Below are 94,225 nucleotides of genomic sequence, written 5' to 3'. Positions count from 1 at the left end.
GCTAACCGAATGCGGAGCGGTAGTTCAGTCGGTTAGAATACCGGCCTGTCACGCCGGGGGTCGCGGGTTCGAGTCCCGTCCGCTCCGCCACTAAATTGAAAGGCCTTCCCTGGCGGGAAGGCCTTTTTGCTTTATGGCGTCTGGATAAGAGCTCAGGGAACAAGAGCAACCGGCGGGTCTGAATCGCCACTTGTCACGGACAACCCGCCTCTTCCCCCCTGTGGTGCTTGCGTGCCTGGTATTGTCTCTTTGCCCAGGGCTTACCTTTCGCTCTGGTTTGCCTTTGTTCCTCCATCTTTTCCCAACCCGGCCAATCGGCCGGGCTTTGTCGTGTCTGGAGATGAGCATCGCAAGCACGCGAATACGCTCTGACCGAGAGTGCCAGAGGACCATCGGGAGCTCATATGCGGATAAGAGATAAGCAAAGCGCTTTTTCTTTCTTCATGGAATATGCATAAGCGGGCATGCTGTACTCAACCCAACGATATGGAGTATCACCATGAAACTGCGAATGACCGCTCTCACCGTTCTCTCCCTGCTGGCTCTCGGTCAGGTCCAAGCCGCCGAGGTGCGGCTGCTGAATGTCTCCTATGACCCGACGCGGGAGCTGTTCCAGGAGTACAACAGTGCCTTTGCCAAAGAGTGGAAGGCCAAAACCGGCGACGATGTGGTGGTGAGCCAGTCACACGGTGGCTCAGGCAAACAGGCTCGTGCCGTGGTGGACGGACTGGAGGCTGACGTGGTCTCCCTGGCGCTGGCCTATGACGTCGATGCGGTGGCCAAGGCAGGTCTCACCGCCAGCGACTGGGAAGGGCGTTTGGCCAACAATGCCTCTCCCTATACCTCCACCATCGTCTTCCTGGTGCGCAAGGGGAATCCCAAGCAGATCAAGGATTGGGGCGACCTGGTGCGCAAGGATGTCGCCATCATCACCCCCAACCCCAAGACCTCCGGCGGTGCGCGCTGGAATTATCTGGCTGCCTGGGGCTATGCCCTGAAGAAAAGCGGCACTGAAGAGGGCGCGAAACAGTTTGTCAGCGATCTGTTCAAGAATGTGAAGGTGCTGGACTCAGGGGCACGTGGCGCCACCACCAGCTTCATCGAACGCGGGCTCGGGGATGTGTTGCTGGCCTGGGAAAATGAAGCGTTGCTGGTGCTCAATCAGCCGGGCACCAGCGACAAGTTCGAACTGGTGGTGCCCTCGGTCTCCATCCTGGCCGAGCCGCCGGTAGCCGTGGTGGACAAGGTAGCCAAGAAGCATGGTACCGAGGCCGTCTCCAAGGCTTACCTCGAGTATCTCTACTCTGACGAAGGGCAGCGCATCATCGCCAAATACCACTATCGTCCGAGCAATCCGGCGATCCTGAAGGAGACAGCGGCCCAGTTCCCCAACCTGACGCTCTTTACTGTCAAGGATCTGGAAGGAGATTGGGACAAGGCACAGAAGAAGCACTTCGCCCAGGGCGGATCGTTTGACCAGATTTACCAACCGGGCCGCTAAGAGACGAAGGCCCCTGTGACAACAGATAGGAGTACCACGATGAACAAGATCCTTCTGGTTCCCGGTCTGCACAACAGTGGGCCGGATCACTGGCAGAGCCGCTGGCACCAGCAATTTCCCCAGTGGCAGAGAATGATGGGTCTGCCCTGGGACAAGCCGGATCTCACGGTCTGGAGCGCAAAGCTGGCGAGCAAGCTCAGGAGCCGGCGCAGCCGGGTCCACCTGGTCGCCCACTCCTTCGGCGCTCTAACGGCCATCGCTGCCGCCAGACTGCAACCAGACAAGGTCTCTTCCATCTTCATCGTTGCCCCTGCCGATCCTGCCCGTTTCGGTATCCCGGATGAGGTGTTGACGGGGTCCATCAAGGTCTCTGCCCAGTTGATCGCCAGCCGCAATGACCCCTGGATGAGTTTCGAGCGGGCAGAGTTCTGGAGCCGGCAGTGGCAGGTGCCGTTGTTCGATGCGGGGGAAGTGGGCCATATCAATGCCCAGTCCGGCCATGGGGAGTGGCACCAGGGCCTCGCTTTGCTCGGCACCCTATACCGCCGTGCCGAAATGGTGGTGGAGCCTGCTCCTGCCGAGTGGGGCAAGCAGGCCGCACTCAGTTTTCGATGAGGGACCATCGGATTGTCTCGGCACGATTTCCAGGCGGGCTGGCAACTTGGCCAGCGTGACTGACTTTGCATGTTCCCGGTTTTACCGCTCCGTCTTTTAGGTCTTTTATTTATATAAAAGACCTTTTTTTATGCTTATCGCTCTAAAAGCCTTGTTCCACCATTGTTAGATAAAAAAGTGCTTAGCAAAGGCATTATTGGTGTTTGTTGTCCCTGGCCGCCGTGAGCAAAATCGTCACATCCAAAGTATTTATAACAAACGGATGTGTTATGCGATTAAGTTCTTATTCCGTCCTGCCAGGCCTGGGGCCAACGCTGGGCTTCAGTCTGCTCTATCTGGGCATACTGGTGCTGCTGCCGCTCTCGGCACTGGTGCTGTTTGCGGTGAACAACCTGAGCGCCGCCGAGTTCTGGCAGGTGATCGGCTCCCCCCGGGTGCTCGCCTCCTTTCGCCTGAGCTTTGGCGCCGCCTTCATTGCCGCCCTGCTCAACAGTCTGTTCGGTCTGATACTGGCCTGGGTACTGGTGCGCTATACCTTCCCCGGCCGCAGACTGGTGGATGCGCTGATCGACCTGCCCTTTGCCATGCCGACTGCCGTCTCCGGCATCGCCCTGTGCGCCATCTTTGCCCCCAACGGCTGGATTGGCCAATGGGTCGCTCCGCTGGGCATCGAGCTTGCCTACAACCCCATAGGGGTGGTCATTGCCCTGACCTTTATCGGGCTGCCCTTTGTGGTGCGTACCCTGCAGCCGGTGCTGCGGGAAGCGGAGAGCGAGCAAGAGGAGGCGGCCGCGAGCCTGGGTGCCAACCGCTGGCAGACCTTCATCCGGGTACTGTGGCCGACCCTTGTACCTGCGCTGCTCACCGGTTTTGCCCTGGCGTTTGCTCGTGGCGTGGGGGAGTACGGCTCTGTCATCTTCATTGCCGGCAACCTCCCCATGGTGTCCGAGATTGCCCCCCTGATGATCATGAGTCACCTGGAGGAGTATGACTACGCCGGTGCATCGGCCATTGCGTCCGTCATGCTGCTCATTTCCTTTGTGCTGCTGTTGCTCATCAACAAGTTGCAAGCCTGGAGCTGGGCTCGCATCGGAGGAAGCCGTATATGAACGCCTCTACTGCACATCTCGATCAGGCCCAGGAGTCCGCTCCGGCCACCCCGGCGCGTCATCCTCCGGTGACCCATGAACCGGTCTGGGTCAAATGGCTGCTGGTCACCGTCGGTCTGGGCTGGTTTGCCGCCTTGCTGCTGTTGCCGCTGGCCACCGTCTTCATCCAGGCGCTGAGCCCGGGTCTGGCCTTCTTCTGGCACGCCATCAGCGAGCCGGATGCCCTGAGCGCCCTGGGGCTGACCGCCCTGGTGACGCTCTGCTCGGTGCCCCTGAACCTGCTGTTCGGGCTGGTCGCCGCCTGGGCCATCGCCCGGTTCCGCTTTCCTGGCCGGCAACTGCTTATCACCCTCATCGATCTGCCGTTCTCGGTCTCGCCGGTCATCGCGGGCTTGATGTTCGTGCTGCTGTTCGGCAGTCGCGGCTGGTTCGGCGAGTGGCTCAGCGAGCACGACATCAAGATCATTTTCGCTACCCCGGGGATCATCCTCGCGACCACCTTCATCACTGTGCCCTTCGTGGTACGCGAGCTGCTGCCCCAGATGGAGGCGCGAGGCCCGGAGGAAGAGGAGGCCGCCATCATGCTGGGGGCGAGCGGGTTGCAGATGTTCTGGCGGGTGACCCTGCCCGGCATCCGCTGGAGTCTGATGTATGGCCTGCTGCTCTGTACCGCCCGGGCGGTGGGGGAGTTTGGCGCTGTCTCCGTGGTTTCCGGCCACATTCGCGGCCAGACCAACACGCTGCCGCTGCACATCGAGATCCTTTACAACGAGTACCAGACCGGTGCCGCCTTCGCGGTGGCCAGCCTGCTGGCGCTGTTCGGGATCTTCACCCTGCTGGGTGAGACCCTGCTGGCCAGGCTGCGCGGCCAACCGACCCAGTCCCATTGATCCCGAATTAACGGTTATAGGAGAGGCATTCATGAGCATTCAGGTTCAAGGGCTCAACAAGCATTTCAATCAGTACGCGGCGCTGGCCGACATCAACCTCGATTTTCACGACGGTGAGCTGGTCGCCCTGCTCGGCCCCTCTGGCTGCGGCAAGACCACCTTGCTGCGGATCATCGCCGGGCTGGAGCAGGCGGACAGTGGCAGCGTCATCATCCGCGGCGAGGATGCCTCGGATCTCCATGTGCGCGAGCGCAACGTTGGCTTCGTGTTCCAGCACTACGCCCTGTTTCGCCACATGACGGTGTTCGAGAACGTGGCCTTTGGCCTGAGGGTCAAGCCGCGCAGCGAACGCCCGGACGAGGCGGCCATCCGCACCCGGGTCAAGGAGCTGCTGGATCTGGTGCAGCTCAGCCACGTCGCGGCACGCTACCCGACCCAGCTCTCCGGTGGTCAGCGCCAGCGGGTCGCCCTGGCCCGGGCCCTGGCGGTGCAGCCCAAGGTGCTGCTGCTGGACGAGCCTTTCGGCGCCCTCGATGCCCAGGTACGCAAGGAGCTGCGCCGTTGGCTGCGTGAGCTTCACGACGAGCTGCATGTCACCAGTCTGTTCGTGACCCACGATCAGGAAGAGGCCCTGGAGGTGGCGGATCGGGTGGTGCTGATGAACGCCGGCAAGGTAGAGCAGATTGGCACCCCTGCCGAAGTGTATGATCAGCCCGCCAGTGCCTTCGTGCACAGCTTCCTTGGCAGCGTGAACCTGTTTCGTGGCAGGGTGGCCGGGCAGGGGCTCGGCATCGGTGAGCAGCAACTGGGTGGCCCCATCCCCTCCCATCTGGCAGAAGGGAGTGCGGCCATCGCCTATGTGCGCCCCCACGAGCTGGAGATCCTGCCCTCGGATGCTCCCGGTGGCATTCGCGCCACCATTACCCGCCTGCTGCCCATGGGGCCGCGCATCCGGGTGGAACTCCGTGGCGATGGGGAGACGGGAGGTGCCCACTACGAGGCCGAACTGAGCAAGGAGGCCGCCCGGGCCTTTGCCCCCGGCCAGGGGGTGCGTCTGGTGGCCAGGCAGGCACAGCTCTATCCCGACTACCAGATCTGAGGGCAAGCCGCGAGGTGCGGCCCTCTTTCAGGCTTGCTGCCGGGCCATGATCCCGGCAATCCATAACAAGAGGACGGTGGCACGAGCCACCGCCACTCAGCGCAGGAGGCGATGAGGTGAACTTTCAGCAATTGCGAATCATTCGGGAGGCGGCACGACGGGATTACAACCTGACCGACGTGGCCAATGCCCTCTTTACGTCCCAGTCCGGGGTCAGCCGCCACATTCGCGAGTTGGAGGAGGAGCTGGGGCTCGCCCTCTTCATTCGCTATGGCAAGCGCCTGCTCGGCATGACCGAGCCGGGCAAGGAGTTGCTGGTGATCGCCGAGCGTATCCTGGGGGATGCCGACAACATCCGCAAACTGGCGAGCACCTTTGCCAATCGCGACTCGGGCCGGCTACTCATCGCGACCACTCATACCCAGGCCCGTTATGCCCTGCCGAGGGTAGTGAAGGCGTTTCGGGAGCAATTTCCTCTGGTACAGCTGGAGCTGCGTCAGGGGAGCCCGGAGGAGATAGTGCGGCTGGTGCAGACCGGCGAGGTGGACATCGGCATCAGCAGCGAGCAGCTCGACAAGAGCGAAGGGGTGGTGGCCTTTCCCTACTACCGCTGGCACCACAATATCGTCGTGCCGGAGCAGCACCCCCTCACCGCCGAGCGGGAGCTGACCCTGGCCGCTCTGGCCCACTGGCCCATCGTCACCTATCAGGCCGGCCTCACCGGTCGGGCACGGGTGGATGATGCCTTTGCCGAGGCGGGCATAGTGCCGCAGATCCTGCTGACCGCCCAGGACTCAGACGTCATCAAGACCTATGTCGAGCTGGAGATGGGGGTGGGCATACTGGCGGACATGGCGTTCGATTCCCAGCGGGACAAGGGACTGGTGCAACTGGACGGCAGTCGGTTGTTTGCGCCGCACACCGCCTGGATCGGCCTCAAGCAGGGGCAGTTCCAGCACAACTTTGCCTGGCAGTTCATCCAGCTCTGCAACCCCGAGCTGGCGCTGGCGGAGATCCAGGCCCGCGCCATGAGCAACGAGCCCCTGCTCGATTACCAGATTTGAACCGAGGGGTGGATGAAAAACGGGGAGCCATGGGCTCCCCGTTTGTTTGATGTTGACCTGATCTGGCACGGGAAACGCCGAGCGGGTTCTCGCCAGGTCGGAGACGTCCCATCACTGCGCTGTCCAGGCCTCCTGCCAGTGGGAGCCTACGCCCGGTTCATACTGGGTGGCCGTGCTCGCCCACTGGCTGCACCAGCCGCTGTAGGGGAAGGGTTTGCACTGATAGACCTTGCCGTTCTTCGGCTGCAGCACCCGGGTTCCGGCGGTGTAGGACTTGAGGCCGTCCGGGAAGGTGAACTGGTAATCGCCCCCGCTTGCCGGATCCTTGAACATGAGGTCCAGGGTCTGCTGCACCGCGTCACCACCGGCCTTGGGTTTGCCCTCGATCACCAGCTGATGGTGGCCTGCACTCAAGCCGGTCAGCGCCATGGAGAAACTCTGGCTGCCGTCCTTGATGTCGGCACTGCTCTGCCCCCTGGCGACACCGCCGTGGTCATAGAGGGTGTTGGTGATGGCGAGATCCCCCTGGGCCGTGACGGTGAAAGTCAGGGTGAGCTTGCCGTTGTCGAGGGGGTAGTCGCTCGCCAGACCGCTCACGCTGATCCCGTTCTCAACCGGGGGCTGCTGTTGCTCAAGCTGGATCTCGACCCGTTGCAGGTTGCTGCCAGCCTTGAGGTAGACCGGGTTCTGGCCATAGACGGGGTTGAACTGGCCGTCCGTACCTTGCTGGCCCGCACGGATCTGGCTCTGCTCGGCGTTGATCTTGCTCGCCAGGGCGTGGGCCCAGTTGTTCTTCTGGCCCTGCCCGGCGCTGGCGATGGTCAGCTCGGTCTGGAGATCGGTGCGCTCGCCATTGGCATCGAACACCCGGGTTCTGGCTTTGTCACCCGCCACCAGGTCGATGGAGGGATAGATGGTCCCTCCCTGGCTCCAGGTCAGCGGGGGCTGGGTGCCATCCTTGAACCGGGCATCGATCAGGTTGTAGAAGCTGTTGGCGGTATCCCCTACCTCCCACACCCCGAGAATGACCTGATAACCGGTACGCGGGGGCAGGGTGCACTGATGGGTCACCTGTTTGGGGGGTTGCACCATGTTGCCGTCGATGACACAGAAGGGATTGAGATCGAACGCATCCCGGGTGAGGGGCTGGTTCGGGTTCCAGTCCTGCTTGGTGAGGTAGTAGCGCCAGTTGCGGGTCACGTGGTTGGCAGTGAAGGTCCAGCTGATGGCGAAGGGACCGGCCTGCACTTCACGTTTGGTCCAGCGATCGAGAGTCTGGGTGTTGAGCTCGCCGAATTGGGGGTGACCGGCCGAGGCTATCTGGCCGTCGGCGGGGCCGCCATCGGGGAAGCCGGAGGGGGCTTCCAGGCTCTGGGGTTCCCACTGGATGGCGCCACACTGGCTGTTGCCCCCTGTCTTGCACAGGTAGTTGCGCCCTTCGGGCTGGCTGATGTAGCCGTGAGCGAGTACGCCGCCACTGGCCAGCAGCGCCAGCGCTGCCGCGAGATGGGTGAGTCGGATATTTGCTGCCATACATTCCTCTGTTCGGTGATGTGGGCAGTCACGTTGGCAGGGGAGTTCCCCGAAACACGGTGCTGCAACCCCGCTATCCTGGACAGCTTGTCTTTAGACCGGAGGCTTTGCGTCCTGGCCTTTCAACCAGTTTGCCAAATGACTACAGAAAGGATCATGGTGCCGCCTGTGGCGACCACTCATCATGACTATATTTTGTTAAAAAATTAAGTGTAAAAATTGACAGTGCCGTCTCATCGGAGCAGCGCATCAGCGGCAGATCACTCCGTCGGGATCTGCGCGCTGGTTCAGTGCGAGAGGGTGGCCCGGGAGAGGCTCCCGTGGCCATGACAGGAAAGGAGCCCCTGCAAGCCTGGCAGGGGCTCATGGGGCCACTCAGTGGCGGGGTTGCATGCCTGCTCGGGAAGAGGACGCCTGGGTCGGTCGCATCATCCTGTCCTGGGCTTGGGCGTTGTCCAGCTTGAACACCGCCAGTCGCTCGTCGAGGCTTCGGGAGAGACCGGCCAGCAGTTCGCTCTCCTGGGCCAACTGGGAGGCCGCCTGGGACATCTCTAGCGCCGAGTCGTTGATGCCGCTGACGTTGCGGTTCATGTCTTCCGCCACCATGCTCTGCTGCTCTGCCGCCGTGGCGATCTGGGTCGCCATGTCGCTCACGTGCTGGATGTGATTGACGATGAGGGAGAGATCCTGCCCCGCCTTCTCGGACTGGTTGACGCTGCTCTCCGCCAGCTTGCGGCTGGCGTCCATGGCGTTGGCGGCGGTGACAGCCCGTTGCTGCAACTGGGTGATGGTACTCTGGATCTCCTCGGTGGAGTGGCGGGTACGACTGGCCAGCTGGCGCACCTCGTCGGCCACCACGGCGAAGCCACGGCCCTGCTCGCCGGCCCGGGCCGCCTCGATGGCGGCGTTGAGGGCCAGCAGGTTGGTCTGCTCCGAGATGGCGCTGATGACCGCCGTCACCTCGCTTATCTGCATCACACCCTCCTTGAGCTGGTTGACCTGCGAGGTGGCCTGATCCACCTCGGTGGCCAGCGCCTGGATGCCGTGCACGCTGGCATGGACATCCTGGTTGCCGAGCCCGGCCTCGCTGGTGGCATCCTGGGTGTCACGGGCCGTGTTTTCGGCGTGACCCGCCACGTCGGCGATGGTGGCGCTCATCTCGTTCATGGCGGTGGCGAGCTGGGCGAGCTGATCCCGCTGACTGTTGACCGCCTGGTTGGTCTGTTCGGCGGAGGCGGCGATGCGCAGGGCGGCATCCGCCACGTTGCGGGCCCCCTGGCTCGCCTCCAGCAGGGCGCGGCGGATGGCATCCAGCCCCTGGTTGGTGGAGCTGGCGACGGCGCCGAGCTCATCCCTGCCCAGCACCGGGATGCTGACCACCAGATCGCCGGCCGCGACCCGGGCCATGGCCTTGTTGATCTCGGCCAGGGGATTGACGATGGAGCGGCTGATGGCGAGTCCCAGCAGCCCCATCAACAGGATCACCAGCAAGGTGGCGCCACCCATCCACTCATATTGCGACCACATGGTAGCCTCAATGTCCTGCAACAACACACCGGAGCCCAAGATCCAGCCCCAGGGCTGGTAGCCCGTCACCAGCGACATCTTCTGGGCCGCCTCGCCGGACGGGGAGACCCACTGATACTCCAGCCTGCCCTGGTGGCCGCCCTTGCCGAGATCCACCATGTGCTGCCAGTGGGACTCGGCAGGGTTGTTGCCCATCTGCTGGCCGACCAGCTCGGGTTTGGCGGGATGCACCACCACCCGACGATCTTCATCCAGCACGAACAGGTAGTTGTCCCCGTCAAAGCGCATGCTGTCGAGCATGGCCTTGGCCTGTGCCTTGGCCTGCTCCGGGGGGAGGGTGGCGGCCAGGGCCTGGATCCGGCTCATGGCCAGGTCCAGCACCGCCTGCAGCCTGGCTTCCCGTTCACTCATCAGATTGCGGTGCAGGGCACTGGCCGAGATGAGCAGCAGTGCGATGAAGCCGACCAGGGCCAGTGAGAGCAGCAGCATCAGCTTACGACTCACGGCAATATCACCGAGCTTGAACATAGTCTTATCCTTACTTTCCCATGCGGGTCTGATTGTGGCCGAACTGCCGGCCGGACCTGATTGTTGTTGTTTTTAACATATCATTAACTTTCAATGGGTTGCGGTGGAAAACAGCCAATTGAGCAGTTTGACAACCAGTATAGCCAGCAGACAGAAACCCTCGCTTTTGATAGCGTGATGGCGCGCATCCCGGCGCACAATTTGTCTGCTCAATTTGCAAGAAGTGTGAATGGGTTGGCATTTCACCAAAAAGGAGTGGGCGCCCCCGTGGTCGCCCCATAACAAGAGGGAAGTTATGAGTTCTATTGCCAGGAATTATCTCAATCAGCTCAATGCCGATTACCTGCAGGTGCACAGACGCAAGGAGGACCTGTTCTGGTCCACCTACATGGGCACCAGCGACGATCAAGCAGGCTTCACCGCGGCCGAACAGGCCTACAAGGCATTTTGTGCCGATCCTGACCGCCTGCCGGTGCTGCGGGAGATGCATGCCCAGGCCGAAGAGGCGGATCTCAGGCGCGGCCTGGGGGGCTGGATCGCCTTCTTCGAGTGCAACGTCATCGAAGATCCCGGTGCCTCCGCCCTGATGGACGAGCTGGTGGCCGCCGAGGCGGATCTCTTCGCCCGTCGCAAGGGGTTGAAGCTCACCTTGCTGGACGAGCAGGGCCGCCAGGTGCCCGGCAGTCTGCCCGCCGCCAGCACGGCGCTGGCCGCCAGCAGCGATGAGGCGGTGCGCCAGAGCGCGCTCGCCATGTTCCAGACCCTGGAGCAGTGGGTGGTCGACAACGGCTATCTGGCCATCGTCGCGCTGCGCAACCGCTTTGCCCGTGCCATGGGCTATCGCGACTACTTCGATTACAAGGTGCACAAGAACGAGCAGATGAGCCCGGAGCAGCTGTTTGCCATTCTTGACGACTTCATCGCCCGCACCGATGCCCGCTTGCACCAGAGTCTGGCGGAGCTGAAAGCGGCCAAGGGGGAAGCAGCCCTGCTGCCCCACAACCTGCGCTACAGCGTGAGTGGTGACGTGACCCGCCAGCTCGACCCTTACGTGCCCTTCTCCCGGGCGCTGAAGGATTGGGTCGAGAGCTTCCGCCGGCTCGGCATCCAGTACCGCGGTGCCACCCTCACCCTGGATCTGCTGACCCGGGAGGGAAAATACGAGAACGGCTTCTGTCACGGCCCGGTGCCGAGCTTCTGGCAGGATGGGGAGTGGGTGCCGGCGGTGGTCAATTTCACCAGCCTGGCCAATCCGGCCCAGGTGGGCAGCGGCTGGAGTGGGCTCAACACCCTGTTCCACGAGGGAGGCCACGCGGCGCACTTTGCCAACGTCACCGGCAACGCGCCCTGCTTCTCCCAGGAGTTTCCGCCCACCTCCATGGCCTATGCCGAGACCCAGTCCATGTTCTGCGACAGCCTGCTGGACGACGCGGACTGGCTCAAGCGCTACGCCAGAAACGCGGCGGGAGAACCCATCCCCGATGCGCTTATCCAGGCCATGATTGAAGCGCGCCAGCCATTTCGCGCCTTCAACGAGCGCCAGATCGCGCTGGTGGCCTACTTCGAGCGGGATCTCTACGCCATGGCAGATAGCGAGCGCACCCCGGCAGCCGTGCTGGCCCTGGCCCGCAAGTGGGAGCGCAAGATCCTGGGGGTGGATAGCCCGCGCCCGCTGCTGGCCATCCCACACCTTCTGAACCAGGAGTCGGCCTGCGCCTATCACGGCTATCTGCTGGCACTGATGGCGGTGGAGCAGACCCGGGCCTACTTCCTGAAACGCGACGGCTACCTCACCGACAACCCGCGTATCGGACCGGATCTGGCCGCCCACTACTGGGGGCCGGGCAACGGCATGACCCATGACGAGACGCTGCAGAGCCTCACCGGCGAGGGGTTCAGTGCGGTGCCGCTGGCAGAGGCGTGCAACCGGAGTGCCGCCGAGGCGTGGCAACAGGCACAGACGTGCATGGCGGCGGCGCGGCAGCGCCCACCGGCAGGGGAGGGGACGCCCCTCGACGCCCATATCCGGGTGGTGCACGGGGCCGAGCTCATCGCCGACAACAGCGAGTCCGAGGCGCGCATGCTGGCAGACTTCGAGGCCTGGATCCGGCGCCTTGAGGCCGCCGAACCAGTGACCCTGACCTGAGCCCGGTATCGCACAGTCAAAAGAGCCCCATTAGGGGCTCTTTTTTGTGGGCTGAGATGACCTGACCCCATGGTGCCAGCTGGGGATTGGCGGGTGGACAGGCTCAAGTGTCCTTGACGGCGCTACCCGCTGGTTTTTCTTCCTGCGCCATCTTCTAGGCCTTGACGATCAGCGCTGAGGCGCCCGGTTGCAGGCAAGAGACGACGCCCAGCCCTTGGCAGGGCCTCTGCATGGCGGGTTGACGGCCATTTCCCCCCCGCTGGCCATAGATATGTTTCTCCCGATATATTGAGTATTCACGGCGATCCCATATCATGGCGCTCGCTCGCCACCAGAGAGTGGCGACATTCAGATGATTTGCTAACAAGAGAGCCCAGAAGGCTCGCAGAGGGATGGATAGTGAGAGCCGTATTGCTGTGTTTGCTGGGGCTATGGCCCGCGTTGAGTTTTGCCACTCTGTCCGCCGATATGGTGGTGGTGAAGAAGTCGAGTTACAGCCTGACCCTGATGAAGGATGGCAAGGAAGTGAAGCGCTACTGGATTGCCTTGGGCCCGGCTCCCAAAGGACACAAGCAGCGTGAGGGGGATCAGCGTACCCCGGAAGGTCGCTATACCCTGGACTACAAGAAGAGCAACTCCGGGTTCTACAAGGCCATTCACATCAACTACCCGAATCTGGACGACATCAAGCGCGCCAACGAGCTGGGTGTGAACCCGGGCGGCATGATCATGATCCACGGCCAGCGCAACAGCCTGGGGGATCGCAGGGTGCAGCCGTCCAACTGGACCAATGGCTGCATCGCGGTGCTGAACCACGAGATGGACGAGATCTGGAACGCCATCGAGCCCGGCACTCCCATCATCATCGAGCCCTGATCCTGTCTGCCAACGCCCGCTCTCATGCGGGCGTTGCATTTGTCGCAGACCATGACGTGACACTGCCTCCTGCGCCGTGCTAGTTTTCCCGGTTCGCATTGGCTGTGACAAGGATGATCCCATGATGTCGGAAACCCGCCTCCCTGTGCCCGAGCGCACGGGGGCGCTCTGGTGGCGTGCCACCTTGGATATGCTCCCGCTCTCCATTTCCGTCATCCCCTGGGGAATACTGTGTGGCGCCCTGGCGCTTCAGGCGGGTATGAGCCCGCTCCAGGCACAGCTGATGTCGCTGCTGGTCTATGCGGGGGCGGCCCAGCTCTCGGCCACCACCTTGTTTGGGGCGGGGACGCCGCTGCTGCCCATCATGGGCTCCACCATGGTGATCACCTCCCAGCATCTGCTCTATGGCTTCACTTTCCGGCGCGACGTGCTGCCCCTCTCCCTGCGCTGGCGGGCCAGCCTCGCCTTCTTCCTGACCGACGAGATGTTTGCGGTGGCGCTGAAAGACAGGGAGCGCAGCGGCGCCTTCAATCCCGCCTATGCGCTCATCGCGGGCTTTGTCTTCTATCTGTTCTGGAACCTGGCGACCCTGCTCGGCATCGCCGCCGGCCAGTACATTGACGGGCTGGACAAGATGGGGCTGGATTTTGCCATCGCCGCCACCTTTATCGCCATGACGCTCCCCGCCATGAAGAACCTGCCCATGGTGGCGGCCACCCTGGTGAGCGGCGGGACGGCGCTCGTCACCAAGCCGCTGCTGGCGGAGATCCACATCATCGTCTCGGCCCTGGCCGGCATGGTGGTGGGCTATGTGCTGCACCGGATGAGGAGGTGATCATGGGCTGGCTGATGATAGGGCTGCTGGCCCTGATCACTTTCTTCAACCGTTTTGCCTTCTTCTCGCGGTTGACCCGCTATCAGCCGGGGGCCGAGATGGGGGCTTTCCTCAGCTTCTCGGCCCAGTCGGTGCTGACCGCCATCTGGCTGCCCATCGTCTTCAGCTATGAGCCCGATCACGGGCTGGACTGGGATCCGGACTACCTGGCCGCCACCCTGCTGGTGACGGTGCTGACCCTGCTGCGCCTGCCTACCCTGGTGGTGGTCGTCGTCGGCATGGGGGGCTTCTTCCTGCTGCGCTGGCTGGGGGGCGTGGCCCTGTTCTGGCCCTGGTGAAGGATGTGCCGTGATCCGGCATGGCGGATGTCTTGATGGGATATCCGCCCTGTTGGGAATGTCACTTCAAAAAAGGCCTCTCAAGTGTGAGGATTTTGGTTCCACCCGCCACGGAGTGAACCATGTCCTTCACCGAAACCTGCCAGCGCATCGTGCGCGACCCCCTGCTGTCACCGGCCCAGAAGAGCCACGCCCTGGCGCTCGCCGCCGAAAACGCGTTGCCTTACCCCGAGTTGCCTGCCGCCGTGCAGGATGCCATGGCACAAGGGGTGCTGTGCGACATGTTCGAGGGACACGCTCCCCACAAACCGCGCTATGTGCTGCCGGATTACGAGCGGTTTCTGCGCCAGGGCTCGGCCTGGCTGGAGCTGGCGCCCCCCCTGGACTTCGACGAGGCCCTCGATGCCCTGCGCATCCTCTACCACCACGTTCCTTCCGTCACCGGCATGCCGGTCTGGCTGGGGCGCCTCGATCACCTGCTGCTGCCCTTCGTCGGTGAGCTGGATGATGAAACGCTCCATCGCAAGCTGAAGGCCTTCTGGATCTATCTGGATCGGGTGCTGCCGGATGCCTTCATGCACGTCAACATCGGCCCCGACGACAACCGGATCTGCCGCCTGATCCTGCGCATCGACAACGAGCTCAAGCAGGTGGCCCCCAACCTCACCTTCTTTCACGATCCGGAGCAGACTCCCGACGATCTGCTGCTGCTGGCGGTGAAGAATATCGCCGAGTGCAGCAAGCCGCATATCGCCAACTACCCGATCCATCGCGATACCTTCGACCAGCGTGGGTTTGGCATCGTCAGCTGCTACAACGCCCTGCCGCAGGCCGGTGGCGCCAACACCCTGGTGCGCATCTCCCTCAAGCGAGTCGCCGAGCAGGCACAGGGGATCGATGATTTCCTCGGCTGTCTGCTGCCCCACTACTGCCGTCTCACGTCCCAGCTGATCGCGGTGCGCGCCGCCTTCCTGCACGAGGAGTCCGGTTTCTTCGACAGCTTCCTGGTCAAGGAGGGGCTGCTGGATGAGGATCGCTTCGTCCCCATGTTCGGCATCTACGGCATGGCGGAAGCGGTCAACATTTTGATGGATAAAGAGAATCTGCCGGGCCGCTACGGTCACGACGAAGAGGCAAATCAGCTTGGCTATCGCATCTCGGCCCAGCTTTCGGAATATGTCACTACGACGCCGCAGGCCCATGCCTGGGGTGGGCACGCTCTGCTGCACTCACAGGGCGGCCTCAGCATCGATGTGGCGGTGACCCCGGGAGTGCGGATTCCCTACGGGCAGGAGCCGGATCCGGCCAGCCATGTGCTGGCGCTGGCGCCGCACCACGGCTACTACCACTCGGGGATCAGCGAGATCCTGACCCTGGATCTCACCATCCGCCAGAACCCGCAGGCACTGCTGCAGCTCTGCAAGGGGGCGCTCGCCATCGGCATGCGCGAGTTCACCGCCAACGTGGCGGACAGCGATCTGGTGCGGGTGACCGGCTATATGATCCGCAAGAGCGACGTGGCACGCTTCGCAGAGGAGGGGTCGCGGCTGCAGACCACCTGTCTTGGTGCCGAGGCGAGTGAAGTGACCGCCATTCGCCAGCGGACACCGCGGGTGGTGGCTATCGAGACCCTCTTGAATGAGCACTGAGAACGGCAGGCAGAAGAGGGCCGAGTTCAGGGCGACGGTGAGCCGCTGGCTGCCCTTCTCCTGCGTGGACGGCCCCGGCAACCGGCTGGTGCTGTTTTTGCAGGGCTGCAACTTCCGCTGCCCCGGCTGCCACAACCCCCACACCATGGGGTTGTGCGATCACTGCGGTGACTGCGTGCCCGGTTGCCCGGGCGGAGCCCTGGCGATGCAGGAGGGGCGGGTGAGCTGGCAAGCCGAGCTTTGTACCCACTGCGACCGTTGCCTCGATGTCTGCCCTCGCCACGCCACCCCCAAGACGCGCCAGATGTCGGTGGCCGAGGTGCTGGCCCTGCTGCGCCGCTATGGCCCGCTGCTCACCGGCATCACCGTCTCCGGCGGGGAGGCGACCACCCAGTTGCCGTTCGTGATCGCCTTGTTCACGGCCATCAAGGCTGCGCCGGATCTGGCCCGTCTCACCTGCCTGCTCGACAGCAACGGATCCCTGGGTGAAACGGGTTGGCAGCGGCTGTTGCCGGTGCTGGACGGCGCCATGATAGACCTCAAGGGGTGGCGCGAGCCTGTGCATCTGGCCCTGACCGGGCGGGGCCGCGAGCGGGTGCTGGCATCGCTGCAACTGCTGGCGCAGGCGGGCAAGCTGGCGGAGGTGCGGCTGCTGCTGGTGCCGGGGCGGAGCGATTTTCTCGATGCCACCGGCGCGCTGGAGGAGGCGTTGACGGCCTTCTTGCTGTCGCTGGGGCCCGTGCCCATCCGCCTCAACGGCTTTCGCCACCACGGGGTGCGAGGGGAGGCGCTGTCATGGCCAGAAGCCGGGTCGGCTGACCTGACAGTGCTTGCCAACGCATTGAAGGCCAAGGGATTTGGGTCGGTGATGCTGCCTGCGATCTGAGCTCTGCGGCACGTCGGGATGCTGAGACCCGATATGACGCAACTGTGAACTCTGTCTATAGGGGCTGTCCGAGGGGACGGCTAGAATGGGCAAACCGTCCATCACCAACAGATACCCATGAGTGAATCCAACGCCCTTTATCGAGTGCAGTTCATTTGTCACAGCGAGCGTTACGAAGTCTATGTAAGAGAGGTGAATCAGGGCCAGCTGTTTGGCTTCATCGAGATCGCCCACTTCGTGTGGGACAACCACACGGCGCTCATTGTCGACCCCAGCCACGAGAAGCTGAAGAGCGAATTTGCCGACGTCACCCGCACCCTTATTCCCATGCACCAAGTGCTGCGGGTCGATCAGGTGCGCAAGCAGGGGGCCGCCCGCATCACCGAACTGGGCAACAACGTCACCTCTTTCCCAGGCCCCATCTATACCAAGAAGCCCTGAGTCCTGCCACCAGGCATCATTGTGGGGCGTCCAGCTCCCGGGCCAGTTGCAGGATGCGCTGACGGAACCAGCGCAGGGCGGGATCTTCCCCCAGGGGGCCATACCACACCAGGCTGTGGGTCACGGCGCCGTAATCGAAGGGAACGGGGCGGCTCACCAGCCCCTGGGTACAAGCCCGGGTAGCCCAGCCCTTCACGGCCGTGAGAATGAGATCGCTCTGGCGCAGCAGGGCGGCGGCGCTGCCAAAATCCGGCAGGGTGGCCCCCAGTCTGCGCCGTACCTGGCGCTGGGCCAGACTCTGCTCGAAGAAGGGATCGGCCAGCTCCTGATCGCGAATGGCGATGTGGCGCCAGCTCAGGTAGGCATCGAGATCCCAGGGGCGCGTCAACGCCGGATGATCCGCGCGCATCAGGCAGACCAGCTCGTCCTCCCGCAAGGTTTCCCAGACGAGGCCGGGCTGATTGACCCCGGGCTGGCTCTGATCGTGGGGCAGGATCACGAAGTCGAGCTTGCCCGCCGCCAGAGCAGCCAGTCCCTGCTCGTCCTTGTTACGCACGACGGGCATCAGCCCCGGCACCTCCTGCATCAACTGACCCAGTACGGCCCCCATGGGCCAGATCATGCTGCTCTCCCGCATCGCCAGGTTCAGCTCCCCCTGCCAGTTGGCAGGGGCAAATCCTTCCTGGCTGGTGAGGCCGTTGAGCTCCCCCAGCAGGCGGCGCAGCGTCGGGCCGAGGCGTTCGGCAAACGGGGTCAGCAGCAACTGGTTGCCCTGGCGGTAGAGCAGTTGATCCCCCAGCAGTTCGCGCAACTGGTTGAGGGTCTTGCTGACGGTGGAGGGGGTGGTGCAGAGGCGCTCGGCGCTGCGGGTGACACTGCGGGTGTCGAGCAGCAGATGCAGGGTCACCAGGTGGCGACCGCCGAGGCGGGAGAGGGCAATGAGATCCATCACGGTTCCACGGGCAAGGGGACAAACGAAAAGCCCCGCCTGAGCGGGGCTTGCGGGCTTAGCCCTTGAGCACGGCGGCCATGGCGTCGGCCACGTAGTCGACGTTGCGGCTGTTGAGGCCCGCCACGCACATGCGACCGGAGCGCACCAGGTAGACGGCGAACTCTTCCCGAAGGCGGTCCACCTGCTCCGGCGTGAAGCCGGTGTAGCTGAACATGCCGCGTTGGTTGATGAAGTAACTGAAGTCGCGGCCCGGCACCTTGGCACTCAGCACCTCGAACAGCTTCTGGCGCATGGCCTTGATGCGGGTGCGCATCTCGGTCACCTCACCGACCCACATGGCGTGCAGTTCGGGCTGGCTCATCACAGCCGCGGTGATCTGGCCGCCGTGGGTGGGGGGGCTGGAGTAGTTGCGGCGCACGGTGGCCTTCATCTGGCCGAGCACCCGGCTCGCCTCTTCGGCATCCTGGCAGATGACCGACAGGCCGCCGCAGCGCTCGCCGTAGAAGGAGAGGTTCTTGGAGAAGGAGTTGCTGACGAAGAAGCTGACACCGGCGGCCACCATGGCGCGGATGGCATAGGCATCCTCTTCCAGCCCGTCACCGAAGCCCTGATAGGCGATGTCCATGAAGGGGATCAGGTTCTTCTCGACCACCAGGGCGATCACCTGGTCCCACTGGGCACGGGAGAGATCCACCCCGGTCGGGTTGTGGCAGCAGGGGTGCAGCAGCACGATGCTTTTCGCAGGCAGGCTGCTCAGGCAGTCGATCATGGCGTCGAACTGCACGCCGCCGGTGGCCGCATCGTAATAGGGGTAGTCGTGCACCTTGATGCCGGCCCCCTCGAACATCGCCTTGTGGTTGTCCCAGGTGGGATTGCTGACCCACACCTCGGATGTCGGGAAGTAGCGCTTGAGCAGATCGGCACCGATCTTCAGGGCGCCGGAGCCGCCGATGGTCTGGATGGTGGCGATGCGACCCGCCTTGACCGCTTCATGCTCGGCGCCAAACAGCAGGTGCTGCACCGCGGTGCGGTAGTTGGCGGCGCCTTCCATCGGCTGGTAGGGGCGCGGGGCCGGGGCAGCGGCGCGCTGCGCTTCGGCCTGCTGCACCGACGGCAGCAGCGGAATGCGGCCCTGCTCGTCGTAATAGAGGCCAATCCCCAGGTTCACCTTCTGCTCGCGGGTATCTTTATGGAAGGTCTCGACTAGCGTCAGTATGGGGTCGCCAGCATAGGCATCGACGTGTTCAAACATGGGGGGTCCTTGAAGTTGACTGTCCAATTCGGCCGGCCATCAGCCGGGCCGATATGATGGCGCAATCCAGAGGTGGCCTCAAGTTGTTCGAGATGGCGACAGGGCTGACAAAGTCTGTCGCAGTGGTAAGCGCGGGGCCCTTGTCAGGATCCTGCATCCCGTCTGCACGTTCCCCCCATTTTGTCAGAGAAGGCTGCCTTATCGGGATCGTTTGGATAATATATGGATACATACGGCCCCTCTCATTCCCCTTACACCCACCCGGGGGAGTCAGGTTCAGCGCCACCTGAGACAAATTAATAGTTGCATAATAGTCAGGCTATTCTTTTGACAACCATTGCAGTGTGCCCGACCCCTTCGGGGGGCCCACGATAACAGGTGACTCATCGCCGATGACCCGACACGTTTCTGATGCCGATTCTCCCTGGCTGGACTGGCACGGCCTGGGTGGCTGGAATGTCTATTTTCTTGCCAAGTTCGCCCTGCTCTGGGCGGGCTACCTCAATTTTCACCCGCTGATTAACCTGGTGTTTGCCGCCTTCCTGATCTTTCCCCTGCCCGGGGCGGGGCTGCGGCGCCTCCGGCACTGGCTGGCGCTGCCCATCGGGGTAGGGATCTTCTATCACGACACCTGGTTGCCGGGGATAGAGAGCATTCTCGATCAGGGCAGCCAGGTCTTCTCCTTCACCCTGGACTACTGGCTGGAGCTGCTCGGGCGCTTCATCAACTGGGAGATGGTGGGTATCGGCTTCGTGATGCTGACCCTCTACCTCTTCATCGCCCAGTGGCTGCGCTTCACCCCCTGGATCCTGCTGGCGCTGCTCTGGCTCTGGGTCTCGCCCCAGGTGAGCAATCCCTTCGCGAGCAGCAAGGGGACGAGCGAGCATGCCCTGAACACGTCCCGGGAGGAGACCCGCTCTTCAGTGCTGCCCATGGAGGAGCAGCTTGACCAGAGTGCCCCGCCGACCAACGAGAACCTCAACGCCTATCTCGATGACTTCTATCGGGAGGAGCAGGAGAGACTGGTGCACTTCCCGGAGAGCCTGCCAGCCCAGGCGACCCCCTTCGATGTGCTCATCATCAATGTCTGCTCCCTGGCCTGGCATGACGTGGAGGCGAGCGGCCTGAGCGGGCATCCGGTCTGGTCCCACTTCGACATTCGCTTCAACCGCTTCAACTCCGCCACCTCCTACAGCGGCCCGAGCTCCATTCGCCTGCTGCGGGCCAGTTGCGGGCAGACCAGCCACCAGGGGCTCTATGTGACGGCGCCGAAGCAGTGTCTGCTGTTCGAGAACCTGGCCCAGCTCGGCTTTGCCAAACAGGTGGCCATGGATCACTCGGGGGATTTTGGCAATTACCTGACCGGCCTGCAGCAGTATGCCGGGCTGGATGTGACCCCCATGGACAAGAAGGGACTGGCCCATGATCTCGCCTCCTTCGATGGGGAGCCCATCTATCGCGGGGATGCCCTGTTCGGCCGCTGGCTGAACGAGCGGACACAGAGTCAGGCGGCACGCAACGTCACCTTCTTCAACCTCATCGCCCTGCACGATGGCAACCGCTATGTGGCGAGCCGCCAGATAGCGCCCTACAAGGAGAGGCTCAAGACCCTGCTGGATCAGCTGGACGACTTCATGACGACGCTGGAGCAATCCGGCCGCAAGGTGGTCGTGGTGATGGTGCCTGAGCACGGCGCCGCTCTCACCGGCGACAAGATGCAGATGGCCGGGCTGCGGGACATTCCCAGCCCGAGCATCACCCAGGTGCCGGTGGGGGTTGCCCTGCTCGGTACCAAGGCGCCCCACGAGGCGACCCGCAATGTGGACACCCCCAGCAGCTTCCTGGCGGTATCAGAACTGGTCTCCAGGCTGGTGGGGAGGGATGTGTTCGGGAGCGAGGCCATTGATTGGGATGCCCTGCTGGGCGACCTGCCGCAGACCCCGTCGGTGTCCGAGAACCAGGGCTCGGTGGTGATCGAATATCAGGGCAAGTACCACATCAAGCTGGGGCAGGGGGACTGGGTCCCCTATCCCCAATGAGACCGGAAGTGACGATGCGCAGCGAACGGCAATCAGACATGCAGACCCCCTTCGGCGTACCGGTGGAGGGCACGGTGATCAATGACGTGGCCATGGTCCAGCAGGCCTTTGGTGTCAGCCTCTCCTATCAGGATATTGCCGCCAGGGAGCGGCTCGCCGCCTTGTGCGCACGCTTCCCCCTGCTGGCGGAGGTGGCAGTGAAAGGGCCCGAGGGGACTGGCGAGGGGAGGTCTGCATGAAGGTGATCGCCCTGCAGGGGATCCGGGGAGGCGTGGGGACCACCGCCATCGTGGCCGGACTGGCCCAGGCTGCCCATGAGCAGGGGGCAAGGGTGCTGGCGGTGGATCTCTGCCCGGACAACCAGCTTGGCATCCACCTTGGCCTGCCCCATGACGATCCGGGAGGCTGGAGCCGGCTGACCCAGCCGGCGCGGGAGTGGCGAGGTGCGCTTCACCGCCGGGAGGAGGGACTGGATCTGCTCTCCCATGGCGGGGGAGAGGGGGCGTCGGCCGAGTGGCTGGCGGGGATCGATGGCTATGATCTGGTGCTGCTGGATCTGCCCCTGGGCATGGCCCCCGTCATCCCCTGCAGGCGCTTGCTGGTGGTCAATGCGGATGCCAACTGCCATGTGCGGCTTCACCGCCACCCCTGGGCGGCCGATGAGCGTCTGCTGGTGACCCAGTTCTCCAGCCAGCGGGCCCTGCAGCAGGGGCTGCTGGATCTCTGGCTGGCAGGGGGGCTCCCTCTGCTCAATCTTCATCTGCACAGGGACGAAGCCATGGCGGAGGCCATGGCCGCCAAGCTGCCGGTCGGCCGCTATGCCCCCACCAGTCTGGTTGCCCACGAGCTGGCCGCCCTGGCGACCTGGTGTCTGGCAGAGGGGGAGGCGCCCCGATGAGAGTGCGGCTGCTGACGCCGGCTGCGGGCCTCTGGTGCTCGCAGCGCTATCGCGCACTGCGCGAGCGGGGGGCTTCCCGCCCGGGGGCGGCCGCATTGACCCTGGGCTGGCTGCTGGCCTGGGCTCTCTTCCCCCTCGAGCGTCATGGTTGGCAATGGGTGCTGGGCCATGCCCGGGGGCTCTATCCCCAGCTGACGCACCCCCGGGTGGGGGATCCCCTGCGCGTTCTGTTGCAGAGCCTCTGGATGATAGTGCGTCGCCCACAGCCCATCCCTCTGCGCTGGCCTGCCTTCTGGCAACGGCTCTGGCACCGGGGCACTCAGACTCTCGGTGCCTTCCTGGCCCGTCAGGAGGAGAAAGGGCTGGCCGCCGCCAGGGCCACGCCCCGCGAGGCACGCTGGAAGAGCGTGCTGCTCTGCGTGGTGGCCGGGAGCCTCTCCCTGCTCTGCGTCACCCAGCCGTTCACCCTGCAGGCGCAGCTGGTGTTCGTCCTCCTGCTGGCGGCCATGGCCTTCATCCTGCGCGCCGTGCCGGGCCGTTATCCCATGCTGATGATGATGGTGCTCTCCCTCACCATCTCCTGCCGCTACATCTGGTGGCGCTACACCTCGACCCTCGACTGGTTCGACCCCGTCAGCCTGGCCTGCGGCCTGCTGCTGCTGGCCGCCGAGACCTATGCCTGGCTGGTGCTGCTGCTCGGCTACTGGCAGACCGCATGGCCCCTGCACCGCCCTCCGGCACAACTGCCGGCGGATCCGGCCCAGTGGCCCAGCGTGGATCTGATGCTCCCCACCTACAACGAGGATCTCGCCATCGTGAAGGGGACTGTCTACGCCGCCATGGGGCTCGACTGGCCCGCCGACAAGCTGACCATCTGGCTGCTTGACGACGGGGGGCGGGCGGCGTTTCGCGACTTCGCCGAGGAGGCCGGGATCCGCTATGTGGCCCGGTCGACCCATGAGCACGCCAAGGCGGGCAACATCAATCACGCCCTCAAGATGGCCACCGGGGATCTGGTCGCCATCTTCGACTGTGACCACCTGCCGACCCGCTCTTTCCTGCAGATGACGGTGGGCTGGTTCTACCGGGATCCCCGTCTGGGCGTGGTCCAGACCCCCCACCACTTCTTCTCCGCCGATCCGTTCGAACACAACCTGCAACGGTTTCGCAAGATGCCGAACGAGGGGGCCCTCTTCTACGGCCTGGTGCAGGATGGCAACGACATGTGGGACGCCAGCTTCTTCTGCGGTTCCTGCGCCGTCATCAAGCGCACTGCCCTTGACGAGATCGGCGGCATCGCGGTGGAGACGGTCACCGAGGATGCCCACACCTCCCTGCGGCTGCACCGCCTCGGCTACACCTCGGCCTATATCCGGATCCCGCTGGCGGCGGGGCTGGCCACCGAAAGCCTCTCTGCCCACATCGGTCAGCGCATCCGGTGGGCGCGCGGCATGGTGCAGATCCTGCGTCTGGACAACCCCCTCTTCGGCAAGGGGCTCAAGCTGGGGCAGCGGCTGTGCTACTTCAATGCCATGCTGCATTTCCTCTCGGGCATACCGAGGCTCATCTTCCTGACGGCGCCGCTTGCCTTCCTGATCCTGCACGCCTACATCATCTATGCCCCGGCGGCGGCCATCGCCCTCTACATGTTGCCGCACATTTTCCACAGCGCCCTGACCAACTCCCGGTTGCAGGGCAAGGTGCGCCACTCCTTCTGGGGCGAGGTCTATGAGACGGTGCTGGCCTGGTACATCGCCAGGCCGACCACGGTGGCGCTCTTTGCACCCCACAAGGGGACGTTCAACGTGACTGCCAAGGGGGGGATGACGGAGGAGGTGTTCCTCGATCTGTCGGTCTCCCGCCCCTATCTGCTGCTGATCCTGCTCAATCTGTGCGGGCTGGGGTTCGGTCTCTGGCGCATCGGCACCGGCCCTGCCGACGAGGTGCCGACCCTGATCCTCAGCATGATCTGGACCCTCTACAACATGACCATACTGGGCGGCGCCCTGGCGGTGGCCTTCGAGTCGCGGCAGGTCCGTGCCAACCCCAGGGTGGAGATGGTGATGCCGGCGGCCATCAGGCTGGCGAACGGTCACCTCTACCCCTGTACCGTCAGGGATTACTCCAACGGGGGGGTCGGGGTGCTGCTCGAGGCGCCCCTACCCCTGGCCGACAAGGAGAGGGTCTGGTTGCTGCTGCGCCATGACCAGCGGGAGCAGGCGTTCGCCGCCAAGGTGCAGCGGGTGTTCGGCTGCAAGCTGGGACTGGAGCTGGAGCCCATGGCGCAGGCGCAGCATGTCGAGTTCATCCAGTGCACCTTCGCCCGGGCCGATACCTGGTCCCTGTGGCAGCAGCGTCTGGGCAAGGATCGCCCCCTCCACAGCCTGCTCGACATTACCCTGCTCGGCTGGGGGGCTTACTGGCGTCTGGCCCGTACCTCACCCATCGGCTTTGTTTGTATCCTCCTCGAGAAGCTGGCTCGCTGGCTCCTCTCCTTCGTTCCCCGTCGCGTCTCCCCAGATTTCCGGGCCGGGACTCCGACCTCACAGACAGTGAAAGGATGATGAAACCACAACGCTACCTTATTCCTCTCCTGCTGATGGCGCAGGGTGCGACCGCCGCCGAGGCCGTCGGCCCCCTGCCGCCTGTTCCCGCTCCGGTGCGCACCCAGGGGATGAGCTTCGAACAGATGGCATCATCGCCAGGCACCCTGTCCCTGCGCGGCAATGCGCCAGACGGACTGGCCGACTTCACCGTACGGCGGGACGAGGTGGTGACCCGGGCCACCCTGGACCTGAACTTCACGCCATCGCCCTCCCTGCTGCCGCTCATCTCCCAGGTCAAGGTCTATCTCAATGACGAGTTGATGGGGGTGACGGCCCTCAACCAGGATCAGATGGGGACGATGACCCATGCCAGCATCGAGCTGGATCCCCGCTATGCCAAGGATTTCAACCGCCTCAAGGTGAGCTTCGTCGGCCACTATCAGAAAGTGTGCGAGAACCCGGCGAGCGATACCCTCTGGCTCAACGTCAACCGGGACAGCAAGCTGACCCTGCAGTTGCAGACCCTGCCGGTGCGCAACGAGCTCTCCTTCTTCCCCATGCCGTTCCTCGACGTGCGGGACAATGGCAAGCTGACTCTGCCCATGGTGTTCACGGGCTCAGTGCCCCCGGAGCAGCAGCAGGCGGCGGCGGTGCTGGCCTCCTGGTTCGGCACCAAGGCCCAGTGGCGGGGCCAGCATTTCCCGGTGCTCATCAACCAGTTGCCGGATCGCAACGCCGTGATCTTTGCCACCAATGACGCGCGTCCCGATTTCCTGGTGGACTATCCCGAGGTGAAGGGGCCCACCATCGACATGATCAGCTCCCCCGACAACCCCTATGTGAAGCTGCTGCTGATCCTGGGGCGGGATCAGCAGGATCTGCTGACGGCGGTGCAGGGGCTGGCGCGAGGCGATGTCATGCTGCGTGGTCAGAGCGTCATGGTGGACGAGGTGAAGCCGCTCTCCCCGCGTCAACCCTACGACGCCCCGAACTGGGTGCGACTGGATCGCAAGATGCGCTTTGACGAGCTCACGGAGTACCCGGGCCAGTTGCAGGCAACGGGACGCACGCTGTGGCCCATGAGCCTGACGCTGCGCCTGCCGCCGGATCTCTATCTGCTGGGGGAGAACGGCATCAGGACGGAGCTGAAGTATCACCACACCTCGCCCACCCTGCGCGACGGTTCCCGGCTGGATGTGGGGGTCAACGGCCAGCTCATGAAGTCGTTCACGCTCGAGCCCGGCGAGGTCAAGAGTGAGCGGTTGCTGACTCTGCCGCTCTGGTTTGCCGACGACGGCGACACCATGGCGCTGCGCATGCCCGGGCTCAAGACCACCCAGGCCAACAGCCTGAGCTTCTCGTTCGAGTATGCCCAGCAATACATGGGAGGAACGGAGGATGGCCGTTGCGACCTGGTGATGCCGCCTGCCCATCAGGTACGCATTGACGAGGGCTCCACCATCGACTTCACCGGCTATCGCCACTTCATCGAGATGCCCGACCTCAAGGCGTTCGCCTATGCCGGCTTCCCGTTCAGCCGGATGGCGGATCTCGCCGACACCCAGATTGTCATGCCGGCCAGACCCCATCCCGGGCAGATCACCACCTTGCTCGATGCCGTCGGTGCCATCGGGGCCGAGACCGGGTATCCGGCGCTCTCCCTGCAGGTTCTGGACGACTGGGAGCGGGCGCGCACCGCGGATCGGGATACCCTGCTCATCGGCACCCTGCCGGAGGAGTTTCGAGGGGATCTGGCTCCCGACGCCCTGCTGCAATCCACGCGCAGCTGGGTCAACGAGCCAACCCGCCAGCACAAGGGGGATCTGCTGCACACCATGGCCGATCGCCAGCCCCAGGCCCGGGTGGGCATGACGGGCAACCGGGCCATCGCCGTCATCCTGGGGCTGCAATCGCCGACCCATGATCAGCGCAGCCTGGTGGCCTTGCTGGCGGATGGACCGGCGGGGGTCACATTGCTCAATGAGGCTCTGCAGACCCGTACCCTGCGCGATCAGGTGGCGGGCTCGGTGGCCATCATCCGGGAATCCGGGGTGAAGAGCCTGGTAGTGGGGGATCGCTACGAGGTGGGCTACCTGCCGTGGTGGGAGCGTCTCTGGCAACTGTTTGCCCGTTATCCGGTGCGTCTTGCCGGGCTGACCCTGCTCTGCATGCTGGTACTGGGCTGGGGCCTGCGGGTGCTGCTTGCCAGTGCCAGCCGCCGCCGTCTGAAGGAAGATTAAGAGATGACTCAGATGAAAAATGTCTGTGGTGCCCTGCTCCTCTGGGCCCTTTGTTCCCTCCCGGCGCAGGCCGTCTGCCACTGGCCGGAGTGGGATCACTTTCGCCAGCACTACATCAGCGAAGAGGGCAGGGTCATCGATCCTGCCGACGGGCGCCGCATCACCACCTCGGAAGGCCAGAGCTATGCCCTCTTCTTCGCCCTGGTCAACGATGACAGGGAAACCTTTGCCCGCCTGCTCGACTGGACGGAGCGGCAGCTCGCCCGCGGGGATCTGACCGGCTTCCTGCCATCCTGGCTCTGGGGCAGGCAGCAGGACGGCAACTGGGGCGTGCTGGACGCGAACAGCGCGTCCGATTCGGATCTCTGGATAGCCTACAGCCTGCTGGAGGCAGGTCGCCTGTGGGACAACCACAGCTACTCTGCCCTCGGCACCCTGTTGCTGCGCCGCATCGCCCGGGAAGAGGTCGCCACGCTGCCGGGTCTCGGCCCCGTGTTGCTGCCCGGGGCGAAAGGCTATGAGGGGGAGGGACGCTGGACCCTCAATCCCAGCTATCTGCCTCCACAACTGCTGGCCAGATTCGCCTCCTTCCAGGGGCCCTGGGGCGAGATGCGGGCCCTCTTGCCCAAGCTGTTGCAGGAGAGTGCGCCCCGTGGCTTTGCCCCGGACTGGGTGGACTGGCAGGCCGACAAGGGATGGCAGGTGACGGCGGACAAGGGCGACACCGGTGGCTATGACGCCATCCGCGTCTATCTCTGGCTCGGCATGTTGAGCGAGGAGGATCCCGCCAGGGCTTCCCTGGTGGCCCATTTTGCCCCCATGCTGGCGCAGCTGACCGAATCGGGTCAGCTTCCCGAGCGGGTCTCCAGCCTGAGTGGACAGGTTCAGGGCAAGGGCCCGAGCGGCTTTGCCGCCGCCCTTCTGCCCCTGTCACGGGGCTTGCCGGCGCAGGTCACCTTGCGCAAGCAGGTCTCCGATCACGGGCTGGATGTGAATGCCTACTACGGCAGCGTGCTGACCCTGTTCGGCGCAGGCTGGGATCAGGGGCGTTATCGCTTTGCCGCCGACGGTACCCTGCAGCCGGATTGGAGCGAGTCATGTCAGGCAGAGTGACCCTGGGGTGCCTGCTCGCCTGCCTGATGAGCGGAGCCCTGGCGCAAGGGATGGTACAGCCGGTGGCCTGGCTGCTGGAGCAGGTCAGGATTGGCGAGGCCCGTGGGCGGGAAGATCTCGTCAGCAACAGCCTCTATTCCCTCTCCCTGGTGGAGCCTGATCATCCGGAGCTGCTGGCAGCCCAGGCCCGTCAGGCCCTGCGCCAGGGCAAGGTCAAGGAGGCCGGGGCACTGCTGGCCCGCCTTGGCAAGCAAGACCCCGACTCTGCGCTCTATCGTCAGGGCATGGCCAACCTGGCCCTGAACGAACCGGCCAGGCGCCAGCAACTGCAACAAGCCAGGCTGCTGACCAGCGCCGGCAGGCTGGAGGAGGCCGAGCGTCTCTATCGCTCCCTGTTCTCCGGTGATCTTCCCCCCAATCTCGACGTGGCGGTGGATTATGCCCTGTTGCAGACACGGATCCCGGCCATGAAGGCGAAGGGGCTGGCGGCCCTGGAGGCACTCAACCGGCAATATCCGGGTGAGCCCAGAGTGCGGGGCGGGCTGGCTCGCCTCTATCTGGCGGAGGGTCGGCGCCAGGGGGCGCAGAACCTGTTGCGCGAGATGGCGCGAGACCCCTATCAGCGGGACGAGGCCTCCGAGATCTGGCTCGCGGACATCGAATCCCTGTCCATAGGGCCCGGGAGTATCGCTGCCTTGCAGGAGTACATGGTGCTCTTTGGCGAGGGGGATACCACCAAGGCGGAACAGCTGCTCGCTACCCAGGAGGAGAAGTGGGCCTCGCCTGCCTATCGTGCACGCCAGTCGGCGCTCGCAAGCACGGCGGGAGGTGGTGCATCCATCTCCCGCTTGCAGCGTGCCCTGGCTGCCAACCCGGGGGATCCCGAACTCATGGGGGCCCTGGGGCAGGCCTACTCCCGCAACGATCAGCGAGCGCTGGCCATCGCCCAGTTTGAACGGGTGCTGGCACACCCCGAGGTGACCGACAAGGACAAATGGCGCAGCCTGCTGGCCACCAACCGCTACTGGCTGCTGGTGAGCCAGGGGCGCAGCGCCCTGGAACGGGAGCAGTGGGATGAGGCGGCGACCCTGTATCGCCGTGCCATCGCCCAGGATGGGCGTGAGCCCGAAGCTTGGCTGGGGCTCGGAGACAGCGAGCGTGGCCGCCATCGCGATGCCGACGCGGAGTCCGCCTACCGCAAGGCGCTCGCCATGGGGAGCGCGCGGGAGCGGGCACTGGCCCGCCTGTTCGATCTCTACAAGGAGCAGGATCCGGCGCGTGCCCTGGCCCTGCTGGAGCAGCAGGGCACCCCCGGGATGCAGGCCGAAGGGCGGCGGCTTAAGGCCGGGCTGTTGCAGGAGGAGGCCGATCAGCTCGATCGGGCCGGCAAGGTGGCGGCGGCGCTGCGCCTTCGCGAGCAGGCACTCGCGCTGACCCCGGAAGAGGTGTGGCTGGCCTATCGAGTGGCCGATACCCGGGCCCGCCTCGGGGAAGCCGGGAGCGGGGAGCGGCTCTTGCGGGAACGGCTGGCGGCGCACCCGCAGGATGCCACCCTGCGCTACGCCACCGCCCTCTATCTCTCGGGGCAGGACAAGACGGTGGAGGCGAGAGGGGTGCTGGCCGCCATCCCTAGGTCCGGCTGGACACAGGACATGGATGCGCTGGATCGGCGCCTCGCCCGTGACGAGGTGCTCGCCAGGGCGAGGGCGAGTCACGAGGCCGGGGATGATGAGGGGGCCGAACGCCTGCTTCAGCCGTTGCAGCCGGATGAAGAGGTGAGCCTGATGCTGGCGGAGTGGGCCACGGATCGGGGGGCCTATGCACTGGCGGAGCAGCGCTATCAGGAGGTGCTTGCCCGCACGCCGCAACAGCCCGAGGCCAGGCTTGGCATGGCCGAACTGGCCCAGGCCAGGGGCGATCTGGCAAAGGCCCGTCACTGGCTGCCCGCCTGGCCGGTCAGCCCGCTGCCCCCGGAGGGGGCCAACTACTACCGCCGGGTAGCCAATTTCTATCAGGCGCTGGGAGAGGGCGAGACAGCCCGCGCCATCTTCACCGACTACGAACCCCTGGTGGCGATGCAACCGGCCTCCCAGCAGACGGCGCTGTTCTGGCGCGATGCCGCCCGCCAGCGCGCTGCCGAGCATGATGTGGAAGGGGCTCTGGTGCGGGATCGCAAGGGGCTGGTGGCCGCAGGTCTGGCCCCCCGCGAGGATCTGGAGGGGGGCGAGCTGACCCGGCTGGCACGCAGTCAGGATGGGGAGGGGTGGCTGGCATCCGGCCTGCGCAGCGATCTCGACAGGCACTACCGGCAGAGCCAGACCACCTTCTCCCTGGACAGCGATTACTGGGGCTCCAGCGGTACCGGGGGCTACTCGGATCTGCGGGCGCTGACCCAGATGGCGCAACTGGATACGCCGCTGGCCGGTGGTACCGCCTTCGGCCGCCTTGAACTGGTCGACATGGATGCCGGAGATCTGCCGGACTCCCCTTACCGGGCGCAGTTCGGTACCTGTGCGGCCAGGGACTGCCGCGGGGCCGCGCACCAGCAGAGCCGGGGGACCACCCTGGCGGCAGGCTGGCAGCGGGGGGCCTGGGCGTTCGATTTGGGGACCACGCCCCTCGGTTTCGAGGTGGTGGACTGGGTTGGTGGTGCCACCTTGACCGGTGACTGGCACACGCTGGGGTGGGGAATGACCCTCTCGCGTCGGCCCGTCAGCAGCTCGCTGCTCTCCTATGGGGGAACGGTGGATCCGGGCACGGGCATCAGCTGGGGCGGGGTGCGGGCGAACGGGATCCGCCTCGATCTCAGCCGGGATCTGGGAGGGGCAGTCGGGTTCTGGGGCAGCGCCCAGCAGCACCTGCTGACCGGTAAGAATGTGCCCGACAACTGGCGCACCCGGCTCATGGGAGGGGGCTATTACAAGTTCGTCAACGAGACCCATCGCCGTGCCAGCGTGGGGCTCAGCACCATGCTGTGGCACTACCAGCAGGATCTGGGGGGCTATACCCTGGGGCAGGGGGGTTATTACAGCCCGCAGGGGTACTTCTCGCTCTCGGTGCCGGTCAGCTACCGGCAGCGTACCCCGGACTGGTCGTGGGAGCTGGGGGGATCGGGATCCTGGTCCTACGCCCGAACCGACGACAGCCGTCGCTACCCGCTGGAAGGCCTGCTGCCCGCCGGTTTGCCAGACAGAAATGCGCCTGTGAAAGGGGGCAGTAGCAGTGGATTCGGCTACACCCTGAATGGCATGGTGGAACACAGGCTGACGGAGCACTGGCGCATCGGTGGCCGGGTGGACATCCAGCAGGCGGATGACTATGCCCCCAGCCATGTCACCCTGTTCCTGCGCTACACCTTCAAGCCCTGGCAAGGGGATCTCGACATGCCGCCAAGGCCTCTCACTCCCTACGCGGACTTCGACTGACAGAGGCGCCCGTCATCACCGGGCGCCCTTATTTCAGATAGGAGCGCAGTACCCTCACCACCTGATCCAGATCCTCCAGCCGCTCGGCATGGGTCGCCTCCTCGGCGCCAAGATGCTCGCGCATGTGCCCCTCCAGCACCTCCAGCATCAGGCCGTTGACGGCGCCGCGGATGGCGGCGATCTGCTGCAGGATGGCCGCGCAGTCTGTTTCCTGTTCCAGAGCGCTCTCCAGGGCGCCGGTCTGCCCCTTGATGCGCCTGACCCGTGCCAGCAACTTCTTCTTGTCGTGAACCGTGTGTGACATGCAGGATCCTCTCGATCAATAAAACTATACTGGGGTATAGTATATAGCATCCTCGTTTTCAGGAGAAATCCATGCCATCCCTCGCCTCATCCCACTGCCACCACCCCGTCGTCCACGAAGGGAATCCCCTGGCCGAACAGAAGACCCGCTGGGCCGTGCTGCTCACTGTCGTCATGATGGTGGCGGAGATCGGTGGCGGCTGGTTCTACAACTCCATGGCGCTGCTGGCCGACGGCTGGCACATGAGCTCCCATGCCCTGGCCCTCGGCCTCTCGGTGCTGGCCTATCGCGCTGCCCGCCACTTCGCGCGGGATCACAGGTTCAGCTTCGGTACCTGGAAGATAGAGGTGCTGGGGGGCTTCAGCAGCGCCCTGCTGCTGGTGGGGGTGGCGGGATTGATGCTGTTCGAGTCGGTGGCCAGGTTGCTGGACCCCAGCCCCATCCATTATCAGCAGGCGATCGGCATTGCCCTGCTGGGCCTGCTGGTGAATCTGGCCTGTGCCTGGCTGCTCAGGGACGATCACGGCCATCACCATGGTCACGACCACCATCACGGTCATCACGACCACTCGCACGATCACCACCACAGCCATCAGGATCTCAACCTGCGTGCCGCCTACCTCCACGTGCTGGCGGACGCGGCCACCTCGGTGCTGGCGATTCTGGCGCTGGTGGGAGGCATGTTGTGGGGGGCGGACTGGCTGGATCCCCTGATGGGCATCGCCGGGGCCGTGCTGGTGGCGGTGTGGGCCAGGGGGCTGCTGCGTGATACCGGGCGCGTCTTGCTGGATGCGGAGATGGATGCGCCCCTGGTGGACGAGATCCGCGAGGTGATTGCCGAGCTGCCTGGCACCGAGATCCGCGATCTGCACGTCTGGCGGGTGGGGCAGATGCAGTATGCCGCCGCGATGTCGTTGCAGATGGCGACCCCGGTCCCGGCACAGGCGATCCGCGAGCGCCTCGCCATCCACGAGGAGCTGGTGCACCTGACCATCGAAGTGTCTGCCGACTGACGCCCCTGGCGGGGGTCAGCGGGGAGGCTCGCTCCCCTGATCCTGCCAGAGGGAGCCCAGCATCAGCCTCAGCAGCAGTCCCGGCGGGTCGTCGAGCAGGCGGCCCGGCTCCAGCAGCAGGTGGCCGTCGGCACGAAAGCCCAGGCTGGCGTGGACCTTGCCTTCCTCGCCACACACCTGGAGGAGGCCGTTCAGGGAACCCCCCTCGCCGGGTTGACAGCGCAGCCGCAGCTCCCGTGGTTCCCCCAGCAGGGTGAAGGCGCGGGCGAGGGGCGGGCTCTCTTCATAATCCGGCCAGTTGAAGAAGTGATAGCGTTCGGCGAGCACGCCGGCCTGCTGGCAGAACTGATCGAACAACTGGGCAATGCCCTGATACTCCTGGTCCAGCCGCCTGGCCTGCTCCTCAATCCGTTTCATCACCCAGCCCCCTCTATCCATTTGATTGGACATTGATTTCGTCACTCGCTCCCCTCTTTCCGCTGGTATGGGCCGAAAGCGGTGCCAGGTCTGTGAGCGCGATCGAGTTTTCGTTATGAAAACGTTATCTTGTTGATGCGGATTGGTTTTTTTTGCCCATCCGCTCACATTTACGGCAATTCCCGCTGATTAATATGACACTGCTCGGCCATGACCGGGTACTCGGATATCGAGACTAACTACAGCGGGAATTATAAAAAAATGGATATGAAAAAGACCAAAGTGGCGCTGGTAACAGCCTCACTGCTCGCGCTTTTGTCAGGCTGTAACGACAACAGTTCTTCTGCTCCTGCCCCTCAGGATGAGCCCGTCGCTCGTCTTCCCAACGTCCAGCCCCCGGCCGAACTGCTGACGGCCGGCCCCGACGAAGCGGTCATCGCCCTGGTGGATACCCAGACCAGCGCGGCGCGCGGTGTCACCGGCCCGTTCGCCAGCCACAGCCTGCACCTGTGGAACAACGACGCCTGCAACTCGACCTCGGAGGGCGGCCTCAACACCGGTTGGGATGACAAGAGCAAGACGCCGTCCGCGGCGGACAGTTTTGGTCCGGCCTGGGTCGTGCCGCTCTCCAAGATGGAAGGCTGCATCAACTTCATCGCCCGCAACGGCGATCTCGCGAACCTGACCGGCAGCGACATGAAGGTGGTCTTCAGTGATCACCCGGATCGCACCGTGGCCATCGTCGCCGGCAAGAACGAGATCTTCGGCAGCCGGGCGGAAGCCTTCACCGCCGCCTTCGGCGTGGCGGGGGCCAGTGCCCATCTCATCGACGACAACACCCTGATTTGGCAAGGGGGCAAGGACAAGCCCTATGTGCGCCTCTACTACACAGAGTCAGGCACCATCACCGCAAACAGCGAGGGTGTATTCGATTTCCCCTACCTCAAGCTGACCCCGACCAGCCTGACCGAAGAGCAGCAGGCCAAATACCCGCACCTCAAGGATGCCGCCGCCTTCGCCCTGCCTGCGGGGAAAGATCTCAAGCCCCTGCTCAAGGGTGAGCTGGTCGCCATCGGGACCGATGCGGACGGCATCCTGCAGGGGGCGACCCTGGTGCAGAGTGCCGGTGCCCTCGATGCCCTTTACAGCGAGGCGGCCACCAAGCTGGCCTACGGCGCCGTGGTGGAGGGGGGCAATGTCACCTTCCGGCTCTGGGCTCCGACCGCCAAGTCGGTCAAGCTGGCGCTGTTCGACGAGCAGCACAAGTCGCTTGGCGAGCGCGCCATGACTCTGGACGAGGCCAGCGGCAGCTGGAGCGTGCAGGGGGGCAGCGATCTTGTCGGCAAATACTACCGCTACGACATTCAGGTCTATCACCCGGTCAGCCGCAAGCTGGAATCCTATCAGGTGACCGACCCCTACTCCCTGAGCCTGGCGATGAACTCCGAGTTCAGCCAGGTGGTGGATCTCGACGATCCGGCCCTCAAGCCGGAAGGCTGGGACAGCCTCAAGGCGCCCCACAGCCAGAAGAACCCCGCCGACATCACCATCTATGAGGCCCACGTCCGGGATCTGACCGGCAACGACGAGTCGACGCCGGTGGAGCACCGCGGCAAGTTCCTCGGGCTGACCGACAGCGACAGCGTGCCCGTCACCCACCTGAAATCCCTGGCCAAGAGCGGCGTCAGCCACCTGCACTTGCTGCCGGTGTTCGACATCGCCACCGTCAACGAGGACCCGGCCAAGGTGGCCAACATCGGCGATGACTTCAGCAAGCTGTGCGAGGTCAATCCCGAGGTCAAGAACTCCAGGTTTGCCAGCCACTGTGGTGGCGGCGAGACCATCGAAGCCGTGCTCGGTGATCTGCAAGCCAGCGACAGCAAGGAGAACCCCGTGGTGCAGGAGCTGTACGGCTACCTGCGCGGGGTGGACTCCTTCAACTGGGGCTATGACCCCTACCACTACACCACCCCGGAAGGCTCCTACGCCACCAATGCAGAGGGGACGACCCGGATCAAGGAGTTCCGCGAGATGGTGCAGGCCATCAAGCAGAACATCGGCATGAACGTGGTGATGGACGTGGTCTACAACCACACCAACGAAGCGGGTCTCGGTTCCAAATCCGTGCTCGACAAGATTGTGCCCTGGTACTACCAGCGCCTCAATCCGGAGACCGGTTCGGTGGAAAACTCCACCTGCTGCTCCAACACGGCGCCGGAACACGCCATGTTCGCCAAGCTGATGGATGACTCCCTGGTCACCTGGGCACGGGACTACAAGATCGATGCCTTCCGCTTCGACCTCATGGGCCATCACCCGAAAGATCAGATGGTGCAGGCCCTGGCCGAGGTGAAGAAGGTCAATCCGGACATGTACTTCTACGGCGAGGGGTGGAACTTCGGCGAGGTACAGGATGACAAGCGCTTCGTACAGGCGACCCAGAAGCACCTGGCCGGTACCGGCATCGGCTCCTTCTCCGACCGGCTGCGTGATGCGGTGCGCGGCGGCAGCCCGTTCGACGGCGGCGAAGCCATTCGCAAGACCCAGGGCTTTGGCAACGGCGCCCTGGTGGATGCCAACGAGCTGGACGGCGTCGATCTCGCCACCGCCCTGCATCAGTCCGATCTGGTGCGCCTCGGCATGGCGGGCAACCTCAAGGAGTTCGTGCTGACCGACAAGGACGGCATACCGAAGAAAGGCTCCGACATCGACTACAACGGTCAACCGGCGGGCTATGCCCAGGATCCGACCGAAATCCAGAACTATGTCGACAAGCACGACAACCAGACTCTGTTCGACAACCTGGTGTACAAGGCACCCGCCGGGGCCGACCTGGTGCGGATGCAGGGGGTCTCTCTGGCGACCGCCATGCTGGGTCAGGGCATTCCCTTCACCCACGCGGGTGTCGAGCTGCTGCGTTCCAAGTCCATGGAGCGGGACAGCTACGACTCCGGTGACTGGTACAACCGGGTCGACTACGGCTTAAGTGACAATAATTTTGACAAAGGGCTGCCGCGCAAGGACAAGGACGAGGCCAACTACGAGCTGATCGAGCAGGTGCTCGGCCAGCACGCCAAGCCGGGTTCGGCCGAGATGCATCAGATGGTGAACTTCTACCAGGAGCTCTCCGAACTGCGTCAATCCTCTCGTCTGCTGCGTCTTGGCAGCGGCGCCGAGGTGATCAAGCGGGTCGACTTCCGCAACACCGGCCCTGAGCAGATCCCGGGTCTCATCGTGATGAGCGTGGATGACGGGGTGGGCGCCGGTGCGGATCTGGATCCAGCCATCGACGGCCTGGTGGTGATGATCAACGCCACCAATCAGCCCCAGAGCATCGGCGATTTCCGTGACGGCAAGGATCAGCCCATCGATCTGACCGGCATGGTCCTGAGCGGTGCCCACCGTGACTCCGATAGCATCGCCAGCGGTGCGGCCAATGACAGCGGTCAGCTGACCCTTGGCGCCTGGTCGGCGGCGGTGTTCGTCAAGCCGCAGAGCGGTGCCCAGGGCGCGGGGCTGCCGGTGAGCAAGAAGACGGATCTGAGCACCTTGCCTCCCTTCGGTGACACCGAGGTGTTCGTGCGCGGTTTCCTGAATCAGTGGGATCCGGTCAACAAGATGAACTTCAGTGGCAACTTCACCTATGAGTTCACCACCGAGGTGACGGCGGATCAGCTGGGGTCGACCCAGGTGAAGATCGCTGGCAACGAGTGGAGCGGCCCCGTCAATTACGGCAAGTGCAGCGATACCGACCAGCTTGCGACCGGCCAGGTCAATACGCTCTGTGCCAATGGCGGGGATCTGCCGTTCAACGTGGAGAAGGCTGGCACCTACAAGTTTGTCTTCACCGCCATGAACAAGGACAAGCCCACCCTGAGTGTCAGCTACACCGAACCGGCGCAGAGCTGCAAGGTGCTGGATACCGTCGCGGGCAATCCGCTCGGCTTCCCGCTCTATGTGCGCGGCAGTCTGAGCGACTGGAACGCCCAGCCGGCCTACCAGCTGAGCTACAAGGGGATGGAAGGCAACCTCGCTATCTATCAGGCCGCCTTCAACTACGCGGGCAGCTTTGACTTCAAGTTTGCCAACGACGATGGCAACTGGAGCAAGCAGTTCTTCGTGAAGGATGCCGGTGGCACCCTGATCGCACTGGAGCCCGAGCAGGTTTACCCGCTCCAACACGGCGATGGTGGCATGGGCAACAACAGCATCACGCTGGAACAGGGTCTGTGGAGCTTCCTGGTGAAGGTTGACCCGACCCAGACTTCCGGCGAGGTGGGCAGCGTCATCATCCAGGAGTGCAGCGCCAAGTAAGTCTTTCCCATCGAGCCCGGGGCTGGCTCGGCAGCCCCGGGTTGAATTCCGCCTCGCCAAGGGCGGGATAACACCGAGAGAGTAAGCAAAGCGCGACTGCCGACCGGCAGCCGCGCTTTTTCTTTGCTGTGGGCGAGGCAATAAAAAAGCCGCCCCGTTGGGGCGGCTGTTGGTTGTGCAGTTTACGGCCGGACTAGCGTTTTCGCAGCAGGCGCAGGGCGTTGGCGGTGACCAGGGCGGTGGCGCCGGTGTCGGCCAGCACCGCAATCCACAGGCCGGTGATGCCGAGCAGGCTGGTGACCAGGAAGATGGCCTTGAGCCCCAGCGCCAGCGCGATGTTCTGGTGGATGTTGGCCAGTGCCGCGCGGGAGAGCCGGATCATGGCGGCGACCCCGCCGAGCTGGTTGTGGGTCAGCGCCGCATCGGCGGTTTCCAGCGCCACGTCGGTGCCGCCTCCCATGGCGATGCCGATGCTGGCCCGCTTCATGGCCGGTGCGTCGTTGATGCCGTCGCCGATCATCGCGACTTTCTGGCTGAGGCCGAGCTTGGCGATTTCATCGACCTTGCCCTCCGGCAGCAGGCCGGCGCGCCAGCCCATGCCGAGCTCGGTGGCGATCGCCTCGGCGGCGCGGGGGTTGTCGCCGGTCAGCATGATGCTCTGCAGACCGAGCTGGTTGAGCTCTTGCAGCGCCGCAGCCGCTTCCGGCCGGATCTGGTCGCGCAGGGCCAGCAGGGCGGCCGGGGTGGCGTTGGGCTGACCGAGCACCACCACCGTCTTGCCTTGCTGCTCCAGGGCGGCGATCCGGCCCCGTGTTGCGTCATCGAGGGAGGCGACCCGACTCGGCGCCAGCAGCTGCCAGAGGGCGCCGTCGATGCGACCCTCTACCCCCATGCCGGGCAGGGCGCGCAGATCCTGGGCCGCCGCCAGGGCAAGACCCCGCTTCCCTGCCGCCGTCACTACGGCGCGGGCCAGCGGGTGGTGGGAGCCCTGCTCGATGGCGGCCGCCAGCGCCAGCAGGTCGGCCTCCGGCTGGCCATTGAGGCTCACCAGTTCGGTCAGCTGCGGCTTGCCCAGGGTCAGGGTGCCGGTCTTGTCAAAGGCCAGGGTATCGATGTGGGCCAACCGCTCCAGCGCAGCGCCCCCCTTGATGAGGGCACCCTGCCGGGTGGCTGCCGCCAGTGCCGAGGTGACCGCCGCCGGGGTGGAGATGACCAGGGCGCAGGGGCAACCGATCAGCAACAGCGCCAGCCCGCGATAGACCCACTCGTCCCAGCTCTGGCCGAAGGCGAGCGGCGGTACCAGCACCACCAGCAGGGCGACCAGCATCATGGCCGGGGTATACCAGCGACTGAAGCGGTCGATGAAGCGCTCGATGGGGGCGCGCTGGGTCTCGGCCTCCTCGATGAGATGCAGGATGCGGTCGATGGCGTTGTTGCCGGGTTCGGACACCACCTCGAGGCGCAGCACCCGATCCGCCGCCAGGCTGCCGGCGGGGACCTTGTCACCCCGGCGGCGCTCCACCGGGATGGATTCGCCGGTCAGGGCGCTCTCGTCAAAGGCGCCGAGGGGGTCGAGCAGGCGGGCATCGGCGGCCAAGCGGGCGCCCGGGGCGATTTCGATGATGTCGCCGGGGCGCAGCTGGTCGGCAGCGACCTCTTCGCGCACCTCGCCCTCGGCAGTGGTGCGGATGCGCAGCGCCTTGTCGGGCACCAACGCCATCAGGGCGGTGACCCCGGCGCGGGCGCGGCCGGCGGCGTAGGCCTCCAGATGTTCCCCCAGCATGAACAGCAGCAGCACCATGGCCGCTTCGGCGGTTTCACCGAGGAACAGGGCCCCCACGGCGGCGACCGTCATCAGGGTCTCGATGGCGAAGGGGGAGCCGCTCTTGGTCAGCGCCCACGCCTTGCGGGAGATGGGCCACAGCCCCCAGAGGGTGGCCAGGGTAAAGAGCGGCTGACCGAGCTGGTTCGGCAGCAGGGCCGCCATCCCCATCAAGCCGGCGAGCGACAGGGGCTGCCAGTATTTGCCGAGCAGGTTGCTGATTCTCTGCATCAGCGGGCTGCGGCCCGGTTCGCTGCGAGCCGTGTTCTGAGCTCCCCCTTTGAGCTGGAAGCCGGCGGCCAGCACGGCGGCGGTAACGGGGTCGGGGGAGAGGCCGGGGGCCAGATCCACCACCAGCTTCTCGGTGGCAAACAGCACGCGGGCCTGTTGCACGCCGCTCACTCGGCTGACGGCGGTCTCTATCTTGCGGGCACAGCTGGGACAATCCATGCCCAGCACCTGCCAGCTATGGCGGCGGCTGTTCTGCTCGGGGCTAGCCAGCGGCGGCTCGGTCGCGGCGGTCGTGTGGGCGTGCTCGTGCCCCTGCTCATGATGATCGTGGTCGTGGGCTGTGTCGGTGGCGCAAGCGCCTCTGGGGGGCTCTTCATCACCCGGGCCGTCTGCGCCACTTTGCCCCTGATGATCGTGGCGGGTCGGGTTGGCGACACCACTGGCCTGTGTCGCGTTGTCGCAGCAGTGGCTGGTGTGGCTGTGCCCGGCCTGTGGGGTGGCGGCCTTGCTGACGGCCTTGATGGGGGCAGCGGCGTGTTGATGGCTGCAGCAGGATTTGCTCATGATGCGTTCCTCTTGAGGGATCCCGCCCCTGCGGGATCCTGGATGACTGAGCCGAGTGTAAACCTTGGTGTAAAGTCCAAGGTCAAGCCCTCTTCTCCTCTTTGTCCGGGTCCATGTCAGTGGCCGCTGATCTGCCCCTGGAGCAGGGGGGACGCAAAGGGATGCCAAATCCCTTTCATTAGCGGGTGTTTGTCATCCCGTGGCGGGCCTATACTGGGGACCCTGGATCCCACATCAATCATCAAGGACCTAACATGAGCAATACCGTCACCCTGCAAGGCAACCCCGTCTCCGTCTCCGGCCACTTCCCCGTTGCCGGTGAGCAGGCCAAGCCCTTCTCCCTGGTTGCTGGCGATCTGTCCGATGCGACCCTGGCGACTTTCGCCGGCAAGCGCAAGATCCTGAACATCTTCCCGAGCGTCGACACCCCGACCTGCGCCACTTCCGTGCGCAAGTTCAACGAGCAGGCAAGCGCCCTGAACAACACCGTCGTGCTGTGCATCTCTGCCGACCTGCCGTTCGCCCAGGCCCGTTTCTGCGGCGCCGAGGGTCTGGACAAGGTGGTGAACCTCTCCACCCTGCGTGGCGTCTCCTTCCTGCAGGACTACGGCGTGGCCTTCTCCTCCGGCCCGCTGGTGGGTCTGGCTGCCCGTGCCATCGTGGTACTGGATGAGCACGACAAGGTGCTGCACAGCGAGCTGGTGGCCGAAGTCGCCGACGAGCCGAACTACGCCGCCGCCCTGGCCGTTCTGTAAGTCGCGCCACAGGCTGATTGCCTGACGGCCTGCCCCGTTCACACGGGGCAGGCCGTTTTTATTGCGCTCCCGAACCTTTTACTTATGGGGTGGGTCTGGCTAGACTTCGCCTCCACATCCTCGTTCAGCCTGTATCTGCGATCCCCATGACGTTTGACGAACTCGCCCTTGACCCCGCCCTGTTGCCCCTGCTGCCCGCAGCGCTGGAAAAACCGACCCCCATTCAGCAGCTAGCCATTCCTGCTGCCTTGTCAGGACGGGATCTGCTTGCCCTGGCCAGGACCGGCAGTGGCAAGACCCTGGCATTCGGCCTGCCGCTGCTGCAGAGGCTGGACGCAGCCAGCGACCGGGTACAGGGATTGGTACTGGTCCCCACCCGGGAGCTGGCAAGCCAGGTGAGCGCCGCCCTGCAGGAGATTGCCGACGGGTTGGGGGTGCGCCTTCTGACCCTGTGTGGCGGGGTGGCCCAGGAGTGGCAGGAGCGGGAACTGGCTCTCGGCCCCCAACTGCTGGTGGCGACCCCCGGACGGTTGCGAGACTTGCTGGCCCAGCAGACGCTGGGGCTGGGTGCCCTGCGCATGCTGGTGCTGGATGAAGCGGATCGCCTGCTGGAGATGGGGTTCTGGCCCGATATCCAGTGGCTGATGAAGGCGATGCCGGAGGCGCGGCAGCAGATGCTCTTCTCCGCCACCTTGCCGGTCGAGCTGGAGAGCCTGGCCTCGGGCCTGCTGCAGGATCCGGTGCGCATCGAGGCCGAGCCGCTCAACAGCCTGGTGAACGACATCGAGGAGCGGTTCTATCTGGTCAACAGGAGCAGCAAGGTGCCTGCGCTGATCGCCCTGCTGGAGGCCGGAGAGTGGCCCCAGGTGCTGGTCTTCATCAGTGCCAGGGACGACGCGGACGGGGTGGCCAAGAAACTCGCCAGGGCTGGCATGACGGTGGCGGCCCTGCACGGAAACAAGGATCAGGCCACGCGGGAGCAGGCGCTGGCGGATTTCAAGGAGGGCAGGGTGCGGGTGCTGGTGGCCACGGACCTGATGGCGCGCGGCATCCACGTGGAGGCATTGCCGGTGGTGATCAATCTGGATCTGCCGGAGCATGCGCCCGTCTACGTGCATCGTATCGGTCGTACCGCCCGTGCCGGACAGAGCGGTCTGGCCATCTCCCTTACCTGCCACGGGGATGGGGAGGCGCTCGAGGGGATCCGGGCCCTGACCGGTCGGCCCCTGCCCCTGGCGGCGCTGGCAGGTTTCCCGGTGACCGACAAACCCGCCAGCGGGGAGAGCAAACGGGCGCCAAGAGACAAGCAGGCGAACCGTCGCACCCAGGGCAAGCGCAGCATCAAGCAGTTCAAGGGCAAATCCTGAGACGGACTTCTTGCCCCCGGCAGGAGCCTGTCGTCGTGAAGGAGAGGAGAGATCGGCAGCGCGCCCGGGGGCGCGCCAAACTACACGGCAAGGGGGTCAGTCGTGGAACTGGTTGATCAGGCGGGAGAGGTTTTGCAACCGCTCCACCAGCAGGGTGATGCCATCGAGGGCCTGACGGCTGTTGTCCGCGGTGTGGCTCGCCAGTTGGTGGATCTGGTGGATCCCCTGATCCAGGGTGCTGGTGACATCCGCCTGCTGGCTCACCGCCTGGGCTATCTCGTCGCTGGTGTGGGTCACCCGGGCCAGCATCCGGTTGATCTGGTCGAGCACCTCGGCGGTGGCCCCCATGTGCTGCTGGCAGAGCACTGATGTCTGGGCCCCCTGCTCCATGCCATCGGACAGTTGCCGGGTGCTCTGCTGCAGCGCCCCTATCATGTCGCTTATCTCGCCGGTGGAGCTGCGGGTCTTCTGGGCCAGGGCCCGTATCTCGTCGGCCACCACCGCAAAGCCGCGCCCCTGTTCACCGGCCCGTGCCGCCTCGATGGCTGCATTGAGGGAGAGCAGGTTGGTCTGATCCGCAATCTGCCCGATCACCTCCAGAATGCCGTTGATCTTCTGGCTGTCCTGGGTCAGGCGCGCCAGCACGCCCTGGCTGGCGTCCAGCTCCTGATGAAGCCTGTCGACCGAATCCCGGGTGGTGGCCAGCGCCTGCTGGCCACTGGCGGACACCTGCTGGACCTCGCCCACCAGCGCATTGGCCTGGTGGGCATTGTCAGCCACATCGCGGATGGACTGGCTCATCTGGGTGATGGCCGCCGCCAGTTGCTCGCTCTGGGCCCGCTGCTGTTGCAGGTGAGTGTCTATGGTCTGGATATGCCCCCTGTCATCCTCCGCCGCCTGCAGGATCTGCTGGTTGGTGTCCGCGCTGCGACCCACCACGGCGCGCAGCTCCGCCTTCTTCATGCGCAGCAGCAGTTCAAGGGCGGCCAGGCTGTCCTGACGCCTGGCATAGAGTAACTGGCAAAGGGCGCTGCCCTGCTCCTCGCCCGCCATGGCCAGCAGTCTGGCCAGCCGCCGTTGCAGATGCCAGCCATGCCCCATCTGGGCCAGCAAGCAGAGCAGGGTGATGACCCCCCACCCCGGCTGGCCGGTGACCAGACTGGCCCCGATGCCGAGCAGGGCGGTGCCAGAGAGCAGCAGACACAGCTGCCCCGGCTCCAGGGTCAGCCGGGTCAGCCAGGGCAGTGCCTTGCCGTCACGGATCCGGGCATAGAGCTGCTCTGCCCAGGCGATGTCGTGATCCTGGGGACGGGTGCGGACAGACTGGTATTCGATGATCTGCTGCTGATCGTTGAGAATCGGCGTGACGTAGGCGTTGACCCAGTAGAACTGACCACTCTTGGCGCGGTTCTTTACCAGCCCCATCCAGCTCTTGCCTTGTTGCAGGCGGCGCCACATGTCGGCGAACGCGGCCTTGGGCATGTCGGGGTGGCGGACCAGATTGTGGGGCTCCCCTTCCATTTCGGTCGCGCTGTAGCCCGCCACATCGCAAAAGTGCTGGTTGGCATAAGTGATGTGACTGGCGGGATCCGTGGTCGAGATCAGTGATATGTGATCGGGGAAACGGATCTCCCCTTCGTGCCGGGTTGTGGTCATGTGCGCATCCTGAATGAGCCAAGTAACTGATAAAGTTATTTTTTATTTTTGTGATTGTTACGGCGTCATTGTAGATGCGGACTGTTACACCACCTTGGCTTGGGTCAATAAATCAACACGGGAAAGGCTGAAAAAAGTCGTAGATGGCGGCTCAGCCGCGGGGAGTGAAGTCGTGGATCTCCCCCGTCCTCGGCTTGAAGCGGGGGTCATTGTCTTCTGCGCTGGCGACCCAGGCCATGGCCTGGCAGAAACTCTCCTGCTTGGCGAAGGCATCCCGGGCCTGATCGATGGCTCGTTCGGCATTGCGCCGCTCCATCTTGCTGGCCTTGCGGTCGCTGAACTGCTTCTGCTGGCTCAACATCCATTCGAGGAAGGCCTGGCGGCATTCGGTTTCATCGGCGGCCTTGGCGGGAAGGGCAACAAACAGGGCAATCAGGAGCAGAGCACGCATGGCAGGATCGGATCACGGGGTTGATGAATGAAAAGAGGCGGCATTTTATGCCGGGAACTTGAACAGGAACAGTGCCAGGAGGGGTCAGATGTCCCGACCCCTCCCCGGACTCAGTGTTTGACGAGGTAGAGCTGACGGCTGTAGGCCACGTCTTCCGGGTTGTTGATGGGATACCCCTTGAGCCAGGGCTTGATGAGCCGGGCATTGGTGTACTGGTAGATGGGGGCGATGGGGGCCTCCTTCTGCAAGATGGCCTCGGCCTCATCGAACAGGCGGGCCCGTTCTGCGGGATCCTGACTGTTGGCCGCCTGCGCCAGCAGCTTGTCGTAAGCCGGGTTGACGAACCGGGCCATGTTGCCGCTGTGGCCCGATCCCCAGAGCCCGAGGAAGGCGGAGGGGTCGTTGTAATCGGCGACCCAGGAGGAGCGGATCACCTCGAACTGGCCGCTTTGACGGCTGTCGAGATAGGTCTTCCACTCCTGATTGGTGAGCTCGACGCGGGCCCCCAGCTTCTGTTTCCACAGGTTGGCGATGGCCAGCGCCATCTTCTTGTGAATTTCCGCCGTGTTGTAGAGCAGGGTCAGCTTGAGGGGATTGCTTGGGCCGTAGCCCGCTTCTTTCAGCAGGGCTCTGGCACGCTCGTCCAGCGCCTGCTGGCTGCTGGTGGAGAGCAGATTGGGCTTGGGGTCGAAGCCGGCGGTCACGTCCGGGGTGAAGTGGTAGGCCGGTTTCTCCCCGGTGCCCAGCACCTTGTCGGCAATCAGGCCCCTGTCGATGGTGTAGGAGAGCGCCTGGCGCACCCGCACATCATTGAGGGGCGGGCGCTGGGTGTTGAAGGCGTAGTAGTAGGTGCCGAGCTGTTCCGGGGTATAGACCTCCCCCGGGATCTGGGCCATCAGGCTCTGGTACTGCTCCTTGGGGAAGGATTCGGTGATGTGCAGATCCCCGGCCAGATAGCGGTGGGTGGCCGCGCTCTCCTGGTTGATGGGCACGAAGGTGACGCGGGTCAGCACCGTGTGGGCGCGATCCCAGTAGTAGGGATTGGGCGTCAGCTCCAGTTTCTCGTTCACCACCCGGTGACTCAGCACGAAGGCGCCGTTGCCCACCAGCTTGCCGGGCTGGGTCCATTGGTTGCCATATTGCTCCATGCTGGCCCGGTGCAGGGGCGACAGGCTGGGATGGGTCAGCAGGCTCAGGAAATAGGGCACCGGCTGGGAGAGGGTCACCTTCAGGGTATGGTCATCGACGGCCTTCACCCCGAGTGCATCGGGGGCCAGTTTGCCTGCCACTATGTCGTCCACCTTGTCGAAGCGGGCAAGCTGGGCGAACCAGGCGAAAGTGGCGGCTTCCCTGGGGTCAACCAGCTTGCGCCAGCCATAGACGAAGTCGGCGGCGCGCACGGGGTCGCCGTTGGACCAGCGGGCATCCTGCCTCAGGTGGAAGGTGAACTGCCGGTTGTCCTTGTTCTCCCAGCGGGATGCCACCCCGGGCAGCACCTTGCCGTCCGGCCCCTGGGTCAGCAGCCCCTCGTAAAGGTCCCTGAGGACCTGCAGCTCCGGCAGTCCCACCAGCTTGAGGGGGCTCAGGCTCGCCGGTTCATCCTTGAGATGACGGACGACGGCCTGTTCAGCGGCGAGTGGGGTACCGGGCGGCACATCGGCGGCCTGGACGCAGGCACAGCCCAGCAGGGCCAGCAGGGGGCTCCATCCTTTCATGGTGAATCCTTCAAAATGTGTGAAGCGGGGAGAAAACTCGGCGAGAATGCATCGCCGGCAGATGGGAAATCATGATATCCCCTTTGCTGGTCAGACCGCCAGCATGAGTCCCATGATATCCGATGCGGCTGTCAACGAGGGGGCGCCGTGAGCGCCAGGAAAAGGAGAGAGTGATGAGAGCATGGATCTTGTTGGCCTGCGTGCTGAGCCAGGGCGCCTGGGCGTTGTCCCCGTGCGAGAAGAGCAGCCCGGTGGGAAGCTGGTGCGAAGTGAACATAGAGGCGCTGCACCCCACCCAGGGCGGCGTCGGTCAGTTGCAGGTGGATACCACAGCCCGGGAGCTGGCGGACAAGAGCGAGAAGCAGCTCGACAAGCTGATGAAAAAGAAAGAGATCCCCATCGTCATCGCGCCGGATGGGGGTTACTGGCTGGTGGACAGGCACCACCTGACCAAGGCGCTGTGGCAGCAGGGGGTGAAGCAGGTCAGGGTCAAGGTGATCGCACGGTTGCAGGACAGGGCCAATTTCTGGAGCCAGATGCAGAACAACCACTGGGCCTGGCTCAAGGATGAACGGGGTCAACCCCTGACTCCCGAGCAGTTGCCCGGCCATATCGGTGAGTTGCCGGATTATCCCTACCGCACCCTGGCGGGGCTGTTGCAGGATGCGGGCTACTTCAGCAAGAAGGATCAGGTCTACTTCGTCGAGTTTGCCTGGGCCAGCTGGCTCGGCCAGCAGATGGCCTGGCAGCCGATCGATGAGGTCAACCTCGCGGATCGCCTCGCCGAAGCCAAACGGCTGGCGTGCAGCAGCAAGGCGGCGGATCTGCCTGGTTACCCCGGCAAGCAGTGTCGCGTCAATCAGCCCAGAACGGCGGGTTGAGGGATCCTGCACAAAGGGTCTGGTTGATATTTGTTCTCGATTGGCCATGATACAGACTCCACTCGTGTCGGCAAAGGAGAGGAACATGGAACATCAGAACTGGCAACGTTACATGCTGGAGGCGGAGAACGCCCTTGGCATGGGGGCTCTGGGCACGGCGATCTGCCTCTATCAGCAGGCCCTGGGGGAAGTGTATGAGCTGGCCTCCGGGGATCTGGACGAACTGGCCAGCATGCGGGTCGCCACCTGTCACCGCATGGCCGATTTCTGGCGTGCCATGGAAGAGCCCGCCTATGAACTGCGCTACCTCAAGCTCGCCTCCGAGCTGGTCACCGCCCTGGTGCCCCAGTGCCCCAACCGGGCGTGCGAATCCCTCATCAGTGAGCTGGGCTGCTGTCGCGCCGCCCTGCTCTCCTTCTTGAAGCGCCATCCCAATCCGGAGATTGCCCGGCTTATCCAGGTGCAGGACAGGGTGCAGGGCTGCGAGTTGATAGGCCGGTTCCGTCTCAACTGAGTTCAGCGCCGTTTTTGCAGCTTGCTGGCGATGCGGCTTTGCGCCTCTTCCCCTTGCAGGGCCTGGGCGAAGGCGCGCGCTTCCAGGTCGATGACGAAATGCACCGCCTGTTTGAGCTCCTGCTTGAGCAGCGCCTTGCTCTTCTGGAGCGCCATCGGCGGCTTGGCCGCCAGTTTCAGTCCCTGCTCCCGAGCGAAGGGGAGCAGGTCCGCCGGGGCCAGCACCCGGTTGGCGAGCCCGAGACGCAGCGCCTCTTCTCCATCGATGGCCTCTGCCAGCAGCAACAGCTCCGCCGCCTTGAGGTGACCGACGGCGCGTGGCAGCAGCAGGCTGGCGGCAAACTCCGGCACCAGTCCCAGCTCGACGAAAGGCAGCTGCAGCCGGGCGTTGTCACCCAGATAGACCAGGTCGCAGTGCAGCAGCAGGGTAGTGCCGATGCCGACTGCCGGGCCGCCCACGGCGGCGATCACCGGTTTGGGGAAGTCGGCCAGGGTGTGCAGAAATTGCAGGATGGGATCGTCCGGCTCAAGGGCGTGCTTGCCAACAAAGTCGGCCAGATCGTTGCCGGCGGTGAAGCACTCCGCCTGGCCCTGCAACAGCAGCACATGGACCTCTTCGTCCCGGGCGGCCTGGCGCAGTGCGTCGGTCAGCGCCAGATACGTCTCCGTGTTGAGGGCATTGCGCTTTTCCGGGCGATTGAAGGTCAGGGTGAGCAAGCCGTCCTGCTGTTCGGCCAGAATTGTGAGGGCCATGTCTGAATCCTTGTTGTCGGGGGCTGTCAAAAGCTTGCCACAGGGGTAAGCTTTGTCTCGTTTAACAACATCATAAAAGGATTTCAACCATGTTTAAACGTGCGTTTTATTCCACCATGGCACTGCTTCTGGCCGCCCCGGCCCTGGCCAAGGTCGACGCAGTCGATGGTTATGTGCGCCTGCTGCCCCCTGGCTCGCCGAACACGGCGGCGTTCATGGTGCTCAGGAACGATGGGGACAAACCGGTGAAACTGGTGGCGGGTGCGTCCCCTGAGGCGGGCCGTGTCGAGCTGCACACCCATTTGCACGAGAACGGCGTCATGAAGATGCGCCAGGTGGAGAGCATCGAGATCCCGGCCAAGGGGGAGGCCGTGCTCAAGCCCGGCAGCCTGCACATCATGTTGTTCGACATCCATACCCTGGCCCAGGGCACGCCCTTCCCGCTGACCCTGACCCTGGACGATGGTCAGACGCTGTCACTGAGCCTGCCCGTGAAGCCGGTCGAACCCATGAAAGGGATGAAGCACTGACATTTATGGACGCTTGTTCAGCTTTTTACTCTAGGTATTCCTTGCCCAGCGGGTAAAATGATGGCCTTTCCAGTCCAAAATGGAGCGAAGTGATGAAGAAGACCCTGATTGCCGGCACTGTGATGGCTCTGCTCAGCCATGGGGCCATGGCCGCCAATGACTGGCGTTTTGCGGCGGGTGCCGATCTGTGGAATGCCCAGGGAAGTGGCCAGGTCAGCAGCGTGGGTGCCGATGGCAGCTACGACGAGAACTACAACTGGAGCGGCTACCTGCAACTGGAGCACGGCATCCTGTTGCTGCCCAACGCCAAGTTCGAAATGTCCGACTTCAGCAGCAGCGGCGGCAGCTTCAACAACGATCTGCTGGCTTACGACCTGAGCCTCTACTATCGCCTGTTCAACAACGACCTGTTCCAGATCGATCTGGGTCTGACCGGTCGTCGCTACGACGGTGATTTCAACACCCAGCACTACTCCTATGACAAGGATGTGCTGATGGCCTACACCGGCGCCGAAGTGCGCATCCCGGGGACCGGCTTTGCCGCCTTCGGCGATGCCCGCGTGCAGGATGCCGACAACTACGACTACCGTCTGGGCGGTTCCTACAAGTTCTCTTCCGTGCCGCTCAAGATCCGCGCTGGCTGGCGTGAGGCCGAGATGGACTTCGACCGCGTCGATCAGACCATCGACGGCTGGTTCATCGGTGGTGAATTCACCTTCTGATCTCCCTGAGGAGCACACATGGGCCACATCATAGTGACTGGCGCGGGGTCCGGACTGGGCCGCGCCCTGACCATAGGGCTGGTTGAACGCGGCCATCAGGTTTCCATGATGGGTCGCCGTTACCAGAAACTGCAGGAGCAGGAAGAGCTGCTCGGCAAGGCGGTGATCGGCATTGCCGCCGATCTCGCACACCACGAAGAGGTGGATGTCGCCTTTGCCGCTGCGGTGGAGTGGGGCGGCCTGCCCGACATGGTGATCCACTGTGCCGGTGTCGGCGAGTTCGGCCCGGTGGGTGTCTACACCGCCGAGCAGATCCGCCGGGTGGTGGAGAGCAATCTCATCTCCACCATACTGGTGGCCCAGCAGACGGTGCGCCTCATCGGCGACAAGGGCGGCGTGCTGGCGAATGTGCTCTCCTCCGCCGCCCAGACCGGCAAGGCCAACGAGAGCCTCTATTGCGCCTCCAAATGGGGAATGCGCGGCTTTCTCGAATCCTTGCGGGCCGAGCTGAAGAGTGCTCCCCTGCGACTGGTGAACCTCTATCCGAGCGGGATCCGCAGCGAGTTCTGGGAGAATTCGGATCACGTGGATTCGAGTGGTTTCATGACGCCGGAAGACGCGGCAGCCTACATGCTGGATGCGCTGGCCGCGAGAAGCAGCTGCCATGTGACCGATCTCTTTATCGGTCGCAATGCCTGAAGCGCCGTGAACCGGCCCCGTCGCCAGATGACAAGGAAAAAAAGCGCGCCATTTGGCGCGCTTTTTCATTGATGTGCAGTGCTAAATTATCTGCTTGCCTGCCTCTCTTTACGCCGGGCCATCATGGATTTGAAGGCGGGGAAATTCAGTGCCGACATGGAGTGGATGATTGATGATGCATATCGGCACATATTATTTCCGAGTCGCATATTCCCGCAGGAAGGATGGAATCACCTGTTTTGGCTTCTTGCCAAGGGTCAGCAGCAATTCAAAGTCCGGGTCGATAATGCCATGTCGACACGCCAGCTCTTCCAACAAGGCAAGCCAGAGGTGGGCCGTCACCTCTGCATCCGCCAAGGCACGGTGAAACACCCCATCATTGGGCAGGCTCCGGTATTGCACCAGGGTACCCAGCTTGTGATCCGGGGCATCGGGAAACAGGCGCCTCGATAGCAGCAGGGAACAGGCGAACTGGCCGCGGTATTGCGCCGGCAATCGCTCGATTTCCGCATCCAGAAAGCGCTTGTCGAAGGAGGCGTTGTGGGCGACCAGATTGTCATCACCGATAAAGTCGACGAAATCAGCCATCACCTCGTTACAGGGGGGAGCCTGTTTCAGCATGGCATTGCTGATCCCGGTATATTGCTCGATGAAGCTGCTCACATTGAAGCCCGGATTCATCAATGCCGAGAAACGCTCACTGATATGACCATCCTTGATTCTGACGGCACCGATCTCGATGGCTCTATCCCCTTGTCCGGGTGAAAGCCCTGTGGTCTCGAAGTCGAGCACGACAACGGTATTGGCTGAGGCGATGGACATAACTTCTCGGGCAAGCTGGGTAAAGAGCGCCAGTCTAGGAAATCAGCCGTGCCGTGTACAGGGCAATGCAGTTATCTCATTGGTTCACGCTGGAGACGCATTTTTGTGCATCATGGCTGAGAGCCATATAAAAAGCCCCGAGTGCCGTGGCACTCGGGGCTTTCCTATGAAAAGCGAAAGGCGGTGTCGGCGTTATCAGCGACCCAGCTTGGCCTTGAGCAGGGCAACGATCTCGCCGATGGCCACTTCCTGCTTCTCGCCGGAGCGGCGGCACTTGTACTCCACCACGCCGTTGTCGAGACCACGGTCACCGATGACGATGGCGTGGGGCACACCGATCAGCTCCATGTCGGCGAACATCACACCCGGGCGCTCCTTGCGGTCGTCAAACAGCACGTCCACACCGGCGGCTTTGAGCTCGGCGTAGAACTGTTGCGCCTGCTCGGCCACGCGCTCGGACTTGTGCATGTTCATCGGCACGATGGCCACTTCGAACGGGGCGATGGCATCCGGCCAGATGATGCCGTACTGGTCGTTGTTCTGCTCGATGGCGGCAGCCACCAGACGGGAAACCCCGATACCGTAGCAACCCATTTCCATGGTGACGGACTTGCCGCCTTCGTTCAGCACGCTCGCCTTCATCGCTTCGGAGTACTTGGTACCCAGCTGGAAGATGTGGCCCACTTCGATACCGCGCTTGAGCAGCAGCTTGCCCTGGCCGCACGGGCTCGGGTCGCCTTCTACCACGTTGCGCAGGTCGGCAACCTCAAAAGAGGTGATGTCGCGATCCCAGTTGGCACCGGTCAGGTGGAAACCGGTCTCGTTGGCGCCGCAAACAAAATCGCTCAGATGGGCGGCGCTGCGATCGACGATGATGCGACCGGCAAAGCCGACCGGGCCGATGGAGCCTGCGTCGCAACCGGCGGCCGCTTTGATCTGCTCGTCATTGGCGAAGGTCAGCGGGTTAGCCACGCCAGAAAGCTTCTCGGCCTTGATTTCGTTCAGCTCGTGGTCGCCACGCAGTACCAGAGCGATGACGGCCTGTTTTCCGTGCTCATCTTCCTCGGCCAGTACCAGCAGGGTCTTGGCGATGGCGGTCGGCGCCACGTTCAGGAAAGCGGCCACTTCGTCGATGGTGTGGACGGCCGGGGTGGCCACCTTGGTCAGGGCTTTGGTTGCGGCAGCGCGCTCGCCAGCCGGTGCCAGGGCTTCGGCCATCTCGATGTTGGCGGCGTAATCGGATGTATCGGAGAAGGCGATCAAGTCTTCACCGCTCTCGGCCAGCACCTGGAATTCGTGGGAGCCGGTGCCCCCGATGGAGCCGGTATCGGCCTGCACCGGGCGGAAGTTCAGACCCATGCGAGTGAAGGCGGTGCAGTAGGCCGCATGCATCTTCTCATAGGTATCGACCAGCGAGGCCTTGTCGATGTGGAAGGAGTAGGCATCCTTCATCAGGAATTCGCGGCCACGCATCACGCCGAAACGGGGGCGCACTTCATCGCGGAACTTGGTCTGGATCTGGTAGAGGTTCAGCGGCAGTTGCTTGTAGCTGTTCACTTCGTAACGGACCAGCGCGGTGATCACCTCTTCGTGGGTCGGACCCAGCACGAAGGGGCGGTTGTGACGGTCGGTCAGGCGGCACAGCTCGGGGCCGTAGTCATCCCAGCGGCCGGACTCCTGCCACAGCTCGGCGGGCTGTACCACCGGCATGGACACTTCGACGGCACCCGCATTGTTCATCTCTTCGCGGACGATGTTTTCAATCTTCTTCAGGACCCGCAGGCCGGTCGGCAGCCAGGCGTACATGCCGGAAGCGAGTTTGCGGATCATCCCGGCGCGCAGCATCAGCTGGTGGCTGACAACTTCAGCGTCGGAGGGGGTTTCCTTGAGAGTGGAAAGCAGATATTGGCTGGTACGCATCGCGGTAGACCTTCGCTAATTCGGGCGGCTTGGCCCTGGAAAATTTCAAGTGCGGAATTTTAACAGGCGAAGTCCCCCGGCCCAAGGGCTAAATTCAGCGGCGCTGGGGGGGAGGGCGGGGCCTTGCCCCGCCCGCACTAGACCCGAAATTGCGACAGCAACTGCTGTTGCTGCTGGCTGGCCTGATGGAGGGAGGAGGCCAGTTGCAGGCACTCCTGGGCTTCCTGTTCGCCCGTCTGGGCCTGCAGGCTGATATCCGAAACCTTGCCCGTGGTGTGTCCCAGGGTGTGGGAGAGCTGGCTGGTCGCCTCTGCCACCTGTTGCACCATGTCGGCGAGCTGATCGATGGCCTCTTCTACCTTGAACAGGATCTGTTTGGTGTTGTCGGAGTCCGCCATACCCGATTCCACGGTTTTCAGGTTGCGTTGCATCATCAGATAGGCCTGCTCTGTCTGCTGCTGGATGCTGTTGATCACGTCCGTTATCTCGGCGCTGGAGGTGGCGGTGCGATTGGCCAGGGTGCGCACCTCGTCGGCCACCACGGCAAAACCGCGCCCCATCTCGCCCGCCCGGGCGGCTTCGATGGCGGCATTGAGAGCCAGCAGGTTGGTCTGCTCCGAGATATTGCTGATGGTGGAGATGATCTGGCCAATCTGTCCTGCCTGCTCCTTGAGGGCGTTGATGGCGGTGGCACATTCACCCACCTCCATGACCACCCGCTGCATGCCGGTGGTGGCGGAAGCGACATACTGGCTGCTTTGCGTGGTGAGCTGGCGCACCTCGTTGGCGTTGTGTGCCGCCAGGTTGCAGTTGTCCGAGATGGTGGTGGCCACCTGCACCATCTGCTCGCTGTCGTGGTGCAGCGCCTGGGCATGCGCTGCGGTCTGGCGGCTGCTCTGGCTGATGGCCTGGACCCGGTTGACCGAGGTGTGCACGTGCTGGTTGATGTGCTGGTTGTTGTCCATGGTGGCGCTGATCATCTTCTGCAACTTCTCGATGAAGCGATCCACGCTGCCGGCAAGGGAGCCAATCTCGTCGTCGCGTGAGAGGTTGATGCGGGCATTGAGATCTCCCTCCCCGGCGGCGATGTCCTGCATGCGCTTGTCGACCTGGAGTAGCGGGCGAACAATGGTGCGTACCAGCCAGAAGCCGCAGCAGGTGACGATCAGCAGGCTGAGCAGCAAGCCCCCCAGGATGAGTCCCCTGGTGTAGTCGATGATGGCGTTGAGCTGGTGAACCTGATCCTCGACGGTGGCGTCCCCCTGGGCCTCGACCTCGACCAGAGCCAGCCTGAGCTGGTCGGCACTGTGTTCGTAACGGGCCAGCTGGTTCTGATAAGCGCTCAGGGCTGTGGTCCATTCACGGATCAGGCGGGCATTGTCGGCTTGCAGGGCACGATACTGGGTGGAGAGCATTTGGCCTGCAAACTCCCCGTCGCCGGGCACATCGAACTGGCCGGTTGCCAGCATGCCGTCAACCGCGTCCTGATAGAAGCGGGTGGCTTGTGCCAGCTCGGCCTGGATGGCAGGAGTAGGGCCTTCGCTCTGCATCTTCTCCAGCGCATAGAGCTGGCGCAGGAATCCGATGTTGGCCTCCATGCCGCCATCGGCCGCCTGCCAGCGGGTCGCAAGGCCGCCGTTCCAGCTGATGGCCTGATCCGGTGAGCGGGTGAGGCTCTCGACGGCCTCGTCACCGATCACCTCCAGCCTGGTCGAGAGGCGTGACATGCGTTCAGAACTGGCACGCAGCGCCTCATCGGCGCTCGTGAAGGTGCGATAGAGGGTCAGCAGCTGTGCCTGCTCTTGCTGATAGGTCTGCTCATGCTGCTTCAGCGTGGTGATGGCTACCGCATCGATGAGCCCGCCTTGCTCCACCCGGCGCAAAGCGTCGCTGGCCGCCTCTTTTGCCCGTTGCAGCTCCGGTGCGTCGAGGGGGATCCCCGAGAGCATCTTCTGGATATAGAGCGACTGGTTGCCGAGTTCGATGGAGCCCTCCATGGCTCCATCTGCCGTCTGCCAGGCGGCACCCAGGACGTAGGAGAGCAGATCAGCCAGCCGCTGGCTGCCATACCAGCCGATCCCCCCCATGCCCAGGGTACAGCCGAGCAGAATGGTGAGTCCGAGGTTGGATGTGGTGACGATTTTCATGATTCAAGCCTTCCCTGGTGCCGAACAAGACCATTTCAGTGTTCAATCAATGACGAAGATGTGCCATCCCCGATGGAAAATAAAGTGACAGACTGTGTTCTGAACGAGGGAAATGGTCGGGTATGAAGAGCGGGTCATCCCATGATCTGCATGGACCTATGCTGGATACTTATCCAGTTATTCTTTATGCTATGACCCAATTTGCGAGAGTCTGCGTGGCGAGGAAAAGAACATGATCGGTCGCTTGAGAGGCGTCATCATCGAGAAGCAACCCCCCGAGGTGTTGCTGGAAGTCGGAGGGGTGGGATATGAGGTTCATATGCCCATGAGCTGCTTCTATGATCTGCCCGAACTCGGGAAGGAGGCCGTCATTCACACCCACTTCGTGGTGCGTGAAGATGCCCAGCTGCTCTACGGCTTCAACCACAAGCAGGAGCGGGCGCTGTTTCGCGAGCTGATCAAGACCAACGGGGTTGGCCCCAAGCTGGCCCTGGCCATTCTCTCCGGCATGACGGCCACCCAGTTTGTGATGAGCGTCGAGCGCGAGGAGATAAGCTCCCTGGTCAAGTTGCCCGGCGTGGGCAAGAAGACCGCCGAGCGCCTGGTGGTGGAGATGAAAGACCGCCTCAAGGGCTGGGTCAGCCACGATCTCTTCTCCCCGGCCGAAATCACCCTGCCCGCGAAAGAGAGCCCGCTGCGTGCCCCGGATGCGAGCGAGGAGGCGGCCAGTGCACTGGTGGCCCTCGGCTACAAGCCGCAGCAGGCCAGCCAGATCGTCAGCAAGGTGGCCGCCGACGGCATGTCGGTAGAGGAGATCATTCGTGAATCCCTGCGCAGCCTGGTGTGAGGTAGACAATGATTGAAGCGGATCGCCTCATCTCGGCTGGTGCCGCCCGTGAGGACGAGATCATCGATCGGGCCATCCGGCCCAGAAAGCTGGCCGATTACACCGGACAGGAGCACGTCTGCGATCAGATGGAGATCTTCATCGAGGCCGCCCGCCAGCGCGGGGAGGCCCTCGATCATCTGCTGATCTTCGGGCCTCCCGGCCTTGGCAAGACCACGCTGGCCAACATCGTCGCCAACGAGATGGGGGTCAACATCAAGACCACCTCGGGCCCCGTGCTGGAGAAGGCCGGCGATCTGGCGGCACTGCTCACCAACCTCGAACCGAACGACGTGTTGTTCATCGACGAGATCCACCGCCTTAGTCCGGTGGTGGAGGAGGTGCTCTACCCGGCGATGGAGGATTATCAGCTCGACATCATGATAGGGGAGGGGCCAGCGGCCCGCTCCATCAAGCTCGATCTCCCTCCCTTCACCCTGATCGGTGCCACCACCCGGGCCGGCTCCCTCACCAGCCCCCTGCGTGACCGGTTTGGCATCGTGCAGCGCCTCGAGTTTTACAACGTCAAGGACCTGACCGACATCGTCTCTCGCAGCGCCCGCTGCCTCGGGCTCGACATGACGGAAGACGGCGCTCTCGAGGTAGCCCGTCGCTCCCGGGGGACACCGCGCATTGCTAACCGTTTGTTACGGCGGGTACGAGATTTTGCCCAGGTGAAGTCTGACGGGCGAATTGACGGACCCATTGCGGCCCGTGCTATGGACATGCTGGACGTGGACAATGAAGGTTTCGACTTCATGGATCGCAAGCTATTGTTGGCCGTCATCGACAAGTTTATGGGGGGGCCCGTCGGGCTCGACAACCTGGCCGCCGCCATCGGTGAGGAGAAGGACACCATAGAAGACGTGCTGGAACCTTATCTGATCCAGCAAGGCTATCTGCAACGTACACCCAGAGGGCGGATCGCAACTCAGAGAGCCTACGTACACTTTGGTCTGGAACGACCGGCAGATCAGTAGACGTTGCGATATGAACCAAAAAGCCGCCCTTGAGGCGGCTTTTTGTTTTGCAGGCAAAAAAAAGCCCACGGCACAGGCGGTGGGCAAAGACAATTCAGGATGGATGTTCACAGACAGTGAGAGCGTCTGCAGACCGGTCGGGAAAAAACAGAGGAGCCGTCGCGAGGCTTCAGAGTCGGTTCATTTGATAGAGTTGAACGAAAGAAAGCTTGTAGTAACGGATGGTCTTGGCAACAAACTTTTTCATCATTAATCCCAACAAACAGGTTCGAAATGTTCATCGAATACGTACCGGGAACCCGGAATGACCGGCCTGTATTCAGAGGTATGCCCTCACTGCGAGGCGCATTGTAGGAGCTCTTTCCGGGTGGGGCAAACAAGAAAATCTATGGGCTTTTGATTAGATAAACTAATGATTTTGGTGGGGGTGTCAATCCGCATAAACATGTGTTTTTACTGGGTTTAAATTGATTTTTGGATGAGCCTGGCCATTTATTGAAATAATCGAGATGCGAAGGCTTTATTTCCGGGGTTGCGTATTTGTTTAACAGAATTGAAACTATTTTGGTTGGTCATAAAATTGATTTAAATCAATTATTTACGACTTGTCGTTTTTTGTGATGAAGCTCCCATAATTAATGGGGAAAGCCCTATAAGTTACCTTGAAAAAACATGTATTGAGGGTGGTTTTACATTGATTTCAATCAAATAAAGGTGATATAAAACAGCGATCATTATAGGCGGGAATAGAACCCTGGTTATTGTTTATTAGATGTTAAACATTAGCTTTTTTTGTTCCTGTATATTGCCTTGTTGTTAATGTGGTGGCAGTCGAATCCGGTCAGTCCGCGAGGGGTGACCGACCGTTCGGGGACTTCCAATGGAAGCTTTGTCCTTAAAACTTAAAATAGCCGTGCCAATAATCGGTGAGGAAACATCATGATTGCTGAGCATGTGGTAGACCTATCGCGGTTCCAATTTGCTGCGACGGCCCTTTATCACTTCCTGTTTGTACCCTTGACGCTGGGGATGGCCTTCATCCTGGCGATCATGGAGTCTGTCTATGTGATGACCAACAACACAGTGTACCGGGACATGACCAAGTTCTGGGGCAAGTTGTTTGGTATCAACTTTGCCCTCGGGGTTACCACCGGGCTCACCATGGAGTTTCAGTTCGGTACCAACTGGGCTTACTACTCCCACTATGTCGGCGACATCTTCGGGGCCCCGCTGGCCATCGAAGGCTTGATGGCCTTCTTCCTGGAGTCCACCTTCGTCGGTATGTTCTTCTTCGGTTGGGATCGTCTCAGCAAGCGCCAGCACCTGGCGGCTACCTGGCTGATGGCGCTCGGGACCAACCTCTCCGCACTGTGGATCCTGGTCGCCAACGGCTGGATGCAGAACCCGGTGGGTGCCGAGTTCAACTTCGAATCCATGCGCATGGAGATGGTGAGCTTCGCCGACCTGGTGTTCAACCCGGTTGCACAGGTCAAGTTCGTCCACACCGTGGCGGCAGGCTATACCACGGGCGCCATGTTCGTGCTCGGGATCTCCTCCTATTACCTGCTGAAGAATCGTGATGTGGCGTTCGCTCGTCGCTCCTTCGCCATCGCAGCCGCGTTCGGCATGGCCTCCATCCTCTCCGTGCTGGTGCTGGGTGACGAGTCCGGCTACGAGACCGGGGAAGTGCAGAAGGTGAAACTGGCGGCCATCGAGGCCGAGTGGAACACGGAGCCGGCTCCGGCATCCTTCACCCTGTTCGGGATCCCGAATCAGGAGGAGATGCGCACCGACTACGCCATCAAGATCCCCTATGCCCTCGGCATCATCGCCACCCGTTCCCTCGACGGTCAGGTGACTGGTCTCAAGGATCTCAAGAGCGAGCATGAGCTGCGCGTGCGCAACGGCATGACCGCCTACGACCTGCTGACCAAGCTGCAATCCGGTGACAAGTCCGACGATACCCGCGCCCGCTTCGACGAAGTGAAGCAGGATCTGGGCTACGGTCTGCTGCTCAAGCGTTACACCCCCAACGTGACCGACGCCACCGACGAGCAGATCAAGGCTGCCGTGGATGACTCCATCCCGCAGGTACTGCCGCTGTTCTTCGCCTTCCGCATCATGGTTGCCTGCGGCATCCTGATGCTGGTACTGATCGGTCTGGCCTTCTATGACAGCACCCGCCACAAGATCGGTGAGCGCAAGTGGCTGCTCAAGGCGCTGCTGTACGGCATTCCGCTGCCCTGGATCGCCATCGAGGCTGGCTGGTTTGTCGCTGAATATGGTCGTCAACCCTGGACCATCGCCGAGATGCTGCCGACTTATGTCTCTGCATCCAACATTCCTGCGTCCGAGATCTGGTTCTCTCTGATCGGGATCTTCCTGTTCTACACAGTACTGCTGATCATCGAGATGTACCTGATGTTCAAGTATGCGCGCCTGGGCCCAAGCAGCCTGAAGACGGGCAAGTACCACTTCGAACAGAGCAAGGCATAAGGAGAGTGACCCATGTTTGATTACGAACTGTTGCGTCTGGTCTGGTGGGTGCTGGTCGGCGTGCTGCTGATCGGGTTTGCCATCACCGACGGTTTCGATATGGGGGTGGGCGCCCTGCTCCCCTTCGTCGGCAAGAAGGATGTGGAGCGTCGCGTGATGCTCAACACCATGGGGCCGCATTGGGAAGGCAACCAGGTCTGGCTGGTGACCGCCGGTGGTGCCCTGTTTGCCGCTTGGCCCATGGTCTATGCGGCGGCCTTCTCCGGCTTCTACATCGCCATGATCCTGACCCTGATGGCGCTGTTCTTCCGTCCGGTCGGCTTCAAGTACCGCTCCTTGCAGGAAGATGCCAAGTGGCGCTCCAACTGGGACTGGGCTCTGTTTGCCGGTAGCGCCATTCCCCCTGTCATCTTCGGGGTGGCGTTCGGCAACCTGCTGCAAGGTGTACCGTTCAGCTTCAACCAGTTCCTGATGATGACCTATCACGGCAACTTCTTCGGTCTGCTCAATCCGTTCGGCCTGCTGGCCGGTCTGGTGAGCCTCTTCATGATCATCACCCAGGGTGCAACCTGGCTGATGATGAAGACCGAAGGTGAAGTGCTGGCGCGCTCTCGCACCGCCGCCATGATCTTCTCCCTGCTGACCCTGGTGCTGTTCGCCCTGGCCGGTGTCTGGGTGAGCGGCATGGATGGTTATGTGATTGTGGGCTCCGTCGCCACCGACGCCGTCACCAACCCCCTTCACAAGGAAGTGGTGGTGCAGGCCGGTGCCTGGATGCAGAACTACAACCTCTATCCCTGGATGATTGCCGCACCCGTGCTGGGTCTGGTGATGTGTCTGCTGACCGCCGTGGCGGCCAAGCTGGACAAGGGGTGGGTGGCGTTCCTGTTCTCCTCCCTGGCCATCGCCGGCATCATCCTGACCGCGGGCTTCTCCATGTTCCCGTTCGTGATGCCCTCGAGCCTCGAGCCGTCCCAGAGCCTGACCATGTGGGATTCCACCGCCTCCTTCAACACCCTCAAGGTGATGACGGTAGTCGCAGTCGTCTTCGTGCCGACCGTGCTGGCTTACACCATCTGGACCTACATCAAGATGTTCGGCCGGGTGAGTAACAAGCACATCGAAGACAACCAACAATCGCTCTACTAAGAAGGTGCCCTGATATGTGGTATTTCACCTGGATCCTGGGGCTGCTGCTGGCCTGTGCGTTTGGGATTATCAATGCGCTCTGGCTGGAGCACACCGAGAACCTGGATCGTCAGATTGATGAAGACAAGTGACAGGCTCGCCCGGCTGGCCGCTCCTCTGGAGCGCCAGCCATGGCAAGGTCTGATGCTGCTGGCGGCGGCCCTGCTGGCTGTCGCCATCTTGCAGGCGCCCAACCTGGTCGCGGCCAACACCAGTGAGCACGGCCTCTGGCTTGCGCCCTGGCTGATGTGGGCGGTCTGTTGCGGTGTCATGCATGGACTGGGGTTTCACCCGCGCAGCCTGGTGGGTCGCGTGCTGTTCTTCCCCTGGCTCGCCCTGCCCAGCCTGCTCTGCGGGCTCTGGCTGACCAGCAGCTACTACCTGCCATAAATGATGAAGGAGGTCGGCATCAGCCCACCTCCTTCTTCTTTTTTGACGGGCGTGCCGCCGCCCGGTCAGAGCGACAGAACCTCGCTCGTCACGCCGCTCGCAGCCACTTCTCTTGTCCGCTTTTCTTGCGATGCTGACAGCCCTGTGGTCTTCGGCCTGTCGGCGCCGCAGCACGCCATAAAAAACAGGGAGAGAGGGGATTTCCCTGTCTCCCCCTGCTTCTTTCCTATTCAGCCCTGCGCTATGATAGCCCCCCATCTGACTGTCGAATGGATCACAGATTTTTATGGGGGAAGTCTCTGAGTTTCCGGTGCGTGTCTACTACGAAGACACGGATGCCGGAGGCATCGTCTACAACGCCAATTATCTCAAGTTTATGGAACGGGCCCGCACCGAATTCCTGCGCGCAGGCGGCATCGAACAGGATGTCCTGCTGCAGGCGGGGATCGCGTTTGTGGTGAGTCGCACCGAAATCGACTTCCGCGCGGCGGCCCGCTTCAATGAACTGCTGACCGTAATGACGCAAGTAACTGAAGTGAAACGCGCTTCCATGCGTTTTTCACAGCAGATCCTGGCGGCTGATGGACGGCTGATCACTCAGGCCATGGTACAGATCGCCTGTGTCAGTCATCCGCAAATGAAACCTGTTGCAATACCTGAAAAAATCAAGGGAGTGCTGTTAAGTGCACGCTGAAATTTCGTTTATTGGCCTGTTCTGGCAAGCCAGTCTGTTGGTGAAACTGGTCATGATGACCCTGATGGGCATGTCGGTCGTCTCCTGGGCGCTGATCATCCAGCGCTCCAAGGCCATCAAGGCGGCCAACCTCGCCTCGGAGCAGTTTGAAGACAGATTCTGGTCCGGGGTCGACCTCAATCGTCTCTACCAGGAGTCCTCCTCCCGTCGTGACGACATCGAAGGCATGGAAGACATCTTCTACTCCGGCTTCAAGGAGTATGCCCGCCTGCTCAAGGCCGGTGCCCGCGGTCAGGATGCGGTGATGGACGGTACCTATCGCGCCATGCGGGTCTCTCTGTCCCGTGCAGTGGACGATCTCGAGTCCAACCTGCCGGTATTGGCGACCATCGGCTCCATCAGCCCCTATATCGGTCTGTTCGGTACCGTCTGGGGGATCATGAACGCCTTTATCGCTCTGGGTCAGGTTCAGCAGGCGACCCTGCAGATGGTGGCACCGGGTATCGCGGAGGCGCTGATCGCCACCGCCATGGGTCTGTTTGCCGCCATCCCGGCCGTTATCTTCTACAACCGCTTCACCAACAAGGTCGAACGGCTGGAAAACGCCTACGCCAACTTCATGGACGAGTTCACCACCATTCTGAACCGCCAAATCGCACAGCAGGGTGAGAAGTAATGCAAACCTATCAGCGGCTCAAACGCAAGAAGGTCGCCGAGATCAACGTGGTGCCCTATATCGACGTCATGCTGGTGCTGCTCATCATCTTCATGGCGGTCACGCCCGTGATCACGCAGGGGGTCAAGGTCGACCTGCCCCAGGCGGAGTCCGAGCAGTTGCCGGAAGACTCCAAGCCGCCTTTCATCGTCAGCGTCAATACCGAGGGTGAGTACGTCATCAAGGCCGGCGAGGCGGATGACGAACCCGTACCGAGCGGCACCCCAGAGGCGATGCAGCAGTACATCACCGAGAAGGCCATGGGCTATCTGGCCATCAACCAGAACGCGCCCGTGGTGGTCGCCGGTGACAAGTCCGTGCGCTACGAGGAGGTGATCCTGCTGATGGTGGCCCTCAAGAAAGCCGGTGTGCCTCAGGTTGGTCTGATGACGGATCCGGTGAACTGACGGAGATGGATGTGAAGCGTGGTATTTCCGGTTATCTCGTCGCGTCGCTGCTGCTGCATCTGATCATCGGCATCATCCTGCTGGTCGGTGTCGACTTCAGCAAACCCAAGCGCCCCGAGTCCAAGGGACAGATCGTCAATGCGGTCATGATGGACAGCGAAATGCTGGAGCAGCAGATGCAGCAGGTCCAGCAGCAGAAGCAGGCCCAGCCCAAGGCTGCACAGCAGCAGAAGGACAAGGAAGACGCTGAGCGCGTCAAACGCGAGCTGGCACAGGAGCAGGAGCGTCTGCGTATCGCCGAGACCAAGCGCAAGCAGGCCGAAGAGGCGACCCGCAAGGCCGAAGCCGACAAGCAGAAGAAAGAGGCTGAACAGAAGCAGGCGGAAGAGAAGGCCCAGAAAGCCGAGGAAGCCCGCAAGCTGGAAGAGCAGAAGACCAAGAAGGCCGAAGCCGAACGCAAGGCGGCGGAAGAGGCCAAGGCGCTGGCGCTCAAGAAGAAAAAAGAAGAGCTGGAGAAGAAGCAGGCTGAAGAGAAGGCCAAGGCGGAAGAGGCCAAGGCCAAGAAAGCGGAAGCCGAGAAGAAGGCCAAGGCCGAAGCCGAGAAAAAGGCGAAGGCGGAAGCCGAGAAGAAAGCCAAGGCCGAGGCCGAGAAGAAGGCGAAGGAAGAGGCGGACAAGAAGGCAAAAGCTGACGCAGAGAAGAAGGCGAAGGCCGAGGCCGACAGAAAGGCCAAGATTGAGGCGGAGCGCAAGCGCAAGGCGGCCGAAGAGGCCAAGTTGCAAAAAGAGATGGAAGCCATGATGGAGCAGCAGCTGGCCGCCGAGGCCAATGCGCGCAGTCAGGCAGCATCGGCAGCCGCCAAGGGCGAGGTCGACAAGTATGCCGCCCTCATCAAGGCCACGGTCGAGCGCTACATGATTTTGGATCCCACCATGCGGGGCAAAACATGTACTATCGGTGTCAAGTTGGCCAGTAGCGGCTTCGTCATCTCGGTGGACAACGGTCAGGGTGATCCGGCGGTCTGCCGCTCCGGCAAGGCGGCGGTGCTGAAGGCCAACCAGTTGCCGGTGCCGAAGGATCCGGCGGCATTCGAGATGTTGAAGGAGTTTAACCTCAAGTTAGAACCGAGCATCTAAGCGTGATAGAACGGGGTCAATGACCGTGGTTGGCAGCATCTGCTGATAAAGGGATTTCACCTCTCATTTTTTTGGAACAGAGTATTTAAGCCATGATAAGAAAAGTGTTTTTTGCTTTGGTTGGCTGCCTTCTGCTAGGCCAGAGCGCTCAGGCGGCCTTGGACATCGTCATCACCGGCGGTATCGACAGTGCACGCCCCATCGCCATCGCCCCCTTCAAGTGGGAGGGCAATGGCCAGTTGCCGCAGGACATCGCTGAAGTGGTCTCCAACGACCTGATGCGCAGCGGCAAGTTCAAGCCGCTGGCCCGTGGCCAGATGCCGCAGACGCCGAGCTCCAGCGGCGAGATCAACTTCGCGCCCTGGGCTTCCCAGGGGGTCGAAGCCGTGGTGGTCGGCTCCATCGCCGCCGTGGGTGATGGCACCTACAAGATCAACTTCGAGCTGGTCGACGTCCTGAAAGGCCAGCTGGCCAAGACCCAGGGCGGTGAAGCGAACGGTTACATCCTGGACAGCCGCATGGCGACCATCCCGGGTGCCCAGATGCGCCAGTTTGCCCACCGCATCTCCGACATCGTCTACGAGCGTCTGACCGGTGAACGTGGTGCCTTCCTGACTCGTCTGGCCTATGTCTCCGTGCAGCAGGGGACCCAGTTCCCGTATCAGCTGCGGATCTCCGACTACGACGGCTACAACGAGAAGACTCTGTTGCGCTCCCGTGAACCCCTGATGTCCCCGGCTTGGTCGCCGGATGGCAGCAAGCTGGCTTACGTGAGCTTTGAGAACCAGAAGTCCGAGATCTATGTGCAGGACATCTACACCCAGCAGCGCAGTCTGATCACCAGCTTCCGTGGCATCAACGGTGCGCCGGAGTGGTCTCCAGATGGTCGTCGTTTGGCTATTGTTCTGTCCAAAGATGGGCAGCCTGACATCTATGTCGTTGATGTTGCTAGCAAGCAACTCACTCGAGTCACAAATAACCGCACCATCGACACCGAACCCTCCTGGATGCCGGACGGTCAAACTTTGCTGTTCACCTCTGAACGTGGTGGCAAACCCCAGATTTATAGCGTAAATTTGGCGACTGGCATGACTCGCCGGATGACCTGGGAAGGGGATTCCAACCAGGGGGCATCCATCACACCGGACGGCAAGTCCATGGTGATGGTGACCCGGGTTCAGGGACAATATCGCATCGCTCGCCAGGATATGGAAAATGGAGCCATGCTGGTACTGACCCAGAGTGCTCTGGATGAATCGCCAAGTGTGGCTCCCAATGGCAGCATGATCATTTATGCCACCATCTATCAGGGTCGTAAGAGTCTTGCATTGGTGTCGACCGACGGTCGCTTCAAGGCAGTGCTTCCGACCAGTAGCGGTGAAATTCGTGCACCAGCTTGGTCGCCCTTCTTGAATTGATAAAAATCGATTGTTTTTTGTTTTGTTATAAAGGTTTAAGGAAATAGCATGCAACTCAATAAACTGCTCAAGGGTCTGGCCATCGCACTGCCACTGTTCACCCTGGCTGCCTGTAGCTCCTCTTCCGACTCCGACGCCGCTGGCGCCGAGTCCGGCATGACCGACGGCATGGGCGGTGTACAAACCGGCGGCGCCAACGGCATGTTGTCCCCGGAAGAGCAGATGCGTCAGAAGTTCGAAGCGCTGCAACGCGACAACGTGATCTACTTCCCGTACGATGGTTACGACATTCAGGGTCAGTACGCCGACCTGCTGGATGCCCACGCCAGCTACCTGCGTGAACGTCCGAGCGTCAAGGTATTGATCGAAGGCCACGCCGACGAGCGCGGTACGCCGGAATACAACATCGCCCTGGGTGAGCGTCGTGCCAAGGCTGTTGCCAAGTATCTGCAAACCCTGGGTGTGCAGGCCGAGCAGCTCTCCATCGTCAGCTATGGCGAAGAGAAGCCGCTGGATCTGTCCCACACCGAGGAAGCCTTTGCCAAGAACCGCCGTGCGGTCCTGGTTTACTAAGGTTTGAGTCGAACGAAGTTCGTTTATATGCAAGCGGCCATTTCGATGGCCGTTTTATTTGCACTAAACGTCAAGGTTTGATCCGAATGAAATCTGTATCAGCGAGCGACTATGCGCTGGCCGTTTTATTTGCACTAAACGCTAAGGTTTGATCCGAATGAAATCTGTGTACAAGCAAGCTGGTGTTGCGCTGGCCGTGTTGGTTGCTTTGAATGCGCAAGCGGCGGCACCCGTGAGCGATCTGAGCGGGGATTCTGGCAGCAGCGGCGTGGTGCTGAGCGGCAACAATGGTGCCATCGTACCGACCGGCAGCCTGGAAGACAGGGTCGCCCTGCTGGAGCGCACCCTGAACGCCCGTCTGCGCCTGCAGGCCGAGCTGCAGCAACAGGTCGACTCCCTGCAAGGGGAGGTCTCCGAACTGCGCGGTCAGCTGGAGCAGCAGACCTATCAGATGGAGCAGTCGCAAGAGCGTCAGCGCCAGCTCTACCAGGAGCTCGACAAGGTGGCCAACAGCCAGCCTGCCGCCGCCCCCGCGACCCCGGCCGCGGCCGCGGCGAGCGCCACACCGGCCGCTGCGGCTAACTACTCCACCAACCAGGATGAGAACCAGGCCTACGACGCGGCCGTGAACATGGTGCTCAAGGAGAAGAACTATGACAAGGCCATTCCTGCCTTCGAAGGGTTCATCAAGCAGTTCCCGAACTCCAGCTATGTTCCCAATGCCCACTACTGGCTTGGCCAGCTGATGTTCAACAAGGGCGACAGGGCGGGGGCCGCGAGCCAGTTCTCCACGGTGGCGAACAAATACAGCAAGTCACCCAAGCGGGCCGATGCCCTGCTGAAACTCGGCATGCTCGCCCAGCTTGACGGCAAAAAAACAGAGGCCAAGGCCTTCTATGAGCAGGTGATCAAGGGTTACCCCAACACCTCGCCGGCCCAGCTGGCCAAACAGAGTCTGGCCAAGCTGTGACATTGCTGCATGTCACTGTTTTCGTAACACTCTTGTAAAGAACTCTCTGCTTTGTATGCGCAGTGAACAATCAGATTTAATTTAAGATTTTTCTATTGCGCCAGGATGATAAATCCGTAATATAGGCCGCCGTCAGAGCCGGAGCAGTAATGCAGTCGGCACTGGTCGTGGTGAGGGTCGTTAGCTCAGTCGGTAGAGCAGTTGACTTTTAATCAATTGGTCGCTGGTTCGAATCCAGCACGACCCACCATTTCTTCACAGCAGGTGAAGACAATATTCCCAGGTCGTTTAGCTCAGCTGGGAGAGCACCTCCCTTACAAGGAGGGGGTCACTGGTTCGAGCCCAGTAACGACCACCATGTTGTAATGCTGGCCGCCACATGCGGTTGGTGAAAGGTTCAGGATGTGGGTCGTTAGCTCAGTCGGTAGAGCAGTTGACTCTTAATCAATTGGTCGTAGGTTCGAACCCTACACGACCCACCACTCTGAACACAGAATCCCAGGTCGTTTAGCTCAGCTGGGAGAGCACCTCCCTTACAAGGAGGGGGTCACTGGTTCGAGCCCAGTAACGACCACCATGTTGTAACACTGGCCGCCACATGCGGTTGGTGAAAGGTTCAGGATGTGGGTCGTTAGCTCAGTCGGTAGAGCAGTTGACTCTTAATCAATTGGTCGTAGGTTCGAACCCTACACGACCCACCACTCTGAACATTGAATCCCAGGTCGTTTAGCTCAGCTGGGAGAGCACCTCCCTTACAAGGAGGGGGTCACTGGTTCGAGCCCAGTAACGACCACCATGCTTTAAAAAATGATTTCGATGGGTCGTTAGCTCAGTCGGTAGAGCAGTTGACTTTTAATCAATTGGTCGCTGGTTCGAATCCAGCACGACCCACCATCATTTCAGTCATATCCCAGGTCGTTTAGCTCAGCTGGGAGAGCACCTCCCTTACAAGGAGGGGGTCACTGGTTCGAGCCCAGTAACGACCACCATGCTTTAAAAATGATTTCGATGGGTCGTTAGCTCAGTCGGTAGAGCAGTTGACTTTTAATCAATTGGTCGCTGGTTCGAATCCAGCACGACCCACCATCATTTCAGTGATATCCCAGGTCGTTTAGCTCAGCTGGGAGAGCACCTCCCTTACAAGGAGGGGGTCACTGGTTCGAGCCCAGTAACGACCACCATATTGAAAAGCCCGCAGCGATGCGGGCTTTTTCGTTTCCGTCTCCCATCAGGTTCGCAGTCGATCCAGCTCGCTTGCCAGGGTGGTGGCCGCCTGTTCCAGTGCCTCGCTCAGGCGCTGGCTGGCATTGGCCTCTTGTCCCAGGGTGGTAGCGGCGTCGCCGATGCGCATCAGGTTCTGGTTGATGGTGTCGCTCACGGCACTCTGCTGCTCGGCGGCGGTCGCCACCTGGCTGATGTGATCATGGATCTGCTGGATCTGGGTGACCACCTGATTGAGTGCCTCGAAGGCCTGCTCCGTGCCTTCAACCGTGCTCACCGAGCGGGCGATCCCCGTGCTCATCAACTGCTGGCTGCTGGTGACCTCGGTTTGCAGGCTGCCGATGAGCTGCCCTATCTCGTCGGTGGATGAGCGGGTCTTGTTGGCCAGCGCCCTCACCTCGTCCGCCACCACGGCAAAACCCCTGCCCATGTCGCCGGCCCGCGCCGCCTCGATGGCTGCGTTGAGGGCCAGCAGGTTGGTCTGTTCGGCAATGGCCCGGATCACATCGAGAATGTGGCTGATATTGGTGCTGCGCTGGGCGACTTGGGCGACCGCCTTGTCGGCCTGATGCATGTCCTCAACCAGGGTATGGATCTCGTTGCGGGCCCTGCTCAATGTCTGCTGGGCCGTGCTGACATGGTGGGTCGCCGCTTCCGACTCCTGTGCCGCCTGTTCCGCATAGCCCGCCACGCTGACTGCCGTGGTGCTCATCTCGTGCATGGCGCTGACCACGCTCTCCAGCTCCAGGCTCTGATCATCCAGGCTGCTGCGCATGGCATCGGCCGTCTGTTTCATGCCCCTGGCCTGCTGATGCACCTGTTGCCCAATCTGCTTGCTGCCCTGCACCATGGCCCTCAGCTTGCCGAGGAAGGCATTGAGATGCCTGCCAAGCTCGATGAGCTCCTGGTGGGTGTCGATACGCATCTGCTGGGTCAGGTCGCCCTCATTGCTGGCGAGGTGGGAGACGTGGCGGCTGATGAGGGAGAGGGGCGCCGTGATGGTCTGGATGAACCAGACAAGCAGGCCCAGGGCCACCAGGGTGATGACAACGATGGCAACCAGCTGCTGCTGCTGGGTAGCCTGCAACAGGCTGCCGAGCTGCTGGCTGATGGTGTTGGCCTGGCTGAGGGCGAGGGCCTTGGGCACCTTGATCATCAGCCACCACTGGTTGTCGGCAGCCTCGATCCGTATGGGCTGCTGCAGGATGAAATCGCTGTCGGTATCGGCGGTGTGTCCATTCGGGGCAACCAGTCCGGCCTCTGTCAGGGGGCGCCCCAGTTTGTCCGAATGGCGGTTGCTGCCGACGATGAAGCCCGCCTTGCTGACCAGGGTGACCTCGGCCTGGTTGTCATAGAGGCTCTTGCCAAGGTGCTCGGCCAGTTGCTGGAAGATGGGCAGGTTCATGTCGACCCCGGTGATCCCGGCAAACTTGCCATCCTTGAGGACGGGCACCGTCAGGCTGGTCATCAGCATCTTCTGACCAGGGCTTATCTCGTAGAGGTAGGGTTCCATCAGGCAGGGGCGACGTGTCTCGCGACCGCAGAGATACCACTCGCTGTTGCGAATGCCGAATTCATTGCGCGAGGTGTCGAACTTGGCGTCACTGGTGGCGGCATCTATGGTCTGCTGCGCGATGTTTCCGTTCTGTTCCCGGGTGAAGTAGACCTCGAGACTGCCCTTGCCGGCAACCGAATGGCTGGCGCCCGTCTGCCAGTCGGCGTCCTGTTCGTCGTAACCGTTGGGTTCGAACTGGGCGTAGATGGAGCTGATCCCGTTTGCCTGGCGCAGGCGGCTGCCAAGCAGAAGCTCCACTTGCGGGCGACTCAGCCGCTGGTCCGGCTGGGCCATGCTTCCTTCAAGCTGCGCCGCCATGCCGAGCGGTATCTGATAGGCCTGCTGCAACTGGTCTTCGATCTGCACTGCATACCGCTCTGCCTGGAATTGCAGGGAACGGGAAACCTCCTGCTCCAGGGCGCCACGGGTCTGCGCCATGATGTCATCGCGCAGGCTGTTCAGCGAGGAGGACTGTATCCATGTCATGGCGACGCCACTGGCGAGAAAAAGTCCCAGCGTGAGCAACAACAACTTGGTCTTGAGCGAACGTTGTTTCATTCGACAACTCCTTTTGGCAAGAATGACAACGATATGGTCGGAGCGGGTCCTGACAGTTGTACTGTACTGGATTTGTTGATGGGTTTGTGCACGGCTTCTGGTTATAATTTTGGCCTTCCCGAGCGTTGATGGAACAGTCGCAATGAGCAATGCACTGAGCAGTATTCCGCCGGTAGTCGAGATGGACTACCCCTTCCCGGCCAAACCACAGCCCCTGACTCCCGAGCAGAAGGCGACCCTGATCGCCGAGATCAAGGTGCTGCTCGAGGCGCGCCAGGCCGTGCTGGTTGCCCATTACTACACGGATCCCGAGATCCAGGCCCTGGCAGAAGCCACCGGTGGCTTCGTGGGTGACTCCCTGGAGATGGCCCGCTTCGGTCGTGACCATGCAGCCCAGACCCTGATCGTGGCCGGTGTGCGCTTCATGGGAGAGACCTCCAAGATCCTGAGCCCTCACAAGCGGGTGCTGATGCCGACGCTGGAGGCCGAGTGCTCTCTTGATCTGGGTTGTCCCATCGACCAGTTCTCCGCCTTCTGCGATGCCCACCCCGATCACATCGTGGTGGTCTATGCCAATACCTCGGCAGCGGTGAAAGCACGGGCCGACTGGGTGGTCACCTCCAGTATTGCGCTGGAGATCGTCGAACATCTGGACAGTCAGGGTCACAAGATCATCTGGGGCCCGGACAGACACCTCGGCGCCTACATCGAGAAGAAGACAGGGGCCGAGATGCTGCGTTGGCAGGGGCACTGCATCGTGCACGACGAGTTCAAGGCCAAGGCGCTGCGCGAGCTCAAGGCCCAGAACCCGGATGCCGCCGTGCTGGTGCACCCGGAGTCCCCGGCCTCCGTCATCGAGCTGGCGGATGCAGTGGGTTCCACCAGCCAGCTCATCAAGGCCGCCAAAGAGCTGCCCCAGCAGAAACTGATCGTGGCGACCGATCGCGGCATCTTCTACAAGATGCAGCAGGCCTGCCCGGAGAAAGAGATGGTGGAGGCGCCCACCGGCGGTGATGGTGCCACCTGTCGCAGCTGCGCCCACTGCCCCTGGATGGCGATGAACGGCCTGGTGGCCATCAAGGAGGCCCTGACCGACGGTGCCGAGCGTCATGAGATCCATGTGGATGAGGCACTGCGTCTCAAAGCGCTTGTCCCGCTCGACCGCATGCTGGATTTCGCCGCGGAGCTCAAGCTCAAGACCCAGGGCAACGCCTGACTGACTCTGATGGCAAGATGCAAAGAGGGCTCCCGCGGGAGCCCTCTTTATTTGTCCGTCATCTGTATCGTCAGATGATGACGGTGGAGAAGCTGTGCTCCTCGTCGGGCTGGATGGTGATCCCGTCCTCGGCGGTGATGGCCGCCTCGACACAGAGCATGGTGCGATAACCGTCGTCACTCATGTCGGCCATGGCCGCGGCGCCCTCCGCCCAGGGATTCCAGACCACCACGCTGTCGTGGTTGCCGTTGACCACCCGGGTGGTGCGCTCACCATCCTGCACGCTGACCATGGGATCGGGCTGGCGGTAGATGCGATCCATGGCTGCGGTGACGGTCAGCGCTCCCTGTTGCAGTTCGTTTCGGCCGGTCAGCTTGTCCAGATAGGGTTCGCCGAGGCCGGTCACGGTCACCGCTTCCGGCGCACTGATCTGCAGGTAGGTGTGCAGGGCGGCATTGTAGGTGAGCGCTGACTTGCCGGTGTTGCGGGTGGTCAGCACCAGGGAAAGCTCCTTGCCGACCAGTACGTCCAGCTCCAGCTCGAAGGCATGGGGCCAGAGTGTCCTGCTGGCATCGTTGTCACGCAGGGAGAGGTGGATGAGTGTGCCATCCCCGTGATCGGAGACCCCATCCAGCGTCCACAGGCAGTTGCGTGCGAAGCCATGAGCCGGCTTGCCGCTGCCAACGCGAGCGGGGGAGGGGCCGAACCAGGGCCAGCAGAGGGGAATGCCGCCGCGAATGGGCTTGCTGCCATCCAGTATCGCCTTGTCGCTGAGCCAGAGAGAGGCCGGCTCACCATGGCGTTGGTAACGCAGCACATGGGCGCCAAACAGGCTTATCTCGGCCCTAGCGTGCTCATTGTCTATGGTCAGCAGGGGCAGGCCATCCTGGCTCAGGGTGCAGTGGGCAGTCAGCGTACGTGTCGGTGTCATAAAGGCTCCAGTGCTCGGGGACATTCAGAAAGGGTCCGTGATTCAGAATACAAAAAGGCGGCCATTGGCCGCCTTTTTTCAAGCTACGCGATTGCGCATCCCAAATTACTTGGAGATGTGAGCGATCAGGTCCAGAACCTTGCTGGAGTAGCCCATTTCGTTGTCGTACCAGGAGACGACTTTCACGAAGGTCTTGTTCAGCTGGATACCAGCCTTGGCATCGAACACGGAAGTCTGACGCTCACCCAGGAAGTCGGTGGAAACCACTTCGTCTTCGGTGTAGCCCAGCACGCCCTTCATGGCGCCTTCGGAGGCAGCCTTCATGGCCTGGCAGATTTCAGCGTAGGACGCTTCTTTCTTCAGGTTGACGGTCAGGTCAACAACGGACACGTCCGGAGTCGGAACGCGGAAGGCCATGCCGGTCAGCTTGCCGTTCAGTTCCGGGATGACCACGCCAACAGCCTTGGCAGCACCGGTAGAGGACGGGATGATGTTCTGAGCCGCACCGCGGCCACCGCGCCAGTCTTTGGCAGACGGACCATCAACGGTCTTCTGGGTAGCAGTGGTAGCGTGAACGGTGGTCATCAGGCCGGATTCGATACCGAAGGTATCGTTCAGAACCTTGGCGATGGGGGCCAGGCAGTTGGTGGTGCAGGAAGCGTTGGAAACGATGTCCTGGCCAGCGTAGGAATCCTGGTTGACGCCCATGACGAACATCGGGGTAGCGTCTTTGGACGGGCCGGTCAGTACGACTTTCTTGGCACCGGCAGCGATGTGCTTGCGAGCGGTTTCGTCGGTCAGGAACAGACCGGTGGCTTCGGCAACAACGTCAACACCGATTTCGCCCCATTTCAGGTTGGCCGGGTCACGTTCAGCGGTAACACGTACGGTTTTGCCGTTGACGATCAGGTTGCCGTCTTTGACTTCAACAGTGCCCTTGAAGCGACCGTGAGTGGAGTCGTACTTCAGCATGTAAGCCATGTAGTCAACGTCGATCAGGTCGTTGATACCAACCACTTCGATGTCAGCACGCTCAGCGGCCAGACGGAAAACGAAACGACCGATACGGCCAAAACCGTTAATACCTACTTTGATAGTCATAATTGGTTACCTAACTGTTCAGTAGTCAAAGAAAATTCCGTTTGTAAATTTACTAGAACTCCCTCGCGAGTCAACCAACAATCTGCGCGAAATTGCGCTATATCATGAAAAACTGTGAAATTTATTTTCGGTTTATGTAACTGGCTACCAACTTTTGTTGAATGCATCATCAGCAAAGTCGGTGGCAGAGAACAACAATAGTGCCTGCCCGGTCACACATCCAGCCGGGGAGATATGTAAAAATGTGCGCGGTTTAGCATGGCCAAAGAGCCACTGTTCAAGTACCAACCATAAAAATTAATCACAAAATAGCGTAGACAGAATCCACAGCGGGAATTCTCAAACTATGACCACCCTGATTGAACAGCTGGCTGCCGCCAAAGGCATTGCCAGTGAGTATGTTGATGCCTGGGGCCAGCCGGCCCTGGTATCGGAAGAGAGCAAGGCCGCCATGCTGGGCGCCATGGGCTACCGCGTCGATGACGAAGCCGCCCTGTCCGAACAGCTTGAGCAGGAGCACCGCCAGCACTGGCTGCGCGCGCTGGATCCCGTGATGGTGGTACGTAGCGGCGACGCCGTTACTCTTGAGGTTCGCCTCCCCATCGAATTCGTCAACGATGCCCTCACCTGGCAGCTCCAGCAGGAGCAGGGTGCAGTGCTGTCCGGTCAACTCACCCCCATCGAGGGTGAGCTGGTCGGGGTGGCCGAGTTCGAGGAGATGGAGTGCCAGGCCTATCGCGTCACCCTGGATGTGCAGCCTGCGCTGGGTTATCACCAGCTCATCCTGCTGGAAGAGGGCAATGACGAGCCGCTGGCCACCATGCGTCTCATCGTCGCCCCCAAGTCCTGCTACAAGCAGGCGCCCATCGCCAATGGTCGCAAGGTGTGGGGCCCGAGCGTCCAGCTCTACTGCCTGCGCAGCCGCCACAACTGGGGCATCGGCGATTTCAGCGATCTCGGCCAGCTGGTTGAGAATGCCGCCGCCTGGGGAGCCCACTTCGTCGGTCTCAACCCCATTCATGCCCTCTATCCGGCGAACCCGGAGAGTGCCAGCCCTTACAGCCCCTCTTCCCGTCGCTGGCTCAACGTCGCCTATATCGATGTGGAAGCGGTGCCCGAATTCCTGGGCAACGATCGCCTGAAAGCGGAAGTGGCGAGCCCGGCCTTCCAGCAGCACCTCACCTCCCTGCGGGTCAAGGACAATGTGGATTACACCGGCGTCATCCAGACCAAGATCGGGATGCTGCGCCAGGTGTTCGACCAGGCCAGCTTCAGCGCCGAGCGTCAGGCTGCGTTCGATGCCTTTGTGGCTGCAGGCGGTGACAGCCTGCAACAGCAGGCAGCGTTTGACGCCCTGCAGGCCCACTTCTATGCCAAAGGCGAGAATGCCTGGGGCTGGCCGGTCTGGCCCGAGGCGCTGCGCGATTACCACAACCCCGAAGTGGCGGCCTGGATGGCCGAGCACCAGCAGGATGTGGCCTTCTATCTCTATCTGCAGTTCCTGGCTGACGAGCAGCTGGCCCGGGCCGATGCCCGCGCCAAGGCCGCCGGCATGGTGATGGGGATCTACCGGGATCTGGCGGTCGGCGTCTCCGAAGGCTCCACCGAGATCTGGGCAAACCGGGATCTCTACTGCCCGAAAGCCTCGGTCGGTGCACCGCCCGACATTCTCGGCCCCCTCGGCCAGAACTGGGGCCTGCCCCCCATGAACCCGAACCAGCTGTTCGAGGCCGCCTACCAGCCCATGGTGGATCTGTTCCGTGCCAACATGCGCTCCTGCGGCGCCCTGCGCATCGACCACGTGATGGCCTTGCTGCGCCTGTGGTGGGTGCCGCCCGGAGAGTCGGCCGCCAAGGGGGCCTACATCTATTACCCGGTTAATGACCTGCTGGGGATCCTGGCGCTGGAATCCCATCGCAACCAGTGCCTGCTGATCGGCGAGGATCTGGGGACCGTGCCGGAGGGGATCGACGTGACCCTGAAAGAGAACGGCGTCCACTCCTACAAGGTGTTCTTCTTCGAGCGCTCCAAGGACGATGGTGGCTTCATCTCCCCGGCGCACTACGCCGAGCAGGCGATGTCCGCCCTGACCACCCACGACATGCCGACCCTCAAAGGCTTCTGGCACTGCGACGATCTGGCGCTGGGACGCGAACTGGGCCTGTACCCGGATGAAGACGTACTCAAGACCCTGTATGCTGATCGCCACCAGGCCAAGCAGCGGATCCTTGACAGCCTGCATGCTCATGGGGTCATCTCTGGCAATATCAGTCAAGACGTGAACTGGGTCGGCATGAATACCGAGCTCAACCACGGTCTGCAACTGCACATGTCCCGCGGCAGCTGTGCCCTGTTCAGCACCCAGCTCGAAGACTGGCTGGAGATGGACAAGCCGGTCAACGTGCCGGGTACCAGCTACGAGTACCCCAACTGGCGTCGCAAGCTCTCCCGGGATCTGGAGGATATCTTCGCCGACGAGGCGCTCAAGAATCTGGCGGGCAAGATGAGCCGGGCCCGTGACGAGGCCAGCCGTTGAGCCTTGAACGCCAACATGTGACTCACTTTCATCCGCTTCGGCTTCGGCCGAAGCGGATGTTCAGCCATCAAAGGAAATGTCGATGCCCGTTGAACGTTTGGTTGCCGCCCGCTGTGCCGATCCCTTCTCCCATCTAGGCCTGCTGGCCAATCCGGATGGGCCAGGCCTGAAACTCACCGCCTGGTTGCCCGATGCACTCGAGGTCCGGGTCAGGGATCTCAAGTCAGGCAAGATAGTTGCCACCCTGACCGCCGCTGACGAAGCGGGCCTCTTTGAAACTGTTTTCACCCGCCGCAAGAATCCTTTCCCCTACCAGCTCATCGCGACCTACGCCGACGCCAGTGCCGACATCATCGATCCCTATCAGTTCCAGGCTGCCGCCTGGGAAGGGCTGGCGGAACTCACCTGGCAACCGGAAAACCTCTACCACACCCTCGGCGCCCAGTTGCGCACCGTGACGCACCTCGGCCAGCAGGTGGAAGGGGTACGCTTTGCCGTCTACGCGCCGAGCGCCACGGCGGTGAGCCTCATCGGCGATTTCAACTTCTGGGATGGCCGCCGTCACCCCATGCAGCGCAGCCAGTGCGGCCACTGGGTGCTGTTCGTGCCGGGGCTCGAGGCCGGGGATCGCTACAAGTTCGAACTCAAGGACCCGGCGGGCAATCGCCTGCCCCACAAGAGCGACCCGGTGGGCTTCTACTGCGAGCAGTACCCCTCGTTCGCCTCCGTGGTCTATGACCACGGCCAGTACCAGTGGCAGGACGCCGACTGGCGCGAGAGTCAGCTCAATGACAAGCGCGAGCAGCCCCTTTCCATCTACGAGCTGCACGTGGGTTCCTGGAAGCGTCACTCCAACGGCGACAGCCTGAGCTGGCGCGAGCTGGCGGTGGAACTGGTGGATTACATCAAGGAGATGGAGTACACCCACATCGAGCTGCTGCCAGTCTCCGAGCATCCCTTCAGCGGCTCCTGGGGCTACCAGCCGGTGGGCATGTTCTCCCCCACCAGCCGCTACGGCACGGCCGACGATTTCAAATACTTCGTGGATCAGTGCCACCAGGCGGGGATCGGCGTGATTCTGGATTGGGTGCCCGCCCACTTCCCGTCCGATGCCCACGGCCTGGCCCGCTTCGACGGCACGCCGCTCTACGAGTACGAAGATCCGCGCCGTGGCTGGCACCCGGACTGGAACTCCTACATCTATGACTTCGGTCGCGACACCGTGCGCCAGTTCCTGGTGGCCAGCGCCCTGTTCTGGCTCGACAAGTTCCACATCGACGGCCTGCGGGTGGATGCGGTCGCCTCCATGCTCTATCTGGATTACTCCCGCAACGCCGGTGAGTGGGTGCCCAACGTCGATGGTGGCAACCACAACTACGAGGCGATCAGCCTCTTGAAGTGGACCAACGAGGAGGTGTACGGCAAGTACCCCCACGCCATGACCATCGCCGAGGAGTCCACCGCCTTTGCCGGGGTCTCCCGTCCCACCTTCCTCGGTGGCCTGGGGTTTGGCTTCAAGTGGAATATGGGCTGGATGCACGACACCCTCAGCTACATGCAAAAAGAGCCCATTCACCGTCGCTACCACCACAACGACATGACCTTCTCCATGGTGTACCACTATGACGAGAACTTCATTCTGTCCCTCTCCCACGACGAGGTGGTCCACGGCAAGCACTCCCTGCTCTACAAGATGCCGGGGGACGAGTGGCAGCAGGCCGCCAACCTGCGCGCCTACATGGGCTTCATGTATGCCCACCCCGGCAAGAAGCTCAACTTCATGGGCACCGAGATCGCCCAGAGCAACGAGTGGAATCATGATGCCCAGCTGCCCTGGCACCTGTTGCAGTACCCCAGGCACGGCGGCCAGCAGCGGCTGATCCGGGATCTCAACCACCTCTATCGTCATGAACCTGCCTTGTATCAGGCGGATTATGAACAGGCCGGTTTCCGCTGGCTGGATCACCAGGATGCGGACAACAGCATCTTCGCCTGGCTGCGGGCCGACAAGCTGGGGGCCCATCCGCTGGTGGTGGCCTGCAACTTCACCCCGGTGCCGCGCATCGGTTACCGTCTCGGGGTGCCGGCTGCCGGTCGCTATCGGGTGGTGCTCAACACCGACAGCGAGCATTACTGGGGCAGCAACTATGATGTGGGTCTGGTCTTCGTCGCCGAGGCGACCCCCTGGCAGGGGATGGCACACAGCCTGGTGCTGGACTTGCCGCCGCTCGCGACCTTGTTCATCAAACAGGAGTCCTGATGTTTGAAATGGAAAACGGGGTAGATCACCCGCTTGGCGCCCGTCTGGACGAGACGGGCTGCCACTTCTGTGTCTGGGCTCCCCAATCGGACAAGGTGGAGCTCTGCCTGTTCGACGACGAGGAGCAGGAGCTGGCGCGTCTCCCCTTGCCCGGTCGGCGCGGTCAGTACTGGTTCGGCCACGTGCGCGGGGTCAAGGCCGGTCAGCGCTATGGTTACCGGGTGCATGGCTCTCCCCAGGAGGGGTTGCTGTTCGACCCGGACAAGCTGCTGATAGACCCCTACGCCCGGGCGCTCAGCCGTGCCACCCACTGGGACGATGCCCTCTACGAGGGGGACAGCGCGGCCATGGTGGGCAAGTCGGTGGTGGTGGACGATGCCTTCGACTGGCAGGGGGTCGGCAAGCCCGGCATCCCGCCGGAGCGGGTCGTGCTCTACGAGACCCACGTCAAGGGGTTCACCCGCCAGCACCCCGGCATCCCCAAGGCGTTGCAGGGCACCTATCTGGGCATCAGCCACCCGCTGATGATCGAGCATCTGCAGGGGCTGGGGGTGACCTCGGTCCAGCTGATGCCGGTGGCGGCCTTCATGTCCGAGCCCCGGCTCGAGCAGCTGGGGCTCACCAACTACTGGGGCTACAACCCCATCGCCTTCTTCGCGCCCGAACCGCGCTACGGGGCGAAGGATGCGGTGACCGAGTTCAAGACCATGGTGCGCGAGCTGCACCGGGCCGGGCTCGAGGTGATCCTGGACGTGGTCTACAACCACACCGCGGAGTCGGGCTTCGACGGCCCCATGCTCTCCCTCAAGGGGTTTGACAACGCGGGCTACTACGCCTTCGAGTCGGGGGCCCACGGTCCGGATTACCATCGCCACGCCAACGTCACCGGCTGCGGCAACAGCGTCAATCTGGATCACCCCAACACCCTGCGACTGGTGCTCGATGCCCTGCGCTACTGGGTCACCGAGATGCAGGTGGACGGTTTCCGCTTCGATCTGGCGGTCACCCTGGCGCGGGAAGCGGGGGAGTTCGATCCCATGAGCGCCTTCTTCAAGGCCATGATGGCGGATCCCGTGCTGGCGCGGGTCAGGCTCATCGCCGAACCCTGGGACATCGGCCCCTTCGGCTATCGTCTCGGCCAGTTTCCGAGCCAGTGGCTGGAGATCAATGATCGTTACCGCGACACGGTGCGCGCCTTCTGGCGCGGGGATGCGGGCAAGATGGGGGATTTTGCCACCCGTCTGGTGGGCTCGCGGGATCTCTTCCCGAAGAACTGGCGCTCCCCCCACACCAGCGTCAACTACCTCTGCTATCACGACGGCTTCACCCTCGAGGATCTGGTCTCCTACAACCAGCGCCACAACCAGGCCAACGGCGAGGACAACCGGGACGGCCACGGCAACAACCTCTCCAGCAACCACGGGGTGGAGGGGCCGACCCTAGACCCGCGCATCAACAACCTGCGCCAGCAGCAGAAGCGCAACCTCATCGCCACCCTGCTGCTGTCACAGGGGACGCCCCACTTCCTCGCCGGGGACGAGATGGGCCGCAGCCAGCTCGGCAACAACAACGCCTACTGTCAGGACAACCAGATAAGCTGGGTGAACTGGCAACTGCGCCCGGAGGACGAGCGGCTGCTTGCCTTCACTCGCCAGATGATGGCGCTGCGGGCGGAGTCCGGGGTCTTCTCCAACCTGCAACTGAGCGACGACGGCTGGAACGGTAAGGCGATCAGCTGCCACCAGGTGAACTGGTATCACCCGGACGGCCATCAGCTCACCGATCAGGACTGGCACGCCCCCATGGGGCAGGCGTTTGCCATGGACATCGGCATGATCGGCTGCACCGGGGAGCGCTGGTACGTGCTGTTCAACGCCAGCGACTATGACATCCAGTTCCGCCTGCCGCCGCCGGGGGAGGGCATGGAGTGGATCCAGACCATCGACACCGCCACCAACGACGGCCTGCCCTTCCTGCCGGACGACATCAAGCGGCAGGTGGCGGTGGGGCGTGCCCACTCCCTCAAGCTGCTGGAGCGGGTCGCCCTGCCGGCGGCGGTGCTGGCGAGCGAAGGGGTGGTGGCAGCGGATGTTGTCGCCGTGTTGCCAACGGGATCACAGTTCCCGCTGGCGGGGTAGAGCCAGGCGCCCTGACTGGGTATGCTGGGCACCGTTATCAGTGGTGAGGAGCCGGAATGAGCAGTAACAACCCTGAACAGTGGCGCGACAAGCTGAGTGCAGAGCAGTTCCACGTCTGCTGGGAGAAAGGGACCGAGCGTCCCTACAGCGGTGCCCTGCTGCACAACCGCAAGAGCGGCGATTACCACTGCGTCTGCTGCAAGCAGGTGCTGTTCCACTCAGGAGCCAAGTTCGACGCGGGCTGCGGCTGGCCCTCGTTCGACCGGGCCATCGAGGGGACGGTGACCTACACCGAGGACAACAGCCACGGCATGAAGCGGGTGGAGATCACCTGCAGTCAGTGCGGCTCCCACCTCGGCCACGTCTTCCCCGACGGGCCGACCGAGACCGGCCAGCGCTACTGCGTCAACAGCCTGAGCCTGGATTTCGAGCCCGACGCCTGATCCCCGACACGACCAGCGGCGCCTCCCTTCGGAGGCGCCGCTTTTTTATCTCCCCCTGTCAGGTGCCGGGCTATGCCAGCGGCAGGTAGATGTCGGTGACCAGCTCATGGGTGGGCACCTCGTGTACAAAGTTGTGGTAGTGGAAGAAGAGCGGAAAATCCCGCAGCTCTTCGCCGCTGGCGGGCAGCCAGTCGCGGTAGAGCGCCCGGGCACAGTCGGCCAGGAGGTCGTGGGAGCCGTGGTGGCGCACCACGGCGCAGCGCCCGGCCGGGATGAGGGCATTCTTCACGCCCCACTCATTGTCCTCGGCGACGGGGGCCTCGACGCTGCCACAGAGGGTAAAGCGAAACGCCGCACCCTCCGTCGTGGCGGGGTCGTCCGGCGCCAGGCCATAGGTCCGGCTGGTGGCGACCGGGGAGCCGCCCGTGGCCTTGCGCCACTGGATGAAGCGCGCCGCGGTGTCGTTGATGCGCTCGGGCAGGCCCTGATGGGTCAGGGCGGCGACGGCGGTCTGCGGGAACTGGATGATGTCGACTCGCATGGGGTCAATCCTCTTTGTGGGGGGCCGTGGCAGGCAGCGATGCCAGCTGGCCCAGTCCGGGTGATGCCTGAACTGGCTGGGCGTCAGGCCGAACGTCTGCTTGAAGGCGCGACTGAAAGATTCGCCATGCTGGAAGCCGGCATCGAGGGCGATATCAGTCACCTTGTCCAGAGGTGCGAATGCCAACCGGTAAGAGGCCCGCTTCAGCCGCAGCAGCTGGATGTAACGCCCCAGCGGCACGCCGCAGTAAGCGGCAAATTGCCGATGAAAGTGAAAGGGCGAAAAGTGCGCCACGGCGCTGAGCCGCTCCAGCGACAGGTCGTCGTCGAGATGGCGCTCGATGTGCTCTGTCACCGTTTGAAAGCGTCGGCGGTAGGCCTCTGTCTGGTTGTGATCCATGGTCTCTCCTCTGTGCTGCCCACTATCGGCCAACGGGCCCGAGCTGTCCTGACGGATCTTGCTCTCTTTGCCTCCCTTCGGTGAAAAGAGCCATGACCGACAGCCCGGCGGGCGCTGCCTGACTTGTCGCGGGTTCGTCAGGCCAGCAGCAGGGCTGCCCCCGTCAGCAGGGTGGCGAGGGGCAGAACGGGGAGCCGTGGCACCCGCAACAGGTAGAAGCCGACGGCGGCCAGCGCCAGATCGGTGGGGGAGAGCACGGCGCTCTGCCACACCGGCTGATAGAGGGCCGCCAGCAACAGCCCCACCACGGCGGCGTTGATGCCGGCCACGGCCCCCGCCAGACGGGGGCGGGCCAGCCAGTGCTGCCAGCAGGGGCCCAGCGCCCAGAGCAGCAAGAAACCCGGCAGGAAGAGCGCCAGGGTCGCCAGCAGCGCTCCGATGAAGGGAGTGGCGGGCAGCAGCACGGCGCCCAGGTAGGTGGCCAGGGTGAACATGGGGCCGGGTACCAGCTGGGCCAGGCCGTAGCCGGTCAGGAACTGCTGCTCGCTCAGGTGGTGACCCAGGCTCTCCTGCAACAGGGGCAGCACCACGTGACCACCGCCAAACACCAGGCTGCCTGCCCGGTAAAAGTCGGCCAGCAACTGGCTGACGGGGCCGCTCGCCACCAGGGGCAAGCCGAGGAACAGCAGGGCGAACAGCAGCAGGGTCGGCCAGTGAGGCTGGCGAGCCGGAGTGGACGCGAGGCCCTGACTCCCCGGGTGCGGCTCGCGCAAGGCACAGAGCAGGGCCGCGCCGAGCAGCATGGCGACCTGGGTCAGAAGACCGGGGGCGCACCAGAGGGCGGCGGCGGTGGCCACCATGACCCCCTGTTGCAGCGCCGTCTTGCAGAACTGGCGGCTCATGGTGAGCACGGCATCCGCCACCACGACGAGCGCCAGCAGCTTGAGGCCGTGCAGGGCGGCGTCCAGCCAGAGGTTGCCCGCAAGCTGACCCAGACCGACGGCGGCCGCCAGCAACAGCAGGAAGGAGGGGAGGGTAAAGCCGACGAAGGCGGCCAGGGCGCCGCCGATGCCGGCGCGGTGGCGGCCGATGGCAAAGCCGAGCTGGCTGGAGGCCGGACCCGGCAGCAGTTGGCACAGGGCCAGCAACTGGGCGAACTCCCCCTGGTTCAGCCAGCCCAGCCGTTGGACAAAGGTGCGCTGAAAATAGCCGATATGGGCGGCCGGCCCGCCAAAACTGATGCATCCCAGCCACAAGAACTGCATGAATACCTGTCCCATCTTCCCCTCCTCGTCATCATCCTGGCCCGGATAATATGACAAAAAAGTGACAGTTTGGTGACGGTACGCCCTCCCGCGCTGCCTGCCATCAACAGGGGCTGGCGGGGGGGGCTGGTCGCCTCCGCCAGCTGACGAGAGGTGCCGGGATGACGCGCGGCAGCCTGCCGGTGAGGGTCAGGGGGCCGGTTGTGCCTGGGGCAGGTAGCATTGTCCCGCCAGCCAGCAGGCGATGGACTGGCGACTGGCATCGAAGTGAGGCTCGGGCAGAGTGTGCGGGTCGCACCAGATCCAGCCCTCGCATTTTTCCGGCTCCAGCAGTTGCGGCTCCCCGTCCACCTCTGCCAGCAGGGTGACCGAGATGTAGTGCAGGCCGCTCTCGCGCCAGGTCTCCAGGTTGTTGGTGACGGCGATGACGCGAGGCTGGCGGATGACGAAGCCGGTCTCCTCCACCACCTCCCGGATGGCTGCCGACTCGAAGGTCTCCCCCAATTCCAGATGACCGCCTGCGATGGACCAGTAGGGGGCATGGCTGCCCTTGCGCTTGCCAAGCAGTACCTGGCCCTGGCCATTGGTGAGAATGACGCCGACACCGACGCGGGGATAGGGGGTAGACATAGGGGAGGCTCCTTGCTGAGACGGCGGGGTGCGCCAGGGAAAACGGGCCCACCTTAGGGGGGATGGGCCCGTTGCGCAAGCCGCCTGTTCAAGGGCGATCGGATGCCGATTTTCCATCGCTTAAATGGATGGGTCTGGCGACATTCTATCTGTTAAATAGATGGGAAATGCCCCCGGATCAGGGCAGTCTGACCAGCATCTTGCCGGTATTGTGGCCCTGGAACAGTCCGATAAAGGCTTGCGGCATGCTGGCCAGCCCCTCGCTGACGGTCTCCTCGGCCTGGAGGATGCCCGCCTCGAAGGCCGGCATGGCCTCGGCCAGGAACTCCCCGTAGTGCTGCCAGTGATCGGAGACCAGCAACCCCTGCATCAGGATGCGCTTGCGGATCACCTGGGAGAGGTTGCGCGGGCCGCTGGCCTGGCCGTTGCTGTTGTACTGCTCGATGAGGCCGCACAGCACGATGCGCCCGTGCACCACCAGGTGGTTGAGGGCGGCATCCAGCATGGCGCCCCCCACGTTTTCGAAGTAGACGTGGATGCCTTCGGGGGCGAGGCGGGCCAGCTCGGCGTCGAGATCCGGGGTCTCCCGGTAATTGATCACCGCATCGGCTCCCAGGGTCTTGAGGTAGGCGACCTTGTCGGCCGAGCCGGTGGAGCCGATGACCCTGGCTCCCGCCTGCTTGGCGAGCTGGACCGCCATGGTGCCGACCGCCCCGGAGGCCGCCGAGACCAGCAGGGTTTCACCGGCCTTCAGGTGTGCCACCTTGTGCAGGCCCGCCCAGGCGGTCATGCCCGGCATGCCGAGGGCGCCGAGGAAGCGCTGGGGCGGCAGGGTGGTGTCGGGCAGGCGGGTGAGCTGGGCGGCGTTTGCCACGAAGGCATCCCGCCAGCCCAGCATGCTGCTCACCTTGTCCCCCACCTTGAAATCGGGATGGCGCGATGCCTGTACCGTGCCGATGGCGCCGCCGTCGAGGGGACCGTTGAGGGGGAAGGGAGGAACGTAGCTTTTTGCCTCGCTCATGCGACCGCGCATGTAGGGGTCCACCGACAGCCACTGGTTGGCGACCTGCACCTCTCCCTCCTGCAGGGCGGGCAGGGGCACGTCCCGGAGGGCGAAGTCCTCCAGGGTGGGGAGACCGGTGGGGCGACGCAGCAGTTGGATTTGATGGCTGATGGCATTCATGGGCATTCTCCGGCAGTGGGGCCGCGCGTCGGGCGGCGGCCTGGTATTTTTGTTTGTGTGCAAACTAAAATCAGGGTAGTCCTGAACGCGGGGGCTGGCAACTGTTTTGTGTGCAAACTATTCAGCCCCGAAGTTGATGGGGTATACTGCCCCCTTGTCGTCAGCGAGGTCCTCCATGAGCGAATTGAAAAAGCAGGTCTGTTTTGCCCTCTACAGCGCCTCCAATGCGGTGATGCGTGCCTATCGGCCGCTGCTGGACAAGCTGGATCTCACCTATACCCAGTACCTGGTGATGCTCTCGCTCTGGGCCCGGGACGAGGTCAGCCTCAAGGAGATAGGGCAGGAGACCGGACTGGATGCGGGCACCCTGACCCCCATCGTCAAGCGGCTGGAGAGCAAGGGGTGGCTGACCCGCACCGTCTCCCACGAGGATGAGCGGCAAAAGTGCATCAGTCTGACCGAGGCGGGACGCCAGTTGCAGAAGGAGGTCAGGGAGTGCTGTCTGGCGGACAGCTTGCGCAATCAGGTGGATCTGACCGATGCTGAGTTGGCCCAGCTCAAGCAGCTTTGCGATCGCGTGGCGGCGCAGCTGGGGCGCTGATCCCTTTTCCCGTCAGGAGTGACCCGATGAAACCCATGCAATCCCTGCTGCCTCTGTTTGCCATCCTGCTGTGCGCCTGCGCCGATACCTCCTATCCCCGTTCCGAGCTGCAGATCGACGATGCCGATGCCTGGCAGGCCATCTGCAAGGACGGGGTCCGGGTGCGGGCGGTCACCGACGAGGGGATCTGTGCGGATCACCGCGGGGTGGCCATGTGGACAAATAAACCAAGGGCTGCACGGATGGCAGAAGAAGCGGCCAAGTAGTGTGACCTGTACGACATAAAATGACATGACCGGCCATGGGGCCGGTTTTTTTCGCGATCTTGCCAGCACTTTGGCACCTTGTTCATGGTGCACTCATTTTTCTCTTCCCATACTGGCCCTCAAGGTAGCAAACCAACAGGAGAGAGAGATGCAATCATCCATCGTCGGGCTCTCCATTCTGTGGGGGCTGGCCAGCTTTGGTGTTCAGGGGGATTTCATCGAGAGCCGTGATACCGCCTCCCCCTCCTGGCAGGCCGAGTCCAGAGTGGAGATGGAAGGGTACTTGATGGAGTCGTTGGGCGCCGATCGCTGGGTGTTCGACAACGGCAGCGAGAGCCTGGAAATCTCTCTGCCCAAAGGGCAGTGGGTGTCGACCGGTGAGCGGCTGCGGCTGCGTGGCGAACCCCTGCAGGAGCAGAGCGGCTGGTTGCTGCAGGTGCAGGACGTCAGCCAGGTCGAGGCATGACGAGGCGTCCACCACCTGGCGGCGCGATGGCGCCCGGGGGCTGTGTTGACCGCGAATGCCCTTGATAGCAGAGACAAGAAGAGGAGGCCCTGGCCTCCTCTTGCTTTTGGTGCTCCTCGGATGCGGGGTGGGTTGTCAGCCCAGGTGGTTGAGGGGCAGGGCGGTCTTGTGCTTGATGCGGCGCAGCACGAAGCTCGAACGCACCCCGGTCACGCCGGAGATGTGGGTCAGCTTGTCCAGCAGGAAGTGCTGGTAGTGCTCCATGTCCCGCACCACCACCTTGAGCTGGTAATCCGCATCGTTGCCGGTGATAAGGTCGCACTCCAGCACCTCGGGCAGATCCTTGACGGCGCGATCGAAGTTCTCGAACCGCTCCGGAGTGTGCCTGTCCATGGAAATGTGAATGTAGGCGGTGAGGGTCAGCCCCAGTTGGCGGGCATTGAGCAGGGTGACATGGGTATCGATGAGACCGGCATCCTCCAGCGCCTTGACCCGGCGCGAGCAGGGGGAGGGGGAGAGCCCGACCAGCTCGGCCAGCTCCAGGTTGCTGATGCGGCCATTCTCCTGCATCAGCTCCAGAATATGCCTGTCTATACGATCAAGTTTCAGCATTCTCCGTACCTCTTCGCAATTACTAATCCACTTTTCCTAGATTAAGGGTGAACTATTGCAAAAACAACTGAAAATACCTGCTACTTCACAACCACTCACCGCATCGCGGGGAGTACCATGATTACATCTTCCGGTGGCAAGACAGGCGCCCGACCAGGCACCTGTGGTGAAGGACCTTACCGGGTCAAGAGCCCCATCAGCCGTTCGACCTTATCGGGAAACAACGGGCTGGAACGAGAGCACCCCCTCCCCGAAGGCAACAAAGCAGGCATCCCGGCGCCTGCTTTGTTGTTTTTGCGTTCCGCCCGCTCAGGGGCGGGGCGGCCGGATGCGATAGAGGCAGCGGCTGTCCCCCTCCAGCAGATACTGCTCCCGCTCCACCTCGGCCGGCGCCAGCAACCGGCGAAACAGCGCCAGCTCGCTGCGGCAAAAGCCCCGACAGGCCCTGGCCGCACTGCAGATGGGGCAGTGACTCTCCCACCACAGCCAGCTGCCGTCCTCCTCCTGCGACATGTCCGCCATATACCCCTCCTGGGTGCGCAGTGCCTTGAGCGTCATCAGCCTGTCTGCCAGCGCCGGCTGGGTCAGCCTGGATTCATAGCGTGCCTGCATCTGCTGCTCCCGCCGCGTGATGAGCTGCTCCATGCCCGCGTCGCCAAACACCTGCCGGATGTCGTCGATCAGCTGCAGGGTCAGATCGCCATGGGTGTCGGGGAAGCGTTGCCAGGCCTGGTCGGTGAGGTGCCACAGGCGCACCGGGCGACCGCGGCCGCGGGCCTCGTCGCTAAACCCCACCCAGCCCTCGGACTCCAGGGCCATCAGGTGCTGGCGCGCCCCCATGGACGTCATCTGCAACTGGTCGCCGAGTTCGGCGGCGCTCTGGGGGCCGCGGGTTTTCAGCAGATAGAGGATCTTGTCGGTACTGGCGTTCATGGGGGCTCCGGTGGTGGGTATCGGTGCGGTGACCGCCTGGATGAGGTCATTATGGGTAGCAGGGCGATTTAAATCAACAATCTGCTTTACTTAATGGACGACCCCTCACAATATAAATAAACCGATAACTTTATTTAATGAGGCGAAGATGGAAGGGCTCAAGGGACAGGCGACCCTCTGGGTATTGGTGATGACGGTGACGCTGGCGGTGGCGGGATTCAGCCTGCCTTCCCCCGTCCTGGCGCCGCTGCTGCTGGATCCGGCCCAGGGCATGCTGACGCCACAGGCGTCGGACTGGAGCCGCAAGGTGTGGCTTGGCGTCATCATGGGGCTCTATCCGTTGTTTCAACTGCTGGGGGCCCCCTTGCTTGGCCGTCTCTCCGATCGCCATGGGCGCAAGCCGGTGCTGACACTCAGTCTGGTGGGGGTGCTGGCGGGGTATGTGCTGATGGCCCTCGGCATCGCCTGGCGTTCCCTGCCGCTCTTGCTGCTGAGCCGGGTGGTGGAGGGCTTCTTCAACGGCGACATCGCCATCGTGCAGGCGATGGCGGCGGACATGAGCACGGCCAGGACCAAGGCACGCAACTTCGCCCGCATCAATATCGGCATGAACCTGGGCTGGGTGGTGGGCCCCATGATCGGAGGCTATGCGGCCGTGGTCTCGGGGGATTACAGCCTGGCGGCCTGGCTGGCGGTGGGGATGACGGTGATCAACCTGCTGCTGGTGCTCTGGCTGCTGCCCAATCGTCTCCCGGTGCCGGCGACCCGGGATGAGGTTCCTCTCTCGACCCGCCAATTGCTGTTGCAACCTCGTCTCCTGCCCTACTTTGCCCTGACCCTGGCAAGCTACGGGGCGGTGCAGCTCTACTTCACCTACTTCAATGTCTGGCTGGTGGAGCGGCTGGCATGGGATCCGGTGCAACTGGCCCAGGCCGCCGTGCTGGTGAGCGTGCCCATGATGCTGGGCTCCTGGATCGGTGAGCAGTTGGCACGGCACTGGCGCGGCAGCTCCCTTGGCATCGTCGGCCACCTGGTGATGGCGGCGGGCATGCTGATGTTCATCCTGCCGACCCAGTGGTGGGGGCTCGCGCTCACCTTCATCCCGGCTGGCATCGGCATGAGTCTGGGGGAGCTGGCCACCTCGGTGGCGGTCTCCAACCGCAGCCATGCCAGCCAGCAGGGGCAGGCGATGGGGCTCTACCGCGGTCTGGCGGTGGGCAGCGAGATCCTGGCGGTGGTGCTGGGCAGCCTGGTGCTGCTGGCGGGGACCGAGTGGCCCTTCTACCTGGCCGGCCTCTGCGGCGTGATCTGTGCCTTCGGTTTCTACGGATTGCGCAGACGGGCTGACAGGCGAAACGCCGTGGCCGGGTGCGCCGAGGCGGGCTGACGAAGGGCGCGGGGATCACAGTTCGGCGACGGGATGACGGGCCGGACTTGCATCGCGGCGCCGAGTCTGGGACGGTATGGCTCTTTGCTCCGCTTTTCCCGACCCCCCGGCGAGCGCGTCTTCCATCATGGGCCTTGCTATGCCCAGTCCGCATTCCCGGCGGTGAGATGTGTCGTCATGGCACAGGAAACGGGAGGGGATGGCGCCGCACCCGTCTCGACATTCTTGGAGGTGATATGAGTCGTTATCAGGCCATTGCATTGGACATGGACGGTACCCTGCTGAACCGGGATCACAAGATCTCGTCCGCTACCCGGGCTGCCCTGGCCCAGGCCCGGGCCCACGACATCAAGGTGCTGCTGGTGACGGGTCGCCACTTCATGACGGCCCGTCCCTTCCACCACGAGCTGGCCCTCGACACCCCCATCATCTGCAGCAACGGTGCCTACCTCTATGATCCGGTGCAGGAGAGGATCCTCGCCGGGGATCCCCTGGCCGTGGCGCCTCTCACCACCCTGCTGGAGGAGGTGCAGGCCCAGCAGATGGGGGCGCTGTTCCACCTGGGGGACGGCATCGGCTACCTGGGCTGCGAGGAGCACGTGGGCCGGATGCGGCGCTGGTCGGCAACCCAGCCGGATCACCTCAAGGTCTCCCTGCTGCCCGCCGAGGATATCGAGTCCTGGTTGCAGTCCCCCATCTGGAAGCTGGAGTTGTTCAACCAGGATCCCGGCCGGTTGCACCGTTTCGTCGGGGAGGTGGTGGAGAGACTGCCCTTCACCCGTGACTGGGCGGCCCCCTATGCGGTGGAGCTGGTGCAGCCCGGTTGCAGCAAGGGCAACCGGCTGGCCCAATGGGCGGCGAGCGAGGGGATCGCCATGGAGAACCTGGTGGCCTTTGGCGACAACAACAACGACATCAGCATGTTCGAGCAGGTGGGGCTGGCGGTGGCCATGGGCAATGCGGCGCCCCAGATCCAGGCCCATGCAGACCGGGTCACCGCGGATCACAACGAGGATGGCATCGCCCTGGCGTTGCAGCGCTGGGTCCTGCCCGCCTGAGGGGAAAAACAGACGGCGGCATAAACAGAAAGGGGCCATGTCGGCCCCTTTTTGTCAGCTCCCGAAGGAGAACTGGATCACCCGATCCGGGAAGCGCAGCCGGTTGTAGTCCCGGTATACTCCTTCGTAGTGACGGATGGCGCGCTCGCGCTGGGCACGGTAGTAGTCGCGCTGGCGGCTGTCGCTCTCGCCCCGGATCTGCTGATCCAGCTGGTGGATGCTCCGCTCGGTGCGCTCCAGCTCCTGCTGCAATTCGCCGAGGCGCTGCTCCAGCAGGTACTCCTTGCGGCCGCGCTCGAACTGGGTGAGGAAGCTGGTGTCGTTGGGGCAGACCCCCAGGTATTCGCTCCCCTCCCGTCCCTTGCTGTAGGCAAGCTCGGGGATGCAATAGAGCTCCAGCCCCTTGGCGTAGCCGCGCTGCCACTCCGCCTCATCCACCTTGAGGCCGTACTCCCCGCAGGTCTTCTGATAGTCGCGGGTGGCGCTTCGGGTCTTGCCCTGCTCCCCGTCCTGATAGCCCTGGTTGTACCAGCTCATGGCACGGCACTCCTCCTCCGAGAGGGAACTGCACCCGGCGAGCAGGAAGGGAAGGGTCAACAACAGGATCTTGGGGGACATGAGGGGGCTCCGACAGCAAAGGGGGTGGGGCATTCTAGAAGAGGAGGCCCGTCCGGGACAAGCACCGGGCGAGGGGGCCGTATCATGATGTTTTTATCAGTATTTTCAAGCCGTTGTAGACGGGCTTCCGGCAGCCTTTTCTTGCCGGGGGAGGCAGGGTAAACTGCGCCTACTTTTAACTGGCATGTAACATAAAAACAATGAAAGTCCTGACCGTCGATTATCGCTCCCCCGATGCGGCCGAGCGCTTCACCGAATCCCTGCGCACCACCGGCTTCGGAGTGCTGACTCACCACCCCATCCCGAAGGAGCTGGTGCAGTCCATCTATGACAACTGGTATCGCTTCTTCATGAGCGAACAGAAGCAGGATTTCCTGTTCAATCGCGAGACCCAGGACGGCTATTTCCCGCCCTCGGTGTCCGAGGTGGCCAAGGGCCACAGCCAGAAGGACATCAAGGAGTACTTCCACATCTATCCCTGGGGCCAGATGCCGGCAGAGCTGAAAGAGCAGGCGATGGAGTACTACCGCCTGGCCAACGATCTGGCCGCCGAGCTGCTGGGCTGGGTGGAGCAACACACCCCGGGCGACATCGCCGCCCATTACAGCTGCCCGCTCTCCTCCATGATCGAAGAGAGCCACAAGACCCTGCTGCGGGTGCTGCACTACCCGCCCTTCGACGGCACCGAGGAGCCGGGTGCCATCCGCGCCGCCGCCCATGAAGACATCAACCTGCTGACCATTCTGCCCGCCTCCAACGAGCCGGGCCTGCAGGTGAAAGGTTCAGACGGGGAGTGGATGGATGTGCCCTGCGATTTCGGCACCCTCATCATCAACATCGGTGACATGCTGCAGGAGGCCTCCCGCGGTTACTACCCCTCCACCACCCACAGGGTCATCAACCCGACCGGGGGCAGTGCCGCCAAGTCCCGCATCTCCTTGCCGCTCTTCCTGCACCCCCGTCCGGACGTGGTGCTCTCGGAGCGTCACACTGCCCACAGCTATCTGATGGAGCGGTTGCGGGAGCTGGGGGTCATCTAATCCCGCCAGACCCGGGCAGACAACAAACCGGAGCATCCCCGCTCCGGTTTTTATTTTGTGGCACGATTGGTTGGTTATCCGAATTTTATTGGTTAATGATGCTAAAAACTGAGTTTTATATCGGATATACGCCGAGTGATTGCGCGCCCGCGGGCGTACTCTGAGCGCCATTTCGGGCCTCGCTGGCAGGCCCTTCGCGTGGAGTTCTTATGAAGCAGTCCCAATGGTCATCCCGGCTCGGTTACATCCTGGCCGCCGCAGGTTCCGCGGTCGGTCTCGGCGCCATCTGGAAGTTCCCCTATGTCACCGCCGCCAACGGTGGCGGCGCCTTCCTGCTGGTCTTTCTGCTGTTCAGCTTCACCCTGGGGGTGGCGGTGCTGATGGGGGAGACCCTGATCGGTAGCCTGACCCGGCGCGGGGTGGTGGGCGCCTTTGGTGAACTGATGGGCAGGTGCTGGCGCTGGGTCGGTGCCATGGGCTTGCTGTGCAGCCTGCTCATCTTCTGTTTCTACAGCGTGGTGGGCGGCTGGACCCTGGGGTACACGGGCATGGCCCTGGCGGGGGAGCTGCAACAGGGGGGCGGCGCGGCACTGACCGCCCGTTTCAACGACTACGTCGGTGATCCGCTCTGGCCGGTGCTGACCCACCTGCTGTTTGCCGGCTTGACCTGGTGGTTCGTGCGGGGCGGCGTGCAACAAGGGGTGGAGCGCACCCTGCGCTGGATGATGCCGGCCCTCTTCATCATGATCCTGCTGCTGGTGGCCTTCGGCCTCACCCTGCCGGGCGCCATGGCCGGGGTGCGCCACTTCCTGATGCCCGATTTCAGCAAGCTCGGCATGTCGGGTGTGCTGGACGCCATGGGGCTGGCCTTTTTCTCCCTCTCCATCGGCCTTGGCATCCACACCACCTATGGCGCCTACCTGCCTTCCAGCGAAGGGGTCGGTCGCTCCAGCCTCTGGGTGGTGCTGCTGGCGAGCGTCATCGCCGTGCTGGCGGGTCTGATGATCTTCCCGGTACTGGCGGCGACCGGCATTGATCCGGCCTCGGGCCCGGGCCTCACCTTCATGACCATGCCGGCGGTGTTCCAGCAACTGCCCTTCGGCCAGGGCCTGGCGGTGGTGTTCTTCTCCCTGCTGGTGGTGGCGGCGCTCTCTTCCTCCATCTCTCTGCTGGAGCACTTGCAGTGCTTCCTGTGCGAGAGCCTGGGCTGGTCCCGCCGCGCGGCGTGCAACCTGGTCATTGCCCTGGTGATGGCGGGGGGCATCCCGGTGAGTTTGTCGTTCGGTCCCTGGGCCTCCCTGACCCTGTTTGGCAAGAACATCTTCGAGTTGCTGGACTTCATCACCTCCAACCTGATGATGCCCCTGTTCGGGCTGGCCCTGACGCTGCTGCTGGGCTGGCGGCTCGGTCGCCAGGCGCTGCCCGAAGGGCTGGCTCCCCATTGGCGGGCCCTGCTGATGGGCTGCTGGCGCTGGCTGGCTCCCCTGCTCATTGGTGGCATTCTGGTGCGCGGCCTGATGTAGGGAGGCTTGGTCATCTCTGCCACTCCCCGGCCGGGCTGGCCGGAGAGTGGCGTGGCAGGATTGACTCTTTATAAAAATCTGTAAATTAAAAATTAATAGAGCAACAGTCTGTTGTTTTGACATTTTATTTTGATTAAATCTGTTTTTGGTTCTGTTTTAGACTATTTCCTGTCAACTTCTCTTGCCATGGTTTAGGCTGTGGCTCCTTTTTACCGTGCAGGCGTCGCCCTCCCATGTCACCCCTTATCGCTCTCTGTGGCCGATTTAGCCCCTTTCTGGAGAGGTGACCTTGCAGGTGTCGTTTGTCTGACTGTTCATTGCAAAGGTCGCCCTCAGGCGGCCTTTTTTGTTGCGGCGCACACCGCGTCTAGCCATGGAGTATCGAACTGATGTTGTCTTGCCCGGAGGTTGTATGAGCCAGGTTCAGTGGTCTTCCCGTATTGGTCATGTGCTGGCGGCCGCCGGCTCGGCGATCGGCCTTGGCGCCATCTGGAAGTTTCCCTATGTGACAGCCACCAACGGGGGCGGTGCCTTCCTGCTGGTGTTCCTGCTCTTCAGCTTCACCCTGGGGGTCGCGGTGCTGGTGGGGGAGACCCTGCTCGGCAGCCGCAGCCAGCGCGGCGTGCTCGGCGCCTTCCACAAGCTGGTGGGGCCGAACTGGCGCTGGATGGGTTACATGGGGATCCTGTGTGGCTTCTTCATCTACAGCTTCTACAGCGTGGTGGGGGGCTGGACCGTGGGCTATGCGGCCCTGGCCGTGGGCGGCGAGCTCAACCTGAGTGAGGCGAGCACC

General features: G+C 62.8%; 80 protein-coding genes, 11 tRNA genes and 1 riboswitch (1 of these 92 cut by a window edge). Of the genes, 67 read left to right on the top strand and 24 right to left on the bottom strand.

Annotated elements, in window-relative coordinates:
• Positions 1-13: 13 nt before the first annotated feature.
• From ACB037_RS16880 to cbl, 7 genes are all read left to right on the top strand, one after another.
• A tRNA-Asp gene (locus tag ACB037_RS16880) sits at positions 14-90 on the top strand.
• A gap of 409 nt (positions 91-499) precedes the next feature.
• Positions 500-1,501, top strand: a complete 1,002-nt coding sequence (locus ACB037_RS16875; protein WP_042864432.1) for a sulfate ABC transporter substrate-binding protein — start codon at positions 500-502, stop codon at positions 1,499-1,501.
• 39 nt (positions 1,502-1,540) lie between these two features.
• Complete coding sequence (locus ACB037_RS16870; protein ID WP_010672824.1) at positions 1,541-2,116, top strand: alpha/beta hydrolase; 576 nt, start codon at positions 1,541-1,543, stop codon at positions 2,114-2,116.
• 269 nt (positions 2,117-2,385) lie between these two features.
• Positions 2,386-3,225, top strand: coding sequence for a sulfate ABC transporter permease subunit CysT (gene cysT, locus ACB037_RS16865; protein ID WP_039039454.1), 840 nt, complete (start codon positions 2,386-2,388; stop codon positions 3,223-3,225).
• On the top strand, positions 3,222-4,115 hold the full coding sequence (cysW, locus tag ACB037_RS16860) for a sulfate ABC transporter permease subunit CysW (protein WP_371175635.1): 894 nt from the start codon (positions 3,222-3,224) through the stop codon (positions 4,113-4,115). Before cysT ends, cysW begins: the two co-directional genes overlap by 4 nt.
• A 31-nt stretch (positions 4,116-4,146) precedes the next feature.
• Positions 4,147-5,214, top strand: coding sequence for a sulfate/molybdate ABC transporter ATP-binding protein (locus tag ACB037_RS16855; RefSeq protein WP_010672827.1), 1,068 nt, complete (start codon positions 4,147-4,149; stop codon positions 5,212-5,214).
• Positions 5,215-5,330: 116 nt separating this feature from the next.
• Positions 5,331-6,278, top strand: coding sequence for an HTH-type transcriptional regulator Cbl (gene cbl / locus ACB037_RS16850; RefSeq protein ID WP_010672828.1), 948 nt, complete (start codon positions 5,331-5,333; stop codon positions 6,276-6,278).
• A gap of 111 nt (positions 6,279-6,389) precedes the next feature.
• On the opposite strand, the gene gbpA is transcribed toward cbl, so the two are convergent.
• Both gbpA and ACB037_RS16840 read right to left on the bottom strand, forming a co-directional pair.
• A complete protein-coding gene (gene gbpA / locus ACB037_RS16845; RefSeq protein ID WP_128297351.1) occupies positions 6,390-7,811 on the bottom strand; it encodes an N-acetylglucosamine-binding protein GbpA in 1,422 nt (473 codons plus the stop codon).
• Between the two features lie 60 nt (positions 7,812-7,871).
• Positions 7,872-7,957: riboswitch (cyclic di-GMP riboswitch) on the bottom strand.
• Positions 7,958-8,186: 229 nt separating this feature from the next.
• Positions 8,187-9,866: a methyl-accepting chemotaxis protein gene (locus ACB037_RS16840; protein ID WP_010672830.1), complete on the bottom strand. Its 1,680-nt coding sequence runs from the start codon at positions 9,864-9,866 to the stop codon at positions 8,187-8,189.
• A gap of 295 nt (positions 9,867-10,161) precedes the next feature.
• On the opposite strand from ACB037_RS16840, the gene ACB037_RS16835 reads away from it, so the two are divergent.
• The 7 genes from ACB037_RS16835 to ACB037_RS16805 all read left to right on the top strand — a co-directional run bounded on the left by ACB037_RS16835 (position 10,162) and on the right by ACB037_RS16805 (position 17,037).
• Positions 10,162-12,012, top strand: coding sequence for a M3 family metallopeptidase (locus ACB037_RS16835; RefSeq protein ID WP_371175633.1), 1,851 nt, complete (start codon positions 10,162-10,164; stop codon positions 12,010-12,012).
• A 399-nt stretch (positions 12,013-12,411) separates the two neighbouring features.
• Positions 12,412-12,888: a murein L,D-transpeptidase family protein gene (locus ACB037_RS16830; RefSeq protein WP_029313677.1), complete on the top strand. Its 477-nt coding sequence runs from the start codon at positions 12,412-12,414 to the stop codon at positions 12,886-12,888.
• 121 nt (positions 12,889-13,009) lie between these two features.
• On the top strand, positions 13,010-13,723 hold the full coding sequence (locus ACB037_RS16825) for an AzlC family ABC transporter permease (RefSeq protein ID WP_049635962.1): 714 nt from the start codon (positions 13,010-13,012) through the stop codon (positions 13,721-13,723).
• Between the two features lie 2 nt (positions 13,724-13,725).
• Positions 13,726-14,061 (top strand): AzlD domain-containing protein, encoded by a 336-nt coding sequence (locus ACB037_RS16820; protein WP_261998820.1) that lies wholly within the window; start codon positions 13,726-13,728, stop codon positions 14,059-14,061.
• Between the two features lie 122 nt (positions 14,062-14,183).
• Positions 14,184-15,710, top strand: coding sequence for a YjjI family glycine radical enzyme (locus ACB037_RS16815; RefSeq protein ID WP_371175631.1), 1,527 nt, complete (start codon positions 14,184-14,186; stop codon positions 15,708-15,710).
• Positions 15,711-15,747: 37 nt separating this feature from the next.
• Positions 15,748-16,596, top strand: a complete 849-nt coding sequence (locus ACB037_RS16810; RefSeq protein ID WP_371175637.1) for a YjjW family glycine radical enzyme activase — start codon at positions 15,748-15,750, stop codon at positions 16,594-16,596.
• Between the two features lie 117 nt (positions 16,597-16,713).
• Entirely contained in the window at positions 16,714-17,037 is a 324-nt protein-coding gene (locus ACB037_RS16805) for a DUF1820 family protein (RefSeq protein WP_371175630.1), read from the top strand.
• Positions 17,038-17,053: 16 nt separating this feature from the next.
• Here the strand turns inward: ACB037_RS16805 and ACB037_RS16800 are convergent, their stop codons facing one another.
• Both ACB037_RS16800 and ACB037_RS16795 read right to left on the bottom strand, forming a co-directional pair.
• Positions 17,054-17,986, bottom strand: a complete 933-nt coding sequence (locus ACB037_RS16800; protein WP_042014579.1) for a LysR family transcriptional regulator — start codon at positions 17,984-17,986, stop codon at positions 17,054-17,056.
• Between the two features lie 58 nt (positions 17,987-18,044).
• The gene (locus ACB037_RS16795) at positions 18,045-19,241 is read right to left on the bottom strand and encodes an amino acid aminotransferase (RefSeq protein ID WP_102949194.1); all 1,197 of its coding nucleotides are present in this window, start codon (positions 19,239-19,241) and stop codon (positions 18,045-18,047) included.
• Positions 19,242-19,633: 392 nt separating this feature from the next.
• Between ACB037_RS16795 and bcsG the strand changes: the two genes are divergently transcribed.
• The 7 genes from bcsG to bcsC are packed head-to-tail and all read left to right on the top strand — an operon-like array spanning position 19,634 to position 31,502.
• Complete coding sequence (gene bcsG, locus ACB037_RS16790; protein WP_371175628.1) at positions 19,634-21,280, top strand: cellulose biosynthesis protein BcsG; 1,647 nt, start codon at positions 19,634-19,636, stop codon at positions 21,278-21,280.
• A 14-nt stretch (positions 21,281-21,294) separates the two neighbouring features.
• The gene (bcsR, locus tag ACB037_RS16785; RefSeq protein ID WP_010672842.1) at positions 21,295-21,519 is read left to right on the top strand and encodes a cellulose biosynthesis protein BcsR; all 225 of its coding nucleotides are present in this window, start codon (positions 21,295-21,297) and stop codon (positions 21,517-21,519) included.
• Positions 21,516-22,178, top strand: coding sequence for a cellulose biosynthesis protein BcsQ (bcsQ, locus tag ACB037_RS16780; protein ID WP_010672843.1), 663 nt, complete (start codon positions 21,516-21,518; stop codon positions 22,176-22,178). Before bcsR ends, bcsQ begins: the two co-directional genes overlap by 4 nt.
• Entirely contained in the window at positions 22,175-24,742 is a 2,568-nt protein-coding gene (gene bcsA / locus ACB037_RS16775; RefSeq protein ID WP_371175627.1) for a UDP-forming cellulose synthase catalytic subunit, read from the top strand. Before bcsQ ends, bcsA begins: the two co-directional genes overlap by 4 nt.
• A complete protein-coding gene (gene bcsB, locus ACB037_RS16770; RefSeq protein WP_128274219.1) occupies positions 24,739-26,964 on the top strand; it encodes a cellulose biosynthesis cyclic di-GMP-binding regulatory protein BcsB in 2,226 nt (741 codons plus the stop codon). The genes bcsA and bcsB overlap by 4 nt, the downstream gene beginning before the upstream one ends.
• A gap of 3 nt (positions 26,965-26,967) precedes the next feature.
• Positions 26,968-28,077 carry a cellulose synthase complex periplasmic endoglucanase BcsZ gene (bcsZ, locus tag ACB037_RS16765; protein WP_371175626.1) on the top strand — a complete coding sequence of 370 codons (1,110 nt, stop codon included), beginning with the start codon at positions 26,968-26,970 and terminating at the stop codon, positions 28,075-28,077.
• On the top strand, positions 28,062-31,502 hold the full coding sequence (gene bcsC, locus ACB037_RS16760; RefSeq protein WP_371175625.1) for a cellulose synthase complex outer membrane protein BcsC: 3,441 nt from the start codon (positions 28,062-28,064) through the stop codon (positions 31,500-31,502). The genes bcsZ and bcsC overlap by 16 nt, the downstream gene beginning before the upstream one ends.
• Positions 31,503-31,530: 28 nt before the next feature.
• On the opposite strand, the gene ACB037_RS16755 is transcribed toward bcsC, so the two are convergent.
• Positions 31,531-31,806 (bottom strand): metal/formaldehyde-sensitive transcriptional repressor, encoded by a 276-nt coding sequence (locus ACB037_RS16755; RefSeq protein ID WP_041214512.1) that lies wholly within the window; start codon positions 31,804-31,806, stop codon positions 31,531-31,533.
• A gap of 71 nt (positions 31,807-31,877) precedes the next feature.
• On the opposite strand from ACB037_RS16755, the gene dmeF reads away from it, so the two are divergent.
• The gene (gene dmeF / locus ACB037_RS16750; protein WP_371175624.1) at positions 31,878-32,819 is read left to right on the top strand and encodes a CDF family Co(II)/Ni(II) efflux transporter DmeF; all 942 of its coding nucleotides are present in this window, start codon (positions 31,878-31,880) and stop codon (positions 32,817-32,819) included.
• A gap of 15 nt (positions 32,820-32,834) precedes the next feature.
• On the opposite strand, the gene ACB037_RS16745 is transcribed toward dmeF, so the two are convergent.
• Positions 32,835-33,236 carry a hypothetical protein gene (locus ACB037_RS16745; RefSeq protein ID WP_042014589.1) on the bottom strand — a complete coding sequence of 134 codons (402 nt, stop codon included), beginning with the start codon at positions 33,234-33,236 and terminating at the stop codon, positions 32,835-32,837.
• A gap of 261 nt (positions 33,237-33,497) precedes the next feature.
• Here ACB037_RS16745 and pulA point away from each other — a divergent pair, with 261 nt between their 5' ends.
• On the top strand, positions 33,498-37,550 hold the full coding sequence (gene pulA, locus ACB037_RS16740; protein WP_119196989.1) for a pullulanase-type alpha-1,6-glucosidase: 4,053 nt from the start codon (positions 33,498-33,500) through the stop codon (positions 37,548-37,550).
• A gap of 193 nt (positions 37,551-37,743) precedes the next feature.
• Here pulA and ACB037_RS16735 read toward each other — a convergent pair whose 3' ends face one another.
• Positions 37,744-40,167: a zinc/cadmium/mercury/lead-transporting ATPase gene (locus ACB037_RS16735; protein ID WP_371175622.1), complete on the bottom strand. Its 2,424-nt coding sequence runs from the start codon at positions 40,165-40,167 to the stop codon at positions 37,744-37,746.
• A gap of 254 nt (positions 40,168-40,421) precedes the next feature.
• Here ACB037_RS16735 and tpx point away from each other — a divergent pair, with 254 nt between their 5' ends.
• Both tpx and ACB037_RS16725 read left to right on the top strand, forming a co-directional pair.
• A complete protein-coding gene (gene tpx / locus ACB037_RS16730; protein ID WP_010672853.1) occupies positions 40,422-40,922 on the top strand; it encodes a thiol peroxidase in 501 nt (166 codons plus the stop codon).
• 146 nt (positions 40,923-41,068) lie between these two features.
• The gene (locus ACB037_RS16725) at positions 41,069-42,289 is read left to right on the top strand and encodes a DEAD/DEAH box helicase (RefSeq protein WP_319884523.1); all 1,221 of its coding nucleotides are present in this window, start codon (positions 41,069-41,071) and stop codon (positions 42,287-42,289) included.
• Positions 42,290-42,385: 96 nt separating this feature from the next.
• Here ACB037_RS16725 and ACB037_RS16720 read toward each other — a convergent pair whose 3' ends face one another.
• From ACB037_RS16720 to ACB037_RS16710, 3 genes are all read right to left on the bottom strand, one after another.
• On the bottom strand, positions 42,386-43,945 hold the full coding sequence (locus ACB037_RS16720) for a methyl-accepting chemotaxis protein (protein ID WP_371175621.1): 1,560 nt from the start codon (positions 43,943-43,945) through the stop codon (positions 42,386-42,388).
• 151 nt (positions 43,946-44,096) lie between these two features.
• Positions 44,097-44,396: a hypothetical protein gene (locus ACB037_RS16715; RefSeq protein WP_010672856.1), complete on the bottom strand. Its 300-nt coding sequence runs from the start codon at positions 44,394-44,396 to the stop codon at positions 44,097-44,099.
• A gap of 110 nt (positions 44,397-44,506) precedes the next feature.
• On the bottom strand, positions 44,507-46,111 hold the full coding sequence (locus ACB037_RS16710; RefSeq protein ID WP_371175620.1) for an ABC transporter substrate-binding protein: 1,605 nt from the start codon (positions 46,109-46,111) through the stop codon (positions 44,507-44,509).
• Between the two features lie 173 nt (positions 46,112-46,284).
• On the opposite strand from ACB037_RS16710, the gene ACB037_RS16705 reads away from it, so the two are divergent.
• Both ACB037_RS16705 and ACB037_RS16700 read left to right on the top strand, forming a co-directional pair.
• A complete protein-coding gene (locus tag ACB037_RS16705; RefSeq protein WP_042014597.1) occupies positions 46,285-46,992 on the top strand; it encodes a ParB-like protein in 708 nt (235 codons plus the stop codon).
• Between the two features lie 85 nt (positions 46,993-47,077).
• The gene (locus tag ACB037_RS16700; protein WP_039039476.1) at positions 47,078-47,506 is read left to right on the top strand and encodes a DUF2753 family protein; all 429 of its coding nucleotides are present in this window, start codon (positions 47,078-47,080) and stop codon (positions 47,504-47,506) included.
• A gap of 2 nt (positions 47,507-47,508) precedes the next feature.
• Here ACB037_RS16700 and ACB037_RS16695 read toward each other — a convergent pair whose 3' ends face one another.
• The gene (locus tag ACB037_RS16695) at positions 47,509-48,258 is read right to left on the bottom strand and encodes an enoyl-CoA hydratase-related protein (protein WP_041211009.1); all 750 of its coding nucleotides are present in this window, start codon (positions 48,256-48,258) and stop codon (positions 47,509-47,511) included.
• A gap of 89 nt (positions 48,259-48,347) precedes the next feature.
• On the opposite strand from ACB037_RS16695, the gene ACB037_RS16690 reads away from it, so the two are divergent.
• The 3 genes from ACB037_RS16690 to ACB037_RS16680 all read left to right on the top strand — a co-directional run bounded on the left by ACB037_RS16690 (position 48,348) and on the right by ACB037_RS16680 (position 50,209).
• Positions 48,348-48,788: a copper chaperone PCu(A)C gene (locus ACB037_RS16690; protein WP_039039478.1), complete on the top strand. Its 441-nt coding sequence runs from the start codon at positions 48,348-48,350 to the stop codon at positions 48,786-48,788.
• Between the two features lie 92 nt (positions 48,789-48,880).
• Positions 48,881-49,510, top strand: coding sequence for a TIGR04219 family outer membrane beta-barrel protein (locus ACB037_RS16685; RefSeq protein ID WP_043155850.1), 630 nt, complete (start codon positions 48,881-48,883; stop codon positions 49,508-49,510).
• A gap of 18 nt (positions 49,511-49,528) precedes the next feature.
• The gene (locus tag ACB037_RS16680) at positions 49,529-50,209 is read left to right on the top strand and encodes an SDR family oxidoreductase (RefSeq protein WP_045523363.1); all 681 of its coding nucleotides are present in this window, start codon (positions 49,529-49,531) and stop codon (positions 50,207-50,209) included.
• Between the two features lie 192 nt (positions 50,210-50,401).
• Here the strand turns inward: ACB037_RS16680 and ACB037_RS16675 are convergent, their stop codons facing one another.
• The 3 genes from ACB037_RS16675 to ACB037_RS16665 form a co-directional block, all read right to left on the bottom strand.
• Entirely contained in the window at positions 50,402-51,031 is a 630-nt protein-coding gene (locus ACB037_RS16675; protein ID WP_039039479.1) for a PolC-type DNA polymerase III, read from the bottom strand.
• Positions 51,032-51,226: 195 nt separating this feature from the next.
• On the bottom strand, positions 51,227-52,951 hold the full coding sequence (locus ACB037_RS16670; RefSeq protein WP_124244076.1) for a proline--tRNA ligase: 1,725 nt from the start codon (positions 52,949-52,951) through the stop codon (positions 51,227-51,229).
• A 137-nt stretch (positions 52,952-53,088) separates the two neighbouring features.
• Positions 53,089-55,098: a methyl-accepting chemotaxis protein gene (locus tag ACB037_RS16665; RefSeq protein WP_371175617.1), complete on the bottom strand. Its 2,010-nt coding sequence runs from the start codon at positions 55,096-55,098 to the stop codon at positions 53,089-53,091.
• Positions 55,099-55,330: 232 nt separating this feature from the next.
• Here ACB037_RS16665 and ruvA point away from each other — a divergent pair, with 232 nt between their 5' ends.
• The 24 genes from ruvA to ACB037_RS16545 all read left to right on the top strand — a co-directional run bounded on the left by ruvA (position 55,331) and on the right by ACB037_RS16545 (position 68,132).
• Entirely contained in the window at positions 55,331-55,945 is a 615-nt protein-coding gene (gene ruvA, locus ACB037_RS16660) for a Holliday junction branch migration protein RuvA (protein ID WP_010672867.1), read from the top strand.
• 8 nt (positions 55,946-55,953) lie between these two features.
• Positions 55,954-56,964: a Holliday junction branch migration DNA helicase RuvB gene (ruvB, locus tag ACB037_RS16655; RefSeq protein WP_371175616.1), complete on the top strand. Its 1,011-nt coding sequence runs from the start codon at positions 55,954-55,956 to the stop codon at positions 56,962-56,964.
• A 10-nt stretch (positions 56,965-56,974) separates the two neighbouring features.
• The gene (locus ACB037_RS16650; RefSeq protein ID WP_113979080.1) at positions 56,975-57,217 is read left to right on the top strand and encodes a hypothetical protein; all 243 of its coding nucleotides are present in this window, start codon (positions 56,975-56,977) and stop codon (positions 57,215-57,217) included.
• Between the two features lie 686 nt (positions 57,218-57,903).
• On the top strand, positions 57,904-59,460 hold the full coding sequence (locus ACB037_RS16645; protein ID WP_010672869.1) for a cytochrome ubiquinol oxidase subunit I: 1,557 nt from the start codon (positions 57,904-57,906) through the stop codon (positions 59,458-59,460).
• 12 nt (positions 59,461-59,472) lie between these two features.
• Positions 59,473-60,609, top strand: coding sequence for a cytochrome d ubiquinol oxidase subunit II (cydB, locus tag ACB037_RS16640; protein ID WP_010672870.1), 1,137 nt, complete (start codon positions 59,473-59,475; stop codon positions 60,607-60,609).
• 14 nt (positions 60,610-60,623) lie between these two features.
• The gene (cydX, locus tag ACB037_RS16635; protein WP_005331536.1) at positions 60,624-60,740 is read left to right on the top strand and encodes a cytochrome bd-I oxidase subunit CydX; all 117 of its coding nucleotides are present in this window, start codon (positions 60,624-60,626) and stop codon (positions 60,738-60,740) included.
• Entirely contained in the window at positions 60,727-61,038 is a 312-nt protein-coding gene (locus tag ACB037_RS16630) for a cyd operon YbgE family protein (RefSeq protein WP_039039483.1), read from the top strand. The genes cydX and ACB037_RS16630 overlap by 14 nt, the downstream gene beginning before the upstream one ends.
• 286 nt (positions 61,039-61,324) lie before the next feature.
• Positions 61,325-61,732 (top strand): tol-pal system-associated acyl-CoA thioesterase, encoded by a 408-nt coding sequence (ybgC, locus tag ACB037_RS16625; RefSeq protein WP_010672872.1) that lies wholly within the window; start codon positions 61,325-61,327, stop codon positions 61,730-61,732.
• Position 61,733: 1 nt separating this feature from the next.
• The gene (gene tolQ / locus ACB037_RS16620; RefSeq protein WP_213320854.1) at positions 61,734-62,408 is read left to right on the top strand and encodes a protein TolQ; all 675 of its coding nucleotides are present in this window, start codon (positions 61,734-61,736) and stop codon (positions 62,406-62,408) included.
• The gene (gene tolR, locus ACB037_RS16615; protein WP_010672874.1) at positions 62,408-62,854 is read left to right on the top strand and encodes a protein TolR; all 447 of its coding nucleotides are present in this window, start codon (positions 62,408-62,410) and stop codon (positions 62,852-62,854) included. The genes tolQ and tolR overlap by 1 nt, the downstream gene beginning before the upstream one ends.
• A 5-nt stretch (positions 62,855-62,859) precedes the next feature.
• Positions 62,860-63,990 (top strand): cell envelope integrity protein TolA, encoded by a 1,131-nt coding sequence (gene tolA, locus ACB037_RS16610; protein WP_042014603.1) that lies wholly within the window; start codon positions 62,860-62,862, stop codon positions 63,988-63,990.
• Between the two features lie 92 nt (positions 63,991-64,082).
• On the top strand, positions 64,083-65,408 hold the full coding sequence (tolB, locus tag ACB037_RS16605) for a Tol-Pal system beta propeller repeat protein TolB (RefSeq protein ID WP_041211016.1): 1,326 nt from the start codon (positions 64,083-64,085) through the stop codon (positions 65,406-65,408).
• A gap of 48 nt (positions 65,409-65,456) precedes the next feature.
• The gene (gene pal, locus ACB037_RS16600) at positions 65,457-65,981 is read left to right on the top strand and encodes a peptidoglycan-associated lipoprotein Pal (RefSeq protein ID WP_010672877.1); all 525 of its coding nucleotides are present in this window, start codon (positions 65,457-65,459) and stop codon (positions 65,979-65,981) included.
• Between the two features lie 157 nt (positions 65,982-66,138).
• Positions 66,139-66,951: a tol-pal system protein YbgF gene (gene ybgF, locus ACB037_RS16595; protein WP_371175614.1), complete on the top strand. Its 813-nt coding sequence runs from the start codon at positions 66,139-66,141 to the stop codon at positions 66,949-66,951.
• 174 nt (positions 66,952-67,125) lie between these two features.
• A tRNA-Lys gene (locus ACB037_RS16590) sits at positions 67,126-67,201 on the top strand.
• Positions 67,202-67,233: 32 nt separating this feature from the next.
• Positions 67,234-67,309 (top strand) — tRNA-Val (locus ACB037_RS16585).
• A gap of 48 nt (positions 67,310-67,357) precedes the next feature.
• Positions 67,358-67,433 (top strand) — tRNA-Lys (locus tag ACB037_RS16580).
• A 19-nt stretch (positions 67,434-67,452) separates the two neighbouring features.
• Positions 67,453-67,528: transfer RNA gene (locus ACB037_RS16575), tRNA-Val, on the top strand.
• A 48-nt stretch (positions 67,529-67,576) separates the two neighbouring features.
• Positions 67,577-67,652, top strand: a tRNA-Lys gene (locus ACB037_RS16570).
• Between the two features lie 19 nt (positions 67,653-67,671).
• Positions 67,672-67,747: transfer RNA gene (locus ACB037_RS16565), tRNA-Val, on the top strand.
• Between the two features lie 22 nt (positions 67,748-67,769).
• Positions 67,770-67,845: transfer RNA gene (locus tag ACB037_RS16560), tRNA-Lys, on the top strand.
• Between the two features lie 19 nt (positions 67,846-67,864).
• Positions 67,865-67,940 (top strand) — tRNA-Val (locus ACB037_RS16555).
• 21 nt (positions 67,941-67,961) lie between these two features.
• A tRNA-Lys gene (locus ACB037_RS16550) sits at positions 67,962-68,037 on the top strand.
• A 19-nt stretch (positions 68,038-68,056) separates the two neighbouring features.
• Positions 68,057-68,132: transfer RNA gene (locus ACB037_RS16545), tRNA-Val, on the top strand.
• Positions 68,133-68,179: 47 nt separating this feature from the next.
• Here the strand turns inward: ACB037_RS16545 and ACB037_RS16540 are convergent.
• Positions 68,180-70,285: a methyl-accepting chemotaxis protein gene (locus ACB037_RS16540; RefSeq protein WP_371175613.1), complete on the bottom strand. Its 2,106-nt coding sequence runs from the start codon at positions 70,283-70,285 to the stop codon at positions 68,180-68,182.
• Between the two features lie 142 nt (positions 70,286-70,427).
• Between ACB037_RS16540 and nadA the strand changes: the two genes are divergently transcribed.
• The gene (gene nadA, locus ACB037_RS16535) at positions 70,428-71,501 is read left to right on the top strand and encodes a quinolinate synthase NadA (RefSeq protein WP_052816503.1); all 1,074 of its coding nucleotides are present in this window, start codon (positions 70,428-70,430) and stop codon (positions 71,499-71,501) included.
• A 70-nt stretch (positions 71,502-71,571) separates the two neighbouring features.
• Here nadA and ACB037_RS16530 read toward each other — a convergent pair whose 3' ends face one another.
• On the bottom strand, positions 71,572-72,432 hold the full coding sequence (locus ACB037_RS16530) for a D-hexose-6-phosphate mutarotase (RefSeq protein WP_319863270.1): 861 nt from the start codon (positions 72,430-72,432) through the stop codon (positions 71,572-71,574).
• Between the two features lie 105 nt (positions 72,433-72,537).
• Positions 72,538-73,533 carry a type I glyceraldehyde-3-phosphate dehydrogenase gene (gene gap, locus ACB037_RS16525; RefSeq protein WP_010672882.1) on the bottom strand — a complete coding sequence of 332 codons (996 nt, stop codon included), beginning with the start codon at positions 73,531-73,533 and terminating at the stop codon, positions 72,538-72,540.
• 346 nt (positions 73,534-73,879) lie between these two features.
• On the opposite strand from gap, the gene malQ reads away from it, so the two are divergent.
• From malQ to msrB, 4 genes are all read left to right on the top strand, one after another.
• The gene (gene malQ, locus ACB037_RS16520; protein ID WP_042883055.1) at positions 73,880-76,069 is read left to right on the top strand and encodes a 4-alpha-glucanotransferase; all 2,190 of its coding nucleotides are present in this window, start codon (positions 73,880-73,882) and stop codon (positions 76,067-76,069) included.
• A gap of 82 nt (positions 76,070-76,151) precedes the next feature.
• Entirely contained in the window at positions 76,152-78,329 is a 2,178-nt protein-coding gene (gene glgB, locus ACB037_RS16515) for a 1,4-alpha-glucan branching protein GlgB (RefSeq protein ID WP_371175612.1), read from the top strand.
• Positions 78,329-80,467, top strand: a complete 2,139-nt coding sequence (gene glgX / locus ACB037_RS16510) for a glycogen debranching protein GlgX (RefSeq protein ID WP_371175611.1) — start codon at positions 78,329-78,331, stop codon at positions 80,465-80,467. Before glgB ends, glgX begins: the two co-directional genes overlap by 1 nt.
• 56 nt (positions 80,468-80,523) lie before the next feature.
• Positions 80,524-80,910, top strand: coding sequence for a peptide-methionine (R)-S-oxide reductase MsrB (msrB, locus tag ACB037_RS16505; RefSeq protein WP_010672886.1), 387 nt, complete (start codon positions 80,524-80,526; stop codon positions 80,908-80,910).
• A gap of 70 nt (positions 80,911-80,980) precedes the next feature.
• Here the strand turns inward: msrB and ACB037_RS16500 are convergent, their stop codons facing one another.
• From ACB037_RS16500 to ACB037_RS16485, 4 genes are all read right to left on the bottom strand, one after another.
• Positions 80,981-81,850 (bottom strand): GyrI-like domain-containing protein, encoded by an 870-nt coding sequence (locus ACB037_RS16500; protein WP_069652457.1) that lies wholly within the window; start codon positions 81,848-81,850, stop codon positions 80,981-80,983.
• 137 nt (positions 81,851-81,987) lie between these two features.
• A complete protein-coding gene (gene chrA, locus ACB037_RS16495; protein ID WP_288212984.1) occupies positions 81,988-83,130 on the bottom strand; it encodes a chromate efflux transporter in 1,143 nt (380 codons plus the stop codon).
• A gap of 174 nt (positions 83,131-83,304) precedes the next feature.
• Positions 83,305-83,745: an NUDIX hydrolase gene (locus tag ACB037_RS16490; RefSeq protein ID WP_202044811.1), complete on the bottom strand. Its 441-nt coding sequence runs from the start codon at positions 83,743-83,745 to the stop codon at positions 83,305-83,307.
• Positions 83,746-83,923: 178 nt separating this feature from the next.
• Positions 83,924-84,928, bottom strand: a complete 1,005-nt coding sequence (locus ACB037_RS16485; protein ID WP_371175610.1) for an NADP-dependent oxidoreductase — start codon at positions 84,926-84,928, stop codon at positions 83,924-83,926.
• A 175-nt stretch (positions 84,929-85,103) separates the two neighbouring features.
• On the opposite strand from ACB037_RS16485, the gene ACB037_RS16480 reads away from it, so the two are divergent.
• From ACB037_RS16480 to ACB037_RS16470, 3 genes are all read left to right on the top strand, one after another.
• A complete protein-coding gene (locus tag ACB037_RS16480) occupies positions 85,104-85,529 on the top strand; it encodes a MarR family winged helix-turn-helix transcriptional regulator (RefSeq protein ID WP_371175609.1) in 426 nt (141 codons plus the stop codon).
• A gap of 35 nt (positions 85,530-85,564) precedes the next feature.
• Positions 85,565-85,795: a hypothetical protein gene (locus tag ACB037_RS16475; RefSeq protein ID WP_029313696.1), complete on the top strand. Its 231-nt coding sequence runs from the start codon at positions 85,565-85,567 to the stop codon at positions 85,793-85,795.
• A 148-nt stretch (positions 85,796-85,943) separates the two neighbouring features.
• Positions 85,944-86,261, top strand: a complete 318-nt coding sequence (locus ACB037_RS16470) for a hypothetical protein (protein WP_041211026.1) — start codon at positions 85,944-85,946, stop codon at positions 86,259-86,261.
• A gap of 135 nt (positions 86,262-86,396) precedes the next feature.
• Here ACB037_RS16470 and ACB037_RS16465 read toward each other — a convergent pair whose 3' ends face one another.
• Entirely contained in the window at positions 86,397-86,873 is a 477-nt protein-coding gene (locus ACB037_RS16465) for an Lrp/AsnC family transcriptional regulator (RefSeq protein WP_010672894.1), read from the bottom strand.
• Between the two features lie 309 nt (positions 86,874-87,182).
• Entirely contained in the window at positions 87,183-87,806 is a 624-nt protein-coding gene (locus tag ACB037_RS16460) for a metalloregulator ArsR/SmtB family transcription factor (RefSeq protein ID WP_041214535.1), read from the bottom strand.
• 148 nt (positions 87,807-87,954) lie between these two features.
• Here ACB037_RS16460 and ACB037_RS16455 point away from each other — a divergent pair, with 148 nt between their 5' ends.
• Both ACB037_RS16455 and ACB037_RS16450 read left to right on the top strand, forming a co-directional pair.
• The gene (locus ACB037_RS16455; RefSeq protein WP_371175608.1) at positions 87,955-89,193 is read left to right on the top strand and encodes an MFS transporter; all 1,239 of its coding nucleotides are present in this window, start codon (positions 87,955-87,957) and stop codon (positions 89,191-89,193) included.
• Positions 89,194-89,429: 236 nt separating this feature from the next.
• The gene (locus tag ACB037_RS16450; protein ID WP_109112599.1) at positions 89,430-90,251 is read left to right on the top strand and encodes a Cof-type HAD-IIB family hydrolase; all 822 of its coding nucleotides are present in this window, start codon (positions 89,430-89,432) and stop codon (positions 90,249-90,251) included.
• A 54-nt stretch (positions 90,252-90,305) separates the two neighbouring features.
• On the opposite strand, the gene ACB037_RS16445 is transcribed toward ACB037_RS16450, so the two are convergent.
• A complete protein-coding gene (locus ACB037_RS16445) occupies positions 90,306-90,869 on the bottom strand; it encodes a DUF2799 domain-containing protein (protein WP_010672898.1) in 564 nt (187 codons plus the stop codon).
• A gap of 200 nt (positions 90,870-91,069) precedes the next feature.
• Here ACB037_RS16445 and ACB037_RS16440 point away from each other — a divergent pair, with 200 nt between their 5' ends.
• From ACB037_RS16440 to ACB037_RS16430, 3 genes are all read left to right on the top strand, one after another.
• Positions 91,070-91,909 (top strand): isopenicillin N synthase family oxygenase, encoded by an 840-nt coding sequence (locus ACB037_RS16440; protein ID WP_010672899.1) that lies wholly within the window; start codon positions 91,070-91,072, stop codon positions 91,907-91,909.
• 209 nt (positions 91,910-92,118) lie between these two features.
• Positions 92,119-93,432 carry a sodium-dependent transporter gene (locus ACB037_RS16435; protein WP_371175607.1) on the top strand — a complete coding sequence of 438 codons (1,314 nt, stop codon included), beginning with the start codon at positions 92,119-92,121 and terminating at the stop codon, positions 93,430-93,432.
• A 412-nt stretch (positions 93,433-93,844) separates the two neighbouring features.
• Positions 93,845-94,225, top strand: partial view of a sodium-dependent transporter gene (locus ACB037_RS16430; RefSeq protein ID WP_041211033.1) — the 5' end (the start) only. 933 nt of this gene lie beyond the right edge of the window; only the first 381 of its 1,314 coding nucleotides appear in the window; it begins with the start codon at positions 93,845-93,847; its stop codon lies beyond the right edge, outside the window.

Origin of the sequence: Aeromonas sp. S19(2024) (genome assembly GCF_041402625.1) — a bacterium.
Taxonomy (GTDB): Bacteria; Pseudomonadota; Gammaproteobacteria; order Enterobacterales; family Aeromonadaceae; genus Aeromonas; species Aeromonas caviae.
This window is presented reverse-complemented; position numbering and strand designations above follow the sequence as displayed.

Bases quoted from the DNA above. Each gene is read 5' to 3' on its own strand.
- pulA (WP_119196989.1), top strand. From the start codon at position 33,498: ATGGATATGAAAAAGACCAAAGTGGCGCTGGTAACAGCCTCACTGCTC.
- ACB037_RS16870 (WP_010672824.1), top strand. From the start codon at position 1,541: ATGAACAAGATCCTTCTGGTTCCCGGTCTGCACAACAGTGGGCCGGAT.
- bcsC (WP_371175625.1), top strand. From the start codon at position 28,062: ATGTCAGGCAGAGTGACCCTGGGGTGCCTGCTCGCCTGCCTGATGAGC.
- ybgC (WP_010672872.1), top strand. From the start codon at position 61,325: ATGGGGGAAGTCTCTGAGTTTCCGGTGCGTGTCTACTACGAAGACACG.
- ruvB (WP_371175616.1), top strand. From the start codon at position 55,954: ATGATTGAAGCGGATCGCCTCATCTCGGCTGGTGCCGCCCGTGAGGAC.
- ACB037_RS16665 (WP_371175617.1), bottom strand. From the start codon at position 55,098: ATGAAAATCGTCACCACATCCAACCTCGGACTCACCATTCTGCTCGGC.
- ACB037_RS16800 (WP_042014579.1), bottom strand. From the start codon at position 17,986: ATGGATCTCATTGCCCTCTCCCGCCTCGGCGGTCGCCACCTGGTGACC.
- ACB037_RS16715 (WP_010672856.1), bottom strand. From the start codon at position 44,396: ATGCGTGCTCTGCTCCTGATTGCCCTGTTTGTTGCCCTTCCCGCCAAG.
- cysW (WP_371175635.1), top strand. From the start codon at position 3,222: ATGAACGCCTCTACTGCACATCTCGATCAGGCCCAGGAGTCCGCTCCG.
- ACB037_RS16840 (WP_010672830.1), bottom strand. From the start codon at position 9,866: ATGTTCAAGCTCGGTGATATTGCCGTGAGTCGTAAGCTGATGCTGCTG.
- nadA (WP_052816503.1), top strand. From the start codon at position 70,428: ATGAGCAATGCACTGAGCAGTATTCCGCCGGTAGTCGAGATGGACTAC.
- ACB037_RS16875 (WP_042864432.1), top strand. From the start codon at position 500: ATGAAACTGCGAATGACCGCTCTCACCGTTCTCTCCCTGCTGGCTCTC.
- tpx (WP_010672853.1), top strand. From the start codon at position 40,422: ATGAGCAATACCGTCACCCTGCAAGGCAACCCCGTCTCCGTCTCCGGC.
- ACB037_RS16690 (WP_039039478.1), top strand. From the start codon at position 48,348: ATGTTTAAACGTGCGTTTTATTCCACCATGGCACTGCTTCTGGCCGCC.
- ACB037_RS16705 (WP_042014597.1), top strand. From the start codon at position 46,285: ATGAGAGCATGGATCTTGTTGGCCTGCGTGCTGAGCCAGGGCGCCTGG.
- tolA (WP_042014603.1), top strand. From the start codon at position 62,860: ATGGATGTGAAGCGTGGTATTTCCGGTTATCTCGTCGCGTCGCTGCTG.
- ACB037_RS16485 (WP_371175610.1), bottom strand. From the start codon at position 84,928: ATGAATGCCATCAGCCATCAAATCCAACTGCTGCGTCGCCCCACCGGT.
- ACB037_RS16675 (WP_039039479.1), bottom strand. From the start codon at position 51,031: ATGTCCATCGCCTCAGCCAATACCGTTGTCGTGCTCGACTTCGAGACC.
- bcsB (WP_128274219.1), top strand. From the start codon at position 24,739: ATGATGAAACCACAACGCTACCTTATTCCTCTCCTGCTGATGGCGCAG.
- ACB037_RS16630 (WP_039039483.1), top strand. From the start codon at position 60,727: ATGAAGACAAGTGACAGGCTCGCCCGGCTGGCCGCTCCTCTGGAGCGC.
- ACB037_RS16480 (WP_371175609.1), top strand. From the start codon at position 85,104: ATGAGCGAATTGAAAAAGCAGGTCTGTTTTGCCCTCTACAGCGCCTCC.
- dmeF (WP_371175624.1), top strand. From the start codon at position 31,878: ATGCCATCCCTCGCCTCATCCCACTGCCACCACCCCGTCGTCCACGAA.
- ACB037_RS16825 (WP_049635962.1), top strand. From the start codon at position 13,010: ATGATGTCGGAAACCCGCCTCCCTGTGCCCGAGCGCACGGGGGCGCTC.
- gbpA (WP_128297351.1), bottom strand. From the start codon at position 7,811: ATGGCAGCAAATATCCGACTCACCCATCTCGCGGCAGCGCTGGCGCTG.
- bcsQ (WP_010672843.1), top strand. From the start codon at position 21,516: ATGAAGGTGATCGCCCTGCAGGGGATCCGGGGAGGCGTGGGGACCACC.
- ACB037_RS16650 (WP_113979080.1), top strand. From the start codon at position 56,975: ATGAACCAAAAAGCCGCCCTTGAGGCGGCTTTTTGTTTTGCAGGCAAA.
- ACB037_RS16680 (WP_045523363.1), top strand. From the start codon at position 49,529: ATGGGCCACATCATAGTGACTGGCGCGGGGTCCGGACTGGGCCGCGCC.
- ACB037_RS16540 (WP_371175613.1), bottom strand. From the start codon at position 70,285: ATGAAACAACGTTCGCTCAAGACCAAGTTGTTGTTGCTCACGCTGGGA.
- ACB037_RS16435 (WP_371175607.1), top strand. From the start codon at position 92,119: ATGAAGCAGTCCCAATGGTCATCCCGGCTCGGTTACATCCTGGCCGCC.
- ACB037_RS16720 (WP_371175621.1), bottom strand. From the start codon at position 43,945: ATGACCACAACCCGGCACGAAGGGGAGATCCGTTTCCCCGATCACATA.
- ACB037_RS16465 (WP_010672894.1), bottom strand. From the start codon at position 86,873: ATGCTGAAACTTGATCGTATAGACAGGCATATTCTGGAGCTGATGCAG.
- ACB037_RS16500 (WP_069652457.1), bottom strand. From the start codon at position 81,850: ATGGATCACAACCAGACAGAGGCCTACCGCCGACGCTTTCAAACGGTG.
- tolR (WP_010672874.1), top strand. From the start codon at position 62,408: ATGCAAACCTATCAGCGGCTCAAACGCAAGAAGGTCGCCGAGATCAAC.
- ACB037_RS16670 (WP_124244076.1), bottom strand. From the start codon at position 52,951: ATGCGTACCAGCCAATATCTGCTTTCCACTCTCAAGGAAACCCCCTCC.
- ACB037_RS16835 (WP_371175633.1), top strand. From the start codon at position 10,162: ATGAGTTCTATTGCCAGGAATTATCTCAATCAGCTCAATGCCGATTAC.
- glgB (WP_371175612.1), top strand. From the start codon at position 76,152: ATGCCCGTTGAACGTTTGGTTGCCGCCCGCTGTGCCGATCCCTTCTCC.
- malQ (WP_042883055.1), top strand. From the start codon at position 73,880: ATGACCACCCTGATTGAACAGCTGGCTGCCGCCAAAGGCATTGCCAGT.
- ACB037_RS16685 (WP_043155850.1), top strand. From the start codon at position 48,881: ATGAAGAAGACCCTGATTGCCGGCACTGTGATGGCTCTGCTCAGCCAT.
- cydB (WP_010672870.1), top strand. From the start codon at position 59,473: ATGTTTGATTACGAACTGTTGCGTCTGGTCTGGTGGGTGCTGGTCGGC.
- ACB037_RS16460 (WP_041214535.1), bottom strand. From the start codon at position 87,806: ATGAACGCCAGTACCGACAAGATCCTCTATCTGCTGAAAACCCGCGGC.
- ACB037_RS16755 (WP_041214512.1), bottom strand. From the start codon at position 31,806: ATGTCACACACGGTTCACGACAAGAAGAAGTTGCTGGCACGGGTCAGG.
- ACB037_RS16470 (WP_041211026.1), top strand. From the start codon at position 85,944: ATGCAATCATCCATCGTCGGGCTCTCCATTCTGTGGGGGCTGGCCAGC.
- ACB037_RS16855 (WP_010672827.1), top strand. From the start codon at position 4,147: ATGAGCATTCAGGTTCAAGGGCTCAACAAGCATTTCAATCAGTACGCG.
- bcsR (WP_010672842.1), top strand. From the start codon at position 21,295: ATGCGCAGCGAACGGCAATCAGACATGCAGACCCCCTTCGGCGTACCG.
- chrA (WP_288212984.1), bottom strand. From the start codon at position 83,130: ATGGGACAGGTATTCATGCAGTTCTTGTGGCTGGGATGCATCAGTTTT.
- ACB037_RS16795 (WP_102949194.1), bottom strand. From the start codon at position 19,241: ATGTTTGAACACGTCGATGCCTATGCTGGCGACCCCATACTGACGCTA.
- ACB037_RS16475 (WP_029313696.1), top strand. From the start codon at position 85,565: ATGCAATCCCTGCTGCCTCTGTTTGCCATCCTGCTGTGCGCCTGCGCC.
- ACB037_RS16820 (WP_261998820.1), top strand. From the start codon at position 13,726: ATGGGCTGGCTGATGATAGGGCTGCTGGCCCTGATCACTTTCTTCAAC.
- ACB037_RS16815 (WP_371175631.1), top strand. From the start codon at position 14,184: ATGTCCTTCACCGAAACCTGCCAGCGCATCGTGCGCGACCCCCTGCTG.
- ACB037_RS16710 (WP_371175620.1), bottom strand. From the start codon at position 46,111: ATGAAAGGATGGAGCCCCCTGCTGGCCCTGCTGGGCTGTGCCTGCGTC.
- ACB037_RS16725 (WP_319884523.1), top strand. From the start codon at position 41,069: ATGACGTTTGACGAACTCGCCCTTGACCCCGCCCTGTTGCCCCTGCTG.
- msrB (WP_010672886.1), top strand. From the start codon at position 80,524: ATGAGCAGTAACAACCCTGAACAGTGGCGCGACAAGCTGAGTGCAGAG.
- pal (WP_010672877.1), top strand. From the start codon at position 65,457: ATGCAACTCAATAAACTGCTCAAGGGTCTGGCCATCGCACTGCCACTG.
- bcsG (WP_371175628.1), top strand. From the start codon at position 19,634: ATGACCCGACACGTTTCTGATGCCGATTCTCCCTGGCTGGACTGGCAC.
- cydX (WP_005331536.1), top strand. From the start codon at position 60,624: ATGTGGTATTTCACCTGGATCCTGGGGCTGCTGCTGGCCTGTGCGTTT.
- ACB037_RS16440 (WP_010672899.1), top strand. From the start codon at position 91,070: ATGAAAGTCCTGACCGTCGATTATCGCTCCCCCGATGCGGCCGAGCGC.
- ACB037_RS16645 (WP_010672869.1), top strand. From the start codon at position 57,904: ATGATTGCTGAGCATGTGGTAGACCTATCGCGGTTCCAATTTGCTGCG.
- ACB037_RS16445 (WP_010672898.1), bottom strand. From the start codon at position 90,869: ATGTCCCCCAAGATCCTGTTGTTGACCCTTCCCTTCCTGCTCGCCGGG.
- ybgF (WP_371175614.1), top strand. From the start codon at position 66,139: ATGAAATCTGTGTACAAGCAAGCTGGTGTTGCGCTGGCCGTGTTGGTT.
- cysT (WP_039039454.1), top strand. From the start codon at position 2,386: ATGCGATTAAGTTCTTATTCCGTCCTGCCAGGCCTGGGGCCAACGCTG.
- ACB037_RS16735 (WP_371175622.1), bottom strand. From the start codon at position 40,167: ATGAGCAAATCCTGCTGCAGCCATCAACACGCCGCTGCCCCCATCAAG.
- bcsZ (WP_371175626.1), top strand. From the start codon at position 26,968: ATGACTCAGATGAAAAATGTCTGTGGTGCCCTGCTCCTCTGGGCCCTT.
- ACB037_RS16695 (WP_041211009.1), bottom strand. From the start codon at position 48,258: ATGGCCCTCACAATTCTGGCCGAACAGCAGGACGGCTTGCTCACCCTG.
- ACB037_RS16530 (WP_319863270.1), bottom strand. From the start codon at position 72,432: ATGACACCGACACGTACGCTGACTGCCCACTGCACCCTGAGCCAGGAT.
- ACB037_RS16490 (WP_202044811.1), bottom strand. From the start codon at position 83,745: ATGTCTACCCCCTATCCCCGCGTCGGTGTCGGCGTCATTCTCACCAAT.
- ACB037_RS16450 (WP_109112599.1), top strand. From the start codon at position 89,430: ATGAGTCGTTATCAGGCCATTGCATTGGACATGGACGGTACCCTGCTG.
- ruvA (WP_010672867.1), top strand. From the start codon at position 55,331: ATGATCGGTCGCTTGAGAGGCGTCATCATCGAGAAGCAACCCCCCGAG.
- bcsA (WP_371175627.1), top strand. From the start codon at position 22,175: ATGAGAGTGCGGCTGCTGACGCCGGCTGCGGGCCTCTGGTGCTCGCAG.
- ACB037_RS16700 (WP_039039476.1), top strand. From the start codon at position 47,078: ATGGAACATCAGAACTGGCAACGTTACATGCTGGAGGCGGAGAACGCC.
- glgX (WP_371175611.1), top strand. From the start codon at position 78,329: ATGTTTGAAATGGAAAACGGGGTAGATCACCCGCTTGGCGCCCGTCTG.
- gap (WP_010672882.1), bottom strand. From the start codon at position 73,533: ATGACTATCAAAGTAGGTATTAACGGTTTTGGCCGTATCGGTCGTTTC.
- ACB037_RS16745 (WP_042014589.1), bottom strand. From the start codon at position 33,236: ATGAAACGGATTGAGGAGCAGGCCAGGCGGCTGGACCAGGAGTATCAG.
- ACB037_RS16805 (WP_371175630.1), top strand. From the start codon at position 16,714: ATGAGTGAATCCAACGCCCTTTATCGAGTGCAGTTCATTTGTCACAGC.
- tolB (WP_041211016.1), top strand. From the start codon at position 64,083: ATGATAAGAAAAGTGTTTTTTGCTTTGGTTGGCTGCCTTCTGCTAGGC.
- ACB037_RS16455 (WP_371175608.1), top strand. From the start codon at position 87,955: ATGGAAGGGCTCAAGGGACAGGCGACCCTCTGGGTATTGGTGATGACG.